Raw genomic sequence first — 114,128 nt, forward strand, 5'->3', positions numbered from 1 at the left:
CCATGGAATCGCCGCTGACGCCGCTGGCGCGGTCGCGTTGCCCCAATGGGCGTGCCACGTCAGAGCCGGTGTATCGGGTGGGGGGGATGACGGCGACGTATGTGCATGTTTATTTTCCCTCCAATCCCGAGGCGGTGGGGAGGTTGTTGGGGGGATGAGGGGAGCGAAAAGCACCGTGCCCACCATGGCCTGTGGAGATTGATGAGATGACGACCCAGACATGCTGACATTCACCCTCATCCTGGCAGCCCTGCTACTGGACCGCCTGCTCGGGGAACCCCGGCGCTGGCATCCGCTGGTGGGTTTCGGCGCGCTGATTGATGCGGCGGAGCGCCATGGTTATGCCGACGATCGACGCCGCGGGGCCTGGCTGGTGGCGGGGCTGGTGATTCCGCTGGTACTGTTCAGCGCCTGGTTGACCGCGCCCGCCTGGGGTTGGGCGGTTGAACTCATCCTGCTATACCTGGCCATCGGCTGGCGCAGCCTGGGCGAGCATGGGCGCGGCATCGGTGCCGCCCTGTTGCAGGGGGATCTGCCACAGGCCCGCGAGCGGGTGGCCTTCCTGGTGAGTCGGGACACCCAGAATATCGACGAGACGGAGATCAGCAAGGCCACCGTGGAATCGGTGCTGGAAAACGGTAACGATGCCGTCTTCGCCCCCATCTTCTGGTTCGTGGTGGCGGGTGCCCCCGGGGTGGTGGCCTACCGGCTGGTGAATACGCTGGATGCCATGTGGGGTTACCGTAATGACCGCTACCGGCATTTTGGCTGGGCGGCGGCGCGGCTGGATGACGTGCTCAATTACATCCCCGCGCGCCTGACGGCCCTGGCTTATGCCCTGGCCGCGGGCGGGATCGACGGAACGCGTCGGGCCTTCCGCTGTTGGCGCCATCAGGGAACGGCGTGGAAAAGCCCGAACGCCGGCCCGGTGATGGCGGCTGGGGCGGGCGCCCTGGGTGTGCGTCTTGGGGGGGCGGCCATCTACCATGGACGCAGCGAGGGGCGCCCGGATCTGGGCGAGGGCGCGGATGCCCAGGGCGTGGATATCGATCGGGCGCTAGACTTGATGCGCCGGGCCATGGGGATCTGGCTGGTGGTGTTGGGAATCGGTGCCCTGGTCATCATGATGTGATGAGGCCAGATGATTGCCCCGCCAACCCCCTGTGGGAGCGGCCCTTGGCCGCGAATGGCTTTTCGAAAAAGACTCCGGACTGTCCGGACCTCGGGGGGAGCGGGTTCCTGTAAGCGGGCTTCAGCCGCGGGAAGCGGCTGCAGAGCCTACATGGATGTGTTCACGGCGTCCCGCTGTAAGGAACCCGGTCCCCCCGAGGTCCACTCCGGTCTCAGGCCGGGGCGGCGGCCGATGACTCAGCCATTCGCGGCCGAGGGCCGCTCCCACGGGGGATTGCCGCAGCCAAAGCGGTTTTTACAAGGGCTCTGAAGTATCAGGATGTCGGGGGCGCCCCAAGGTCTCCCTCATCAAAGGATGCCGTTTCAAAGGATGCCGTTTCGCACTGATCTGGAGGCTGACACGCTTGACCCAATCCAACGCAGACAACCCGGCAGGCTCACCCTTGGCACCCTTCCTGCCACACGGGGGACGTCTGCGTGCAGCAGCCCGGGAAGAGGGCATTCCCCTGGAGGAATGGCTGGATCTGTCCACCGGCATCAATCCCAATGGCTGGCCGGTGCCCCCCGTACCCGGCGCGCACTGGGTGCGTCTGCCGGAAGAGGAGGATGGCCTGGAGGCGGCCGCGAAACATTATTATGGGAGCCCTGCCGTGCTGCCCGTGGCCGGCTCCCAGGCAGCCATTCAGGCCCTGCCCACCTTGCTGAAGCCAGGACGGTGCGTAGGCGTGCTGCACCCCAGCTATGCTGAGCATGCCCATGCGTGGGAGAGGGCCGGTCACACGGTGCGGGCCCTGGCGCCGGAGAGCATCGAAGAGCATCTGCCTGCACTGGATGTGCTCCTGCTGGTGCATCCCAACAACCCCACCGGGGCCCTGTTCGGTCCCGCCCGTCTGCAGTCCTGGCATCAGCGTCTGGCAGACAAGGGCGGCTGGCTGATTATCGACGAAGCCTTCATGGACGCCACACCGGAGCGCAGTCTGGCCCCCATCTGCCCCCAGCCGGGCCTGATCGTACTGCGTTCCCTGGGCAAGTTTTTCGGCCTGGCCGGTGCCCGGGTGGGGTTTGTCTTTGCCGAGGCGGATATCCGCCAGCGCCTGGCTGCCGCCCTGGGGCCCTGGACCGTGACCGGGCCCTCGCGCTGGGTGGCCACCCAGGCCCTGGAGGATCTCGACTGGCAGGAGCAGACCCGCTTGAGCCTTTATGAGGCCGGGGCACGGCTCAGGGATTGCCTGGATACTCACGGTCTGCCGCCCGATGGCGGCACTTCCCTGTTTCAGTGGATACGCACCGACCAAGCGCGGGAGCTTCACCAGGCGTTGCGGCGCCAGGGCATCCTCACCCGGTTGTTCACCGAGCCGCGCAGCCTGCGTTTCGGCCTGCCAGCCAATGAGCAGCAGTGGCAACGCCTGGAAGAGGCCCTCACGGAGACGCTTCGGGAAAACGGCGCATGAGCCGGGGCACCCTGATGATCCAGGGCACCACCTCCGATGCGGGCAAAAGCACCCTGGTGACCGCTCTGGGGCGTGCCCTGGTAAGGCGTGGCCTGGCGGTGGCTCCCTTCAAGCCCCAGAACATGGCCCTGAATAGTGCCGTTACCCCCGAGGGTGGAGAGATCGGCCGGGCCCAGGCGGTGCAGGCTGCGGCCTGCCGGGTGGCGCCTCATACCGACATGAATCCGGTGCTGCTCAAGCCCTGTTCGGATCAGGGGGCCCAGGTGATCCTGGATGGCCAGCCCCTGACCCTGTCCAACGCAGGCGACTACCAACGTCTGAAGCCGGAGTTGCTGGGCCGGGTGGTGGCTGCCCATGAGCGTCTTGGGGCCCGGTACGACGCGGTGCTGGTGGAGGGTGCCGGCTCCCCGGCAGAGATCAACCTGCGCGAGGGGGATATCGCCAACATGGGCTTTGCCGAGGCGGTGGATTGCCCGGTGATCCTGGTGGCGGATATCGACCGTGGCGGTGTGTTCGCTCATTTGGTGGGCACGCTGGCGCTGTTGTCCGAGTCCGAGCGTCGGCGGGTGGTGGGTTTCGTGATCAATCGTTTTCGCGGCGATATCCGATTGCTGGAGTCGGGCCTGGAATGGCTGGAGCGGGAGACCGGCAAGCCGGTACTGGGCGTGCTGCCGTACCTCAAGGGGCTGTACCTGGAAGCGGAGGATGGGCTGCCCGAGGCGCCCGACATGCCGGTAAAAGGCGGCCCGCAGGGCGAGCCGGCCTTGAATGTGGTGGTGCCTGTGCTGCCCCGCATCAGCAACCATACCGACTTCGATCCCCTGAGGCTGCATCCCCGGGTGAATCTTGTCTGGGTTGGGCCAGGGGAAACCCTGCCGCCTGCGGACCTGATCATCCTGCCCGGATCCAAGGCTGTGCGTGCGGATCTTGCCTGGCTGCACCAACAGGGCTGGGTGAAGGACATCTTCCGACACCTGCGTTATGGCGGCCGCCTGCTGGGCATCTGCGGTGGTTTTCAGATGCTGGGGCAGTTGCTCCACGACCCTGAAGGTGTGGAAGGAGAGCCGGGCAGCAGCAATGGCCTGGGTCTGCTGGAGATGGAAACCACCCTGGCTCAGGGCAAGCAACTGCGCCAGGTGCAGGGATATCTGCATGATGGCGCGCCCCTGGAAGGTTACGAGATCCACGCCGGGGTGAGTCGCGGAGCGGCCCTGGCCAGGCCGGCAACACAACTGAGCCATGGCCCGGATGGGGCCTTGTCGGACGACGGCCAGGTGATGGGCACCTATGTTCATGGCCTTTTTGATCGTGGCGAGGCCCTCAGTTCCCTGCTCGCCTGGGCTGGGCTGGATGCCGTTGAGGGCAGGGACCTGTCCGATGACCGGGAGGCTGGTTTCGAGCAACTGGCCGATGCGGTGGAAACACATCTGGATATGGCCCGGATTCTGGAGTGGCTGGAGTCAAACTGATGAAAGAACTGATCCTCGGTGGCGTTCGCTCCGGCAAGAGCGCCCTGGCTGAACGCCTGGCATTGGAGAGTGGTTTGCCGGTGACCTATGTGGCCACCGCCCGGGTGCGTGATGACGAGGAGATGCGCCAACGCATCCAGCATCACCAGGACCGCCGTCCGGATGACTGGGGCCTGGTGGAGGCGGGTGCCGAACTGGCCGATGTGCTTCACCAGCACGCCCGGCCCGGCCACTGCCTGCTGGTGGATTGCCTGACTTTGTGGCTCACCCACCTGCTCTGGGACGAGGACGAGAATACCTGCCGCCAGGAACAGACCCGTTTCCTGGAAGCACTGCCGGCACTGCCCGGACACCTGATCATGGTCAGCAATGAGACCAGCATGGGCATTGTCCCCATGGGAGAGCTGACCCGACGTTTTTGTGACGAAGCCGGCCGGCTTCATCAGGCCGTGGCGGCGCGCAGCGACCGCGTGGTGTTGACCGTGGCCGGCCTGCCCCTGGTATTGAAAGGAGAAAGCATTTGAATCATGAAACCCCCTGGCTGCAGGTGCCTGCTGCCGATATCGACGAACAGGCCCGCCTGGATGCGGAAGAACGCCAGACGCGCCTGACCAAACCCCTGGGCTCGCTGGGCCTGCTGGAACCCCTGGCCTGCCGTCTGGCCGGCATGCAGGGCAGCGCCACGCCCCGTGTGGATAAGGTGCAGATCAGCATCTTCGCCGGCGACCACGGCGTGGCGGCCGAAGGGATCTCACGGTTTCCCCAATCGGTGACAGCGGAGATGGTGCGCAACTTTGCCCGGGGTGGAGCGGCCATCAGCGTACTGGCTCGATCCCTGGACGCCCAACTTGAGGTGATCAATCTGGGCACCGTCACCGATACCGGCCCCCTGGAAGGGGTGCTGGACGTGCGCGTGGGTCCGGGCACCGCGAATTTTGTCGATGCGCCGGCCATGGACATACATCAACTGGCCCTGGCCATGAACGCAGGCCGTCACAGCGCCGAGCGGGCACGCCTGGCGGGGACCGAACTCTACATTGCCGGCGAGATGGGCATCGGCAACACCACCGCCGCCGCTGGGCTGGCCTGCGCCCTCATGGGGCTGGACCCCCGCGAGCTGGCGGGCCCCGGCACGGGGCTGGACGTGGCCGGGGTCAGCCACAAGGCCGATGTGCTGCGCCGGGCTCTGGCCTTCCACAGGGACCACCTGGAAGATCCGGTGGAATGCCTTCGTCGTCTGGGGGGCTTCGAGATCGCCGCCATGAGCGGTGCCTATCTGGCCTGCGCCCAGATGGGGATGCCCATCATGGTGGACGGTTTCATCAGTTCCGCTGCTGCCCTGGCCACGGCGCGCATCTGTCCCAGTGCCCGCAACTGGATGATCTTTGGTCATGCCTCGGCCGAGCCGGGTCATCGTCACGTGCTGTCGTCCCTGGCAGCCGATCCTCTGCTGGATCTGGGCATGCGACTGGGCGAGGCCAGCGGTGCCGCCACCGCCGTACCCCTGCTGCGCCTGGCCTGTGATCTGCATGGTCGCATGGCCACCTTTGACGAGGCCCAGGTATCGGAGCCCGACTGAGCGTGTCTTCTTCCTATATCGACCTCATGCGTCACGGCGAGACCACAGGTGGCTTCGCCTTTCGCGGCAGCCTGGATGATGCCCTCACGGATCTGGGGCGGGCCCGGATGCAGGCCGGCCATGATCGGCACGGCCCCTGGCAACAGATCATCAGCTCCCCCTTGCGACGCTGTCTGGCGCCAGCGCGAGACTGGTCCCGGGATGCGGGCATACCGCTACAGGAGGAGTCCCGGCTGCGGGAGATGCATTTCGGCACCTGGGAGGGTCGCACTGCGGCGGATCTCATGGCGAGCGAGCCCGAGGCCCTGGGGAAATTCTGGCAGGATCCGCTGAACCACATCCCGCCGGGGGCCGAGCCCTTGGCGGATTTCCGTGAGCGGGTGTTGCAGGCCTGGCAAGAGGCCCTGGCGAGGGTGGAGGCGGGACCTCAATTGCTGGTCACCCATGGCGGGGTGATCCGGCTGATCCTGCTCCATGTGCAGCAACGCCCTCTCTCGGATCTGCTGAAACTGGATGTGCCCCATGCCTGCGTCTACCGCATTCATCTGCAGGAGGGTGTGGGGGTGAGTTCGGTCAGCGCCCTGGGGGCGGTGGATATGGAAGTCGAATCTGGAGATTGCGCAAAATGATGAAGCCCTTTCTGGTGGCCCTGCGTTTTCTGACCCGTTTCCCTGTGTCCTGGAACAATCCCACCGATCGTCAGGTGGGGCAGTCGTTGTTGCACTACCCCACGGTGGGACTGTTGATGGGCCTTTGCCTGGCGGGGCTGGCCTGGTTGCTGGGGGAGGGAGTGCTGGCGGCGGCATTGATCATCGTTGCCTGGGTGGTGCTCACCGGGTTGATGCACATGGATGGGCTGGCCGATACCGCCGATGCCTGGATTGGTGGGTTGGGCGACCGCGAGCGCACCCTGGAGATCATGAAGGATCCCCGTTGCGGGCCCGCCGGCGTGGCCGCTCTGATTCTGGTGCTGCTGGTCAAGTTCGCCGCTGTACTGGAGTTGCTGGCACTGCTGGGGCAGGGGGCCTGGATGGCGCTGGTCCTGGCGCCCCTGTTGGGGCGGGCCGCCTTGCCGCTGCTGTTTTTGACCACCGACTATGTGCGCCCCGGTGGCATGGGCAGTCTGCTGGCTGAACATTTCCCTCGGCCGGCGGCGTGGGTGGTCACTGTCATGGTGGCCCTGGCTGTCCTGGCGGTGCCGCTGGGACTGGGTCTGGGCTGGGTGGGGGCGTGGGCCCTGGTGGGTGCCGGCCTGGTGTTCATCCTCGGTCGTGCCTGGATGCGTCACCGCATCGGCGGTACCACCGGGGATACTGCGGGGGCCCTGGCGGAATGCGTGGAGACGGGCGTGCTGGTGGCCGTGGCGCTGATGATCTGAGCCTGCCCCGAATCGAAACTTGATCCGGGGCAGTTGGCCATGATGAAGCCACCCGAGCCCTCTGCTACTCTATGCGGCTTGATAGCTAACCCCACAACCGAGGGACTCCATGAAAGTTCGCACCCGTTTCGCCCCGAGCCCGACAGGTTATCTCCATATCGGTGGCGCCCGTACGGCGTTGTTCTCCTGGCTGTATGCGCGCAAGCACGGCGGGGAATTCGTGCTGCGTGTCGAGGATACCGACCTGGCTCGATCCAATGCGGAATCGGTGAACGCCATCCTGGAGGGCATGAGCTGGCTGGGCCTGGAGTATGACGAGGGTCCCTTCTACCAGACCGAACGATTTGACCGTTACAAGGAGGTGGTGGAACGCCTGTTGGACGAGGGCCACGCCTATCGCTGTTACTGCACCCGGGAAGAAGTGGACGCCATGCGTGAGGAACAGATGGCGCGCAAGCAAAAGCCCCGCTACGACGGACGCTGCCGCATACGCAAGGAGCCCCGTGAAGGCGTCGAACCGGTGATTCGCTTCAAGAATCCGGTGGAAGGCGTGACCACCGTGGACGACATGGTGCGTGGCCGCGTGACTTTCCAGAACAGCGAACTGGATGACCTGATCATTGCCCGTTCCGACGGTACCCCCACCTACAACCTCACCGTGGTGGTGGATGACTGGGACATGCAGATCACCCATGTGATCCGCGGGGATGACCACCTGAACAACACCCCCCGGCAGATCAACATCCTCAAAGCCCTGGGTGTGGAGCCACCGCGTTACGCCCACCTGCCCATGATCCTCGGGCCGGACGGTGCCAAGCTCTCCAAGCGCCATGGGGCCGTTAGCGTAATGCAGTACAGGGACGACGGTTTCCTGCCCGAGGCCCTGATCAACTATCTGGTGCGCCTGGGCTGGTCCCACGGGGATCAGGAGATCTTCACCCTGGACGAACTCATCGAACTGTTTGATATCGATGATGTGAACCACTCGGCCTCCGCCATCAATCCGGAAAAGCTGCTGTGGCTCAATCAGCATTACATCAAGACCCTGAGCCACGACTACATTGCCCGCCAGCTTTCCTGGCACATGGGGCAGCGCAACGTGGATCCTTCGGGTCACCCGCCACTGCGGGACGTGGTGGACGTGCAGCGGGACCGCGCCAAGACGCTGGTTGAGATGGCAGATGCCAGCCTGTACTTCTACCAGGACTTCGACGAGTACGACGACAAGGCGGCCCGCAAGAACCTCAAGCCCGAGGCCGCCCCGGTGCTGCAGGCCCTGCATGGCGCCCTGGAGGCCCTGGCCGAATGGGAGCCGGAGCCCATTCATCTGACAGTGGGTGGTGTTGCGGAACGTTTGGAGTTAAAATTGGGCAAGGTTGCACAGCCCCTTCGGGTGGCGGCAACCGGGGGTTCCGTCTCTCCCTCCATCGATCAGACCCTGTATCTGCTCGGTCGGGAGCGCACCCTCAAGCGTATCAAGCAGGCCGTTGAATGGATTGAGTCACAAACTGTTGACAACACCTGAAACGGCCAGTAATATACGCACCTCCTTCGGGGCCATAGCTCAGCTGGGAGAGCGCTTGCATGGCATGCAAGAGGTCGGCGGTTCGATCCCGCCTGGCTCCACCAAATGATTTACCCGGTGATCAGGAAGCTCCGGCATGTATCGATTAGGCAAGATCTCGATGCTCGTCGGAACGCTGATCTGTTTGATCAGCCTGATCACCGGTTTTACTGCCTTGTTCACCGGTTACGATGACCTGGCAAAATATTTTCTCTCGTTGGTACCGATCAGTTTCCTGTTGGTCTTCACTGGACTGGTCACCGTTGTTTTAACGGGGCCCAGGGACTGAGTTTTACCTGAGAGGGTGGTTTTGAAGGGCCTTGTCCTGACCTTTCAAAATCACTTGAAAAAGTTCTGGCAAAAATGAATTTTTCTGCTAGAATGCCCGCTTTCTCTAGTCCCCATCGTCTAGAGGCCTAGGACACCGCCCTTTCACGGCGGCGACCGGGGTTCGAATCCCCGTGGGGACGCCATCTTGAAGATCAAGGCCCGGATGACCAGCAATGGCATCCGGGCCTTTTTCGTTATGGATCTTCCGTCACGTGACCGCATTCCCATTGGCTTCTCTTGTTCACCGAGTATGATGGGAGATGATTTCCCTGGATGGAGCATCTCAATGAACAAGTGGTTCCTGGTCGGCGTTGCTGGCGCATCCCTTTTGGCCCTGGTGGGCTGTGGCTCAGAGCAAGATCGGGTTGAGCCCGCCGGGGGTAGCATTGAGCCGGACCCAGCCCGGCTCGGTAGTGTGCTCTGGGATTGCGGAGGCATACCTGTGATCACTCGCCTAAGGGGAGAAATCCTCGAGCTGGTCATGGATAACCATGTTCACCACTTCCAAGCCGAGCCCGCTGCCTCCGGTGCCCGTTACGCCGGCACGGTGAATGGCGACACCGTCTCCTTCTGGAACCGTGGAGATGAGGCTGTACTCACGCTGGATGACGAAACGCGGCTGGACTGCCAGATGGCCCAGGCACCGACCTATCGCGCTCAGGGCAATGAGCCCGGCTGGCTGGTGCAAATCGGGCCGGATACGCTGGAGATTTCCATGGACTATGGCCAGCGGGAACTCACCCTGGCCACCCCGGAAGCCTTCAGGGATGACTCAGGCGTGCTCTACGCAGCCCCTACGAACGAAGGCCCCCTGGAGATCCGCATTGAGTCAGGGCTTTGCCGGGATAGCATGAGTGGCATGAGCTATCCGGATCAGGTGAGGCTCACCTGGAGCGAAACCGTGGTGAGAGGGTGCGGGGGTGACCCTCATGATCTGCTCGTGGGTGATGAATGGCAGGTGGTGAGCATGGATGAGGCGCCCCTGCTGGAAGACTCACATGCCACGCTCGCTTTCCTGCCCGGTGAGCGGTTGGCGGGACTCGCTTCTTGCAATCGCTATATGGGCGCCTATCAGCTGACTGGGGAAACCATGGAAGTGGGTCCCTTGGCCAGTACCCGAATGGCCTGCGCTGAGCCGCTCATGGATCAGGAGCTTTCCTTCATGCGATTGCTGGAGTCTGTGCGGCAACACCATTTTGATGAAGATGGGGCCCTGATACTGGAAGCTGATGAGGGCCGCAGCCTTCGCGCGGTGAGGGGAGGCGAGTAATGTTTTGTGTGGTGGCTGCAAACCATTGATGCCCCATAATTATTCCGGTCATCTGGATGATGGTCTCATATCTCCTCAGGGATATCGCGGCGATGCTATTGTCGAATAACGGAGGGGGTCGTCCCCTTGCCAAGGCCGGGCGGGCCTCAATGTCACAGGATAGGACAATACCCTGGTTGGTGAACGCCCCGGGTGGGGGAAATGTGTCTTCCACCCCCGGGGTGCCGCTTGCCACCATTCACTCGGATCGTGACGGGATCATCCTGGATCTCAACGACATGGCCGGCAGCCTGCTGCGGCTCAATGAGCGCCAGGGCAAGGGGATGCGAGGACGTCTGCACCTGGGGGAGTTGGTGGCCCCCGGTGAGCCTGAACTATTTGAGAATCTCTTTCGTGAGGCCACCGAACACGGGGCTTCTCTCGCCCAGGATGTGGCTTGCGCGGACACTGCCGGACGCAGTTTCCGGGTGGATCTGCAAGTGGCATGTGAACCCGGGCGCGACGGTGAGCCGGACCGATTCGTGTTTTTGCTCGCAGAACGCCTGCGTAACCGCCCCCTGGCTTCCCAAACCGATGGTCTGCTGCGGCATTTTTATGACCTGCACGTGATGGGTATGGCCATCCTGAACCCGGTGGATCTCCGCTGGCGCGAGGTCAACGACCGGTTATGCGAAATCCTGGGTTACGAGCGCAGCGTGCTGCTTGAGCGGTCGTGGGAGGAGATCTCCGATCCATCGGATCCCGTGTTTGACCCGCAGACCCTCCAGAAACTGTGCTCCGGCGGCACGCAGGCCCATACGGGAGAAAAGCGCTTCCTGCATCGGGATGGCCATGTGGTGTATGCGGGTATCCACCTACGCGCAGTGCGCGATGCAAGGGGCGGCCTGCGATGCTGCATCGTCATCTTGCAGGACCTCACGCAGATTCAGCAGACGGCCCGGGAAGCTCGCCGGGAAAAGCACCTGCACACGATGATCAGCCGGGTCAATCAGGCCATCGTTCGCAGTCGTGGCCTCAAGCCCCTGTTGCAGGAGGTCTGCCGCATCAGCGTTGAGGTGGGTGGGTTCAGTGCCTGCTGGATCGGTGTGTGGGACCTGTCGGATACCCGCAATCTGCGGGTCTTCGTTCGAGCCGGCGAGGATGTGGGCGACGTGGATCCGTTCCATAGCTCCAGGGAATGGCAAAAGGATCCGATGCCGAATGATGGCGAGCGACTGGTGCTCAATGAACTCCGTCCGGATGAGGGACTCCCGGGTTCCCGGGCCGCAGCCCGGGCTGGCCGACGGTCCGTGGCCCGGTTTGCCATTGGGAGTCGGGGAGCCGTCACCGGTACGGTGAACCTTTTTTCCGACGAGCATGGTTTCTTCATCCCCTCCGTGGAGGCGGCCCTGGTGGAGATGGTCGATGATCTCTCCGTGGCCCTGGACAGGCTCACTGCCATGGAGGCCCTGGAACTGGCCAACAAGGTGGTGGAATCCAGCCCGGTGGTACTGTGTCGCTGGTCGCCCCAGACTGGCTGGCCGGTGGAATATATCTCCAGCAACGTGTCGCGGTGGGGGCTTTCGGCTGCAGAGCTGGTTTCTGGGCAGATCCCCTTCCTGGACGTGATACACCCGGATGATCGAGCCCGATCGCAGGCAGAGGTCGCGGAGCATGTGCGCCTGAGACGTCCGCGATATCGCCAAGAGTATCGAGTGGTCACGGGGACCGGCGACATCATATGGATCGAGGATTTCACCCGAGCGGAATATGGCGAGGACGGTGAGCCTCTGGTCTTCGAGGGGGTGTTGACGGATATCACCCCCCGAAAACAGGAAGAGCAGCGAGAAGCTGCCCGTAGCCATGTGCTCTCACTGCTGGCCCAGGGGGCTGAGCTGCAGATCATCCTGGATGTACTGGCCGAGGAGGTGGAACTGGAATGCCCGGACATGCGCTGCAGCATCATGCTCGCTGACGACGCCCATGGCGCCTTGTTGGTGGGCGCTGCTCCGAGCCTGCCGGCCTTTTTCACTCGCGCTGTCAACGGCACTCCCATACAGGAAAATATCGGTAGTTGCGGGCATTCGGCGGCCACCGGCAAGGTGGTGATCTCGGAGGATATCCAGACGGATCCGCGTTGGGCTCCGGGCAAGAACGTTGCCCGGGAGGCCGGTCTGGCCTCCTGCTGGTCGGCACCGATCCTGTCGACCCGTGGACAGGTGCTCGGGACGTTTGCCGTCTACCATGAATACATCCACAGCCCCAGCGCACGCGACATTCATCTGATTCAGGAAAAGGCCAACCTGGCGGCCATTGCCATCGAGCGCACGCGGGATGCCGAGGCCTTGAAGGAGAGTGCGGAACGCTGGCGTTTTGCCCTGGAGGGGGCCGGGGATGGCGTCTGGGACTGGAAGCCGGACACCGACGAGGCCGTCCTGTCTCATCGGTGCAAGGAAATCGTGGGTATCGACGATGGAGGCGCCACACCCCATTACCAGCAGTGGCTGGCTCGGGTGCACCCCGACGACCTTGATCATCTCAACGAGCATCTGTGGTCGCATCTGGATGGCCGCTTGCCCAACTTTGTCTGCGAGCATCGGGTGCGCGATAGCCGAGGCGGCTGGCGGTGGATCCTGTCCAGGGGGCTGGTGGTGCGCCGTGATGAGCGTGGCAAGCCCCTGCGCATGGTGGGCACGGTCACGGACATCAGCGAGCGCAAGCGCATGGAGCAGGAACTTCGGGAGATGGCCACCACGGACTATCTCACGGGTCTGGCGAATCGCCGGCACTTCCTCTCTCGTGTCACCGAGGAGATCGCCCGCCTGGAGCGCAATGGCCATCGGGCGGTGGTGATGATGCTGGATCTGGACCACTTCAAGGCCGTGAACGACAATTTTGGTCACTCCGCAGGTGACGCGGTACTGCGGCATTTTGCCCACCTGATGCGCGACTGTCTGCGCAAGACGGACACCCCGGGCCGGGTAGGGGGGGAAGAGTTTTCCGTGCTCCTGCCGGATACCGCCATCGAGGCAGCCCTGCACCTGGCCGAGCGTTTGCGTGCCCGGGTGGAACAGGTGCCGGTGAACGTTCACGGACTGAGCATTCCGGTGACGGTGAGTATCGGCCTGACCCCCTTATGCTCCACGGATATGTCGCCGGATGATGCCTTGCAGCGGGCTGACAAGGCCCTGTATCAGGCCAAGTCCTCAGGTCGCAACCGTGTGGAATTTCTTACCGCCCCGGATTCATAGGCGGGCCTGGGGTGCTTCAAGGTCTGATGGGAATTACCCAAGGAATTGTGTGAAAGGTTACAATACCGCGCCTAAACACATTGAATGACGCGGAGAAGCCATCCCATGGTCGCAGGTCTGGACGAAAAGCTGGAACCCATCTATCAGGAAGTGCTGCACAGAAACCCGGGGGAAACGGAATTTCACCAGGCTGTGCGGGAAGTACTGGAAACCCTCGGCCCGGTGCTGGTGAAGTACCCGGAACTGGCGGATCGCAAGATCATCCAGCTGTGCTGCGAACCTGAACGCCAGATCATCTTCCGCGTGCCCTGGCAGGACGACAAGGGCCAGACGCACATCAACCGTGCCTTCCGTGTCGAGTTCAACAGTGCCCTGGGCCCCTACAAGGGCGGCATGCGCTTTCACCCTTCGGTGTATCTGGGCATCATCAAATTCCTGGGTTTTGAGCAGATCTTCAAGAACGCGCTCACCGGCATGCCCATCGGTGGTGGCAAGGGCGGCAGTGACTTCGATCCCAAGGGCCGTTCCGACGCCGAGATCATGCGCTTTTGCCAGAGCATGATGACCGAACTGTATCGCCACCTGGGCGAATATACCGATGTGCCCGCCGGCGACATCGGCGTGGGCCAGCGTGAGATCGGCTATCTGTTCGGGCAGTACAAGCGCATCACCAACCGCTATGAGTCCGGCGTATTCACCGGCAAGGGGCTGGATTGGGGCGGCAGTCGCGCCCGCAAGGAAGCCACGGGTTTTGGCACTGTGTTCTTCACGAACGAAATGCTCAAGGTGCGATCCGACTCCCTGGATGGCAAGACCTGCGTCGTCTCCGGTTCCGGCAACGTGGCCATCTATGCCATGGAGAAGGCCATGGAACTGGGCGCCAAGGTGGTGGCCTGTTCAGACTCCAATGGCGTGATCGTGGACAAGGAAGGCATCGACCTGGATCTGGTCAAGCAGATCAAGGAAGTGGAGCGTCGCCGCATCAACGCCTACGCCCAGGAGAAGAAGAGCGCCAGGTATCTGGAAGATGGCAACATCTGGGAAGTGCCCTGCCATGTGGCGTTGCCCTGCGCCACCCAGAACGAGCTCAATGGTCACGATGCCAAGGCCCTGGTGAAAAACGGGTGCATCGTGGTGGCCGAGGGCGCCAACATGCCCTGCACCCCGGAAGCGGTGCGCATTTTCTCTGACGCGGGCATCGCCTTTGGCCCGGGCAAGGCCGCCAATGCCGGCGGTGTGGCCACCAGCGCCCTGGAGATGCAGCAGAACGCCAGTCGCGACTCCTGGACCTTCGAGCACACCGAGGAGCGCCTGCGGGAGATCATGGTGGATATCCATCGCAACTGCTACGAGACGGCCGACGAGTTCGGTGCCCCGGGTAACTATGTGACCGGCGCCAACATCACCGGCTTCCTGAAGGTGGGCCGTGCCATGATGGCCATGGGCGTGGTCTGACGCCCGGGGGCACGCCGGCCCCTCACCCCAACCCCTCACCCCAACCCCTCACCCCAACCCCTCACCCCAACCCCTCTCCCGCAAGCGGGAGAGGGGCTCTCATTTGCCTTCCTGGTAACACACCAGCCGCTGACTCACCACGTCGGCCACCAGCCTCAGGCCAACCCCGGCGACGTCATGCACCGTTATGCTCGCCAGCACGTCGGCATCCAGGCCATCCAGCGCATCTTCATCGATCACCTCCCGTGGCGCGCGATTCAGCCACTCGGGATGGTAGTCGGTGTGCCGGTCGTGAGGACGCACGGCCACGTAGGCGATGCGTGATTCCACCAGATCCTGGAAGAAATGCGACCCGTAGGACAGGTCCGGCACCACGCCGCCGCCCAGTTCAGCCACCTCCATGAGGACCGCCATGCGACTGATGTCCGCGAACCGGATGGGCACGCCCAGTTCCGGCGTGCTGGTCCCCCAGCGACCTGGGCCGATCAACAGGGTAGGGCAGTCATCCCGATTCTTCATGGCGCGATTGACCTGTCCCACGAGGCGGGCCACGGCGAATTTCTGGTGCGAGGTCAGGGCACTGTAACGCCCGCCGTCCACGCGGATCACCCGGTGAATGGGCTGATCCATGCTGCCACCCATGAAATGCCCCTGGGTTGCCAGCAGCAATCGGTCGTTCGACACGGCCTCCGGCACCGTCACGGGCCGGTTCTGCCCCAGTGTCTGCAGGGGGCGGCACTGCACCAGATTGAACGAGGGTTGCCCCTCAAGGCCGATGTGTACCGTGAATTCCACGTCCACCGGATACTCATACGTGGCTTCCAGGGTTCCCAGCAACTGTTGCATGAGCGGCACGAAACGGGTTCGTGAGAGAAGCGGGGCGAAACTGATCCGCCAGGGCGGCGTGAGGCCATGTTCCCGGGCCCGCCGCACAGCCTCGCGGTCCTGCTCTCCACACCAGCCCAGGATGCGTTCCATATCCGCATCCAGTGGTGCCAACTGGCGCAAGGGAATACTGGTCAGAACGTTGTCGGTTACATCCAGGGTGTCGGCCTGGTGCTGGGAGAAGCGCATGGCATCCTCGTCATCCCGGAACGGGCGCTTCTCCGGGTGATCCAATGGGACAACACAGGCGTGGTCGTCATCATTGCGATCCACGGCCCGTGTGCCCAGGCCCACCACCAGTCGCGCCATGCCGGCGGCGGGATCCATCTGCGGATCCCAGGTGAAGATGTTGCGCGACACGCCCACCCCGGCAGCATCCGGCAGGTAATGACGACCGTGATAGCGACCGTTCACCCGCTGCAACAGGAGCGCCATGGGTTCCTCCATGCCGTCCAGGCCCCGCTGCTGGCGATACACCAGGGCATCTTCACCCATGGTACTGGCGAAGACCTGGCGGATGGCCTCCTCCAGTTTTGCCAGTCGCTCCTCGGGGGCGCCCTGGTTCACCAGGAAGACGCTGTCATACTTGCCTGCGAAGGCGTTGCCAAAGCCGTCCTCCAGCAGGCTGCTGGAGCGGACCAGGATGGGATACTGGCCGAAATAATCCAGCATCCGGGCCAGTTCCAGGCGGGTTTCCTCGGGCAGTTCGCCCTTGAGCATGCGCGCGTGCAGCGCGCGACCCTCGCTGTAATAACCTTCGGGTTCGTGCTGGCGCATGAGCAGTGGCCATAGGCCGTTGTGTACCAGAAAGGAGTAGTACACATCGGTGCCCAGAAAGAATGAATCATGGGGCTCCAGGTGCTCTTCCCAGGTGTTCGCATCCGCGTCCAGCAGGATGCGTCGGGCCAGTAGCATGCCGGCTGCCTTGCCACCGATGTAGCCGCTGCCGATCACCCGGGCGCGAATCGCCATCAGGTCCTCGAGGCGGAAGAATCGCCGCGCCAGCCCCAGGATGCGTTCATCCCGCCCCAGGAGCACCCGGCAGAGGCGTTCCACCTGAACGGCCTGGCCTTTTTCGTCATCCGGCCTTTCAAGCTGCCGGGCGGCCTCCAGGAACAGGGTGTCCCAATAGTCCAGTTGGCGTTGCGGACCCTGACTGTGATCAGGTTGCAGGGCCGTTTGCACACGGGTGGCATCGCTGCTGTCGATCACCGGTTCGAACCGGTGTCCCCGGTGACGGTGGGGCAGGAACATGGTGGGAGACTGGCGCCGCCAGACCTTCACCGGTTGCACATGGCATTCGCTTGCGGTGCGGCGCACGTCGATGAGCACCTGGGTGGTCTCCCGGATGCGTGCCACCGTGGTGTGAGAGTGGCGGTCGTTGAGCAGGCCGAAATAAGCCACGGTATCCAGTTCGAACAGGTAGGGGCAGACCACACGGAACAGATTGCCCACCATCAGGTCGGTGGCCCAGTTCTCCAGCAGGTCGGAGAGGCAGTCGAATACGTAGAAGGCCCCGCGCCCATGATCCGTGATCAGGCGGTACACATGTTCCGTGAAGGCCTCGAAGCCACTCAGGGCATCCAGATGGACCACCCGTACATTGGGGCCGGCCTCCACAAGCGGAGCGTGATGACCAAAACGCAGGTAGATGATGCTTCGGTTGCGAGCGACGGCTGCCTGCACGAAGCTGTCGATGAAGCGTTGATAATCATCCACATGGTCCACGCGCCAGACCACGTTGTCGCCGATGCGCAGACAGTCGATCACTTCGTCCAGACCTGGCAGCCCGGTGGAGACGCGTGTAACCTCGGCTTCGTGTGTCATGAACTTGCCCTGGATCATGGGAACGGCGGCTTGTGCCGTCATGGATGAACTTCCCGGGAGTAAGTATTCACCCGGTGTTGATCGCCTTGTATCATGCGCGGGGTGACGGGCCCAAACCGGATCAGTCGCGGGACATGGCAGACCCGTGCGGCAAGGGGCCCAATCTGCGCTTCAATTTACAAGGGGATGACCAATGGCGTTAATTGAATGTCCCGAATGCGGCCGGGAAGTATCGGACAAGGCCCCCACCTGTCCAGGCTGTGGGGCACCCATCGCGGCTCAGGAGCACATGGAGGTCACGGAACAGGAGCCGGGCATGGAATATGAGCAGGACGTGGACGAAGAGTGGCTGCGGGGTGAGCAGGAGTACATGGCCTTTACGGACCGCGTGGCGCGTCATCGTGTGATGTCGGTATTGCTCTTCTTCGGCGGACTCACCCTGGGCATGGGCATGAAGGCCTGGGTGGGGCAGGAAGGCGACGGGCGCGCACTGATCTACTACGTGGCCGACCTCATGGTGTGGGCCGGGATCATCTGGCTGGTGATCAACGAAGCCCGCAACCTCTGGTTTCACCGTAAACTCGGCGGCTGAATTCAGCGAGCCCGCCGGGGGCGGCTGTGCTTGTGTTTGCAGATGCCGCGCGCTAACCTCCGGCGCTTGGCCGCGATCCATTCCCTCACCTCGGCCCGGGCGGCCAATCATCTGCTGGAAGCCTGAGCATCCCCCATGAACGGGCCCGGACGCCGAGACGCCAGGGGTCCGCCCCCGGCGCTTGTGAAGAACCCTAGACCGTCCTGACGGTATGACCGAGGAGAATACGGCGTGAACTCGACTTGCAATAACGACTGCCCCGCACCGCCGGACGGCGAGGGCAGCGTACAGGTGTCCATGGACCCCAATCTGCACATTGGCAAGGCCAAGGTGTTTGCCATTTATGGCAAGGGGGGCATCGGCAAGAGTACCACCTCGTCCAACCTGTCCGCCGCCTTCTCGCGACTGGGCAAACGGGTGATCCAGATCGGCTGCGACCCCAAGCACGACTCGACCTTCACCCTGACCAAGTCCATGGTGCCCACGGTCATCGATGTGCTTGAGTCCGTGAACTTTCATGAGGAAGAGCTGCGCCCCGAGGATTTTGTCTTCGAGGGCTACAACGGCGTCATGTGCGTGGAGGCCGGAGGCCCCCCTGCGGGTACCGGGTGTGGTGGCTACGTGGTGGGCCAGACGGTCAAGCTGCTCAAGCAGCACCATCTGCTGGAAGACGCCGATGTGGTGGTCTTCGATGTGCTCGGCGACGTGGTCTGTGGCGGATTTGCCGCCCCATTGCAGCATGCCCATCAGGCGCTGATTGTCACGGCCAACGATTTCGATTCCATCTTCGCGCTGAACCGCATCGCCGCAGCCATCGAGGCCAAGGCCAAGAATTACCAGGTGCGCATCGGCGGGGTGATCGCCAACCGCAGCGAAAACACCGATGAGATCGACCGTTTCAATAATGCCGTGGGCCTCAATCGCCTGGCGCACTTCCCGCTGCTGGATGTGATCCGCCGCAGCCGCCTGAAGAAGTCCACCGTCTTCGAGATGGACGACGAGCCGGAACTGAGAACGGCTCAGGCCGAGTACATGCGCCTGGCTCAGAGCCTGCTCGATGGCGTGCAATCACAGCGCGCCACGCCGATGAAGGACCGGGATATCTTTGATTTTCTGGGGTTTGATTGATGGTCGCCGGAGGTATCGCATGCACCAGACCAGTGGGAGTGATCAGCGATGAAGGATAGAAAGGCCTCAAGCGCCTTCATGGGCATCCTGAAACGGTTGGGTCCCTCGATCCTGCCGTTCGCCGATGCGGCCACCAAGGAACTGCCCTTGCCGCGCCTGTTGCGCCTGGCGTTGTTCCAGATATCGGTGGGTATGGCCATTGTGCTGCTCACGGGTACCCTGAACCGGGTCATGGTGGTGGAAATGGGGGTCGGCGCCTGGCTGGTGGCCCTGATGGTCTCCCTGCCACTGCTGTTTGCCCCCTTGAGGGCCCTGTTGGGCCATCGCTCCGACAATCACCGATCTGCCTTCGGTTGGCGACGGGTGCCCTATCTGTGGTTCGGCACCATGCTTCAATTCGGTGGCCTGGCCATCATGCCGTTTGCCCTGCTGGTGCTGGCTGACGGGAGCGGCCCGGCCTTCCTGGGCCCCATGGCGGCAGCCCTGGCCTTTCTGCTGGTGGGGGCGGGCCTGCATACCACACAAACGGCCGGTCTGGCCCTGGCCACGGATCTGGCGGCCCCCGAGCAGCGGCCCCGTGTGGTGGCACTGCTCTACGTGATCCTGCTTCTGGGCATGGTGCTGGCCTCCGGTATCTTTGGCTGGTTGCTGACCGACTATAGTCCTGGTCGCCTGATCGAGGTGCTGCAGGGCGTGGCCGTGGTCACCATTGTGGTGAACCTGTTCGCCCTGTGGAAACAGGAGGCGATTGATCATGATCGAGCCAAGGCCCGCCATGAGCCGGGAGTGCCGTTCCTGGAGGCCTGGCGTGCCCTTGCCTCCGTGGGGCACGTGCGCCGACTGCTGGTGGTGATCGGTCTGGGGACCGCCGGCTTCAACATGCAGGACATCCTGCTCGAACCCTATGGGGGTGAGATCCTGGGCATGTCGGTGTCTGCCACCACCACGCTCACGGCCCTGTGGGCCATGGGGATGCTCATGGCCTTCTCCCTGGCCGGCTACGTGCTCACCCGTGGCGGTGATCCCTACCGGGTGGGTGCCATCGGCGCGGTCATCGGCGTGGTGGCCTTCATCATCGTGGTGCTGGCGGTGCCCTTGCAGTCCACCCTGATCTTCCGTCTGGGCACCGGCCTGATCGGCTTTGGGGGAGGGCTGTTTGCCGTCTCCACCCTGTTGGCCATGATGGCCTTTGCACGCGACCAGCAAAGCGGCATGGCCGTGGGGGCCTGGGGGGCCGTGCAGGCGACTGCCGCCGGGGGCGCCATCGCCCTGGGGGGCATCATCCGCGACCTTGTCGGCCTCATCACCGGTGGCGGGCTGCTCGGGGAGACCCTGGCATCGCCAGCAACGGGTTACCTGGCGGTGTATTACCTGGAGATCGGTATCCTCCTGGCCGCGCTGGTGGTCATGATTCCGCTGCTGCGTGAGGGCGGGCCGCGCCATGGTACTGGGGATGCCCGTTTCGGCATGCCGGACTTCCCCAGCACTTGATGGTGAGGGACTCAGGGGCGTCGCGGTGGCAAGCTGCGGCGCCCCTTTTTTTGTGGTTGTTGCGTGGTTGGTCTGCCCGCTGAGTTGGGGGCTCTCACCGCCGAGTCAAAATGATGATCTGGATCAGAAAAATGACAGCCACGCCTGTGGGTATGGCTTGGTTGGCCATCCTTCGAGTGCCACGATGTTTTTTTAAGGTGCTGATTTTTTTGATTTATTAACGAAGTTGCGGACTGTTCTGTTTCCTCATTCAGTGGTGGTAGGTCAGCTTGACATTTAATCCTGTCAACGTAGACTTACAACCAGACCGAAGCAGGGGTTTTTGGATCAGAAACACCCTGCCAGGCAATAAGCAAAAAAAGACTGTTCAGGGAGTGTCCCGGCCTTTCCTGTCGGGGTCCGTATCTGATTCAAGTGTCAACCGCCACATGTCTGACATGTGGCGGTTGAAAACATCCTGGCCTCCACAGGGGCCTGGTCTTAAACCAAGAGGGCTTTATCTATGAGCGAATACAGACCGAGCAAGCCAAGCAACCCCAGAGACGACTGGAAGCTGTGGCTGGTGGTTAACCCCGGCACCTGGTTGATGCCCATTCTGATCACGGTTCTGGTTGTTGCTCTGGCTGTGCACGCTTTCGTGTACTCCAATGACAACTACAACCCGCTGACCTATGATGCGTCTGCGGAAGTTTCCGAGTAAGTCTGGATTCTCCTGAATCCGACCGACTTCTTGATTACACGTTAGAGGGCTTTCCCAATGAATGACAGCATCTCCGGTCTGACCGAAGAACAAGCCAAGGAATTCCACGAGCAGTTCAAGACCACCTTCACCGTGTTCATGGTGCTGGCGGCTGCTGCCCACTTCCTGGTGTTCCTGTGGAGACCTTTCTACTAAGGTCTTTACCGTCACCTCTTTGAGGTAACGGTGCAGGTAGAGGGGGTTTGGTGTATCCTTCGGCGTGGGATGGTGACTTGCAGAGGCCAGTCCCACGTACAGGTTCACCGGCCCCCTCTACCTTTTTGTGTTTCTGATATGCCCGCTGCTACGCCCCCGCATCGCCCCCTTGCTCGTGATGAGCGCCTTGATGCCGGGCTCACTTCCAACCTCCCCCTTGATTGCCTTGCGTACCCCCGCGCGACGGATGTGTTGAGTCCGTTGGTCCGCTTCGGGCTGTACTAGCATGGCCCGCTCTGATTCCTCGCCTCATCTGATTTCGGGAACGACCGTCAAGGATTCAGATCCCGCTCATGTGATTCGGCCAGGCTTGCTGGTGGTCTTCATGGGCATCATCCTGCTGGTCGTGGCCCTCGCCATGTCGGCCTGGCAGGCGAGCCTGGTGGAATCCAATCAACGCGACCGATTATTGATCCAGGTTGTCGAAGTGGCCAATGCGCTGCACTGGCGACGGGTGGACAGCCTCACGTTCTCCGCCGACGACTTGGGCACGCCGATTTTCGAGAGCATGCGGGTGCAATTGCGGGCACTGGCCGAGCGCCATGGGGGTGGCGAGCTCTGGACGGTTGCGCCACGCAATGGCGAGTGGTTCTTCGGTCCGGAGAGCCTTCACGCGGACGACCCATTGGCCAGCCCGCCGGGCACTCGCTATGAGTCGCCGCCTGATGAGTTGGGCTGGGTTCTTCAGTCTCTGCAGGCCACGACCACGCAGCCCTATGCTGACGAATACGGCGAGTTCGTATCCAGCCTGGCGCCTGTGGTGCATCCGCAAACGGGGCAGTTGCTGATGGTGGTGGGGCTGGACGCTCCGGACACCCTGTGGTGGTCAGAGATCCACCGTGGCAGCCGACCCGCCCTTCTGGCGGGACTGGGCTTGTTAGTGGTCTTTGGCTTTGGGGTGGCCATCGTCACACGGCGTGGCCGAGCCGGGGTCGTTCGACCGGCAGCCCCTTATCTGGAGGCTGCTTTTGTGCTGGTCAGCGGTTTATTGCTGACCGGACTGGGGGTGAGCGTGGCTCAGCAACTGGATCAGCGCGAGCAGCAGACGGAATTTGTACGCCTGGCGGCCCTGCACTCCCAGGCCATGCATGGGGCACAGGCGCCGGTGTCGGGTCCTCTGGTGCTTCCCCCTTTGAGTCAGAGCCAGAGCCTTGCCGGCGACCGGGCCTGGGGAGTGGGTGGGCTGGGGATGCTTTTTACCGTGCTGGCAACCATGCTGGTCATGCTGTTACGGGTTCGGCATTTGTCTGTGGAGCAGCAGGTCAAGGAACGCTCCGGCGAACTGAAGAAGAGTCAGGTGATGCTCAAGGCCATCACCGATGTGGCCCAGGATGCCATCGTCATGATGGATCCTCGCGGCCAGGTGGTCTTCTGGAATAAATCCGCCGAGCGCTTGTTCGGGTATCGCAGGGATGAAGCTGTGGGGCGTGATCTGCACCAGATGGTCATGCCGGGAGGCCCGGGTCCTGAAGTGAACCGGGCCATGCGTCGCTTCGCACAGACGGGGACCGGGGACGCTGTCGATCGGATCGTGGAAGTCTCTGCCCAGCGTCGTGACGGCAGTCGTTTGGCCGGTGAATTGTCCCTCTCTTCGCTGCGGATGACGGATGGCTGGTACGCGGTGGGCATCGTCAGGGACGTGTGTCGGCGCAAGCGCATGGAGCGTCGACTGATTCGCTTGAATGAATGCCTGGCCAGCCTGGGGCCTGACTATCAGGAGAACGTCACGCAAATCACCCAGGTTTGCGGCGAACTGCTGGAGAGTGAAGCCGCGCTGTACAACCGGTTGAAAGAGGGTCGACTCTTTGCCCTGGGGCGTTGGCGAACCCCCGAGGACATGCCCCTGAGTGATGCACCTGAAGGGCATGTTTGCCATGACGTGATCAACGGCACTCTGGGGAAGGCGTACGTGACCGGGGATCTGACGCAGACGCCCTATGCCGAGCAGGACCCCTATGTGAAACGCTACGGGATCAAGTCCTACATGGGCCATGCGGTCCGCTGTCAGGATCAGGTGGTCGGTAGTCTCTGCGTGGTCTCCACCAGCCACATGCAGCCCACGGATGAGGACGAGCGAATCCTCGGGATCCTGGCGGCGGCCCTGAGTGCCGAAGAGGGTCGTCACCTGGCCATGAGTCGCTGGCAGGAGGCCAAGGAGCAGGCGGATCGGGCCAACCAGGCTAAATCGGATTTTCTGTCGCGCATGAGTCATGAACTGCGTACGCCCATGAACGCGGTGCTGGGGTTTTCCCAGTTGCTCGAGGCCGACCCGTCACTGGACGAGGGGCAACAGGAAAGCGTGAGGGAGATCCTGCGCGGTGGGCGTCATCTGCTGGATCTGATCAATGAGGTGCTGGATCTGGCTCGGGTCGAGTCCGGTCGGATCGAGATGTCCATCGAGCCCGTGCTGCTGGGGGATGTAGTCCGTGATTGTCTGACATTGTTGAGGCCATTGGCTCGGGACAAGGGCATCACCATCCACGTGGGTCAGGTGGATCAGATCCTGATGGCCGATCGCACCCGGCTCAAGCAGGTGCTGATCAATCTGATATCCAATGCCATCAAGTACAACTGCCCCCACGGCGAGGTGTGGCTGGATGCCCAGGCACGTGCCGAAGACGTGCGCGTGCGCGTGCGTGACACGGGTCGCGGCGTACCCGAGTCCCTTCGTGACGCCCTGTTTCAACCCTTTGCCCGGCTGCATGAGGACGGCAACGAGTCCATTGAAGGCACCGGTATCGGCCTGGCCATCAGTCGGCGTTTGGTGGAACTGATGGGCGGGATGATCGGCATGACGGGGCAGGAGCAGGGCAGTTGCTTCTGGTTCGAGCTCAAGGCCGGTGAGCCTGCGGCTCAGGAGAGCGGGGATGAGGTCGACCCGTTGCACTCGTCAGCCCCCGTCGCTGCCACCGGTCAGGATCGTCACTTCACGGTGCTGCACGTGGACGATAACCCTGCCAATCTGCGATTGGTGGAGCATGTGCTGCGACAGCGGGTGGGGGTGCAGGTGCTCAATGCCCCTTCGGGTGGTCTGGGTCTGGAATTGGCCAGGGCCCACCGGCCGGATCTGATCATCCTGGATATCAACATGCCGGGGATGAATGGCTATGATGTGCTGCAGCGGCTGCGGCAGGAGCCGGAGACCACTGATATTCCGCTGATCGCCCTGACCGCCAACGCCACCGAAAGGGATATGGAGCGAGGCCGCGAGGCCGGGTTTGATCAGTACCTCACCAAGCCCCTGGATATGGCGCTTTTCATGCGGGTTGTGGAATCGTTCCTGAAGGCCCGCAAGGCGGATCTCACGGAGGTCTGAGATCCGCAGAGGTTTTCAGTCGTCATGCCTGCGATGATGGTGCGTTTCCTCCCGCTCCAGTACCAGCAGGGTTCGCAGCAGGTGGCGCTCGTCCTCCGGGGTCAGGTCGAAGAATCGCCCCCCCACCAGTCTCCGTCCCTTGTCCTTCTCGTCCCTGGCGAACCGTACCTGAAGCCCGCAATCTATGGGGGGGATGCCGGGGAGTTGCAGGCCCTTGACGTCAAGTAGTTCCCGGGCGTTGATGGGGGTGTCCAGGTCGAAATGGGCGCTCAGCCCACCCAGGGACACGTCCACCAGTCGACCGCTGAACTGGCGCCCGTCACGATTGGTGAGCGTCACCTTGGCGCCCAGGGAATGTTCCACGGGGGTTCGGAAGTGGGTGCGTTTTTGTTCCGAGTCCATTTCCTCCGGAAGCCCCAGAACGTAGAAGGCCACGCCATCATGCTCGCCGGTGTGCAGCACCTCGGTGCAGAAATGGGCGCCCATGTCACCGAAGACGGCGTATACATGCATGGGCTGTCCAGGTGCGACCCGCAGGTGCCCCTGGTAGGGCTTGAGTTCCTCCAGGAACAACCATCCGTGGGAAGGATCCATGCGCAGCAATCGGCTGTTGAAGAAGTCCTGTTCATTGCCCAGTCGCACACTGAGCGGCGCATGGCGCGCTTCCAGATCCCTCAATTGTGCCAGGATATCGTCGGCGGTCATCATCGGCTGCCCCACTTCTCCGGCCGGTGCTTCACGGGCCAGTGTCTGCATCTGTGCCATGGCGCTTGTTCCTCCCACGCGGGTAGGTGTGCCTGCGGGTCTGACTAAACCCGTCAATATAAGGTTAGCACAGTGTGGGATACATGGCGGTCGGGAATCGCCGCCGAGTGATGCGCGAGGTCAGGCTTTGGTGATCGGGCGGGATGAGCTTGCCGAGAAGGCGCGACCGCGGGTGTCGTAGAGTTCGGTGCGGGATTCTTCACCGCGCAGGATGTGCAGTGCCTGGTCCACACGGCGTCGGCTGGTTTCCACCACACCGCCATTCACTTGATTCAGGCGATGGCAATGGGACATGACTTCCACCAGGCGATCCCAGACGGGGCGTAGCACGCCCTCTTCGTCCCAGTCGCGCAGCACACAGTCCATGCCGTGGGCATTGGTTTCATAGCCTTCCCGCTGCAGCAGTTCCGTTTGTTGACGCGTCAGCGCTTCCAGTGCCTGTACGCGGCTTTGTTTGTCAGCCACGGCCGCATTCAGTTCGTCCAGGTCACGAGACGCCAGGGCCGCGCCCTCGCGCTGCAAGGCCGATTCCAGGCTGGTGGCCTCACGCACGGACTGACTGAGTATCTGGTCCAGGTGCTCGGGGAAGGGGGTGTGGTTCATGGGATCAGAACAGGGTTTCCGACTTCATGAGCCCTTCTGCCACGGCCTGCGCATTCACCTGGTAGCTTCCATCCTGGATGGCCTGGCGCAGCTCAGCCACGCGCTGCTCATCCACCTGCGGCTGGGAAGCCGCAGTCTGCTCCAGGTCACTGAGGCGTTTTGCGGCCCCGGTGAGGGTGATCTTGTCGGCCGTGTTATCGGCCGGGCTCGGAGCTTGACCGCTCCCCTTGCCGCCACGGGCACTTTCGGACGTGCCGCGGCTGTCACCGGCACCCCGCGCCTGCGGCTGGCTTAGATTCTTGATTTCGATGGACATATCCATTCCTCGCACATACAGACATCGCCTCTCATGGTCCTTTTATCGGCTCATCCTGGGAATTCTTTAACCCGTATTATGTGTCGGGTGTCACATATTAACACCCACCACCCCGGCAGAAAGTACCCGGCCCTCGACGATGCGTTTGGATGACAGGTTGCGGACTCGCACCCGGTCTCCGTAGGAGCCGTCTGCCATGGCCTCACCGGCCATGCGTACAGAGACCACCGAATTTTCCGAGATCAGGGTGACGCGCTCACCCCGATGCACAAGGCGTTGCGGCTCCACCATGTGGGGTGTAAGCACCGTACCACCGCTCAGGGCGCGTCGTAGCACCATGTTCTGGGCGCCTTCCGGGTCCACCAGGTAGCCGCTGTGCAGGCTGTTGAGTTCCCGATGCTCCAGTCTTATATCATTGGAGGATAGTACAGTGCCGCGGGGCAGGGAACGGTCAAGAACCACGACCTCGCCACGCAGGTTGATCTGCATCGGTACATACAGGCTCCAGGGCGCGGGGCCGGGGCAGCGCACGCCCACGGTGGTGTTGCCCACCATGCGCCCCCCGGGCGGAAGTTGGGCTTCCAGAGGGGCGCCGCAGGCCCGCAGCCGGAGTCGCGGGTCAAGTCGTCCCGGGACTACGCGCACCTCAAGGGCGTCGCCATGATGCTGTCGTGCCTGCTCGGTGAGAAACTCCCGGGCTGCCTTGAGAATGTTGCCGTGCGGTTCAACCTCCGAGCTCAGGGCTGTGGGCGGCAGTGCCAGTGCGCACAGGGCCAGGCACGACAGGACTGACCCTCTCCACCCACGGCGTCCATGAACGGAGCGGGGGCCATGAGCCCGGGGTATGAGACAGATATGTATGAGTTGGTTCATAATCGTGATCCGCGCAATCGTTGCCGGGATTCCGGCGCCGGGGGCTATTGGTGTCAAGAGGATGCAATCCCGGTGCCAGATCAGGTATCAAGGATTGCCCCAGACCGCCGATAACCCGGTCGACTGGCCATGTTTATCCCCGGGTGTTCCGCAGGAGGGGCCCATGAGCGACTTGATGGATGGTGTCAATCGGCGTACCCAGATGGTGGGGCAGAACCGCCTTGAGTTGTTGCTGTTCTCCCTGGGTACGCGACAGATGTTTGCCATCAACGTCTTCAAGGTGCGTGAGGTGATCGCCTGCCCACCCCTCAATCGCATGCCCAGCGCCCATTCGGTGGTGCGCGGCGTGGCCACCCTGCGAGGGCAGACCGTCTCGGTGGTGGACCTGGCCAACGCCATCGGCATGGCAGCGCCGGAACACGAGCAGAAGGCCTTTGTCATCCTCACCGAGTTCAACCGCTCGGTACAGGGCCTGCTGGTGGCCTCGGTGGATCGCATCATCAATCTCAACTGGGATCAGATCCGGCCGCCGCCGCGGGGCACGCACAAGGACAGCTTTTTGACGGCTGTCACCCAGGTGGAAGACCGCCTGGTGGAAATCATCGACGTGGAAAAGGTCCTGGAGATGGTCACTGGTCCTTCCAGGGATGTGGACGAAGCCCTGTCCCGTAACATCCGCGAGGGTGGGCGGGTGCGCCGTGCCCTGGTGGCCGACGATTCTTCGGTAGCCCGCAAGCAGATCGTGCGCGCCCTTACCCAGATCGGTGTCGAGGCCATTGTGGCCAATGACGGTCAGCAGGCCCTCAACAAGCTCAAGGACATGGCACGGGAGGGCCCCATCGATGAGCAGATCGGCATGGTGATCTCGGATATCGAGATGCCCGTCATGGACGGGTACACCTTATCTTCGGAGATCCGTCAGCTGCCGGAGTTGTCGGGACTGTACGTCCTGTTACATTCCTCCCTGAGTGGTACCTTCAACGAGGCCATGGTGCGTCAGGCGGGGGCCAATCGATTTCTGCCCAAGTTCAGCCCGGACGAACTGGCCGAGGCGGTGCTCAGCCACCTGCAGCCCGAAGAGGTCGGTCAATAACGGGGGGGGGGGCAGGGCAGGGGAATGCCACAGGCGGCAACCCGTTGCCGCCTGTGGGCTTGTTTTGCGGGTATAATGCGCGTTCCGGTTCATGGCCGGAGGCAGGCAAAATCCATTAACCGGGAAGCACCAGAATCTTGTCATCAGGCCCGATCGAACCCCAGGATTACGAGGACTTCAAGATCTTTCTTGAGCGGTCCTGCGGACTTGTACTGGGAGACAACAAGCATTATCTGGTAACCAGCCGGTTGTCCCGGTTGATGAAGGAGTTCTCGGTCTCCTCGGTCAGTGAATTGCTCAAGCTCCTCAAGCGCGGGGGCCGCTCAGGCTTGCGCGAGCGGGTGATCGAGGCCATGACGACCAACGAAACCTACTGGTTTCGTGATGTCTTCCCCTTCGAGATCCTGAAGAATCAGATCTACCCGGAACTGGCCAAGAAATCCCCGGGCTCCACGGTGCGCATCTGGTGCGCCGCCTGTTCCTCCGGCCAGGAGCCCTATTCCATCAGCATGGCCACCAGCGAGTACCTGCAGTCGCGGCCCGGTAGTCTCCGGGACGTGCAGATCCTGGGTACGGACATCTCCGGTGCTGTGCTGCGCGAGGCCAAGGAGGCCAGCTACGACTCCCTGGCCGTGGCCCGGGGGCTGTCGCTTGATCGTCGTAATCGGTTCTTCATTCAAAAAGGCGATCGCTGGGAAGTGAAGCCGGACATCAAGGCCCGCGTCAGCTACCGGGAGTTCAATCTCCTGGACAACTACAGCACCATGGGTCGGTTTGATATCGTCTTCTGTCGTAACGTGCTGATCTACTTCTCTCTGGAGTCCAAGCGGACCATCCTCAAGCGCATCTCCCAGATCCTCAATCCGGGTGGCTACCTGTTTCTGGGGGCCTCGGAGTCCATGGCCAATTATTCCGATGCCTTCGAGATGGTGCGTTGCAACCCCGGTGTGGTGTATCGCCTGAAGAAGTGATCTCCCCGTAGCGTCAAACTTTCGACTCTGCTTGCTTCGCAACGGCTCCCAACGGCGGGTTGTTGCCGGATTGCCCTCTCTTTCTGGTTTTTCCCTCCCTCCAAGTATCTGAAGCGAATCCAAATTCGCGTATGGCACGCGGATTGCATTTCGACTGACAAGAGATTTTCTTGAGGTCGAAGATCATGCCGCTCTCATTTGATAACGCCCTGGGTATTCACGATGCAGCGCTACAGGTGCGTTCAAGGCGCATGGAGCTGCTTGCATCCAATATCGCCAATGCCGACACCCCCAACTACAAGGCCCGCGATCTGGACTTCCGCCAGGTGCTCAAGCAACAGCACCAACCGGATCAGTTGTCCATGCGTCGCACCCACGCGGCTCACCTGGATGCAACGGGCGGTGCGGGCGGCATGGGCGAGGCCATGTACCGGGTGCCCAACCAACCCTCCCTGGATGGCAATACGGTGGATCCGCAGCTGGAGCAGGCAGCCTTTGCCGAGAACGCTGTTCAATACCAGGCGAGCCTGGATTTTCTGGGTGACAAGTTTACGGGTCTGCGCAACGCCTTCCGGGGCGGCGAGTAGGCCGGGGGAATTGAATCATGAGCAACATGTTCAAGGTCTTTGATGTATCCGGCTCGGCGCTAAGCGCCCAGTCCGTGAGGCTCAACACCATTGCCAGCAACATGGCCAATGCCCAGGTGGCCAGCACCACCGAGGAAGGGGCCTACCGCTCCAAGCAGCCGGTGTTCCAGACGGTGATGGATCAACTCAATCCAGGCAACAACTCCACCATGCCCGTTCGCGTGATGGACATCGTCGAGAGCGATGCGCCTGCGCGGGTGAAGTATGAACCCCATCATCCTCAGGCCAACGAGGATGGGTATGTATTCATGCCCAACGTGAACATGGTGGATGAGATGGCCAACATGATCTCGGCTTCGCGCAGTTACGAGAACAATGTGGAAGTGATGAACACCACCAAGCAGTTGCTATTGCGCACGCTGCAGTTGGGGCAGGGCTGAGGAGGTATGAGCCATGAGCGTTGATTTGAACATGCTGGAGGGCCTGGGGCTGGCGTCGACAAACTCCAGTAAGGCGAACACGGGCAAGCGTGACGAGTTGGGGCAGGAGGAGTTCTTCAAGCTCATGATCACCCAGCTGCAGAATCAGGACCCCTTCGAACCCATGGAGAACGGTGACTTTCTGGGGCAGATCGCCCAGTTCGGCACGGTGAACGGCATCGGTGAGTTGCAGAAGTCTTTCGAGAGCATCGCCAAGTCGGTTCAGTCGTCCCAGACCCTGCAGGCGGCGAGTCTGGTGGATCGGGAGGTGCTGGTGCCGGTGGATATGGCAGCAATGGGTCACGAGGGGGGCGTGCGTGGCGCGCTGGACCTCAAGTCCTCTGCCGAGAATGTGACCGTGGGAATCTATGATGCGGCCGGGGCGCTGGTCAGGCGCATACCCATGGGGGCTCAGGCCTCGGGCATGCAGTCATTCCATTGGGATGGCATGACGGACCAGGGAGAGCGGGCACCGCCGGGTGTGTATGAATTTCGTGCCAATGCGGTGCGGGATGGCAGCAGTGAGCAGCCTGAATTGCTGTTGAACGCACGTGTGGAGAGTGTGCGCACGGATCAGAGAAACGGCGGCATCAAACTGCAGATTGAAGGTTTCGGGGAGATGGATTTCTCCCAGGTACGACGCATTGGCTAGGGCCTGCGGCCAGTGAAGCACAAACAACTTGAGGGTTAGATCATGCCGTCTTTCAACATAGGACTCACCGGAATCAACGCGGCCTCCAAAGATCTGGAGGTGACCGGGCACAATATTTCCAACTCATCCACCGCCGGCTTCAAAGGCTCCCGGGCGGAGTTTGCCGACGTGTTTGCCTTGTCATACACCGGGGTGTCGCGTCTGGCCACCGGCAGCGGTGTGAATCTGGCGGCTGTCTCTCAGCAGTTCAATCAGGGAGATCTTGAGTTTACCGACAACAATCTGGACCTTGCCCTGAATGGTCGCGGTTTTTTCGTGGTCGAGCGTGACGACGTCCGTGAGTACACCCGCGCAGGGCAGTTTCTGGTCGATAAGGATGGCTTTATTGTCAATTCCGCCGGGCAGAATTTGATGGGATATCCCCCCGGGGTACGAAGTGGCGAGTTGAATGAAATTCGTGTGACCACAGGAGAAGCAGAGCCGCGCGCTACCTCCGAGATTGAGGCTTTGATGAATCTTAGTGCGGCTGCACCTACCATCCCACCTGACCCTGACAACGATCCATCCGTTGACATTGAACCCAGCGAACCAGACACGTACAACGAGTCCACCTCCCTGACTGTTTATGATTCCCGGGGGGGAGAGCATACGGTGTCTTTGTTTTTTCAGCGCACTGGTGATAGCGAGTGGGCTGTCCGCGCCTTCAAGGGCGACCAGCCCATAGATGGTATAGATGGTGATGGTGCAACGGCGGGTGAGCTTGTTTTTACTCCGGAAGGAACATTGGATTTAGATGCGAGTACTCCCCTCGAAATAAGTTTTGATCCGGAGAATGGGGCAGCAGAACCGCTGAACATCAATGTTGATTTCACCGAAACCACCCTCTATGGCGATCGCTTCGGCGTCAGTCGTCTGAATCAAGACGGGTTTGCTCCTGGGCAGCTCATTGATGTGGATGTGGACTCCGATGGCACCGTCTTCGCGAGATTCACCAACGGTGTCAACCGCTCGTTGGGCCAAGTGGCCATCGCCAATTTCGATAACCCGCAGGGCTTGCAGCCGGTGGGCGGTACCAATTGGGTGGAAACCTCTTCATCCGGTCAAGCCTTGATGGGCGGCGCTGGCGAGACAGGTTTCGGCCTGATTCAAGGCGGTGCCTTCGAAAACTCCAACGTCAATATCGCCGAACAACTGGTCAACCTGATCACCGCCCAGCGGAATTTCCAGGCGAATGCCCAGGTGATCAGCACCGCCGACACCATCACCCAGACCATCATCAACCTCCGGTAAACGGAAAGGGTAAGGCCTCATCATGGACCGCATGCTCTACATCGCCATGACCGGTGCCCGGGAGGCGGCGCATTCCCAGGAGGTGAACAGCCACAACCTGGCCAATGCCAGCACCACCGGTTTCAAGAAGAACCTGGAGGCGTTCATCAATCACCCCATGCGCGGCCCGGTGTACGACAGCCGGGATTACGTCCAGCTGGAATCCATGCGCGCCGATTTTGCCCACGGGCCGCAGATCTCCACCGGTCGCGACCTGGACGTGGCTGTGCAGGGCGACGGCTGGATCGCGGTGCAGGGGGTGGATGGCAATGAGGCCTTTACCCGGGCCGGTAATCTGCAGGTGGATGCCGTGGGCCTGTTGACCACCGCAGATGGGCGACCGGTCCTGGGGGATGACGGGCCCATCGCCATTCCACCATCCGAGACCATCCTGATCGGCGGCGACGGCACCATCAGTGTGCGTCCGCTGGGACAGGAACCCAATGTCCTGGCCGAAGTGGGCCGCGTGAAGCTGGTGAACCCGAATGGTCAGGATCTGGAGCGCGGGGAGGATGGCCTGTTCCGTCGCGCCGACGGTGCCATTGAGCCGGCGGATGCCCAGGTGAGGCTGCAGTCCGGGATGCTGGAAGGCAGCAATGTGAACACGGTGGAAGCCATGGTCAACATGATCGAGTTGTCTCGTAACTTCGAGACACAGGTGAAACTCATGAAGACCGCCGAAGAACTGGATCGTAGCAGTGCACAACTGCTGCGCATCTCCTAAGGCCCAGCCAGGAGACTCTCGTCATGAATCAAGCACTCTGGATTTCAAAGACTGGCCTGGATGCTCAGCAGACCCGCATGAATGTGGTGTCCAACAACCTGGCCAACGTGAATACCACGGCCTTCAAGAAGGGGCGTGCCTCGTTCGAGGATCTGATCTATCAGACCATCCGCCAACCCGGTGCCCAGGAGGCCCAGAACAACCAGTTGCCCACGGGACTGATGACAGGGGTGGGGGTGCGCACCGTGGCCACCGACAAGATCTTCACCCAGGGCAACCACACCCAGACGGACAACGCTCTGGATGTTTCCATCCAGGGGCGGGGATTCTTCGAGATCCTCACCCCGGAGGGCAACGTGGCCTACACCCGGGATGGCAGCTTTCAGCTGAATGCCGACGGTCAGATGGTGATGTCCAATGGTTATGAGTTGCAGCCGGGCATTTTCATCCCCGAAGGCACCAAGAGCATCCATATCAGTCAGGACGGCATCGTCAGCGCCACCCTGGCCGGTGAGGAAGCAGCCCCGGTGGAAGTAGGCAACATCCAGTTGGCGGATTTCGTGAATCCCGCCGGCCTGGAGCCGGTGGGGCAGAACCTGTTCGTGGAGACCGCTGCCAGTGGTGCACCCCAGCAGGGCAACCCCGGCCAGGACGGCCTGGGTCGGCTCATGCAGGGCTCCCTGGAGAGTTCCAACGTCAATATTGCCGAGGAACTGGTGAACATGATCGAGACCCAGCGGGCCTACGAGATCAATTCCAAGTCCATCTCCACCTCCGACCAGATGATGCAGTTCCTCAACCAGAATCTGTAACCAGGTCGATGTATCGCGGTAATCAAGGGGCAAGGCCATGAACAGTCAGGTATCCACGAAAGAATATGGCATTAGAGGTGGGCCCGGTCTTCAGCGACTGGGGCTGGTCATGGTTCTGTTGTCCTTGTTGATGAGCGGTTGCGCCACCATGACGCCGGTGGAACGCGGTGATGACGCGCAATTTACCGCCATTACACCGCCCCAGCCGCTGCCACCGGAACAGAATAACGGCGCCATCTTCCAGCCCGCCTCCAACCAGGGCCTGTTTGCCGACTACAAGGCCCGCCAGGTGGGGGATGTGCTCACGGTGGTGCTGGCAGAGCGGACTCAGGCTCGCAAGTCCGCGAGTACCTCCACCAGCAAGGACTCCAACGTGAACATGAATAACCCCACGGTGCTGGGTCGCCCGGTCACCCGCGGTGGTGTGCCGATCCTGGATGCCTCCGTGAGCGGTTCCCGAAGCTTTGAGGGGGAGGGCGATTCGGCCCAGAGCAACCAGTTGGATGGCTCCATCACGGTGATGGTCTCCGAGGTCCTGCCCAACGGCAATCTGGTGGTGCAGGGGGAAAAGTGGCTGCAGATCAACCAGGGCCAGGAATACATCCGCCTGCGGGGCATAGTGCGGCCGGTGGATATCCGCGCCGACAACACGGTGAACTCCAACCAGATCGCCGATGCCCAGGTGGCCTATGGCGGCAGGGGCACGCTGGCGGACAGCAACAATCCCGGTTGGTTGACGCGATTCTTCAACAGCCCCGTGTGGCCCTTCTAGGGGAGATCCGATCATGAAACCCATACGCACATTGCTGATCGTCTGGGCCCTGGCGTTGATGTCCCTGGGCCTGATCCTGCCGGCCTCTGTGGACGCCGCTGATCGGGTCAAGGACCTGGCTTCGGTGGATGGGGTGCGCAGCAACCAGCTCATCGGCTACGGCCTGGTGGTGGGTCTGGATGGTTCGGGTGACCAGACCACCCAGGCCCCCTTCACGGTGCAAAGCCTCAAGAACATGCTGGGTCAGTTGGGTGTGACCATCCCGCCCAATGTGAATCCACAGCTGCGCAACGTGGCCGCTGTCATGGTGCATGCGGACCTGCCTCCTTTTGCCAAGCCTGGTCAGACGATTGATGTGACCGTTTCTTCCATCGGCAATGCCGGCAGTCTGCGCGGTGGCAGTCTGCTCATGACACCCATGAAGGGCGCTGATGGTCGCACCTACGCCATCGCCCAGGGAAACCTGGCCGTGGGTGGGCTGGGTGTGGAAGGGGCCGACGGCTCCCGGGTGACCGTGAATGTGCCCAGTGTGGGCCGCATTCCCAATGGGGCCACGGTGGAGCGGGAGGTGCCATCCGGTTTTGCCCGGGGCAATCACGTCACGCTCAATCTGCATCGGCACGACTTCACCACTGCCAACCGGCTCAGCGATGTCATCAACGACACCATGGGTCCGGGCACGGCCCATCCGGTGGACGGCTCCTCGGTGCGGGTGAGTGCCCCTCAGGATCCAGGCCAGCGGGTCACCTTCATCTCCATGCTGGAGAACCTGCGGGTACAGCCCGGAGAGCCGCCAGCCAAGGTGATCGTCAACTCGCGTACCGGCACGGTGGTGATCGGCAGCAATGTGCGCGTGAGCCCGGCTGCCGTGTCTCACGGCAACCTCATCGTGACCATCACGGAACGACCGCAGGTGACGCAACCTGCGCCGTTGGCTGCCGGCGAGACCGTGGTCACCCCGCAGACCGACATTGAGGTGATTCAGGAGGATGCCCGCATGTTCCTGTTCGACCCCGGCGTGACCCTGGATGAGATCGTGCGCGCGGTCAACGAGGTGGGGGCTGCCCCGGGAGATCTGGTGTCCATTCTGGAAGCCCTGCGTGAATCCGGTGCCCTGCGGGCCCAGTTGGTCATCATCTGATCCGGGACGGGGAGCGCTGCCATGAACGCCTACATTGCCGATAGCTTCAACTACACCGACATCGCAGGTCTGAGTGAGTTGCGGGGGCGTGTGCAGAGTCAGTCGCCCGAGGCGGCCGATGAGGTGGCGCGGCAGTTCGAGGCCCTGTTCATTCAGATGATGATCAAGAGCATGCGCGCCGCCGCGCCGGCGGAAGGCCTGCTCAGCAGTGATCAGACCCGCATGTTCGAGGGCATGTTTGATCAGCAGGTGGCTCTGGATATGGCCCGGGGGGAGGGCATCGGTCTGCGTGAGCAGGTGGCGCGTCAGTTGGCAGGCCCCGAGGCACGTCGCGACGACGACCGGGAATTGCAAATGCCCACGCATCGGGTGCCCGCCCTGCGCGCCGCCATCGAGGCGGCCATGGCGGCACCGGCTGCATCCATGGGTCGTCACGATACCCCGGAGGCTGACGGTATGAAACCAGGTCAGGGCACGAGTAAGGCAGGGCCGGCCGGCGGCGATGGTTCCTGGTCGCCCCGGTCCCCGCAGGAGTTCATCCGTGACGTCTGGCCCCATGCACAGCAGGCCGCCGCCGAACTGGGTGTGGCCCCCGAGGTGCTGGTGGCCCAGTCCGCCCTGGAAACAGGCTGGGGGCAGCATGTGATCCAGCATGGGGACGGGCGCAGCAGCCACAACCTGTTCGGCATCAAGGCCGATGGTCGCTGGCAGGGGGATCGGGTGACGGTGCAGACCCTGGAATACGTGCAGGACATCCCGGAGATGCAGCGGGCCCAGTTCCGCTCTTATGGCAGCGTGGCAGAGAGCTTTGAAGACTATGTGGATTTCCTGCGCAGTAACCCCCGCTACCGGCATGCGCTGGAGGCTGCGGGTGATCCGGAACAGTATGTGCGCGGCTTGCAGGATGCAGGTTACGCCACCGACCCCGACTACGCAGACAAGATTCTGAACATCATGCGGCGCGGCACGCTCAGCGACACCCTGGCCGGATTCAAGTCTGGCGGCGAGCGGCCGCTATCCTGAAGGAGGTAACGATCATGTTCATGCACCCCATTCACTTCACACTGCGGATTGCCGCCAGGAGGGCATCATGAGTGCGGGACTCTTTGGTATCGCCACCTCCGGGCTCAATGCGGCGCAGCGTGCGCTGGACACCACCGGCCACAACATCGCCAACGTCAATACCGAGGGCTACAGTCGCCAGCGGACGGAGCAGGGCACGCGCCCGGCTCAGTTTTCCGGGGCGGGCTATGTGGGCCGGGGGGTGGATGTCAACACAGTCAGGCGGATGTACGACGAGTTCGTGCAGACTCAGCTGCGCAACAACACGACCAGCAGCGAGTATTACAATACGCAGCGAGATTTCATCAGCCGGGTGGATAACCTCCTGGCTGATCCGGCCGCGGGCTTGTCCCCTGGCTTGCAGCAATTCTTCTCGGCCACCCAGGAGCTGGCCAATGATCCCACCTCCAGTGCCAATCGCACCGTGTTGATCTCGGAGGCGGAGTCACTGGTGGACCGTTTCAAGTTCCTGGATCAGCGGCTCAAGGATCAGCAGACCATCGTGGATGGCCAGATCGGCTCGGGGGTGGACGAGGTCAATGGCTATGCCGATTCCATTGCCAAGCTGAATCAGCAGATCGTGGCCGCCCAGGGTCGCGGCCAGCCGCCCAATGACCTGCTGGACAAGCGGGACCAGATGGTGCTGGAAATGTCCAGGTTCGTGGATGTGAGAACCACGATTCAGGACGATGGCTCCATGAACGTCTTCATTGGTCGTGGACAGGGTGTGGTGCTGGGTAACAAGGCCACGCCGTTGTCTGCCAGCCGCCCGACGCCGGGGGCGCCCCTGGAGGTGAATTTTGGTGCACAAGGGGGCAACAAGACCAATGTGACCAACCTGATCTCGGGCGGCAAGCTGGGCGGCCTTCTGGAGCTGCGCAGCTCGGTGCTGGACGAGGCTCAGAATGAATTGGGCAGGGTCGCCGTTGCCGTTGCCGTGGGCTTCAATAATCAGCATACCCAGGGTTTGGATGCCGAGGGGAAGCTGGGCCAGGACTTTTTCAAAGTGCCCGAGCCTGAGGTGCTGTCAGGAAGAGGCGTTGAAGTTTCCAAGCCGGATGTGAGCTTTGATCCTGCCGGGCTGTCGGAGCTGAAATCCAGTGACTATCGGTTGCAATTTCAAAGCGGTCAATGGAATCTGACCCGTCTGTCGGATGGTCAGAAGTTAGGTAGTTATGGAGTTAATGAAGAAGTCAAGGTGGAAGGGCTTGTTATAGCAATGCCTGGTGGTCCGCCTGATGCTAAGGAGGGCGACAACTTTCTGATCCGTCCCACCCGCTCCGCTGCACAGGGGATCGAAGTGGCTGTGCGCGAACCTCAGCGGCTTGCGGCGGCCCAGGCTTTTTCTAATGATCTGGCTGAGGATCAGGAACTGCTCCATTTTTCGCCGGGTACGACATATCAGCCGGGGGACGACCTGACCTTCACCGGATTTTCTGAAGATCCAGACGGTTCTGACCTGTGGAGAGCCACGACGACAGATGGTGCAGAGATTGTCGTCAGGTCTACGGATGACCCTGGTGACGTAGTGCTGACGGGCAACGATGCATTTGGGCTGGGCGATAACCGTAATGCCCTTGCCTTGGCGCAGGTGCAGGGAACCCAGTACCTGGATGATGGTCGCAGCTCCATCGAGGATGCCTACAACGGCCTCATCGGCAAGGTGGGCACCCAGACCCGTCAGACTCAGGTGGCTGCCGAATCCCAGGCGCGGCTGCTGGCGGATGCCAAGGCCCAGCGGGAGAGTCTCTCCGGGGTGAATCTCGATGAGGAGGCAGCCAACCTGCTGCGGTTTCAGCAGGCCTACCAGGCATCGGCGCAGGTCATTGCCGTGACCAGCACCCTGTTTGACACCCTCATCGGTGTAGCGAGGCGTTAAGTCATGAGGATATCCACCAGCCAGATTTTCCAGAACGGCATCGACGTGATTCAGCGCCAGCAGGCCGAGATCTCTCGCACCCAGAACCAGCTGGGCACCGGGCGCCGCATCCTATCGCCATCGGACGACCCCAGTGGCAGTGTTCAGGCCCTGCAGTTCGAGAGCCGTATCGATCAGACCAAACAGTTCCAGCGCAACGGCGGCCTGGCCGAGCAGCGCCTGCGCCTCACCGAGGTCACCCTGGCCTCCGTGGGCGATGGCCTGCAGCGCATCCGCGAACTCTCCGTGAAAGCCAATAACGCCACGGAAACCGACGAAACCCGGCGCTACATCGCCGGTGAAATGCAGCAGGTGCTCAACTCCCTGGTCGATCTGGGTAACACCCGTGATGCCAACGGAGAGTACCTGTTCGCAGGTTACAAGTCCCAGACCCAGCCTTTTGTCATGAAGGATGGTGAGGTGGAGTATCAGGGGGATGATAAGGCCCGGCAGGTGGACATCAGCCCCGTGCGCAAGATGGCGGTGGGGGATCCGGGCAATCAGGTGTTTGGGGATGCGGGTGTACCGGGAGCATTGAAGGACGGGAATGGAACGTTCACCACCTTTCCTGACAATGATCCCGAGGAAAATGAAGGTTCTGGCGTGATTAGCGCGGGCAGCGTGGTGGATCGTAAGGCATGGCAGGAAGCGGTGGATGCTGTGTCGGGTGAATTGAGCTACAGCGTCACATTTGCTGACGATGGCGAGACCTTCACGGTAAAGGCTTTTGATAGCAATGACCCAGGCACGGCGCTGGCAGGAGACCCATTCGACACCCTGCCCACCAACGAGCCGTTCAAGAGTGGCGAGGCCATAGCCTTCAATGGCATCAGCTTCGACATCAAGGGCACTCCCAATGTGGATGATGAGTTCACCATCCGTCCCTCGAAGCCGCAAAGCCTCTTTGCCGGCGTCCAGAACATCATCGACGCCCTGCAGTCCCCAGTGGGCACCAGCACCGCCCCGGTGAACAACGCCATCAACCGTGGCCTGTCCGAACTGGACAACGCCCTGGGCCATGTCCTGGACACCCGTGCCACCGTGGGTGCGCGTCTCAATGCCCTGGAGAACCAGGATAACCTCAACCGGGATCAGATCCTGCAGCTGGAGACCACCATCTCCGAGATCCGCGACCTGGACTATGCCGAGGCCATCAGCCGCTTCAACCTGCAGCAGGTGGGTTTGCAGGCGGCGCAGCAGTCGTACACCCAGGTGGCGCGCCTGACCCTGTTCGATTACATCCGCTGATCGCAGGAGCGACAAGCGCTTTTCGGCCCTCACCCCAACCCCTCTCCCGCCAGCGGGAGAGGGGCTCAGGTTTCTTCTTCCCGGAAGGGCGCGGCGGGCACCATCCCGTCCAGCATGTTAAAATCCGCGGTTTTCCCAAACACCCGTCGGAAGGCCGCTCCATGCTGGAACTCAACCCGCTATTTACCCACATCAAGGATCTGCAAGGGCGTGTGGATGCCCTGAGGGGGTATCTTTGACTTCGATACCAAGCGCGAACGCCTGGAGGAAGTGAACCGGGAACTGGAAGACCCCAACATCTGGAACGACCCCGACAAGGCCCAGGCCCTGGGTAAGGAGCGTTCCCACCTGGAAGGCATCGTCCACAATCTGGAGCGCATCGGCGGTGGCCTGGATGATGCCCAGGAATTGCTGGAGATGGCCCAGGCCGAGGGCGACGAGGACACCGTTGCGTCCGTCCAGTCGGATCTGGATCAATACGAGTCCACCGTTGCCGGCCTGGAATTCCAGCGCATGTTCTCCGGCGAGATGGACGACTCCGCCGCCTTCCTGGAGATCCAGGCCGGCTCCGGCGGCACCGAGGCCCAGGACTGGGCGGAGATGCTGCTGCGCATGTACCTGCGCTGGGGCGAGCGCCACGGCTTCAAGACCGAACTCATGGAGGCCTCCGCCGGTGAAGTGGCCGGCATCAAGAGTGCCACGGTGCGTTTCGAGGGCCCCTATGCTTTCGGCTGGCTGCGCACCGAGACCGGTGTGCACCGGCTGGTGCGCAAGTCCCCCTTCGACTCGGGCAACCGCCGCCACACCTCCTTCACCTCCGTGTTCGTATCCCCCGAGGTGAGCGATGACATCGACATCGAGATCAACCCGGCGGATCTGCGCATCGACGTCTACCGGGCCAGTGGCGCCGGGGGTCAGCACGTGAACCGCACCGAATCCGCCGTGCGTATCACCCACTTGCCCACCGGTGTGGTCACCGCCTGTCAGAACGGTCGTTCCCAGCACAAGAACAAGGACTTTGCCATGAGCCAGCTACGCGCCAAGCTCTATGAGCTGGAGCTGCAGAAGCGCAATGCGGAAAAGCAGGCCATGGAAGACAGCAAGGCAGACATCGGCTGGGGCAGCCAGATCCGCTCCTATGTGCTGGACCAATCCCGTATCAAGGACCTGCGCACCGGCGTTGAGGTGGGCAACACCCAGGCGGTGCTGGATGGGGATCTGGACCAGTTCATCGAGGCCAGCCTCAAGAGCGGCCTTTGATGCCGCTCGCCCCCTATTCCGCGGAGCAGTGTTGCCGCGTCATCCCGTTACATAGCAATCCATTGGCAGACTGATGAACGACCACACCCAGGACGAGAACAAGCTCATTGCCCAGCGCAGGGAGAAGCTGGGCAAGCTGCGCGAAGACAACGGCGCAGCCTTCCCCAATGACTTTCGCCGCAACGTGATGGCCGGCGAGCTGCATGCCGAGTATGGCGAGCGGGAGCCGGAATGGTTCGAGAGCAATCCCATCCGTGTGGCCGTGGCCGGTCGCATGATGGCCAAGCGGGTGATGGGCAAGGCGAGCTTTACCCAATTGCTGGACATGTCCGGGCGCATTCAGTTGTTCGTGCAGCGAGATGAACTGCCCGAAGGGCGTTATCAGGAGTTCAAGGCCTGGGACGTGGGTGACATCCTGGGCGCCGAGGGCACGCTGTTCAAGACCAAGACCGGCGAGCTTTCCGTGAAGGTGGACAGCCTGCGCTTGCTCACCAAGTCCCTGCGGCCGCTGCCGGAGAAGTTTCATGGCCTGTCGGATATGGAAACCCGCTATCGCCAGCGCTATGTGGATCTGATCATGAACGAGCCGGTGCGGGAGATCTTCCGCACCCGCACGCGCATCATCCAGAGCATCCGCAATTACCTCAATGCGCGGGACTTCCTGGAAGTGGAAACCCCCATGATGCAGTCCATCCCCGGCGGGGCCACGGCGCGGCCGTTTGCCACCCACCACAATGCCCTGGACATGCAGCTGTTCCTGCGCATTGCCCCGGAGCTGTATCTCAAGCGTCTGGTGGTGGGCGGTTTCGAGAAGGTGTATGAAATCAACCGCAATTTCCGCAACGAGGGCCTGTCCACCCGGCACAATCCCGAGTTCACCATGCTGGAGTTCTATGAGGCCTACGTGACTTATCACGAGCTCATGGACCTCACCGAGGACCTGCTGCGCACCCTCACCCAGGAGGTGCTGGGCACCACCACGGTGAACTACCAGGGCGAGACCTACGACTTCGGCCAGCCCTTCGAGCGCCTCACCGTCAAGGAGGCCATCCTCAAGTACAACCCGGATCTGACCGCCGCGGATCTGGAAGACGAGCAGAGGGCCCGCGCCGTGGCCGAGCGGCTGGGCATTCCCCTCAAGGATGGCTACGGTCTGGGCAAGGTGTGGATCGAGATCTTCGAAAAGACGGCGGAATCGCGTCTGCAGAATCCCACTTTCATCACCGCTTATCCCACGGAAGTCTCGCCCCTGGCCCGGCGCAATGACGACGATCCCTTCGTGACGGATCGTTTCGAGTTTTTCGTGGGCGGGCGGGAGATCGCCAATGGCTTTTCCGAGCTCAACGATTACGAGGATCAGGCGGAGCGCTTCCGCCAGCAGGTGCAGGAAAAGGAGGCCGGCGACGACGAGGCCATGCATTTCGATGCCGACTATCTGCGCGCCCTGGAGCATGGCATGCCGCCCACGGCGGGCGAGGGCATCGGCATCGATCGACTGGTGATGCTGTTCACCGACTCCCCCTCCATCCGGGATGTGCTGCTCTTCCCCCACATGCGACCCGAGGCAGGCTAAGCTCCACCCATGACCCCGAACATGCCCGTGGCCCGCCGTATGGCGGACATCCAGCCCTTTCACGTGATGGACCTGCTGGCCCGGGCCAGGCGTCTGGAGGCCCAGGGGCGGGACATCATCCACCTGGAGATCGGTGAGCCGGATTTTCCCACCCCGGCGCCCATCGTCGAGGCGGGTCGTCAGGCCCTGGCCGATGGTCACACGCATTACACCCCGGCCACGGGCTTGCCCGCCCTGCGCGAGGCCATTGCCCGTTTCTATCAGGATGAATACGGGGCCCATGTGCCCCCGGAGCGTATCGTGATCACGCCGGGAGCCTCTGGGGCACTGCTACTGGTGATGGGCGTGCTGGTGGACCCGGGCGCCCAGGTGATCATGGCCGATCCCGGCTATCCCTGTAACCGGCATTTTGTGCGCGCCGTGGAGGGGGAGCCAGTGGGGGTCTCCGTGGGGCCGGATACGGCCTATCAACTCACACCGGATCATCTGGCCGATACCTGGACGGAGCGTACCGCCGCCGCCATGGTGGCCACCCCCTCCAACCCTACCGGCACCCTCACCGACACCCACAGCCTCAAGTCCATGATCGACTTTGCCCGTTCCCAGGGCGGCAACCTGATCGTGGATGAGATCTATCAGGGGCTGGTCTACGGGGAGCGGCCCATGACGGCCGCGGGTCTGTCGAATCAGGTGTTCGTGATCAACAGCTTTTCCAAGTTTTTCGGCATGACCGGCTGGCGTCTGGGCTGGGTAGTGGCGCCGGAACCCTATGTGCGTGAACTGGACAAGCTGGCACAGAACCTGTTCCTGGCCGCGTCCACCCCGGCCCAGCACGCGGCTCTGGCAGCCTTCACGCCGGCCTGCCGGGAGATCCTGGAGGCACGCCGCGAGGCCTTCCGTCAGCGCCGGGACGTGCTGCTGCCGGGCCTGCGCGCCCTGGGTCTGCGGGTGCCGGTGACGCCCGAAGGCGCCTTCTACATCTACGGCAACAGCACGGCCTGGGGCGAGGACAGCTTTGTGCTGGCCGAGCGTCTGCTGGAGGAAGCGGGCGTAGCGGTCACGCCGGGCATCGACTTTGGCCGCCACGGGGCCAGTCAGCATCTGCGATTTGCCTACACCCGTGATATCCCGGTGCTGGAGGCGGCGCTGGAGCGTCTGCGGCAATGGCTCGACTGAGACCCCTGCCGATGCCTTGGCCCCCGCGTTCGGCCTGAGTACACTGGCCACCATGCGTACATTGATGATGGTGGTGTTGATCGGGTTGGGGGCCTACGGGGCCTTCGTGGGCATGCTGTATTTCACTCAGGGGCAGATGGTCTACATCCCCCTGTCGGCCCACGCCGGCTCACCCTCGGACGCGGGGCTGCCCTACGAGGAAGTCTGGCTGGACACCGAGGACGGTGAGCGCCTGCATGCCTGGTTCATCCCGGCCCGGGAGGGCGCCGGGGATCGGAATGAGGCGGGGGCTGATGAATGCCGGGCACCCGTGCTGCTGTTCCTGCATGGCAACGCCGGCAACATCAGCCATCGCCTGGAATCCCTGCAGATCTTCCACCGGCTGGGGCTCTCGGTGCTGATCCTGGACTACCGGGGCTATGGCAAGAGTTCCGGTTCCCCCACGGAGGAGGGCACCTATCTGGATGCCCTGGCCGGCTGGCAACACCTGCTGGAGGAGCGCGACTACGCCGCCGATGAAGTGGTGGTGTTCGGACGCTCCCTGGGCGCGGCGGTGGCCGCCCACACGGCCGCCCGGGTGCAGCCGGGGGCGCTGATCCTGGAGTCCGCCTTCACCAGCGCCCCGGATCTGGGCGCCGATCTCTACCCCTGGGTGCCGGTGCGCACCCTGCTGCGCTTCGAGTATGACACCCGCCGTGCCCTGGAGCAGGTGGGGTCCCCGGTGTTGCTGGCCCACAGCCGCGACGACGAGATCGTGCCCCATGGCCATCTGGAGCGTTTGAAGCAGGCAGCGGGGAGTGCGCGGGCCTTGTCGGTGCTGGAGATGCGCGGCGGGCACAACGATGGCTTCATGCGCACTGGTGAGGATTACGTCAGGGGCCTGGAAGACTTCCTGGAAGCCTCGTTCGACTGCCCCTGACAAGGTCTCCGTTTCCCTCTCGTGCAAGCCCCTCTCCCCTGCGGGGAGAGAGGCCCTTTTTTACCCGACGCTTTCCGGCACGCGCGGGGCGGCCTGGCGGATCTCCTCGCTGGCCTGGTCCTCATAGGTCCTGAAGTTGTTGTGGAACAGCATGGCCAGTTTCGCGGCCGTGTCCTGATAGGCCTGCTTGTCTTCCCAGGTGTTGGAGGGGATCAGCACCTCGTCGGGCACGTTGGGGCAGGTGGTCGGGATCTGCACGCCGAAGATGGGGTCTTCCACCGTGTCCGACTTTTCCAGTGAGCCATCGTGAATGGCATCGATGATGGCGCGGGTGTGGGCGATGCTCATGCGCTTGCCCACGCCATAGGGGCCCCCGCTCCAGCCGGTGTTCACCAGCCACACGCGCACGTCGTGCTCACGGATGCGCTCCGCCAGCAGTTCGGCATAGCGGGTGGGATGCCATACCAGGAAGGGCGCCCCGAAGCAGGCAGAGAAGGTGGCTTCGGGCTCGGTCACGCCCACTTCCGTACCGGCCACCTTGGCGGTGTAGCCGCTGATGAAGTGGTACATGGCCTGGGCAGGGGTGAGGCGGCTGACGGGCGGCAGCACGCTGAAGGCGTCGCAGGTGAGAAACACCAGATTGCGCGGATGTCCACCGGTGCAGGGGATCTTGGTATTGGGGATGAATTCCACCGGATAGGAGCAGCGGGTATTCTCCGTGAGGGAACTGTCTTCGTAATTCACCTCGCGGGTGTCCTTGTCGTAGACCACGTTCTCCAGCACGGCGCCAAAGCGGATGGCGTTGTAGATCTCCGGTTCGGCCTTGGGGTCCAGATTGATGGCCTTGGCGTAGCAACCGCCCTCGATGTTGAACACGCCCTGGTCGGACCAGCAGTGCTCGTCATCACCGATGAGATAGCGATCCGGGTCGGCGGAAAGGGTGGTCTTGCCCGTGCCTGAAAGGCCGAAGAAGATGGAAACATCCCCTTCCGTGCCTTCGTTGGCGGAGCAGTGCATGGACAGCACGTCCTGCTTGGGCATGATGTAATTCATGATGGTGAACACGCCCTTCTTCATCTCCCCAGCGTATTCGGTGCCCAGAATGACGAATTCACCCCGGGCAAAGCACAGGCTGACGCTGGTGGGGTTCTTCACGCCGAGGATGCTGGTATCTGCCGACGCGCGTCCGGCGTTGTAGATCACGTAGTCGGGCTCGCCGAAATTCTCCAGCTCTTCCTGGCTCGGGCGGATCAGCATGTTGCGCATGAACAGGGCATGATAGGCCCGTTCGCAGATCACACGAATACGCACCCGGTAGCGGGGATCCCATCCAGCGAATCCATCGATGACATAGAGTCGCGAACAGGTGTTCAGGTGATCCACGGCCTGGGTGCGCAGGGCATCGAAACTGGCCGCTTCCAGGCCCACGTTGACCGAACCCCACCAGACGTCATCATTGATATGATCGTGGGAGACCACGCGCTTGTCCTTGGGACTGCGACCGGTCTTGTCGCCGGAGCGGGCGATCAGGGCGCCCGTGGAGGAGATGGCGGTGCCGTGTTCGTGGGCGAGGGCCTCTTCGTAGAGAACGGCGGGGGAGGGGTTGCGCAGCACTTTCGCCACGCTGATGCCATGCTGATTCAGGCTGAAGGTCATGCAGATCTACCTGTGGGGAAAGGGGGAGGGGTTTGCGACAGACTATTGACATGCGTGGTCTAAAACAACAGCCGTGGGGGCTATTTTGAGTATTTCATTGATAAAAGGCACGTGGGCGCCCAGGAATCAGGGCCCCTGGCTATTGCCCTATGCTTCGCTTCCTGACAAGCTTTACGGTTTTTCATTATAAGTATCTATTCAAAAGTGCTGAAGGCCCCGCGACGCGGGGTCGCGTGAGGTGCCCTTCATGAGCCTGCAGTCGCTGTTGACCCGGTGAGATACCGTTCCGATTACGCCTATTCGGATCAGCGGGTGAACTGGCGTATCCTGCTCAGCCTGATCCCCTACCTGATGGAGTTCCGGGGGCGGGTGATCCTGGCTCTGGTCCTGCTCACCCTGGCCAAACTGGCCAATGTGGCCGTGCCGGTGGCCCTGAAGTACATCGTCGATCATTTCGAGTCTTCTCCCGAGACAGCCGTGATGGTGGTGCCAGTGGCCCTGCTGGTGGCCTATGGGTTGCTGCGTTTCGGGTCGGTGTTTTTCTCGGAATTGCGGGACGCCGTGTTCGCAAGGGTGGCGGAGCGCGCCATGCGCCGGGTGTCGTTGCGGGTGTTCGAGCATCTGCACCGCATGGACCTGGGTTTTCATCTGTCCCGCCGCACGGGGGGGCTGGCCCGGGACATCGAGCGTGGCACCACCGGCATCAGTTTCCTCCTGCGTTTCACCCTGTTCAACATCCTGCCCACCCTGCTGGAGATCGCCATGGTGGCGGTGATCCTGTTCGTCTTCCTGAGCCCCGGGTTTGCGGTCACCGTGGTGGTGGCGGTGGCCATCTATATTGCTTTCTCGGTGGTGGTGACCGAATGGCGTAACCGTTTCGTGCGCCAGGCCAATCAGATGGACAACCGCTCCAACACTCGGGCGGTGGACAGTCTGCTCAATTTCGAGACGGTGAAGTATTTTGGCAACGAAGGGTATGAGGCCCGCCGTTACGACACGGATCTGGAGGCCTGGGAGACGGCGCGGATGCACAACCGTCTGTCCCTGGCGGCCCTGAACTCCGGGCAGGCTTTCATCATCGCCGGTGCGATCACGGTGATGATGGTGATGGCGGCCACTCAGGTGGCGGATGGCAGCATGACCATCGGTGATCTGGTGATGGTGAATGCTTACATGATCCAGTTGTTCATACCCCTGAATTTCCTGGGCTTCGTGTACCGGGAGATCCGCGAATCCCTGATCAACATCGAGCGGGTGTTCCGGCTCATGGATCAGCCAGCGCAGGTGGTGGATCGCCCGGACGCCCGGCCGTTGGTGCCGGATGGGGGCGAGGTGGCCTTCGATGAGGTGAGCTTTGGCTACGGGGCGGATCGGCAGATCCTGCACGAGGTGAGCTTTCGGGTGCCGGCGGGTCACAAACTGGCCCTGGTGGGCAGCAGTGGTGCGGGCAAGTCCACCATCGCACGTCTGTTGTTCCGATTCTACGATGTGGACAGGGGACGCATCACCATCCACGGCCAGGATGTCCGGGAGGTCACCCAGGACAGTCTGCGGGCGGCCATCGGGGTGGTGCCTCAGGATACGGTGTTGTTCAACGATACCATCTACTACAACATCGCCTATGGGCGACCCGATGCGACCCCGGAGGAGGTTCACCGGGCGGCGCGGCTGGCCCACCTGGAGGCGTTCATCCAGCGGTTGCCGGAGGGATACGATACGGTGGTGGGTGAGCGGGGCCTGAAACTGTCCGGCGGCGAGAAGCAGCGTATTGCCATTGCCCGGGTGATCCTCAAGGATCCGCCCATCCTGGTGCTGGACGAGGCAACATCCTCGCTGGATTCTCATTCCGAGCAGGCCATCCTGGGGGCCCTGCGGGAGATCGCCCGGGAACGCACCACCCTGGCCATCGCCCACCGGCTGTCCACGGTGGAGGATGCGGACACCATCCTGGTGCTGGAACATGGGCGCGTGGTGGAGCAGGGCACCCATGACGCCCTGCTGGCCGCCAACGGGGCCTATGCGGCGCTGTGGCGGCGTCAGCAGCGGGGAGAGGGGTTGGGGTGAGGGGCGCGGCGGGCACGATCCCGGGTGTGTCAGCCTACCCCCAGTAACGCCGCCCCGTACGCGGCTTCCGTCTCCCTCGCCGCCACCATGGGCACACCACACCGGGCCTCCCGAATCCGGGTCCAGGCCGGATTCCCTGCGCCGCCGCCCACGGTGCGGATGGAGGTCAGAGCCGGCGCCCCCAACTCCCTCAAAAGCGCATATCCCTGCGCCTCAATGGTCGCGATCCCCTCCAGCAGTCCCTGAAAGAAAATCACATCATCCTCCGGTCGGGGCGAGATCTTCGGCGCCATGGCCGGATCACAGACGGGAAAGCGCTCGCCTACGCCAGGCAGGGGGTAATAGTCCAGGCCGGTGGGCTGTTCGGGCCGCAGTTGTGGCGTCATCCCGGCCATCTCTTCATCGGTAAAGTGCTGACGCAGCACTGCCCCGCCGCTGTTGGAGGCCCCGCCCACCAGCCAGCGGTCGTGCAGACGATGACTGTAGATCCCGTATTGGGGGGCAAAGATGGGGTGATCGGAGAGCAGCTTGATGGCCAGGGTGCTGCCCAGGGAGGTGACCGCCTCGCCGGGGCGATCGGCGCCGGTGGCCAGGAAGGCCGCGATGCTGTCGGTGGTACCGGCGATGATCTGAAGGTCACGCGGCAGTCCCAGTTGCCGGGCCAGGTCGGGCCGGATGGGGGCCAGGGGGGTGCCGGGCGGTGAGACCTGAGGGAGAAGATGGGTCGGTAAGTCCATCGCGTTCAGCCATGCTGGCCAGGCGCGTTCAACCGGGTCGAAGCCCAGCTTGAGGCAGTTGTTCTCATCGCTCAGGCCAAACCGGCCGGTCAGGCACCCGGCAAGCCAGTCGGCTTGATGCAGGGCATGGGCGGCCCGCCCGGCCTGATCCGGGTGGTATTCCAGCCACCACAGGAGCTTGGCCAGGCTGGAACTGGCCCCATGGGCACCGCTGTCACTGGGTGCCACTGCGGCGATGCGGTCGGCCTGCGGGCGTGCCCGGGCGTCGTTGTACATCATTGCAGGCCCGAGAGGGCGGCCCTCGGTATCGGTCAGTAGCAGGGTGGCTGATGTGCCATCAATCGCCAGGGTGTTGGGCGGGCAGGGCAAGCGTTGCGCGAGCTCGTCAAGCACTTCTTGCAGGGCGTTCCACCACAAGACCGGCTCCTGTTCCACGGCCGGCCCTTGGCGAACAGGGTTTTCCAGCGCGACATGATGCCTGGCCAGGATCGCCCCATCGGGCGAGACGGCCACCCCGCGACACCCCGAGGTGCCCATGTCGATGCCGAGATGACAGTAGGTGTGTGCCATGTTCGTGTGTTTCCTGCTTCTGTCGTGGCCCCTTCCCCCTCACCCCAACCCCTCTCCCCGGCGGGGAGAGGGGCTCAGGATCTTTTGCCGGCAACCGGAAGCCCCGATCTCAACGCCTCTTCGTGGGCGGCGGGTTCCTGTAAGCGGGTGTTCGCCGCATGGAAGCGGCGGTCAAGCCTACAGGGATGTATTCACGGCGTCCCGCTGTAAGGAACCCGCCGCCCGCGAAGAGGCTACCCTCCGAAACTAAACCCAGGTGATTGTCACCCCGGAAGTCACCCTCGGGGGAGTGTGAGCCTCACAGTTAAATCCGGACAAGGAGGCCCCCGCACTCAGGGCAGTTTCACCTCCTCGGGTGCCACCCACTGGGGATCCCGGTGCTCCACCACCACCGTGGTGTATACCCCGCCGCGCACATTGAACTCCGCCGTCAGCCGCATGAACCGGGGCGCAGTCGCCTTCACCAGATCCTCCAGGATGCGGTTGGTCACCGCCTCGTGAAAGGCACCTTCGTCCCGGAAGGACCACACATACAGCTTGAGCGATTTGAGTTCCACACAGCGCTCATCGGGCACATACTCCAGACGCAGTTCAGCAAAGTCTGGCTGACCCGTCTTGGGACACAGGCAAGTGAACTCCGGCACCTGGATACGAATGGTATAATCACGCGCTTTATTGGGGTTTTCAAAGGTTTCCAGTTGCTTACTGGGCTGGGTGGTCATCAGTATCAATCCAGTCTGATCGCGGCGCGCCGGGCGCCACCGCGAGAATCGAGGGTTCATGGGTTACAAGCCGTATAGTTTAGCGTTTTCTTCTGGATTCGGCAGTCCATCATGCGTCTGAGCAAGATCAAGCTCGCCGGATTCAAGTCCTTCGTGGACCCCACCACCATCCCCTTCCCCAGCAACCGGGTGGGCGTGGTAGGCCCCAATGGCTGCGGCAAGTCCAACACCATCGACGCCGTGCGCTGGGTGATGGGCGAATCCTCCGCCAAGTACCTGCGTGGCGATTCCATGGAGGACGTCATCTTCAATGGATCCTCCTCCCGCAAACCCGTCGGCCAGGCCTCCATCGAACTGGTCTTCGACAACAGCGACGGCGGTCTGGGCGGCCAGTACGCCCAATACAACGAGATTGCCATCAAGCGTCGCGTGAGCCGCGACGGGCAATCCCAGTATTTCCTCAATGGCACCCGCTGCCGCCGCCGGGACATCACCGACATCTTCCTGGGCACCGGGCTGGGCCCACGCAGTTACGCCATCATCGAACAGGGCATGATCTCCCGCCTCATCGAGGCCAAGCCTGAGGAACTGCGCGTCTACCTGGAAGAGGCCGCCGGGATCTCCAAGTACAAGGAACGCCGCCGGGAAACGGAAAACCGGATCCGACACACCCGCGAGAACCTGGAGCGCCTGCAGGACGTGCGAGACGAGGTGGAAAAACACCTCAAGCACCTTCAGCGCCAGGCCGAGACGGCGGAGAAGTACAAGTCCCTGCGTGACGAAGAACGTCGGGTCAAGGCCGAACTGCTGGCCCTGCGCCTGCGGGATCTGGATCAGGAGGCCCAGCGGCGCGAACAGACCCTGCGCACCCAGGAAACCCGCCTGGAAGAGGTGGTGGCCTCGCAGCGCCAGCAGGAAACCGCCCTGGAACGCGATCGCCAGGCCCTGCATGAGGCCAACGAAACCCTCAACCAGGTACAGGGGCGCTACTACCGTCTCGGTGCCGACATCTCCGGCACCGAGCAGTCCATACGCCATCATAAGGAGATGCAGGAACGCCAGTCCCGGGAACTGCAGCAGGCCGAACAGGCCCAGGCAGAAACCACGGGGCATATCCAGGCCGACGAAGAACGCCTGGTGGACGTGCTCGCCGCCCTGGAAGATCTGGAACCCGAGCACGAAGTGGGCAACGAGGCCCTGGAAGAGGTCAATGAGCGCCTCTCCGAAGCCGAGCAGGCCATGAACGACTGGCAGGGGCGCTGGGAGGATTTCAATCGACGCGCCGCCGAGCCCAGCCAGGTGGCCCAAGTGGAGCGCGCCCGCCTGGAGCAACTGGAGAACCAGATCGGTCAGCTGGATGCCCGCCATGGGCGGCTGGACGATGAACTCAAGGGCTTGTCCACCGAGGGGTTGCAAGCAGAGATCGATACCGTGGCCGAAGAGGTGGAACAGGCCCGGGAACAGGAACGGGCGCTGCAAGGCACCCTTCAGGAGACGGCAGACCGTATTCAGGAAAACCGGGATGAAAGCCGCACCCGGGCGGCGGAACTGGAAGAATGGCGCCGCCGCCTGCAGGCGCACGGTGGTCGGCTGGCCTCGCTGGAGGCGCTGCAGCAGGCGGCCCTGGGCAAAGAGACCAGAACCCTGGTGGACTGGCTGGAAGGCCAGGGCCTGGACGGCGCGCCGCGACTGGGCGAGGCTCTGGATGTGGAACCCGGTTGGGAAAAGGCTGCCGAGACCGTGCTCGGACCCTTCCTGGAAGCGGTCTGCGTGGAGGACCTGGAGGCGGTGGCCCGGGTCACCGGCAGCCTGGAGCAGGGGCAGTTGGTGGTCTTCGAGGAAGCAGCAGACGCTTCCACAGAGGCCACCGGGCGCAACCTGCTGGTGGATCGGATCACCTCGCGCCTGCCTCTGGGCGCATTGTTGAGAGGCATTCACACCGCGCCGGATCTGGATGCCGCCCTGGCCCTGCGCCCCCGTCTTGAGCCTCACGAATCCGTGATCACACCCGAGGGCCTGTGGTTGGGCCCCCGGTGGCTGAGGATCGCCCGGGATCATGACGAGCACGCCGGGCTACTGGCTCGTGACAAGGAGATCCGCAGCCTCAAGGAAGAGATCGAGACACTCAGGGAAGCCGTCGATACCCGCCAGACCCTGATCGAGGATCAGCGTGAAACCCGGCGTGAACTGGAAGCCGAGCGGGATCGGCTGCAGCAGGAGGTCAATGGGGCCCACCGCACGGTGTCCGACCTGCAGGCCCAGCTCAGCAACCGCCAGACCCGTCTGGAGCAGATGGAAACCCGCATCCAGCGCGTTTCCGACGAGATGGCAGACATCCGTCAGACCCGCGAACGCGACGCGCAGGCGCTGCAGCAGGCTACCCGCAAGCGCAACGAAGCGGTGTCACAGATGGAGGTCCTGGCCCGGGAGCGGGAAGGGCTGGATGCGGAACGGGACACCTTGCGCCAAAGCCTGGAGGCGGTGCGCAGCGAGGCCCGCACGCGACGCGACGCGGTTCACCAGGTGGCCCTGCAGGTGCAGTCCCTCACGGCATCACGGGATGCCACCCAGCAGAGCCTCACCCGCATGCGCAGCCAGGCCTCGCAACTGGAGCTGCGCCTGGAGACCCTGCGCGAATCCCTGGATGCCTCCGGCGAGCCCATCCTGGAACTGGAAACCACCCTGGAGACCCTGGTCGGCGAGCGCGTGGCCCTGGAGGACGAACTGGCCCGGGCACGAGCTCAGGTGCAGTCCCTGGAGGCGCGGATGCGCGAGACGGATCAGGCGCGGGTCACCCAGGAGCGGGAGGCCGAATCCCTGCGCCAGGGCCTGGATGAATTGCGCATGGCCTGGCAGGAGATTAAGGTTCGAAGGCAGACCAGTCTGGAACAATTGCAGGAGAGCGGGTTCGAAGCCGACACCCTGCTGGCACAACTGGACGCCGAGGCCGGCGTGGAGGCCTGGCAGTCGCGGGCCGATGAGCTGGCCCAGCGTATCCAGCGCCTGGGGGCCATCAACCTGGCGGCCATCGACGAATACCGGGAGCAGAGCGAGCGGAAACAGTACCTGGACAATCAGTACGCGGATCTGGTGGAGGCCCTGGAAACCCTGGAAAATGCCATCCAGCGCATCGACCGGGAGACGCGTTCCCGGTTCCGGGAAACCTTTGAACGGGTGAACCTGCGGCTCAAGGAGATGTTCCCACGCCTGTTCGGGGGCGGCCAGGCTCACCTGGAGATGACCGGCGATGATCTGCTCACCACCGGGGTGGCAGTGCTGGCGCGCCCCCCTGGCAAGCGCCTGTCCACCATCCATCTGATGTCCGGTGGTGAGAAGGCGCTCACAGCAGTGGCCCTGGTATTTGCCATCTTCGAGCTCAACCCGGCACCCTTCTGCATGCTGGATGAGGTGGACGCGCCACTGGACGAGGCCAATGTGGGTCGTTTCTGTGATCTGGTGAGGGAGATGTCGGAACGGGTGCAGTTCATCTTCATCACCCACAACAAGGCCACCATGGAAATGGCCGATCAACTCATTGGCGTGACCATGCGGGAGCCGGGTGTGTCGCGGCTGGTCACAGTGGATGTGGAAGAGGCGGCGCAGATGGCCATTGGCTGATCGGCACGGCACCCTTTGAAACCGAATACAGAGACAGGACCGGGGAGATGGATACGTTGCGTTGGATTCTACTGTTACTGGGGATCATGATCCTGGCCGGGATCTACCTGGCCGGGCGCGTCCGCCAGCCGCGTCGTCCCCGTGATCTGGACGACGACGGGATTGATGCCGATGAGTTGGAGCACGTGCATATTCGTGCCGACGAGGGCTTCACGCCGTCGTCTTCGCGGAGAGAGGGGCAGTCCGTGGATGAGGATCCCCTGGCGTCGCAGCGCGAGGAACCCGTTTTTGACGAGGTGGGCGTGGGCAAGGTGCGGGTGGTTCACCGTGATGAGCCCCGCAAGGACGATGCCGAGCCCTCCTGGGGCCAGGAAACTTCGCCGGACCCGGTTCCCGCTTCGGAAAAGGTCGAGTCCGTGCCCGCCGAGCGCCCGGCCAGGCCGACGCGCTCCCGCAGCCACGGTGGCGCAAGCCGGCGCCCTCGTGGCGGGAAGTCGAGTCTGCTTGCCCGACTCAAGGGCAGCCTACCGAAGCCTTCCATGCCCGCCATCAAGGCGCCTCGCATGCCCGACCTGGGCCAGTTTTTCCGGGGCAGGAAGGCCGACTCGAGTCAATCGGACGCGGCGTTGGCCGAAGAGAACGAAGCCGGGTCCGCCACGCAGCCGGAGGCCGATGACAAGATCATCGTCCTGCATGTGGTGGCCCCCAATCAGGATCGGTTTCTGGGGGTGAACCTGCAGGCGGCCCTGGCCGACATGGGCCTGCAGCATGGTGATCTGGGTATTTATCATCTGAACGTTTCCGACGGTCAGCGCAACTTCACCCTGTTCAGCCTGGCCAATATGGTCAAGCCGGGCACCTTCGACCCGGAGACCATGGACGAATTCACCACCCCGGGCGTGAGCCTGTTCCTGCGCCTGCCGGGACCCTGTGATCCCCTGGAAAGCTTCGATGCCATGCTCACCTGTGCCGAGAAGCTGGCGGAACGCCTGAACGGACAGGTGCTGGATGCCTCCCGCAGCGCAGTGACGCCCCAGGGCAACCAGCACACCCGGGAGGATATCCGGCAGTGGAAGCTGCGCAGGGGGCTGTGATCGCAAGTGACGCCGATGAATGATGCCGTACCCGAGGCCGCCCGGGAGAAGGCGGCGGACCTGCGCAGCCAGCTGGATCATCATGACTACCGCTACTACGTCCTGGATGACCCGGAGATACCGGATGCCGCCTATGACCAATTGATGCGCCAGTTGCAGGCCCTGGAGGCAGAATATCCCGACCTGGTCACGCCGGACTCGCCCACCCAGCGGGTGGGTGGTTCCCCCCTGGAGGGCTTTCCCGAGGCCCACCATCTGTTGCCCATGCTGTCTCTGGATAATGCCTTCGAGGAAGCCGAAGTGCTGGCCTTCGATCAGCGCCTGCGCGAACGCCTGGATACCCACGACACCCTGGAATATGCGGTGGAGCCCAAACTGGATGGCCTGGCGGTGAGCCTGCTCTACGAGGACGGCCAGCTGGTGCGGGGAGCCACCCGGGGGGACGGCACCACGGGCGAGGACATCACCTCCAACATCCGCACCATTCGTGCCATCCCCTTGAGGCTTCAGGGGCAGGATCATCCGCCCCGCGTGGAGATTCGCGGGGAGGTCTACATGGAGAAGGCTCGTTTTGAGGAACTGAACGCCCGGGCTCGGGAGAGCGGTGGCAAGGTCTTCGTGAATCCCCGTAACGCCGCTGCCGGCAGCCTGAGGCAGTTGGACCCCCGGATCACCGCTGAGCGCCCCCTGTCGTTCTTTGCCTATGGCGTGGGGCAGGTGGAGACAGGCAGCCTGAGCGATACCCAGGGCGGGACCCTGGATGAACTGGCCCGCTGGGGCCTGCGGGTATGCCCGGAGCGTGACGTGGTCAGCGGCGGCGAGGGGTGCCTGGAATACTACGAGCGGATCCGCGCGGCCCGGGATGCGCTCCCCTACGAGATCGACGGGGTGGTGTACAAGGTCAATTCCCTTCGCCTGCAGCAGGAGCTGGGCTTCGTCTCCCGGGCGCCGCGCTGGGCCATCGCCCATAAATACCCTGCTCAGGAGCAGATCACGGTGCTCAAGGATGTGGAATTCCAGGTGGGCCGCACCGGGGCGGTGACGCCGGTGGCCCGACTGGAACCGGTCTTTGTGGGGGGCGTGACCGTGAGCAATGCCACGTTGCACAACATGGACGAGGTCCTGCGCAAGGACGTGCGCATCGGCGACACGGTGATCGTGCGCCGCGCGGGCGATGTGATCCCCGAGGTGGCGGGCGTGGTGAAGGAGCGCCGCCCCGATGATGCCCGCGCCATCGTCATGCCCGACACCTGTCCGGTGTGCGGCTCATCGGTGGTCCGGCCCGAAGGGGAGGCGGTTTCCCGCTGCTCCGGCGGGCTCTACTGCGGTGCCCAGCGTCGCGAGGCCATCAAGCATTTCGCCTCGCGCCGGGCTCTGGATATCGAGGGCCTGGGGGACAAGCTGGTGGAGCAACTGGTGGACCAGGGCCTGGTGGACCATGTGGATGGCCTGTACGCCCTGGATGCCGCCACCCTGGCGGGCCTGGAGCGCATGGGCGAGAAATCGGCGGCCAATCTGGTGAACGCCCTGGAGAAGAGCAAGCAGACCACGCTGGCCCGGTTCATCTTTGCCCTGGGCATTCGCGAGGTGGGCGAGGCCACGGCCCGGGGCCTGGCGGCCCATTTCGGCAGCCTGGATGCCCTGATGGCGGCGGATACCGAGGCCCTCATGCAGGTGCCGGATGTGGGGCCCAAGGTGGCCGAGCATGTATCGGCATTTTTCGCCCAGGAACATAATCGCCAGGTCATTCAAGCCCTGAGAGAGGCCGGCGTGCGCTGGGACGAGCACGAACCGGCTGCCCAGCCATCGGAAGAGGATCAGCCGCTGGCCGGTTGCACCTATGTGCTCACCGGCACCCTGTCATCCATGACCCGGGATGAGGCCGGCGCCCGCTTGCGGGCGCTGGGGGCCAAGGTGTCGGGCAGTGTGTCGAAGAAGACCACCGGCGTGATCGCCGGGGAGGCCGCCGGCTCCAAGCGCGACAAGGCGGAACAGCTGGGGGTGCCGGTGCTGGACGAGGCGGCGCTGATGGCATTGCTGGGGGAAGGGGCGTGAACGGAGACGCCTAGTGCCAGTCCCATTCTCCGTCGTTCAGGGGGCCGTCGTCGAAGGCGTCCTCCAGGCGGCGGCGCAGGGCCTTGCGTTCCAGATACAACTCCAGGGAGCGCCGGGCGGAGAGTCGCTTGGGCGATTCTTCGTCCTTCCAGTCAAAGGCGGGTTCGTCATCGTCGGCCATCACGGCGTCGTGGGACAGGCTCATGTCAATCGGATCTCCAGGATCATGGTGTCTGAGCGAGCCTTATAAACCTTTCCCCGAAATGCGCAACATGATTGTTTTTATCAATCATCCCAAGAAAGATTGATGCCTGGGTGCCGGATGAAGCACCCAAGAAAAAGGGCCGCTCACCGATGGTGAGCGGCCCTTTAAAACTCAGGTTCGGCCACAAACACTCCCTTCTTCCTCAGGGGGAGAAGGGCTCATCAGGGCATCAGGCCCGATGGATCAGGACCGCCGGGCCTGCCGACGTGGACCTGCCTTGCGAGGGGCGTTGAAGCGACGAGGTGCACCACGGTCCGGGGAAGCGTCATTGATGGGGCGCAGCCCCAGTTTCTGACCACAGACCCATACCTTCTTCAGGTGATTCAGCAACGCCGGGGGCATCTGCGCAGGCAGATCCACGGTGGCGTGATCTTCACTGATGTCGATCTTGCCGATATGGGAATTGTCCAGCCCGCCCTCATTGGCGATGGCGCCCACCAGGTTACCTGGCTTGAGGCCGTGCTGGTGACCCACGTCCACCAGGAAGCGCTGCATGCCCTCATCCACTGCCTGTCCACGGCCGCCGCCACCTTCGCGCTTGCGCTTGGGCGGACGCTGACCACCGTCCATGCTCCGCTCGCGGCCCTTGCGGGGTCCTCGTTCCGGTGCAGGCCGGGGCATTTCCCGGCTCTCATCCAGCAGTAGCGGGGTGTCACCCTGGGCCATATGGGCCAGGGCAGCTGCCACGTTCATGGGGTCGGCATCATTTTCCTTCACGTACTCGGCCACCAGATTCTGGAAGAACTCCAGGTCCTGGCCACCCAGGGTGTCGGCGATCTGCTGACGGAAGCGTTCCACGCGACGTTCGTTCACGTCGCGGGTGGTGGGCATGTGCATGGCCTCGATCGGCTGGCGCGTGGCCCGTTCAATGGCCTGCAGCATGCGCTGTTCGCGGGGTGCCACGAACAGGATGGCTTCACCCGGACGACCGGCGCGCCCCGTGCGACCGATGCGGTGCACGTAGGATTCCGTGTCATGGGGGATGTCGTAGTTGACCACATGGCTGATGCGCTCCACGTCCAGACCACGCGCTACCACATCGGTGGCCACGACGATGTCCAGCTGGCCGCGTTTGAGGCGTTCCACCACCCGCTCGCGCAGGTTCTGCGGGATGTCACCGTTCAGGGGTTCGCAGGCATGGCCGCGGGCAGCCAGCTTCTCGGCCAGCTCCACTGTTTCGGTCTTGGTGCGCACGAACACCAGCATGGCATCAAAGTCTTCATGCTCCAGCAGGCGCGTGAGGGCATCCAGCTTGTGCAGGCCACTGACCCGCCAATAGCGCTGACGGATGGTGGACGCCGTGCTGGTGGTGGAGGCGATACGCACTTCCTGAGGAGATTTCAGGTGCTTGCGGGCCACCTTGCGGATCACGTCGGGCATGGTGGCGGAGAACAGCGCCAGCTGACAGGTGGACGGGGTCTGTTCCAGCACCCATTCCACATCGTCGATGAAACCCATGCGCAGCATCTCGTCGGCTTCATCCAGTACCAGAGCGGTGAGGTTTTCCAGGCGCAGTGTGCCTCGGCGCATGTGATCCATGACCCGGCCGGGCGTGCCCACGATCACCTGGGCGCCGCGCTTGAGCTGCCGCAGCTGCACGGTGTAGGACTGCCCACCGTAGATGGGCAGCACGTGAAAGTCGGGCATGTGCCGGGCGTAGGTTTCGAAGGCCTCTGCCACCTGGATGGCCAGTTCCCGGGTGGGGGCCAGCACCAGGATTTGAGGATACTGGACATTGGGGTTCAGTTTGGCCAGCAGCGGCAGGGCGAAGGCCGCCGTCTTGCCGGTGCCGGTCTGCGCCTGGCCCAGCAGGTCCTGGCCGGAGAGCAGCACGGGGATGCTCTGAGCCTGGATCGGCGTGGGTTCTTCGTAGCCGCTCTCGTCAAGGGATTTAAGGATGGATGCGGGCAAGCCCAGCGCCGCAAACGCGGCTGGGGTAAGGTTTTCCTGGTTCAATGTGATGACCTGTGGAAGAGTAGGAAGGGAGGGGCACTGATCACGAACACGTGCCTGTAATGCACTGGGCCCCCGGATCTCGAAGCGGTGAACCGTTACTGTGCTCAGGTCCGCTCGAAGACCCGCCTATTCCACGGTGTGCCGCTTGGGCTGGATTCGTTTGGTGCCGGGAGCGAGAATCGAACTCGCACTCTGTTGCCAGAACCGGATTTTGAGTCCGGCGCGTCTACCAGTTCCGCCATCCCGGCTGAATCCAATCCGTCATTATAGTGATAATCTTGGGGCAAGGATAGCCCTTGTGGGTGGATTCGGCATGGGCGGACCATTCCATTAGGGAGCTTTGGGGTTTTTCTCATGGGACAAAGCCCCTCTCCCGCTGGCGGGAGAGGGGCTGGGGTGAGGGCGCCCATGCCTCAGTCGCCCCCTGGCCCCAATCCTGCTACCATCGCGCGCCATGCAAGTCCGCGATTTCGACTTTTTCCTCCCTCAGGAACTCATTGCCCAGGCCCCGCTGCCCGATCGCGGCGGGGCCCGTCTGCTGTGCCTGGATGGGCCAACTGGACAACTGGCGGACCGGCAGATCCGTGATCTTCCAGAGTTGTTGTCTCCCGATGACCTGCTGGTGTTCAACGACACCCGCGTCATCCCGGCGCGCCTCAAGGGCCACAAGGTGGAGACGGGCGGGCAGGTGGAAGTCCTGGTGGAGCGCATCACCGGTCGACAGGCGGCCTTGGCCCATGTGCGGGCGAGCAAGGCCCCCGGGCCCGGTACCCGGCTGTGCCTGGAGGGCGTGGTGGAGGCAACGGTGGAAGGTCGGGACGGGGATCTGTTCGCGCTCGTTTTCGATGCGCCGGTGCTGGATCAACTGGAACGGCACGGTCATATGCCCTTGCCACCTTATATTACCCGGGAAGATACCGAGGAAGACCGGCAGCGCTACCAGACCGTGTTTGCCAGGGAGCCCGGTGCCGTGGCCGCCCCGACGGCGGGTCTGCATTTCGATGATGCCTTGCTGGCGGCCATCCGTGCCCGAGGGGTGGAAACCGCCTCGGTGACCCTCCACGTGGGGGCCGGTACCTTCCAGCCGGTACGCGTGGCCGATACCCAGGATCATGTGATGCACGCCGAATGGGTGCGGGTCACCCAGGAGACCTGCGATCAGGTGACCCGCTGCCGGGCCCGCGGCGGGCGTGTGGTGGCGGTGGGTACCACCAGCGTGCGTTGTCTGGAGACCGCTGCAGCCGGTGGCGAACTGATTCCCTTCGAGGGAGACACGCGCTTGTTCATTACCCCCGGCTTTGAATACCGGGCCGTCGATGCCATGGTCACCAATTTTCATCTGCCCCAGTCCACGCTGCTGATGCTGGTCTGTGCCTTCGGGGGCCAGGCGGCGGTGCTGGCCGCCTATCAACATGCGGTACGTCAGCAGTACCGATTCTTCAGTTACGGGGATGCCATGTTCATCACTGCCCAACGCGGGGCCCAGCGCGATGCAGTTTGAGTTACTTGGTCAGGATGGCGCTGCGCGTCGCGGGCAGCTTCGCTTTGATCGCGGCACGGTGGAAACGCCGGCCTTCATGCCCGTGGGCACCTACGGCACCGTGAAGGCCATGACCCCGGAGGAACTGGAGGGCCTGGGGGCCCAGATCATCCTGGGTAACACCTTCCATCTGATGCTTCGCCCCGGCACGGACGTGATCCAGGCCCATGGGGATCTGCATGACTTCATGCACTGGGAGAGGCCGATCCTGACGGATTCGGGTGGTTTTCAGGTGTTTTCCCTGGCAGAACTGCGCAAGATCACCGAGGAAGGCGTGCGCTTTCGCTCGCCGGTGGACGGCTCCCCCATCCTGCTCACCCCTGAGCGGTCCATGGAGGTGCAGCGGGCGCTGGGCTCGGACATCGTCATGATCTTCGATGAGTGCACGCCGCACCCGGCCACCGAGGATCAGGCACGGGAGTCCATGGAGCTCTCCCTGCGCTGGGCGGCCCGCTCCCGCCAGGCCCACGGCGATAACCCATCGGCCCTGTTCGGCATTGTTCAGGGCGGCATGTACGACGGCTTGCGCCGCCGCTCCCTGGACGGCCTGATGGAGATCGGGTTCGACGGCTATGCCATCGGTGGACTGTCGGTGGGGGAAACGGAAGAGGAACGCCACCGGGTGCTGGATGGCCTGATGCCACACATGCCGGTGCAGCGGCCCCGCTATCTCATGGGCGTGGGGCGGCCCGAGGACATCGTCGAGGCGGTGCGGCGAGGGGTGGACATGTTCGATTGCGTGATCCCCACCCGCAATGCCCGCAACGGTTTCCTTTACACCCGCGAGGGCGTGATGCGCATCCGCAATGCCCGTTTTCGGGATGACACCGGGCCCATCGACCCCCATTGCGACTGCTACACCTGCCGAAACTACTCCCGTGCCTATCTCAAGCATCTGGACAAGTGCAACGAGATGCTGGCCAGTCGTCTGGCCACCATCCACAACCTGTACTTCTACCAGACCCTGATGCGGGAGATGCGCGAGGCCATCGCTCAGGGGCAGCTGGGCGCCTGGGTGGCCGAGTTCCATGGGCGACGCGCGCAAACCCCACGGTCTATGCCATAATGCCGGCCTTTCAAGGGCCCAAACCCTGTCGATCTGTCAACTGCTAAGGAGTCCCACGCATGAACTTCCTGATTTCCGACGCGTATGCCCAGCAGGGCCAGGCCGCCGGAGGCGGTTTCATCGAGTTTCTGATCATGATCGTGATCTTCTTTGCGATCATGTACTTCCTGATCATCCGCCCGCAGAGCAAGCGCGCCAAGGAACACAAGGCGATGGTGGATGGCCTGAACAAGGGCGACGAGATCGTCACCCAGGGCGGCCTGGTGGGCAAGATCACCCAGGTGACCGACAACTTCATCAAGGTGGAGGTGTCCGAGGGCAACACGGTGAATGTTCAGCGCCAGTCGGTGGCCACCGTTCTGCCAAAAGGCACGATGAAGGACATCTGATCCTCCACGTCGATCTCCCAACGCTGGTCTTGTCATGAACGCTTACCCTTCCTGGAAGTACCTGCTCATCGTGGTCGTGATCCTGGTGGGCCTGGTCTACTCGTTGCCCAACCTGTTTCCCGAGGATCCGGTGGTGCAGATCGCCCACTCCGTCACGGACGAGGTGGATGAGGATACCCGGATGCAGATCCGGGCGATCCTGGAAGGGCGGGGCGTCGACATCAAGGCCGAGGAGTTCGACGGCAGCCAGATGATGCTGCGGTTCGATTCCACGGATGATCAGATGCGTGCCGCAGACATCCTGCGCACCGCCCTGCCTGATCAGCATTCCGTGGGACTGAACCTGGCCCCGGCCACGCCCAACTGGCTGCGGGCCATCAATGCCCGGCCCATGTCGCTGGGGCTGGACCTGCGCGGTGGTGTCCACTTCCTGATGGAAGTGGACATGGATGCCGTCGGTGACAACGTGGCCGAGCGTTATACCAGCGAGTTCCGCACCGTACTGCGTGACGAGCGCATCCGGTATCTGGCAGTGGAGCGGGATGGCAGCTCCGTGGAGGTGCGTTTCGAGGATCAGGCCAGTCGGGACGAGGCACGTGATCTGCTGCGGCGTGAGTATCGCGGTGACCTGGATTTCAGTACGCGCCAGTCCGGTGACACGCATATCCTGACGGCCAACATCAGCAGCGATCAGCTGGATGCCCAGCGTCGCCTGGCCCTGCAACAGAACATCACCACACTGCGTAACCGGGTGGATGAACTGGGTGTGGCCGAGCCCGTGATCCAGCAACAGGGCGAGAATCGCATCGTCGTCCAGTTGCCGGGCGTGCAGGACACCGCCCGCGCCAAGGAGATCCTGGGGGCCACGGCCACACTGGAGTTTCGCCTGGTGGATGAGGCCAACGATCCCTTCGAGGCCGAGCGCACCGGCCGCGTGCCCGCCAACTCCCGACTCTATTACGAACGTGACGGCAATCCGGTGCTGCTGCAGCGCCGGGTGATGCTCACCGGGGACTTCATCAACGACGCCAGTTCCGGCATTGCTCAGGACACCGGCGGCGCGGCGGTATTCATCAATCTGGACGGCCAGGGCGCACGCATCTTCAGTCGGGTGACCGGCGAGAATATCGGTCGCCTCATGGGCGTGGTCTTCATCGAGACCACCACCGAAACGGTGGAGGAAGACGGTGAAATGGTCCGCCAGACCACTCGCTCGGAGGAGGTCATCAACGTGGCCCGCATCCAGGACCAGTTGGGCCGCCGCTTCCAGATCACGGGTCTGGATAGCACCCGCGAAGCCCGCAACCTGGCCCTGCTGCTGCGTGCCGGTGCCCTGGCCGCGCCCATGAGCATTGTCGAGGAACGCACCGTCGGCCCCAGCCTGGGTCAGGACAACATCGAGCGCGGCTTCAACTCGGTGATCATCGGCTTTGCGCTGGTGCTGGTCTTCATGGCGCTTTACTACCGGGCCTTTGGTCTGGTGGCCAATGTGGCGCTCACCCTGAATCTGGTCCTGATCGTGGCGATACTCTCCATGCTGCAGGCCACGCTCACGCTGCCGGGGATCGCCGGTATCGTGCTCACCGTGGGCATGGCGGTGGATGCCAACGTGCTGATCTTCGAGCGAATACGCGAAGAAATCAGGAATGGCAACTCACCCCAGGCTTCCATACAGGCGGGTTATGCGCGGGCGCTTTCCACCATTGCCGACGCCAACATCACGACCCTGATTGCGGCGGTGGTGCTGTTCATGTTCGGTACTGGCCCCATCAAGGGCTTCGCCATCACCCTGTCCATCGGCATCCTGGTGTCCATGTTCACGGCCCTGATGGTGACTCGCGCCATTATCAATCTGACTTATGGTCGTCAGCGTCGCCTCAAGACGCTCTCCATTTGAAGGCGGCAAAATGATGAAGCTTAATTTCGCCAACGCCAATATCGATTTCCTGGGCCAGCGACGCATCGCCCTGAGCGTTTCAGCCGTCCTGCTGGTGGCCTCCATCCTGCTGCTGGTGTTTCGCGGGCTGAACTTTGGTATCGACTTTACCGGTGGCACCCTGATAGAGGTGGGCTATCCGGAGCCCGTCGAGCTGGAGGAGATTCGCGACCAGCTTGAGATGGGCGGTTTTGATCGGGCCACGGTGCAGAACTTTGGCACCTCCCGGGATGTGCTGATCCGTCTGGCGCCCCGGGAGGGAGAGGAGAGCGCTGAGCTGTCCGAGGAAGTGCTGCAGGTTCTGCGCAGTGGTGGGCCTGAGGGGGTGGATCTACGCCGGGTGGAGTTCGTGGGCCCGCAGGTGGGGGATGAATTGCGCGAGCAGGGCGGTCTGGCCATGCTCTATGCCCTGTTCGGTATCCTGATTTATGTGGCCCTGCGCTTTGAGTGGCGGTTTTCCCTCGGCTCGGTCGCGGCCCTGGTTCACGACGTCACCATCACGCTGGGGATCTTCTCGCTGTTCTGGCTGGAGTTCGACCTCTCGGTGCTGGCAGCCATACTGGCAGTGATCGGTTATTCCCTGAACGACACCATCGTGGTGTACGACCGTATCCGGGAGAACTTCCGTCGGCTGCGCAAGGATGCCGTGGAGAAGGTCATGAACAAGTCGGTGAACCAGATCCTGTCGCGGACCATCATCACCAGTTTCACCACGTTGCTGGTGCTGTTCTGCCTGTTCCTGCTGGGTGGTGCGGTGATCCAGAACTTCGCCTTGGCATTGATCATCGGTGTGCTGGTGGGGACCTATTCCTCGATCTATGTGGCGGCGGCCCTGGCCCTGGTGCTGGGTGTGGACCGCACGGTGATGCTGCCGGTGAAGAAGGAAGGGGAAGAGCTGGAGGAGCAGCCGTAAGGCGCCGTTTGGGCTTCCTGCTCGCAGCCCTCCACCCTCACCCCAACCCCTCTCCCGCCAGCGGGAGAGGGGCTCGGACTGGCTTCACCCCTCCCGGTTCACCACCGGGTGCAAGCGCTGCAGCATGGCCTTGAACACCTTCGGACCGGCGGCGACCACATTGCCCGTCGTCAGGTACTCCGGGCCGCCGCGCAGGTCGCCCACCAGGCCGCCGGCCTCCTGAATCAGCAGCACACCCGCGGCCATGTCCCATTCATTCAGGCCAATCTCCCAGAAACCATCCAGGCGACCGCAGGCCACGTAGGCCAGGTCCAGGGCGGCGGAGCCGGGGCGGCGTACACCGGCCGTGCCGGGCAGCAGGGCCTTGAGGGTCCGCAGGTAGTAGTCCAGGTCCTGATCCTCTCGGAAGGGAATGCCTGTGCCCAGCAGGGTGCCAGAGAGATCCTTGTGCTGACTCACGCGGATGCGACGATTATTCAGGAAGGCGCCGGCACCTCGGGTGGCCACGAACAGTTCCTCCTTGATGGGGTCGTACACCACCGCCTGCTCCAGGCGCCCGCGCTGTTTCAGGGCGATGGAAACGGCAAACTGGGGGATGCCATGGATGAAATTCGTGGTACCGTCCAGGGGGTCGATCACCCAGACGAATTCCCGGTTGATATCATGCTCACCGCTTTCCTCGGCCATGATGCCGTGGTCCGGGTAGGCCCGCTGAATGACGCGGATGATCTCCCGCTCGGCGTTGCGATCCACTTCCGTGACAAAATCATTGGGCTGCTTGTCCTGGATCTTGAGGGTATCCACCCGATTGGCACTGCGGGCGATGACCTGACCTGCGGCGCGGGCGGCCTTGATGGCGGTGTTCAAAAACGGATGCATGGCGAGGGTGTCCGACTGATTTTGAAGGAAACGACGTCGTATCCGCGAAGGGTACGGGAAGATGGCGAACCATACACAACCCGCGATGACAATTGAAGCAACCCAAGACACAAACATCCTGAACCAGGTACGCATCGTTCTGGTGAACACCACACACCCGGGTAATGTGGGTGGCGTGGCCCGGGCCATGAAGAACATGGGGCTGAGTGATCTGCATCTGGTGAACCCCCAGGGCTACCCAAGTGCCGAGGCCACTGCCCGGGCCTCCGGGGCGGATGATCTGCTGGCCAGGGCCCGGGTGCATGAGGATCTGGATGCGGCGCTGGTGGGCTGTCAACTGGTGCTGGGGACCAGCGCCCGGCAGCGCACCTTGCGGTGGCCCCAGCACGAGCCCAGGCAGGCGGCCGCCGAACTGCTTGCCGCAGCCCGATCCGGCCCCGTGGCATTGCTGTTTGGTCGCGAACGCACTGGCCTGACCAACGAGGAACTGGACCGTTGTCATGCCCTGGTGAACATCCCCGCCAATCCCGAATACAGTTCCCTGAATCTGGCGGCAGCGGCGCAGGTGCTCAGCTATGAGCTACGCATGACCGCCCTGGAAGGTCGGGCCGCCCAGGCTTCGGCGGCGGAGTCCGGCGGTGAATTGCCGGCGCCCCATGAGGACGTGGAGCGCTTCTACGCCCACCTGGAGGACACCCTGCGGGTGCTGGACTTCCTGGACCCGGACAATCCTCGGCATCTGATGCGTCGCTTGCGCCGTCTGTTTGGTCGTGTTCGCCTCACCATCAACGAGGTGAATATCCTGCGTGGCATCCTTGCCCATGCGGCCAAGGGCCGCAAGGACCCGGCGCCTTGACCGCTCAAGAGCCAGCCGTTCAACCGGTTTCGATCCACTTTCCGTGAAGTAGTACAATGCGCTTTCCACACTGAGGAACTCGGGTACCAGGGAGCCTATGCTTCAGCGTCTGCGAGAGGATGTCCGCTGCGTCTTTGAACGCGACCCGGCGGCGCGTAACACCTTTGAGGTGCTCACCACCTACCCGGGTGTGCACGCCCTGCTGATCCATCGGATAAGCCATTGCCTCTGGAGTCGCGGTGTGCGCTGGCCGGCCCGTTTCCTGGCCTATTTCGGGCGATGGCTGACCGGCGTGGAGATCCACCCGGGGGCCACCATCGGTCGGCGCTTTTTCATCGACCATGGCATGGGCGTGGTCATCGGCGAGACCGCCGAGATTGGTGACGACTGCACGCTGTATCATGGCGTGACCCTGGGTGGCACCACCTGGCACAAGGGCAAGCGTCACCCGCAGCTTGAAGACAATGTGGTGGTGGGGGCGGGCGCCAAGATACTCGGGCCCATACGGATAGGCGAGGGGGCCCGCATCGGGTCCAATGCCGTGGTGCTCAAGAAGATACCGCCCGGCGCCACCGTGGTGGGCATTCCCGGTCGTATCATCACACCCCGCTCCGACGACCAGAAACGCCGCGAGGTCATGGCTCAGAAGATGGGGTTCGACGCTTACGGCATGACCGACGACATGCCCGACCCGGTGGCCGTGGCCATCAACCGCATTCTCGATCACCTGCACACCCTGGATCACCGTCTGGATGAGACCTGTCACGCCCTCAAGGAGATGGGGGGTGATGTGGACGATTCCCATATCCGCGAGATCGAACCCGGGGAGCTGGGCGGGCTGGCCCTGGACACGGAAGATGGCAACGCTGAAACCAGCGTGGTCAATCGGCGGAATAATACTTGACTAAAAAGATAGGGTATAGCTAGTATACCCGGACGGATCATACGGGAGAGAGGGCAATGAGACTGACAACCAAGGGGCGCTACGCCGTCACCGCCATGCTGGACCTGGCGCTACATAACGACCAGGGACCGATATCCCTTGCGGATATCTCCGGACGACAGGGTATCTCACTGTCGTACCTGGAACAACTGTTCGCCCGACTGCGCAAGCGCGGCCTGGTGCTCAGCACCCGGGGCCCTGGCGGAGGTTACACCCTGAGCCGCCCCCCCAGTGAGCTGGCCATTGCCGATGTGATCTCGGCGGTGGACGAAAAGGTGGACACCACCCGTTGTGGTGGCACGGTGGATTGCCAGAACAACGAACGCTGTCTCACCCACGACCTGTGGTCCGACCTGAGCAGTCAGATCTATGATTTTCTCGCCAACATCACCCTGGGCGATGTGATGAAACGCAACGGTGTGCAGGAGGTGGCCGCACGCCAGGACAAGGCCATGGGTGGCCAGCCCGTGAGCATGCCCCGCGCATCGGCTGCTCCGGTGAGCGCCGCGTCGGAATCGGTGGAATAGGGCTGGTTTTCAGGCCGCCTATGGGATCGTTTGTAAGGAGAGAGCAGTGAGCAATATCCAACTACCCATCTATCTGGATTACTCGGCCACCACGCCGGTGGATGAGCGCGTGGCCGAAAAGATGGTCGGATTCATGACCCGCTCCGGTTGCTACGGTAACCCCGCCTCCCGTTCCCACAGCTTCGGGTGGACGGCAGAGAAGGCCGTGGAGACCGCCCGCGAGCAGGTGGCCGCCCTGGTGGGTGCCGACCCCCGTGAGATCATCTGGACCAGCGGTGCCACGGAGGCTGACAACCTGGCCATCAAGGGGGCTGCGCACTTCTACCAGAAAAAGGGTCGCCATATCGTCACCCTGAAGACAGAGCACAAGGCTGTGCTCGATCCCTGCCGGCAGCTGGAACGTGAGGGTTTCGAGGTCACCTATCTGGACCCGGAGCCCAATGGTCTGCTGAATCTGAACAAGCTTGAGGCTGCCCTGCGGGAAGACACGATCCTGGTGTCCGTGATGCACGTGAACAACGAGATCGGTGTCATCCAGGATCTGGAGGCCATTGGTCAGCTCACCCGCGCCCGGGGCATCGTCTTCCATGTGGATGCCGCCCAGTCCGCCGGCAAGATCCCGCTGAACCTCTCCTCCCTGCCGGTGGACCTGGCAAGCTTTTCCGCCCACAAGATCTATGGCCCCAAGGGCGTGGGTGCCCTTTATGTGTCCCGCAAGCCTCGGGTGCGTCTGGAGGCCCAGATGCATGGCGGTGGTCATGAGCGTGGTCTGCGCTCCGGCACCCTGGCTACCCACCAGATCGTGGGCATGGGTGAGGCCTTCCGCATCGCCGGTGAGCAGATGGATGCCGAAGCGACTCGTGTGCTCCAGTTGCGCGATCGCCTGTGGGCCGGCCTGAGCGCCATGGAGGAGGTCTATCTCAACGGTGACCTGGAACACCGCGTGGCGGGCAATCTGAACGTCTCCTTCAACTTCGTGGAGGGCGAGAGCCTGATCATGGCTCTCAAGGACATCGCCGTCTCCTCCGGTTCGGCCTGCACCAGTTCCAGCCTGGAACCCTCCTACGTCTTGCGTGCCCTGGGGCGTGATGACGAACTGGCCCACAGTTCCATCCGCTTTTCCATTGGCCGCTACACCACCGCCGAGGAAGTCGATTACACCGTGGAGCTGGTCAGGGCCGCAGTGCAAAAACTGCGCGACCTGTCCCCCCTGTGGGAAATGCACCAGGAGGGGATCGACCTGAAATCCGTGGAATGGGTGGCCCACTGATCTTCCGCCCGATCTGAACATTGAGGTAAGCACACATGGCCTATAGCGACAAAGTACTCGATCACTACGAAAACCCTCGCAACGTCGGGGCAATGGACAAGAACGACACCTCCGTGGGTACCGGCATGGTGGGAGCCCCCGCCTGCGGCGACGTGATGAAGCTGCAGATCAAGGTGAATGATGCCGGCGTGATCGAGGACGCCAAGTTCAAGACCTACGGCTGTGGCTCGGCGATTGCCAGTTCCAGCCTGCTCACCGAGTGGGTGAAGGGCAAGACCCTGGAAGAAGCGGGCGCCATCAAGAACACCCAGATCGCCGAGGAACTGGCCCTGCCGCCGGTGAAGATCCATTGCTCGGTGCTGGCCGAGGATGCCATCAAGGCCGCCATCGACGATTTTCGCCAGAAGGGCGGCAAGACGACCGATGCCGCGCAAGATGGCGCATAAATCCTTGAACTGATCATTGAACGAAGGAGAACAGGCATGGCCATCCAGTTGACCGATACCGCCGCCCAGCGGGTGCGCACCTTCATGGAAAAACGCGGCAAGGGTGTGGGCCTGCGTCTGGGCGTGAAGACCACCGGATGCTCCGGCATGGCCTATGTGATGGAGTTTGCCGATGAACTGGAAGAGGGCGATACGGTATTTGAGGACAAGGGCGTGAAGCTCATCGTCAATCCGCGCAGCCTGGTCTACCTGGACGGCACCGAGCTGGATTACACCCGGGAAGGTCTGAATGAAGGCTTCAAGTTCAACAATCCCAACGAGGCCTCCCGTTGTGGTTGTGGCGAGAGCTTTGGCGTCTGACGGGCGTCACAGGAGCGCACAGGTGGATCTGGACTTCAGTCGCAATTATTTTGAGCTGTTTGGTCTTCCTCAGCGGTTTCGGGTGGATCAGCAGGCCTTGATGTCGGCCTATCGCGAGTTGCAGTCTGCGCTGCACCCGGACCGTTTTGCCCACTCGGACGACCAGGCTCGTCGGCTGGCGGTGCAGGGGGCCTCCCATGTGAACGAGGCCTACGCCACGCTCAAGGATGACGGGCTGCGGGCCCGTTACCTGCTCGGTCTCAAGGGCGCGGGTGTGGACGTGGAAAAGGAATCTGCCCATGACCCTCAGTTTCTCCTGGAGCAGATGGAACTGCGCGAGGCTCTGGAGGAAGTGGACCAGGCCGCCGATCCTCTGGCAGCGCTGGACGCCCTGAGCTCGGACATCGAAACGCGCTACACGCAGATGCTGGACGCCTTCGAGGCCGCCTTTGAAGCCAACGACCTGGAGGCCGCCCGGCAGGAAGTCCTGAAGCTCCGCTTTTTCGACCGCCTGCGCGAAGAAGTTGCGCGCATCTCCGAGCGGCTTGAAGACCAACTGCTGGGCTGAGCCCACGTAGGTCCCGGGCCGCGACGCACTCCAATCACGGGTTCTATCGCCATGGCGCTATTGCAGATTTCCGAACCGGGTATGTCTCCCGACCCACACCAGCATCGACTGGCGGTGGGTATCGACCTGGGGACCACAAACTCCCTGGTGGCCACCGTGCGCAACGGCGTGGCCGAGACCCTGCCCGACGAAAAGGGTCGCCACCTCATGCCCTCGGTGGTGCACTACCCCGACCAGGGGCCGCCCCAGGTGGGGCAGGAGGCCCGTGGCTACTCGGCCCTGGATCCGCTGAACACCCTCTCCTCCGTCAAGCGCCTGATGGGACGTGGCGTGGGTGACCTCAAGACCGTGGCCGGGCATATTCCTTACGACTTCGTGCCCGGCGATGGCGGCGTACCACGTATCCGCACCCGCCAGGGTGATGTCACCCCCGTGGAAGTCTCGGGCGAGATTCTCAAGGCCCTGCGCGCCCGGGCCGAGGCCTCCCTGGGTGGCGACCTGGAAGGGGCAGTGATCACCGTGCCTGCTTATTTTGACGATGCCCAGCGTCAGGCCACCAAGGATGCTGCCCGCCTGGCCGGTCTGAACGTTTACCGCCTGCTCAACGAACCCACCGCCGCCGCCATCGCCTATGGGCTCGACAAGGGACAGGAAGGCGTGATTGCCGTCTTCGACCTGGGTGGCGGCACCTTCGATGTGTCCATACTGCGCCTCAACAAGGGCGTTTTCGAGGTGCTGGCCACCGGTGGCGACAGTGCCCTGGGTGGTGATGATTTCGATAGGGCCATTGCTGGCTGGATGATGCAGGAGGCCGGCATCGAGGGTGATACCGGCCACCACCGCATGCGTCAGATCATGATGGATGCCTGCGCGGTCAAGGAGGCCCTCTCCGAGCGGGACGAGGCCAGGCTCAAGGTGGCGGTGTCGGATTCCGACTACTGGTCCGGCTGCATCACCTGCGAACAAATGAACTGCCTCATCGATCCCCTCATCAACAAGACCCTGGCCGCCTGCCGCCGCGCCATGCGCGACGCCAAGGTGAAGCCCGAAGAGATACTGGACGTGGTCATGGTGGGCGGTTCCACCCGGGTGCCGCGGGTACGCGAACGGGTGGGCGAGTTCTTTGGCCGTACCCCGCGACTGGACATCGACCCGGACAAGGTGGTGGCCGTGGGTGCTGCCCTGCAGGCAGATATCCTGGCCGGCAACAAGCCGGGTGACGACATGCTGCTGCTGGACGTGATCCCCTTGTCCCTGGGCATCGAAACCATGGGCGGTCTGGTGGAGCACATCATTCCGCGCAATACCACCATCCCCGTGAGTCGTGCCCAGGAATTCACCACTTTCAAGGACGGGCAGAACGCCATGGCCCTGCATGTGGTGCAGGGTGAGCGGGACCTGGTGGATCACAACCGCTCCCTGGCCCGGTTCACCCTCTCCGGTATCCCCGCCATGGTGGCCGGGGCCGCCCGTGTACGGGTGACCTACCAGGTGGATGCCGACGGCCTGCTCAGTGTCGACGCCCGGGAAATGGTCAGCGGTGTCCGGTCGAGTATTGAGGTCAAGCCCTCCTATGGGCTCACCGACAACGAAATCGAGACCATGCTCACCGACTCCCGCAGCCATGCCCAGGAAGACATGCTGGCGCGGCGCCTGCGCGAACAGCAGGTGGAGGCCGATCGTGTCCTGGAAGCCCTGGACTCCGCCCTGGGGGCCGATAGCAAACTGCTCAGCCAGGAAGAGCTCAAGGACATCCGCAAAGCGCGCGAACAATTGGTGACCGCTCGCGAGGGCGATGACCACGAGGCGATCGCCAGGGCCATCAAGGGCCTGGAGAAGGCCAGTGAGGATTTCGTGGCCAAGCGCATGAATCAAAGCGTGCGCAAGGCCATGTCAGGCCATCGCGTCGAAGAATTCGAATAAACCACCCGGAGCCGAGCATCACATGCCCAACATCATCTTCCTGCCCCATGAGGAGATCTGCCCCGAAGGGGCATCCGTCGAGGCCGAGGCCGGTACCAGCATCTGCGACGCGGCCCTGGCCAATGGCATCGAGATCGAGCACGCCTGCGAAAAATCCTGTGCCTGCACCACCTGCCATGTCTACGTGCGCGAGGGCATGGACTCCCTGGAGGACCCCACCGAGGACGAGGAGGACCTGCTGGACAAGGCCTGGGGCCTGGAGCCCGACTCCCGCCTGTCCTGCCAGGCACGGGTGGCCGACAAGGACCTGGTGGTGGAAATCCCCAAATACACCCTCAATCAGGTGTCCGAACACCACTAAGGGAGGAATGCTGCCATGTCGCTGAAATGGACCGACACCCTGGACCTCGCCATCGCTCTGCAGGACGCCCACCCGGACGTGGACCCCAGGAACGTGAACTTCGTGGATTTGCGCAACTGGATCATGGCCCTGCCCGAGTTCGACGACGACCCCGATCGCTGCGGCGAACGCATCCTGGAAGCCGTGCAACTGGCCTGGATGGAAGAGGAAGACTAGAAAGCCCCACCCATGAACCGCATTGTCTGAACACCCTCCCACAGGGTAATATTCGCTCTCTACATCCTCTCCCGGCGGAGGCCCCGTGGCCCCCGCCGCCTTCGTGTTTCCATATCATCGCTGGAGTTGCCGAATGGCCGTTGAACAAACCCTTTCCATCATCAAGCCCGATGCCGTTGCCAAGAACGTGATTGGCGAGATCTACAGCCGTTTCGAGAAGGCTGGCCTGACCATCGTCGCCGCCCGCATGATGCAACTCAGCCGTGAACAGGCCGAAGGCTTCTATGCCGTGCACAAGGATCGCCCGTTCTTCAACGACCTGGTCAGCTTCATGATCAGCGGCCCGGTCATGGTGCAGGCACTGGAAGGTGAAGACGCCATCGCCAAGAACCGCGAACTGATGGGCGCCACCAACCCCAAGGAAGCCGCCCCCGGCACCATCCGCGCCGATTTCGCCGTCAGCATCGATGAAAATGCCGTGCACGGCTCCGACGGTGCCGACACGGCCAAGCAGGAAATCGCCTACTTCTTCAAGCCCGAGGAAGTCTGCAAGCGCATCCGCTGAAGTCAGCGAAACGCAAGCAGTCAAAGCCGCGGGTACCCCTGGGGTGGCCGCAGGCCCCGGGGGCCGGGACCCGGCCCCCGACCACAACCCCGGCCCGATGCCGGTGGATCGAGCCATGACCGAAAAGGCCAAAATCAATCTGCTGGGCATGACCCGGCAGGAACTGACCGACTTCTTCGCCCAGCGGGGCGAAAAACCGTTTCGTGCCGTGCAGGTGCTCAAGTGGATCCACCAGCGCGACTGCACCGATTTTGCCGCCATGACCGACCTCTCCAAGGCCGTGCGTGGCTGGCTGGCCGACGAGGCCGAAATCCGCACCCCCGAAATCGTCCTGGAACAGTGTGCCGCCGATGGCACCTACAAATGGCTGCTGCGCCTGGATGACGGCAACTGCATCGAGACCGTGTTCATCCCCGAGGATGGCCGCGGCACCCTTTGCGTATCCTCCCAGGTGGGCTGCGCCCTGGACTGCAGCTTCTGCTCCACCGCCCGGCAAGGCTTCAACCGCAACCTCACCTCCGCCGAGATCATCGGCCAGTTGCAGGTGGCGCGCGGCCGACTGCAGCCGGAAGAGGGACAGAGCCGCGTGGTCAGCAATGTGGTACTCATGGGCATGGGTGAGCCCCTGCTCAATTTCGAGCCCGTCGTGGCCGCCGTGTCTCTCATGGTGGAAGACAACGCCTACGGCCTGAGTCGACGTCGGGTGACCGTGAGTACCTCGGGCATCATTCCCGCCATGGACCGCCTGCACGAGACCCTGCACGTGGCCCTGGCGCTGAGCCTGCATGCCCCCAACGACGCCCTGCGTAACGAATTGGTGCCCATCAACCGCAAGTATCCCCTGGGACCCCTGATGGATGCCTGCCGCCGCTATGTGGGCAAGGGCGGCCACCACAGTCGGATCACCATGGAATACGTCATGATCGATGGGGTGAACGACACGCCCGGACATGCCCGCGAACTGGTGCGCTTGCTGCGGGACGTGCCCTGCAAGATCAACCTGATCCCCTTCAATCCCTTTCCGGACGCTGGCTACCGCCGTTCCAGCGAGGCGGCGCTGAGCCGCTTCCGGGATATCCTCATTCAGGCCGGCTACACCACCATCACCCGCCGCCCCCGCGGGGATGACATCGATGCGGCCTGTGGCCAGTTGGTGGGGCGGGTGGAAGATCGCACTCGGCGTGCCCTGCGCTACGCCAGGGTGCCGAATGCCTCCGGAGTGACCCCGCCATGATCGCCTCACGCACCATCCTGGCCATTGCCCTGCTGGCGACCCTTGTGCTCTCCGGGTGTGCCACGGCGCCAGAAGTGCGTGACCAGCAGCGCCGTGCCGCCGGCGTGAATGTGGAACTGGGCCTGCACTACATGCGGCAGAATCAGCTCCAGCAGGCCAAATCCAACCTGGATCGGGCCCTGCAGCAGGACCCGGGTTCTGCCCAGGTGCATGCCGCCTATGCGTTGCTGCAGGAGCGCCTGCGCGAACCCGAACTGGCCGATCGGCATTTCCGCCGGGCTCTGGAACTGGAGCCCGACAACGCCGTGGCGCGCAACAACTATGGTACCTTCCTGTGCCGTCAGGACCGTCTCAAAGAGGCCGAGGAGGCTTTCACCAGGGCGGCCGATGACCCTCTGTATCCCACGCCGGAAGTGGCCTGGACCAATGCGGGCATCTGCGCTCTCAAGTACCCGGATGAGGAACTGGCCGAGCAGTATTTTCGGCGTGCCCTGCAACAAAACCCCAACCATGCCGGCGCCTTGTACGAGATGATGCGCCTGGCGGACGAGAATGACCGTCACCTGCAGGCACGTGCCTACGTGCAGCGACTCATGGAAGTGGTGGATCCCACGGCGGAGATCCTCTGGGTCTGTTATCGTGCCGAACTGGCGCTGGGTAACCGCGATGCCTCGGGACGGTGCGCCCTGCGCCTGAAGAACGATTTCCCGGATGCCGAAGAAACCCAAAGAGTGCTGGAACGCGAAGCCCGTGGCAGACGATAAGATGCAGGACAACTCCAAGGTGTCACAGCCACACGAACAGGCCAGCCCCGGTGAACTGCTGCGGCGTGCCCGCGAGGCGGCCGGGATGACCCGGGACGACCTGGGTGGCCGCCTGCAGCTCCACCCCAGAACCATGGCCGCACTGGAGGAGGATCATTTCGATGCGCTCCCCGAGCCACCCTTCGTGCGTGGGTATCTGCGTGGTCTGGCCAAGGTGCTGGAGATTGACCCGACACCCCTGGTGGAAGCCTACGAGAGCAGTGTTCGTGGCGGTGTTGAACCGTCTGCCGAGAAGCCCCGGGCCGTGACCCGGTCGACTGCCCAGGGGGCGCCCGAACGTCACGCCCAGGCCAACCCGAAGACCGCGCCAGCATCGGCTCGACAGGTGCCCCTGGGCCCGCTCTGGATCGTCCTGGGGGCGGTGCTTCTGGTGGGCGTGCTTGCCGCGGTGGTCTGGTATGTGAATACCCTGGAGGAAACCGAAGCCCCGGATGCGACGGCCTCCGCGCCATCGAACCTGCAGGAGGCACCGGGTGATGAGCTGGAGGTCATCGCGTCGTCGCCCTCATTACCGGAAGCGCCGCCGCAGCCCGCCAATGCCCGGCCTGAATCCCCGGAGCAACCTGCCTCCGCGGAAGCCCAGGAGGCGCCTGTTCCCGCTGACCCCGAACCTGCGCCGGCGCCCCCGGAGCCAGTGTCCGATGCGCAGGAGCGCTCACCGCTGGACCTGCCAGCCGGACAGGGGCGGCTGGAACTGCGCTTCGAGGAAGACTCCTGGGTGGAAATCTCGGGTGCCGATGGTGGGCGCCTGCTGGTGGGCCTCATGCGCCAGGGCAGTGAACGCCGTATCGAGGGCGCCACGCCCATCCGGGTCTTTCTGGGCAACGCACCGGGCGTGCGCCTGGAATACAATCACGAGCCCGTGGACCTTGAAGGCCGGGTGCGTGGCGACAACACCGCCCGCTTCACCGTAGGGGACTCCTGAAGCCCCCCAAACGCCCCGGTTCCCCACCCATCCCCAATTTCTTGATCCATCCAGTTTTCGGACAGTGAATGAGTAGGCAGATCAAATCCATCCGCGGGATGCACGACATCCTGCCGGAACAAACAGGCGCCTGGCAGTGGTTCGAGGCTCAGGTGCGTGAGACCTTGAGCGGCTACGGCTACCAGGAAATCCGTATGCCCATCGTCGAGCAGACGGACCTGTTCGCCCGGTCCATCGGCGAGGTGACGGATATCGTCGAGAAGGAGATGTATACCTTCGAGGACCGCAACGGCGACAGCCTGACCCTGCGCCCCGAGGGCACCGCGGGCTGCGTGCGCGCTGGCGTGGAAAACGGACTGCTGCATAACCAGCAGCAACGCCTGTGGTATGCCGGCCCCATGTTCCGCCATGAGCGGCCTCAAAAGGGCCGCTATCGGCAGTTCCACCAGATCGGTGTGGAAGCCTTTGGCATGGAAGGACCGGACATCGATGCCGAATTGATCCTCCTGACCGCCCGCTTGTGGCGGCGCCTCGGTCTTCGCAATGTGCGCCTGGAGATCAACACCCTGGGTTCCAGCGAGGCGCGCGCCGCCTATCGCAACCAGTTGGTGGATTACTTCAAGGCCCATGGCCAGGTGCTCGACGATGATGCGCGGCAGCGCCTCGAGACCAATCCGTTGCGCATCCTGGACAGCAAGAACCCCGACATGCGGGAGATGATCCAGGGTGCCCCGAGCCTGCTGGACCATCTGGATGATCAGTCGCGGGAACACTTCGACCAGTTGCAGGACTTGCTGCGCGCCGCCGGGGTGGACTTCACCATCAATCCACGGCTGGTGAGGGGGCTGGATTATTACTGCCGCACCGTATTCGAGTGGATCACCGATGCCCTGGGTGCCCAGGGTACCGTCTGCGCCGGCGGCCGTTACGATGGCCTGGTGGAACAACTGGGTGGGCGCCATACCCCGGCAGCGGGTTTCGCCATGGGTATCGAACGGTTGCTGAGTCTGCTGGAAGCCGATGGCGGCCTGCCACTGGCTCCCGTGCCTCACGCCTACCTGATGCTGGCCGGGGCAGGCACGGGCTCGGCCGGGGTTGAACTGTCCGAGCAATTGCGTGACCAAGTCCCCGGGCTGCGTCTGCAGGTGAACTGCGGCGGCGGGGGCTTCAAGGCCCAGATGCGCCGCGCGGATCGCAGCGGTGCCCGATTGGCCCTGATCCTGGGCGAGACCGAGCTGGCCGAGGGCCAGGTCACGGTCAAGCCGCTCCGGGAAGGGCAGACCGAACAGCATACCGTGGCCATGGGCGAACTGGCACACCATCTGGCCCGGATCCTGGATCTGACCACGGCTGAACCTAGAACGATGGAGAATGACTGATGGCACTACCCACCGATGAGGACCGCATTGAGGCTATCAAGAAATGGTGGAGCGAGAACGGCACGGCAGTCATCCTGGGCCTGATACTGGGCATCGGCAGCCTTGTGGGATGGCGGATGTGGACCGGCTATGTGGAGAACCAGTCCATCCAGGCCTCCGAGATCTATCTGTCCATGCAGGGCCTGGCGCGGATGAATTCCGAGGCAGCGGTGGAGCAGGGCCAGATCCTGATGGATGACTTCCGGCGCACGCCCTATGCCACCCTGGCGGCTCTGGATCTGGCCCGCATGGCGGCTGAGGCGGATGATCTGGAGCGGGCCGAGGAACACCTGCGCTGGGTGATTGACCGCACCCGGCACGAGGACCAGAAGCATCTGGCCCACGCGCGACTGGCACGGGTGCTTATCGCCGGCGGCCGCTATGAGGACGCTCTGGATACCCTGAAAGGGGACATCCCGGAGGGTTTTCTGGCGATCGTGGAAGAACTGCGCGGCGATGCCCATCGGGGGCTGGGTGAGACCAGCGAGGCAAGGGCGGCCTATGACCGGGCCATTCTCGCCTCCGCGGGCGTGGCCGATTATCTGCGCATGAAGCGGGATGATTTGAGTGAGTCCGATGCAACAGGTGCCCAGTGAGCATTGAGATGGTCGGTATGAAAGCCTGGAAACAAACCCTGGTCATGCTGCTGGCCGTCTCGCTGCTTGCCGGTTGTGGCCTATGGACTCGCGACACGGCGGAGCCGCCGGCGCCGCTGCCGGACTTCGAGGCAGAAGTGGAGCCACAAGTTCTCTGGTCCCGCAATACCGGGGCCGGATCGGATGGACAGTATCTGCAACTGTCCCCGTTCCTGGGTCCGGAGTCCGTGGTGGTGGTTGATGCCCGTGGACGTGTGAGCGCCCATGCCCTGGACGACGGCGATCGCCTCTGGCGGGTGAACCTGAATGAACGCATGACCGCCGGTGTGAGCGGTGGAGGTGAGCGGATCATGGTGGGCACGGGCAAGGGGCACGCCATTGCCCTGAGCCTTGAGACCGGCGAGGAATTGTGGCGGCGCACCCTCACCAGCGAGGTCAAGGGCATTTCCCGGGTGGAACAGGGCGCCGTGGTCTTTCGCACCAATGATGGACGCTTGCATGCCCTGGACGCCCGCACCGGCGAAACCGGCTGGACGGCGGGGCGAACCACGCCTGCACTGAGCCTGCGGGGCGCCGGAAGGCCGCTGATGCTTTCCGGTCGCGTGGCGGCCGGTTTTGATAACGGTCGGGTGTTGATGCTGGGCCTGGGTCGGGGCAATGTCCTCTGGGAGGCCACCGTATCCACCCCCAGTGGTCGCTCCGAGCTTGAACGCATGGCAGATGTGGATGGTGAACTGGCCGTGGCCGATGGCGTGCTCTATGCCGCTGGTTACCAGGGGCAGGTCATGGCGCTCTCCCTATCCGATGGGCGCGTCCTCTGGCAACGGGATCTGTCCTCCTATCGGGGCGTGTCGGTGGCCGGTCAAATGCTCTTCGTCACCGATAGCGAAGGTCATGTGTGGGCTCTGGATCGCCGCAATGGTGCCACCCTGTGGCAGCAGGACCAGCTTCGCCTGCGCAATGTCACCCTGCCCGTGATCCTGGACCAATATGTGGTGGTGGGGGATTACGAAGGGTATCTGCACTGGATCTCTCCCGAGGATGGCGCCCTGGTGGGGCGTGCCCGGGGAGATCGTCAAGGCATCATGGGCGTGCCCCAGGTGCGCGACGGGGTGATGTATACCCTGGGCCGGGGAGGGCGCCTGAGCGCCTTCACCCTGCCATTGGAGGAATGAAATGAAACCCGTCATCGCCCTGGTGGGGCGTCCCAATGTGGGTAAATCCACCCTGTTCAATCAACTCACCCGTTCCCGGGATGCCCTGGTGGCCGATATGCCGGGGCTGACCCGGGATCGCCAATATGGTGTGGGCCGCGTAGGTGAATTCGGCTACATGGTGGTGGACACGGGGGGACTGAGCGGCGAGGCCGAGACCCTGGACACCCTCATGGCCAGGCAAACCCTGCAGGCCATCCAGGAGGCCGATGTGGTGCTGTTCCTGGTGGACGCCCGGGACGGCCTGAGCGCGGCCGATCAGACCATTGCCGAGGAGTTGCGCGGCTTCAACAAGCAGTTGCTGCTGGTGCTGAACAAGACCGACGGCATTGATGCCAACAGTGCCGCCACCGACTTTTTCTCTCTGGGCCTGGGTACACCGGTGCCCATTGCAGCCGCCCATGGGCGGGGTGTCAACCGCCTGATGGATCGGGTGAGGGAACTGCTGCCGGAAGCGGAAGACCGGGACGAAGATGAGGAGCGCTGGCCGGGTATCCGCATTGCCTTTGTCGGCCGCCCCAATGCCGGCAAGTCCACCCTGATCAATCGCATACTGGGAGAGGAAAGGGTGCTGGCCACGGATCTGCCAGGCACCACGCGGGACAGCGTTTACGTGCCCTTCGAGCGTGACGAGCAGATTTATACGCTGATCGACACCGCCGGTGTGCGGCGTCGCTCCCGGGTGCACGAGGCGGTGGAGAAATTTTCCGTCGTCAAGACCTTGCAGGCCGTGGAGGCTGCGCATGTGGTGATTTTCCTGCTGGATGCCCGTCAGGGTATTGCCGAGCAGGATGCTCATCTGTTGGGCATGGTGATGGAGGCCGGTCGTTCCCTGGTGCTGGCCATCAATAAATGGGATGGGCTGACGCCGGATGACCGCGACCAGGTGCGAATGGAGCTATCACTGAAGCTGCCGTTTCTGGATTTTGCCGAGAGGCGTTTCATCTCGGCCCTGCACGGCAGCGGTGTGGGGGATCTGTTCGGGGCAGTGCAACGCGCCCACGAATCCGCCAGTGCAGACGTGAGCACCTCATTGCTGACCCGCCTGCTGGAAAGGGCCATCGCCGAACATCAACCGCCTCTGGTGCGGGGGCGCCGCATCAAGCTGCGTTACGCCCACCAGGGTGGGCGTAACCCGCCGGTGATCGTCATTCATGGCAATCAGACGGATCAGCTTCCGGGTAGCTACAAACGCTATCTGACCAACTATTTTCGCCAGCACCTGCAATTGGTGGGCACACCCATCCGCATGGAATTCCGCACCGGGGAAAATCCGTACAAGGACAAGCGCAACACCCTCACGCCCCGCCAGCAGCACAAGCGCAAGCGCATGATGCGCCATGTGAAGAAGAAGGGGCGTTGAGGCCCCTCAGACGAATCGTAGATAGCCCGCCACGAACAGCACCGCCAGAAACGCTGCCGTTGCGTAAAGCGCATTGGAGATCTTGCGGTTGTTGGGGCGGCTGTAGAAGGCCGCCCACAGCAGCAGCAGGATGACGACGAACAGAAAGAAGAGGAATCTCACGGTCTACTCCGACCCGGTCTCAAGTGGCCGCAGCCAGATCGAATGAATAGGGCAGGGGCTGGACCCGGGCGACGGGGCCGTCTGTGGAGTCCAGGTGGGGTTCACCTGCCTCGGCACTGGCCACCTGTAACACCGCCAGGGCCTCGATGCCGCCATCGGGGTGGGGGTAGGCCTCGACGATACGTCCCACCGGCTGCGTGGCGTCCACGGAGGCGTCGTGCAGCGTGGCTCCCGGGGGCGGAGCCTCGTTCACGGGCAGGTGCAGTCGGTACATGCGGCGCTTGAGTTTGCCCAGGTGCTGGGTGCGGGCCACCACCTCCTGGCCCGGGAAACAGCCCTTGTTGAAACTGACACCTCCCAGAAGCTGCAGGTTCGCCATTTGAGGCAGGAATGCCTCAGCGGTCTGCGGGTATACATTCGGCACCCCGGACATCACGTCCAGCAGCCCCCAGCGGTCGGCCCCCACGGGTGCCGAGCGCACGTTCAGGTTTTGCCATAGGCGCGTCATGGCATCCAGTTCCCCATAGACCTCGAAGCGCGGATGCAGGCCTGGCACCCTCAGCACCGTGACCCCCCGTTCGTGGATCACCTGATCCACCGCCTCAGGTGGGGCCTTGCCCAGAGCTGCCTGGAGTTGTTCCACCGCATGCGGGCCGGACACCCCGACACGCACCAGGGCGTCCCCCGCATCCTCCAGCGTGACCTTGGCGCGCAGGATGAACATGGACAAGCGCTTGAGCGTGGATTCCACCTGTTCCCGTGGCAGGCGCAGGTAATAGGTTTCACCGCGCTTGAACAGACGGAAGCTGGCCAGCATCCGGCCCTTGGGGCTGCAATAGGCGCCCAGGCGGCTGGTATGTTCGTTCACATCCGGCACATTGGTGCTGAACTGGCCCTGCAGGAACTGAACGGCTTCTTCACCATAGGCCCCGATCAGCCCGTGATGTGACAGGTCACAGATCACGTCGCCGGTGATTGCCACGCTCATTTCCCGCTCAGGGTTGCCAAAATCCGAGACGCGCTGGTCGTCCATCTCGGCACCCGCCTGCAACAGGAAGTCCTTCCACTCGGGTTTCATCGGAGTCTATGCCTCGTTGACAGGGTTCAATTGACAGCCGTCATCTTACTAAGGAGCCCCAGGGTAAAGCCACCACCAAGCCTCATATCTTGAAGACCCGCCAGTCTTGAAGGCCCACCAGTGGGTCGGCCGACGGGTGGCAGTGGTGCCGGATTCCCCGATACACTGTTACGACCAAGTCACACAGGTCATCGTTCAGAATCGCGAGGACTTATCTCGCGGGAGATCATCCATGATTCGTGAAGCAACCGCAGACGACTTTGCCCGCATCAGGCAAATCCGCGTGGAAGCCGCTGCCCAGGCGCACTGGTTTCTGCCAAGGGAGTTCTGGGAGCAGCAGGTGGAGCAGATGCCCGAGGTGCCGCCGGAGGGGGCGGAGATCTGGGTGCTGGAGCAAAGTGGCGAGCTGCGAGGATTTTGCTGGTTGCAGGACTCACGGCTGGAGGTGATGGTGGCCACCTGCTGCCAGGGCGTGGGGCTGGGGAGCCGGCTGCTGGATTTCGTGAAGGATCGTCGGCCGGCCCTGAAAGCTGTCGTGTTCGCCGACAATGATCGCGCCGTGGCCTTCCTGCGCCATCACGGCTTTGAGGTGCTCGAACGCCATGAGCACGCTGATACCGGCAAGGATGAACTGACCATGCAATGGCGCTCCCGTCAACCGGCCTCAGCGTAAACGATACGATCCCTCAACGAGACGAGGCCCCGACAATGCGGGGCCTCGCTTGCAAGGGCCGGAATGGCCCGGTCAGACCTTTCTGATTACTTTCTGCGGCCTCTGCCGCCCTTCACGCGGATGCGATCGGGCTGGCCCGGCTCCTTCAGGACGCCGGTGGCGCCAGGAATGGTGCCTGGTTTGCCGGCTGGTCTGAAGGTCATGGTGCTGCGTTGCGCAGGACGGCTGGCCTGGGCTGCGGCCGGCTTGGGCGCGGCAGCAGCAGGCTTGGGTGCCGGCTTGGCGGCGGCGGGTCGGACCGGTTGCGGCTTGGTCGCTGCTTTTTGAGCCTCGGGCTTGAAGGCCGTGGCGCCGCGCGGATCAGGCTTGCCAGCCGCACCAGGCTTCTGGGACATCCGGGCAGCGGCGGCTGCCGGTTGTCTGGCAGCCGCAGCAGCAGGCTTGGCGGCCGCTGCGGGCTTGGCGGGGGCCGGCTGTCTTGCGGCAGCGGCAGCCGGTTTGGCAGCTGCAGGTTTGGCAGCCGCGGGCTTGGCGGCGGCCTGTTGCTCAGGCTTGAACGCCGTGGCACCACGCGGATCCGCTGCCTTGGCTGTGGCGGCCGGCTTCTGCGGCGGCTTGGCTTGAGCCTGAGCGGACGGCTGGGGCTGCGGCTTGGCCGGCTGCGCAGCAGCGGCTGGCTTGGCCTCGGGCTTTGCTTCCGGCTTGGCTGCCGGCTTGGCCTCGGGCTGGGTGGCGCGAGCGGTGCCAGGGATGGCGCGGCGTTGTTCCTCGCGGGACAGTTCCAGCAGGGCCGAAGCGCGACGCGGCAGGAACTGTTGTGACGGGCCCTCGCCCAGGCGGTCGTAGCTATCCACCAGGTGCTCGTAAAGATCGCGGTAGGAGCGGGCCATTCCCGTGAACAGGGTGGCGGTCTTCTCGAAGTGCCTGTTCACCTGTGATCGGTAGCTTTCCAGTTTGCGGCGCTGATTTTCCACCTCGGATTGCAGTTCCAGCACACGGCCGGCATCCCCCTGCTGACGCCCGAACCAGAAGCCCAGTAGACCAGCGCCAACAAACCCGGCCACGGTGAGGACGTTTCCACCGAGTGTAATGAAGTCGCGTAAATTCGCGGCTATCTCTGATGATGACATAGATATCTCCTGCAAATAGGCCGCCGATGGCCCCGCGCCCAGACGGGGATCCGCAGCGGCGGTTAGCCCGCGGCGTCCTTGGACGACCGCACGTTGATTGCTCCACTGAGTCGCAGTTTTTATGATGCTATCCGGCATGCACATTATGCACAAGAATCGCCACTTATGCTGCACCCTGATTCACTTTAACTGGTTGTTGGCCCAGTAAAAAGATAAGGTATGGCGCATCCCCCTCAGTGCGTTCTTGCGGGTGTTCATGCCGGGCGAAACCGGCTGCCCGATGATGGCTGGGTTGCCGGACTCCGCATGGGGACATTGCGCGGGGGGGCTCCGAGTGTCAACAGGGATGATTGATCATGGACAGGAAGCAGGAGAATAAAGCCCTTTGCGTGACTGTGGGTCGCTCGCTGTGGGTGAGGATGGTGATGGGTGCCATGTATGCGGCGGCTTCAGGAGCGGTGCTCATCAGTGGCACCCCAGGTTCAGTGAAGGCAGCACTTGTGCTGTTTCTGGTGGGCAGCATCCTCAGCGCCTGGGTCGGGCATCGCCAGGGACGTGCTGGAACGATCGAGGTGCTGGGGTGTCATGGCGATGGGCAATGGTGGATGAGGCAGGCTGGCGATCAGCCGATTCGGGTGTGCATACTGCCAGACACGGTGGTGCTTCCCTGGCTGGTGTTGTTGTCCATGCGCTGTGAGCGGGGCCGTTATCACCGTCTGCCGCTGATGGCAGACGCTGTGGATGCAGACGACCTTCGACGACTCAGGGTTCGACTCAGGGCCGGGGTTGCCAGTGCGTCAGCGGTGGCGCCAAGGCGGCGCGTGGTGGTGATATTGAATCGACTGACAAGCCGGTGGGCCCGGCGGGAGGGTGTTGATGGCGGATGATCCCAAGCCCCTGGAGGCTTTGCTGCATTCGGATCCCGGTCACGTTTACACGGAAGCTGAACTGGACGCCATCGAAGAGGTGGATGCTGAGCTGGCCCTGCGCCTGGATCGCGCCCAGACAATCGCAGCACGGGAGCGGGAAGTCCTGCCCGCCGAGGGGCCTGTGGAGCCTGAGCAGGTGGCCCAGGCAGTGGAGGAGGCGCGGCGCATCCTCATGCAGGATGGTGGCGATATCGAACTGGTGGGCATTGAGGAGCGCATCGTACGGGTGCGTCTCAAGGGCGCCTGCGTGGGTTGCCCACGGTCTGCTCTGGACCTCAAACAGGTGGTGGAGCGCCTGGTGCGTGCCCGCGTCCCCGGCGTGGCCCAGGTGGTCAACACCTTCTGAACCGTCTGGTCTTGCTCCCTTGTGGGAGCGGCCCTGCCTGCGAAGGAGTTCTCAGGCCCGGCGCTGCTGTCGCGGCGATTCGCCGGCAGGCCGGCTCCCACGGGGCGTTTTTTTGTGGGAGCGGCCCTTGGCCGCGAATGCCCGGGCCCCGGAAAGCCCGGGAGCTCAGCGGTTCAGGAAGTGCTCCCGAACCCGCTGAATCATTCCCCGGATCGCTTCCACCTCCACCGGCTCGCCATACAGCAACCAGCGCTGCAGATCATCATCCTGCTGGTCCAGCACCTGCTCGAAGAGGGCCAGTTCCTCGCTGGGCAGGCTCTTCCCCTGGCTGAGCACGAAGCCCTCGAGCATCAGGTCCAGTTCCTTGGTGCCGCGCCGGCAGCGCCAGCGCAGTCGTGACAGTTCGCTCATGCCTGCATCACTTGCGCAAGACCATTTTCTTCTTGATCTCCGCAATGGCCTGGCCCGGGTTCAGGTCCTTGGGGCAGGTTCGGGCGCAGTTCATGATGGTGTGGCAGCGATAGAGCTTGAAGGGATCTTCCAGTTCGTCCAGGCGCTCGCCGGTGGCCTCGTCGCGGCTATCCACGATCCAGCGCTGCGCCTGCAGCAGGATGGCCGGGCCCAGGTAGCGGTCGCCGTTCCACCAGTAGCTGGGGCAGGAGGTGGAGCAGCAGGCGCACAGGATGCATTCGTACAGACCATCCAGCTTGGCCCGATCCTCCACTGACTGCAGGCGCTCCTTGTCCGGGGGCGGCGGGGTCTGAGTGCGGATCCAGGGTTTGATGGAGGCGTACTGGGCATAGAAGTGGGTCATGTCCGGGATCAGGTCCTTGACCACGTTCATGTGTGGCAGCGGGTAGATGCGCACATCGCCCTTGATGTCCTCAATGGCCTTGGTACAGGCCAGGGTGTTGGTGCCATCAATGTTCATGGCACAGGAGCCGCAGATGCCCTCACGGCAGGAACGGCGGAAGGACAGGGTGGGGTCGATCTCGTCCTTGATCTTGATGATGGCGTCCAGAACCATCGGTCCACAGGCATCCAGATCCACCTCATAGGTGTCCAGGCGCGGGTTCTCGTCGTTATCCGGGTTCCAGCGATAGATCACGAAGCGCTTGATGTTGGTGCTGGAGGCACCCTCGGCCTTGAAGGTCTTGCCCTTCTGCACCCGGGATTTGATGGGCAGTATGAACTGAGCCATGGTCTTGCGTTCTCCTGAATCCGGGAATCAGTAGACCCGTGCCTTGGGGGGCACGACGTCCACATCGTCGCTGAGGGTGTACAGATGCACCGGGCGGTAGTCGAGGCGAACCTTGCCCTGTTCGTCCACCCAGGACAGGGTGTGCTTCATCCAGTTCTCGTCGTCCCGGTCGGGACAGTCCTCGCGGGCGTGGGCACCACGGCTCTCCGGGCGATTCACCGCGGAGCGGATGGTACTCACGGCGCAGCCCAGCAGGTTTTCCAGCTCCAGGGTTTCCACCAGGTCCGAGTTCCAGATCAGGGAGCGGTCGGTGACGCGCACATCGCCAAATGAGGTGAAGACCTCGTCCATGCGATCACAGCCCTGCTGCAGGGTTTCGCCGGTGCGGAACACGGCGGCGTAGCGCTGCATGCACTGCTGCATGTCATCGCGGATGGAGGCGGTGGAGCGTGCACCGTCGGCGTAGCGCAGGCGGTCCAGGCGTTCCAGGGCCTTGTCGGCGGCACCGTCAGGCAGGGGTTTGACGGCGGCGCCGATATCGCTGACGATCTCGCTGGCGCGGATGGCGGCGGCACGACCGAACACCACCAGGTCCAGCAGGGAGTTGGAACCCAGGCGGTTGGCGCCATGCACCGAGACGCAGGCCGCTTCGCCGATGGCCATGAGGCCTGGCACGATATGGTCCGGGTTGCCATCCTTGAGGGTGACCACCTCGCCACGGTAGTTGGTGGGGATGCCACCCATGTTGTAGTGCACCGTGGGCAGCACCGGGATGGGTTCCTTGGTCACGTCCACGCCGGCAAAGATGCGTGCGGTCTCGGCGATGCCCGGCAGGCGCTCGTTGATGACTTCCGGCCCAAGGTGTTCCAGGTGCAGGTGAATGTGATCCTGTTTGGCGCCCACGCCGCGGCCTTCGTTGATCTCCACGGTCATGGAGCGGGAGACCACGTCGCGGGAGGCCAGGTCCTTGGCGTTGGGGGCATAGCGCTCCATGAACCGCTCGCCCTTGGAATTGGTGAGATAACCCCCTTCGCCGCGCACGCCTTCGGTGATCAGGCAGCCGGCGCCATAGACGCCGGTGGGATGAAACTGCACGAACTCCATATCCTGCATGGGCAGCCCGGCGCGCAGCGCCATGCCCATGCCGTCGCCGGTGCAGGTGTGAGCCGAGGTGCAGGAGAAATAGCTACGCCCATAGCCGCCCGTGGCCAGCACCACCAGGTGGGCGTTGAAGCGGTGCAGGGTGCCGTTCACCAGATCCAGCGAGAGCACGCCACGACAGGTGTCACCGTCCATGATCAGGTCGGTGGCGAAGTGTTCGATGTAGAACTCGGCCTGATGGGCCAGGGCCTGCTGATAAAGGGTGTGCAGGATCGCGTGGCCCGTCCGGTCGGCGGCAGCACAGGTGCGCTGGGCGCGACCTTCACCGAAGCGGGTGGTCATGCCGCCGAAAGGGCGCTGATAGATCTTGCCGTCCTCCGTGCGGGAGAAGGGCACGCCGTAGTGCTCCAGCTCGATGATGGCCGGGGCGGCCTCGCGGCACATGTATTCGATGGCGTCCTGATCACCGAGCCAGTCGGAACCCTTGACCGTGTCATACATATGCCAGCGCCAGTCGTCCTCGCCCATGTTGCCCAGGGCTGCGGAAATGCCCCCCTGGGCGGCCACCGTGTGGCTGCGGGTGGGGAAAACCTTGGTGACGCAGGCGGTCTTGAGGCCCTTTTCCGCCATGCCGAAGGTGGCCCGCAGGCCGGCCCCGCCGGCACCGACCACCACCACGTCATAGGCATGGTCGATAATCTTGTAGTCGCCCTTCATCAATCAGCTCCCGAAAGCAATGCGCAGTATGGCGACGATCCCGGTGACCGCCAGCAGCAACATGAGGAATTGCATGGCAATGAGGCTCGCGAACTTTTTGCCCTCACCGTGCACGTAGTCCTCGATGATCACCTGCAGTCCCAAGTAGGCATGGTGGAACAAGGCCCCCACGGTCAGGATCAGCAGAACAGTATTGAGGGGGTTTGCCACCCAGGCAGAGGTGGCTTCAAAGCCGGCGCCGGCCAGGCTGCCCAGGCTGAAGATCAGCCAGAGCATCAGCGGTACCATGGCGATGGAGCTCACGCGCATGACGAACCAATGGTGGGTGCCGTCCTTTGCCGAACCCAGGCCGCGCGCCTGGCTCAATGGTGTGCGAAGACTCATGATGCTCTCCCCGATCAGATGAGTACGAAGATCCAGAAGATCGCCGTGAGAATGAGGGTGGCCACCAGGGCGAGGATGCCGCTCAGGTAGACCTGCTTGATCTCCAGGCCGCGGCCGGTGTCCCAGATCAGGTGCCGGATGCCGGTGCCCAGGTGGTAGAACAGGGAGAGGGTTACACCGAACAGGACAAAAAGCCCAAGGCCGCTATGCAGCAGGCCCTCGGCACGGGCAAAGGCCTCCGGGCCCGCGGCCAGGGAGACGAGCCAGTAGATGAGCAGAAGACTGGCCAGGCTGAGAATGACACCGGTGGCGCGGTGCAGGATCGAGAGGACCGATGTCAACTGCGGCTTGTACACCTGCAGATGGGGTGATAACGGTCGGTTATCGTTTGGCATGGATCGACGGCTCCGCCTGGGTGCGCCCGATCAGGGGGCGGTTAACGGTGAATGCCTGTCCGCCCGTAGCGGCATGGCCGGGAGCGGGCGGGGCACAGCGTTCGCTTGAAGGTACTGAAGGGGTGGATGTCACCCGGCCCGGGGAGAAGTCCACGGGCGGGTATCCAGAATGTCGCGCTGCATCAAATCCGCTTATAGATAGCAGGTCTGCCGGCGCGCTGCAAGGCGGGGTTATAAAATTCCCTTGGATTATATGCTTTTAGCCAAGCCTGCGGCGTTGGCTCAGGTGATGACGGTGGGTGCATCGCGGCCCGTATGGGTCCGGATGCCGGCAATCTCCTCGGCAATGTCGATCAGGGGGGCCAGGGCCTCCTGGGTGTCCTGATCGTGGCGTTCCGGATCGGCCTCGTAGCGCTCCACATACAGGCGCAGCGTGGCACCCGCCGTGCCGGTGCCGGAAAGCCGGAACACCAGCCGCGCGCCATCGTTGAACAGCGCCCGCAGGCCCTGATCCTCGGCCACCGAGCCGTCCACCGGATCCGTGTAGGCAAAATCATCGGCCAGGGCCACGGTGAAGTTGCCGAAACGGCGGCCCTTGAGGGAGTCGAGTTGTTCGCGCACCTGATTCATGGCCGCCTCGGCCTGAGCCACATCCACGCCCTCATAGTCGTGACGGGTGTAGAAGTTGCGCCCGAACTGGCGCCAGTGATCACGCACGATATCCGCCACCGACTCACCGCGCACTGCCAGCAGATTGAGCCAGAACAGCACGGCCCACAGGCCGTCCTTTTCCCTCACATGGTCCGACGACGTGCCAAAGCTCTCCTCGCCGCACAGGGTGGCCCGGCCAGCATCCAGCAGGTTGCCGAAGTACTTCCAGCCTGTGGGGGTCTCGAAGCACTCGATACCCATCTTCTCGGCCACCCGGTCTGCCGCCTGGCTGGTGGGCATGGAACGGGCGATGCCGCGGATGCCCTTCGCGTAGCCGGGCACATGATGGGCATTGGCAGCCAGCACCGCCAGGCTGTCGCTGGGGGTGACGAAGAATTGCCGCCCCAGGATCATGTTGCGGTCGCCGTCCCCATCGGAGGCGGCGCCGAAGTCGGGGCCGTCATCCGTGTACAAGGCATCCACCAGGTCCTTGGCATGGACCAGATTGGGATCGGGATGTCCCTTGCCGAAATCTTCCAGGGGCTGGCCGTTCATCACCGTGCCGGCTGGCGCACCCAGCATGTCCTCGAGGATGCGTCGTGCGTAAGGGCCGGTCACCGCGTGCATGGCGTCAAAGCGCATGGAAAACCGGCCATCCTGGAACAGGGCCTTCATGCGGTCGAAATCGAACCGGGACTGCATCAGTTCAGCATAGTCGTTCACCGAATCCACTACCGACACCCCCATGGGTCCCACAGTGGTGCGCCCGGGTGTGTCCAGGTCGATATCCGGGATGTCGGCGATGCGGTAGTGGGTGATCTCGCAGGCCCGCTCATGGATCTCGCCGGTGACTTTTTCCGGAGCCGGGCCGCCGTTGGGGGTGTTGAACTTGATGCCGAAGTCCTCGTCCGGCCCACCGGGGTTGTGGCTGGCGGAGAGAATGAGGCCGCCCTGCGTGGTGTATTTTCGGATCAGGCAGGAGGCCGCGGGCGTGGACAGGATACCGCCCTGACCGACGATGACCCGGGCCACTCCATTGGCCACGGCCATGCGCAGGATGATCTGGATGGCCTCGCGGTTGAAATAACGGCCGTCACCCCCCAGGACCAGCACGCCGCCCTTGAGGCTGGGGCGCACGTCGAACACCGCCTGGACGAAGTTTTCCAGATAATGGGGCTGCCTGAAGACCTTCACTTTCTTGCGCAGACCGGAGGTGCCCGGTTTCTGGTCGGAGAAGGGGGTGGTTTGCACACGATGGATCTTCATGGACACGGGCCTTCCTGCATGAAATGTGGGGATAAAGTTAGCAAATACTGGGCGCCCTGTCCCTGTGCTAACATCCCGCCATGTTGCTCGAAGCCTCCAAACCCGCCTATCTGGATCCCATGCCCCGCAGCTTTGCGGCGCTGATGGATCTGTATGAGGTGAATTACATTCGCCTGCGGCAGTTATGCCCCGAGCCCCAGTCGCTGGATTCCCCCAGGGTGTCCAGCGTGCCCGGCGTCATGGATCTGCACCTGGAGGTGCTGGAGTGCTGCCCTTATACCACCACGCTGCTGCTGACCTATCACTTTGACGTGGAGGGTGACCGGTCCACTCGCCGCAGTCCCAACCTGCGGGTGAGGGTGTATCACGATGCGCGGCAGGTGGAGGTGCTGGGTCGCCACAGCCGGCGTACCGGTGAGGAGGTGAGCCTGGGCGATCATCCGGACTGGCAGGCCCTGCAGTGCCGCTGGCGTTTCAATCGCTTCCTCTACAAATGGCTGGGTTACTGTCTGCGCCAGGGGCATCGGTTCTGATGCCCGGCTGATTTTTTTCGCCTTAATTCTTGACTGTCTGACTTGGTTATTGTAAAACCATTCTAAATCCTGACTATGCAGCTCAGGAATTATGAAGCCTGACAACCGAGGAAGGGGCCAGTCATGAAACTCTCGACGAAAAGCCGCTATGCAGTGACCGCCATGCTGGACCTGGCCATCCACGACAAGATTGGCCCGGTGACACTGGCGGATATTTCCCAATCCCAGGGGATCTCCCTGTCCTACCTGGAGCAACTCTTCGCCAAGCTGCGCAAGAACGGCTTGGTGGAGGGGGTTCGTGGCCCGGGCGGTGGTTACCGACTGTCGCGGCCATCGGACGAAATCACCGTGGCGCGCATCATCACCGCCGTTGACGAAAACGTGACCATGACGCGCTGCGCCGGCAAGGGAACCTGCCAGGATGGTGAGCGTTGCCTCACCCACCAACTGTGGGATGACCTGAGTGAGCAGCTGTACAGCTTCCTCGACGGCATCACGCTGGATCAGTTCTCCAATCGTCCGGAAGTGCAGCAGGTGGCGCAACGTCAGGATGCCCAGCACCAGCGCGCCCACCACCACTTCATCTTCCGCCGCACCGCTGCTTGAGGAGGAATCATGGCCTTGCAACTGCCCATCTATCTGGATTACGCCGCCACCACACCCATGGACGAGCGAGTGGCGGAGACCATGAGTCGTTTTCTCACTCGCGAGGGGACCTTCGGCAATCCGGCCTCTCGCTCCCACAGCTTTGGCTGGGAGTCTGAGCAGGCCGTGGAGCAGGCCCGGGAACATGTAGCCGCCCTGGTGGGGGCCGACCCCCGGGAAATCATCTGGACCAGCGGCGCTACCGAGGCCGACAACCTGGCCATCAAGGGGGCTGCGCACTTCTACCAGAAAAAGGGTCGCCATATCGTCACCCTGAAGACCGAACACAAGGCCGTGCTGGATTCCTGTCGCCAACTGGAACGTGAGGGCTTCGAGGTAACCTACCTGGAGCCTGAGCCCAGCGGCCTGCTGGATCTGGACAAGCTGGAGGCTGCCCTTCGTGATGACACGGTGCTGGTTTCCATCATGCATGTGAACAACGAGATCGGCGTCATCCAGGATCTGGAGGCGATTGGCAATCTCACCCGGTCGCGGGGCATCGTCTTCCATGTGGACGCCGCTCAGTCCACCGGCAAGGTGGAGCTGGACCTTTCCAGATTGCCTGTGGACCTGATGAGCTTCTCGGCCCACAAGACCTATGGTCCCAAGGGCGTGGGCGCCTTGTATGTCTCCCGCAAGCCGCGAGTGCGTCTCGAGGCCCAGATGCATGGTGGCGGTCACGAACGGGGTCTGCGCTCCGGCACCCTGGCCACCCATCAGATCGTGGGCATGGGGGAGGCTTTCCGTATCGCTCGCGAGGAGATGGGCGCTGAGAACGAGCGTTTGCGCATGCTGCGCGATCGCCTCTGGGCAGGTCTGTCGGAGATGGATGAGGTGTATCTCAACGGCGATCTGGAAAGCCGCGTGGCGGGCAACCTGAACGTCTCCTTCAATTTTGTGGAGGGGGAGAGCCTGATCATGGCCCTCAAGGATATCGCCGTGTCTTCGGGTTCGGCCTGTACCAGCGCCAGTCTGGAGCCGTCTTATGTGTTGCGCGCCCTGGGACGGGATGATGAGTTGGCGCACAGTTCCATCCGCTTCTCCGTGGGGCGTTACACCACCGTGGAGGAAGTGGACCACACGATCTCGCTGGTCAAGTCGGCGGTGCAAAAACTGCGCGACCTGTCTCCCTTGTGGGAGATGCACCAGGAGGGGATCGACCTGAAATCCGTGGAGTGGGTGGCCCATTGAGGCCTGATACACGCACGAACGAAGAGGTGAAATGACATGGCCTACAGTGACAAAGTGCTTGACCACTACGAGAATCCCCGCAACGTGGGGGCAATGGACAAGAGCGATACCTCCGTGGGCACCGGCATGGTGGGTGCCCCCGCCTGCGGCGACGTGATGAAATTGCAGATCAAGGTGAATGATGTCGGCGTGATCGAGGACGCCAAGTTCAAGACCTACGGCTGTGGCTCGGCGATTGCCAGTTCCAGCCTGCTCACCGAGTGGGTGAAGGGCAAGACCCTGGAGGAGGCGGGATCCATCAAGAACACGCAGATCGCGGAGGAACTGGCCCTGCCACCGGTGAAGATCCATTGCTCTGTGCTGGCTGAGGATGCCATCAAGGCGGCTATCGATGATTACCGCCGCAAGGGGGGGCCGGCTGTCGGGGTGGGTGAACCCGCCGCACCGGAGGGAGAGCGGATTCCGGCGTAGGGGGTGGTTGTCTGCTGTTGCGCCCCTCACCCCAGCCCCTCTCCCCCCGGGGAGAGGGGTTTTCCCTACCCAGCGTGAAAGCGCCCTCTCTCCCCAAATGCCATGGCGCTATTGCAATGTTCGCCGTGGACGCACTTCCCTCAACAGCCGTCGCAGACGACGGAACCGCTCAGGATCCGGCCGGCTGCCATACCTCAGTGCCACATATTCCTGTGTGAATGCCATCACCGGTTCTGCCAGATCGGGACGCTCGCGGCCCACCCGCTGTGCAAAGGCCATCGGTGGCTCATGGGCAGAGCGGGTCAGCCCCCAGCGGCCCAGGCGACGACAGAATCGGCGATAGACCAGCGATAACGGATCGGCCACCGGCAAGCGGTTGCGCCACAGGAAGATGGCCGCGAACACCAGCACCACCAGGCCGATCAACACCACCATCAGGGTGATCATGCCGCGCCAGTCCAGGCGGCCCAGGCCGAGGCGTTCCAGCAGTTCCGCCTGTCGCTCCGGCCCGAACGCCAGCACCCAGCCACTCCAGTAGTAATCGAGACTGTCCCGCCACAACTCGAACTGCAGGCGGATGGCCCCCCAGTCCAGGCTGCGCAGCATGTAGTCCGGCAGGCCTGCGTCGTCGGACAGGGCAGCGCGCACCCCCTGCTCAATGCGGTCCGGCGCCACGGCGGCCGTGGGGTCCACACGCACCCAGCCCCGATCCTCCAGCCATACCTCCGCCCAGGCATGGGCATCCGATTGGCGGATCAGCAGATAATCCCCCATGCGGTTGTATTCACCGCCTTGATAGCCCGTGACCACCCGCGCCGGAATGCCGGCAGCGCGCATCAGCACCACAAACGCGCTGGCATAGTGCTCACAAAAGCCCGCCCGTGACTCGAACAGGAATTGATCCACCGGGTCCCTGGGGAGGCTCGGCGGCGACAGGGTGTAGAAGAAAGGCTCCTGGTTGAAGTGACTCAGGGCCGCCCCCACCACGGCACCGTCGTCCTCGTGGGCCTCCCGCCAGCTCCGGGCCAGGGCCCGCGCCCGGGGTGCCGTGCCATCGGGCAGCGCCAGGGCCGCACTGCGACGGTGGTCACTCAATACGGGTTCCAGGGGCATGTTGGGCATGGAAGACACGCTGTACTGGATCAGACTGCGCACCGGGCGCCGCGACACCAGGTCGTGGTCAGCGGTCATGCGGGCGTCCTGGGGCGTGGTCAGGGGAATATCCAGGGCCAGCAGCCAGCGTCCGTCATGGGGCTCCAGATTGACCGTGTAGGTGAAGATGTCGTCTTCATCGATGGTCACGGGCTGGGGCGTCGCCTCGCCCCGGTCACGACCGAAGCGCCAGGTGCGGCCGTCATACTCCCAGAATACCGGGCCGCGCCAATAGCGCAGATTCTGATCCGGGATGTCTCCGGCAAAGGACACCCGAAAGGCCGGAGCATCGGATTGCAGCAGTTCGCTGATTGAGCCGGGAGACATGCTGTCGGACAGCCCGGTGATGCCAGCAGACTCATCCTGGGGCATGCCCCACAGCGGCCCGGGCAGGCGTGGAAACAGCAGGAACAGGATGATCATCAGGGGCAGGGCCTGGGCCAGCATCAAACCGGCCAGGGAGAGGGATTCCCGCCAGGGCTGGGCCCCGTCACCGGCATTGAGCCGCACCAGGGCCGCCGTGGTGGCGAAGACCGCCGCCACCATGTACAGGGCCAGCGGGATCTCCTGGGAGTAGAAGAAGTTGGTGATCACCACGAAATAGCCCAGGAACACCCCCAGCATGGCGTCCCGGAAGCCGCGCGTCTCCAGCAGCTTCAGGCCCGTCATGAGGATCAGCAGGGCCACTCCCGCATCGCGGCCGAACAGGGTGCCATACTGGGTGACCACCAGGCCGGTGGCCACCAGGGTGAGCAGCACCAGCAGCCAGCGACCCGGCATGGGCATGCGCCCCCAATGGGCCAGGGCTCGCCAGCCCATGGCCAGCGCCGCCATGGCCACCACCCAGGGTGGCTGGTTGAACAGGTGCGGCAGCATGGCGAAACACAGGGCGAAAATCAGCCAGGGCAGCGCATTGGAGCGTTGCGGCAGGCGTTCCTCCCGGGGCAGGGGGCCCATGGCGGGAGCGGGTGCGAACAGTCTCATGGACTTTCCCCCGCAGGCAGTGCGAAGCAGGCCAATTGCTCCAGGCAGCGTTGCCGATGACGCTCGCCCGTGGCCGGCTCGATCTCCACCCCGGGCATGCGCAGACCAAAACGCAGTTTCTTGCCGTGAGCCTCCAGTACCAGATGACAAAGCATGGAGAGGCGTGTCTCCACGTCGGCGGCGGGCAGGTGTTCCCAGTCCAGCCAGGTCTGGCCACCCTGAAGCTCGTGGAACTCCTTGGTGTACATGTCGCCGGTGCGGGCCAGGGCCTTCCAGTCCAGTCGCCGGGGAGAATCCCCGGGTGCATACGCCCGCACCCCGGTGAACTCCTCGCCTGCCCGGTTGCGTGTGGCTTGGGGTTCGGTGTCCTCACCGTCGCCGCTGGGTGTCTGTTCCACCGGGATCGGCTGCGGGTAGATCAGTAAGGATTCGTCAAAATTGAGCCATGACCAGGCCCGAAACAGCCCCAGGGGGTAGCGGGTATGCAGCCGCAGTCGACCCGGTCGCAGTACACCCCGCCGCCGTGCCCGCAGGTTCAATGTGACCGGGGTGTTCTCCCGGGCCCCGACCGAGAACTCGGTGGGCGATTGTTCCGGGGCCTCCAGCAGCAGCCCGCGCCGCGATACCCGGCTGGGGTTGTCCACCGTGTAGGTGAACTGCGCGGTCTGCCCGGCAAAGACCGGTGTGGCCGGCTGACGGGTGATGCGCAGGCCGAGCAGATTGCGGTGGGTGTGCCACATGGAATTGGCCCCCAGGGCGGCCAGCAGGAAGGTGAGCATGAAGGCCATGCTGTTGCTGTAGTTGATGGCCCCCAGGAGCATCACCACCAGCACCAGGGCAAACGTGTAACCCTGACGGGTGGGCAGGATGTAGATGCAGCGCCTATCCAGAGTGAGTTGCCTGCCCTCGGGGCGCTGGCCCCGGGTGATCCAGCGGATTGCCTTCTCTCTGAGGCCCTGATGAGTGCGACCAAGCCAGGCAGTGGCAGTCTTCATGTCAGGGTACCGGAACCGCCTCGATCAGTCCCTGTATCACCTGCGCCGGGGCCATGGTGGGGGATTCCACCAGGCGCAGCCGGTGTCCGGCCACCGAGGGCAGGATGGCCTGCACGTCCTCAGGCACAACATGGTCCCGGTGATTCACCAGCGCCCAGGCCTGACAGGCCCTCATCAGTGCCAGGCCCGCCCTCGGGGATAGACCCATTTGGTAAAGGCCTGGTTGACGGGAATGGGCGATCAGGGCCTGGACGTAATCCAGCAGGGCGTCGGAGACGTGAACCTGCGTCACCTGTTCCTGAAGTTGCACCAGTTGGCCGTCTTCCAGTTGCGCCGGCAACTCTTCCAGCAGTTCGCGCCGGTCCCGCCCCCTCAGCAGGGCCCGCTCCGCCCGGGCATCGGGATAGCCCACATGAATCCGCATGAGGAACCGATCCATCTGGGACTCGGGCAGGGGGAACGTGCCGATCTGCTCCTGGGGGTTCTGTGTGGCGATGACGAAAAAGGGTTCCGGCAAGCGCCGCGTCACCCCTTCCACGGTGACCTGCTGTTCCTCCATGGCCTCCAGCAGGGCGCTTTGTGACTTGGGCGTGGCCCGGTTGATTTCGTCGGCGAGGATCAGTTGGGAGAACACCGGGCCAGGGTGAAACTCGAACCGCTGGCGCTCGCTGCTGAACATGGACACCCCCAGGATATCTGCCGGCAGCAGATCGCTGGTGAACTGGATCCGCTGGAACTGCAGCCCCAGGGTGCGGGCCAGGCCATGGGCCAGGGTGGTCTTGCCCACGCCGGGCAAGTCTTCCACCAGCAGGTGCCCACGGGCCAGCAGGCAGGCCAGGGACAGGCGCACGGGGGTGGCCTTGCCGTAGATGACCGTGTTGAGTTGATCCAGAACGGCGTCGATGCGCTGCGCCAGGTCCGTTTGTGTTTGGTGGTCGGTCACTGTGTGTCCTTCCTCATGGCGTCTTCATCAAGTGCTCTGCGGTGAGGACGCGGTATCAGCGTCTCAGTTCCTTCACCCAGAAGGTCATGGGCTTGGTGGTCTCTTCGGCTTCGTCCAGGTCCTTCCAGGAAAAATGGGCCACCAGCTCCGGATCCTTGCGGTAGCCGCGTTTCTCCCAGAAGCTATCCAGTGGAACGTAGTGCGCGGGCCGCTGCGGATGGTCTGCCGGGCGCTGTACGGCGCAGAACGCCGCCCGGTCGAAACGGCCCAGGCTATGGGCATGGGCCTCGCGCTCCTGGAAGAATCGCACCCCCACGCCCTGGCCGCGATATTCCGGCAGCAGCACAGATTCGCCCAGGTAGAATACCCGCTCCGGTGCCATGCCACGCTGTCGGAAGGGCGCAATCACGTTGTCGGTCTCATATTCCAGCGGCAGGGCGGTGGAGGCCCCGACGATCTGATCACCGTCCCGGGCGAGGATCACCACGCTCTCGGCACAACTGAAGTAGGTTGCAAGGTATTCGGTCTCGTAGGCGGCATCGCCGTCATAAAGGTAGGGAAAATCCCTGAATACCCGTATACGCAGTCTTGCCAGCGATCCCAGATAGGGCTCTGCCTTGGGGCCGGGTACGCGTTCCAGGCGCGGGGGCTGGGTCATGGGGAAGGCCTCAGGGGTGTTTCACATCGGGACAGTCTGGCAAGCTGACACGCAGGGTTCAATGCCCCGCTTCGCACACCCGCAGCTTCGGAGAATGATCGCCATGCATCAAGCCATTGTGTTGCACAAGAACGATGAGGAGGTCACTGCCGGTATCGAGTCTCTGACGGATGCCGACTTGCCCGACGGAGATGTGACCGTGCGGGTGGCCTATTCCACCCTGAACTACAAGGATGGCCTGGCCATCACCGGCAAGGCGCCCGTGGTGAGGAAATACCCCATGGTGCCGGGGGTCGATTTTTCCGGGACCGTGGAATCCAGTGATCATCCGGACTTCAAACCCGGTGACGAGGTGATCCTCAATGGCTGGGGGGTTGGCGAGGGGCATCCCGGTGGCATGAGTCAGAAGGCCCGGGTGAAGGGCGAATGGCTGGTGCCGCTGCCCTCTGCGTTGTCCCTGCGCTGGGCCATGGCCGTGGGGACCGCCGGTTACACCGCCATGCTCTGCGTGCTGGCGCTGGTGCGCCAGGGCGTCACGCCGGACAAGGGGGATGTGCTGGTGACCGGTGCCAATGGCGGTGTGGGCAGCGTGGCAGTGGCACTACTGGCAGGCCGCGGCTTCAACGTGGTGGCATCCACCGGTCGCACCGAAGAGACGGATCACCTCAAGGCCCTGGGGGCGTCTGACGTGATCCACCGGGATGAACTCTCAGGCCGCGGGAAGCCGCTGGGGAAGACCCGCTGGGCGGCGGCGGTGGATACAGTGGGAAGCCAGACCCTGGCCAATGTACTTTCCACCACCCAGTACGGGGGCAGCGTGGCCGCCTGCGGTCTGGCCCAGGGAATGGATCTGCCCACTACCGTGGCCCCGTTCATCCTGCGTGGCGTGAATCTGCTGGGCGTGGATAGCGTCTATGCGCCCATGGAGCTTCGCCTGGAGGCCTGGGAGTGTCTGGCCACGGAATTGGACACTGACAAGCTGGAGGCCATGACCAGCGACGTGGGTCTGGGTGACGTGATTCCCCTGGCAGAGAAGATCCTGGCGGGCCAGGTACGCGGTCGCACCGTCATTGACGTGAACCGCTGATCCTCCCTTCGGGGTTCATGTTCAAGCAGCAGGGGTTGGCTGGGGTGGGGCAGTCTGAGGCCTGGGTCGGGGCAGGATGATCTCGATGCAGGTGCCGACTCCCAGGTCGGAGTCGATCCACATGCGCCCATTGCAATGGCGCACCACCCAATAGGCTTTGGTGAGGCCGAAGCCGCCGCCCCGCGTGGGTCTGTCACGGACGTTTTCACCACGCACGCCGAACTCCACGATACCCTCGATCTGGTGGGGAGGAATGCCCATGCCCGTGTCGTCCACCACGAAACGGATTTCGCGCTCTGTTTCCTTCAGCCCGGCCAGGATACGTCCGCCGGGTGACGTGTATTTGCGGGCGTTGGCCAACAGGTCACGCATCACATCCTGAAAGATGGCGGGCACATAAAGGTGGTCGCCCTCCAGGCTATCAATGTCCACCTTGATGAGGTAATCGTCCGGCTGTTGTTCGGCGATGTTCTGAGTGATGCGATAGCGTCCCTTGCTGTTCTTTTCGATGGCGAGCAGCAGTTGCCAGAAGTCTGACCGTAATGGGGCGACTTCCAGCCAGGCCCAGCCCAGTGGAGCCCCTGAGCGGGCCTCGAGTTCGCGCACGCGAGTGCCAAGGACCGCCAGGATGGATTCTATATTGTCAGTGGACGCATGCAATTCCTCATCCAGGGCGACACCTTCCAGGGCCTGGCTGAGGAGGGCGTGGATGCGGGTTTGCAGAGACTGTGGGTCGGCCAACCACGAAGCCGCTTGCTCCGGGGTCTGCAGGGCGTCGGCGAACGCATGGACCAGCGCGAGGGCTTCCTGAAGGGGCGGGGAGTCCCCCAGGCCGTAGGCCATGAGATCCATTTCGCAGGCCAATACGTTGAGCACATTCAAAAAACTGTGCATGTCGATCAGGGCTTCCTGCTCTGCGTTCAGATTCAAGGCCCTGGTAATTTCGACCACAGCACACTCCCGCGAAAGGAAAGTAGAACAGCCGTGGGATTGTAAACGATCAAAAAAAATGCGTGACGCGCAGCACGATCCAAATGGGGGATACCGGAGTACCCCCCACGATATGGCCGACGAACGGTATCAGTCTTCCATCAATTCTTCGCCAGCCTCTTCCACTTCCTCGACGGCGTCATCCACCTCGCGCCCAGCCTCTTCGGCCGGGCCGGGCTCGTCCACCATGTCGCTAACAGCCTCGGCGGCCTCATCAGCGGCATCCTGCACAGCATCCACCGCATCGTCGAACTGATCCTGCGCTTCTTCCATCGTTTCGTCCACGGACTCGCCGGCCTCTTCCGCCGGACCGGGGTCGGAGCAGCCCACCAGGATGGCAAAGGGCAGGGCGGTGACCATGGCCGTGGCGACAGCCGGAAGTAATTTGCGATATATCATGATGATCTCCTTGATCGGCTCATCCACCGACGATTCAGGAAATGGGTTTCAGGGCAAATGAATTGTATGCCCGCTGTCTGGCAAAAGGCAGAGCCTTTGGTCACATTTTTCACGGCCGGCTGGCGCCCAAACAAAAAGCCCGACGACCCCCAGGGATCGTCGGGCTTTTTGTGAATATGGAGGCTGGGGTCGGAATCGAACCGGCGTACACGGCTTTGCAGGCCGCTGCATAACCACTCTGCCACCCAGCCTTTGAACGATCGGGGAAGTACAGCATCCCCGATGGTCAAACAAAAAACCCCGGCAGCGCCGAGGTTCTGGAAAACTTTGGAGCGGGAAACGAGACTCGAACTCGCGACCCCAACCTTGGCAAGGTTGTGCTCTACCAACTGAGCTATTCCCGCGTCGCTGATGGGTGCGTATTCTACAGACCCGCGCGCCACTGTCAACCTTTTTTCATCTTCTTGAATCAAAAGAGTTTGTGGGGGGGACCAAAAACCACGCGTCGACAACTGACAAGGGCGCCGTCATGGAGGCGTAGGCGGGGTTTGCGTCTGATTGATGTTCAGCCCGTAGAGCCGATCCACGGGGAGCGTCAACGCCAGGCCCTGACGGGGGGAGTCCAGATTGAGCTCGTCGCGCAGTTGCAGGGCGGTGCGATTGGCGACCTCCGTATCGGCGATCCAGAACATGAGGGTCATCGCGCTTTGAAAGGTCAGGCCGAAAAAGGTCTTGATGGGGGGCGACCCGATGCCACTGGCGGGTACCATCGTGGCCCCCGAGATACCGGAACGATCGGCGATGTCCAGCGCCTTGTCCGACACATCGTCGGTGACGATGGCGATGAGCAGGGAAGTGGTGGCGGATTGTTCCATGAAGTCTCTCCTTCAGTTGCTCGCCGGCACGCTCCAACCATAGCACGCTGCAGAACCTCTCGAGGCTCACGGTCTTTGCAGGCGGATCTCGTAGTCGTTGCCGCGCCGTTCCCCCACTTCCGAAAGGGCCTGTGCCAGCGCCGGATCGTCAGGGTCTCGGGGAGAGGCCGTGGCATCAAGACGCACGCGGCCCTGGGTCAGGTGGCCGGCGACTTTCCCTTGCAGGGCCAGTGGGCCCCCCTGGTCGGTGAATGTCCCGCTGAACTCATTCCCCTTGGCGGTGAAGTCGCCGCTCAGATCTCCCAACGGGACCGATTGGTCTGCCTGGATGACGGCATTGCGCCAGTGGAACCGGCCACTGGCGGATCGAATCTCCCCCTCGTCGGTCATGTCGAGCCGATGCAGATCCAGTGACAGGGTGCCGCCCAGCCCGGCATCATTCAGGCCTGCACCCTGCAGCATCCGCCCCAGGGTGGCAGCGGGCATGTGGCCACGACCGTCGGCAACGCGCCAACCCGAAACGCCGCGGCTGGCGACTCCCTGGAACCGACCGTCCGCCGTGGTGGCCTCGACATCTGCCACCATTCGCCCTGTGATCGCCTGCATGGGGCGCAGTTCCCATTGAATATCGGTCGGTCCCAGGTCCACACCGGCGACTGGCGGCAGGTTCAATTGCCTGACCTGTCCGCGACCCAAAGACCCCTCCACATCCATCCTGGCCAGGGCGGCCGGCACCGGCAGGTGCCGGTTGGCAGCCTCCTGCAAGGTGGTCATGGGAGTTTGTGCCAGCACCCAGGCCGCTGAGGTCAGCAGCAGGGCCAGCAGGAAAAGGGCGATGAGGAAGAACAGGAAGAGTCGGCGCATCACGCCATTATAGTGCGAGGGAACACAGGCCCAAAGACCTTTCAGGGCAGATCGAACAGCAGCGCCTCGGCATCTTCGCTTTCCAGCACAATGGCCAGTTCATCCTGGATGACAGCGGCGTCGCCCTCGTTCAGTATTTCACCGTTCACCGTCAAGCTGCCCCGAGCCACATGGATGTACTGATTGCGATGGCGGTCGGGCTCATAGGTGATGGGGGCACTCTCCAGCGTGGCGCGAAAGAGCCGAGCGTCCTGGTGGATGGTGAGTGAGTCCTGATCACCGTCGGGCGAGACCAGCAGGCACAGCCCCGGGGAGGTTGGAAAGGCTCGCTGTGCATAACCCGGCGCCACCCGTTTTGTGTGGGGCAGTATCCAGATCTGCAGCAGGTGCAGGGGCTCCTCGCTGGAGGCGTTGACCTCGCTGTGGACGATGCCTCTGCCGGCACTCATCACCTGCACCTCACCGGCACGGAGCACGCAGTGCCCGCCGGTGTTGTCCCGATGCTCAATGGCCCCCTCTAGCATGTAGGTGATGATTTCCATGTCCCGATGGGGATGGGGCGGGAAGCCGGCGCCGGGCGCCACGTGATCGTCGTTGATCACCCTCAGGGCCGAGACCCCCATCTGTTCCGGATCGTAATAGTCCCCGAATGAGAAGCTGTGCCGACTGTCCAGCCAGTCGATGTGGGTGTGTCCTCTTTCTTCCGCCGGACGGATCGTGATCATCGTTTTGGGTCCTTGGCGGGAACGCCCGCCGAAAGCACTGGTGATGTGTGCAACTTTAGATTGATTCCATTGGCTCGAGTTTCAATGTGTCCCGGCTGCCTGTCGTAAGGTCAGCGTCGGCTGGATCCATCCTCGGCCTACCTTTCATCCTTGGGAGTGACCCACCGACGTGAGACATGAAATCTGCGTTGTAGAATGACCAGGCTCATACGTTTCTCATGGCCGGAGGTATTCATGCGCCGATTTGTGCTGATTCTGCTGCTTGGTCCGGGGCTGCTCGCCGTGGCGGCGGTGGCCGGGTGGATCTTCTGGTCGGAACGCCATCCGGAGTTGGAGCGGGATCTGCGGGTCGAGACTCAGGAACGGCTGGAGACCTGGTTTCCCGAGGCCATGTCGCTGCCACCCGAGCAGGTGGGGTTCGTGCCCAGAGGCGGCCCGGAGGGCAAGTCGGGCCCAGAGGTGGTACTGATCCATGGCCTGGACGAACCCGGGGGAATCTGGGACGACCTGGTGCCCGAGCTGTCCCAGCATTGGGTGACCTGGGAGTTTCGTTATCCCAACGATCAGGCCATTGATCACAGCGCCGACCTGCTGGCCGCGCACTGGGAGGAACTGGAGGTGTCGGGTCCGGTGGTCCTGATCGGTCATAGCATGGGCGGCCTGATCATCCGCGATTTCGTCACGCGCTGGCGCCACCCGGAGGACGAGTCTGCTTCGGTGGCCGGGCCCGGGGTCGGGGGTGCCATCATGGTGGGAACACCCAACCAGGGCTCGGAGTGGGCCCGGCTGCGTGCCTGGCTGGAGGTGCGTGAGTGGTTCGCCGACATTCAGGAGGGTCGCTTCTCCCTGTGGGCAGGCCTGCGCGACGGTACCGGCGCCGCCAAGATTGACCTACGCCCGGGCAGTGACTTTTTGCGTGATCTGAATGCGCGCACCTGGCCGGAGGAGATCCCTGTGCACTTGATTGGCGGTCGGATCACCGAGCCTACACCCGCGATGCGCGCCAGCATCGATGCCTTGTCGGAGGATCTGGGAATCGAGGACCTGGATGAACGGGTCGAGGCCTGGTGGTCATCCACCGGTGAGTCGGTGGGTGACGGCGCCGTGCCGGTAAATTCGTTGCACTTTGAAGGGGCTCCTGAGCCGCAAATCCTGCAGGCCTCCCATCGAGGCCTGCTGGTGCGCATGCCCCTGACGGATGAGGTGCCGCCGGCCGTTGAGGCGATTGTCGACCAACTTCGTGCCTGGCGGTAAGCCAGGCCGGGTTCCCGTGTCGCCGATAAAGACCTACCGTAGAACTCAAGTATTATGATGGGGTCACATCTTTGTGGGCCCGCCTTCCAACCGTGGAATCGGGTCTCCACTTGCCAATTCACGTCACGGGAGGTTCCGTCATGCAGGCTGTCAGAGGGTTTTCCTACGGGTTGTTCGCCTTGGCCGGGGTTATTCTGGCCTATTGTGTGTGGGTGTAACCATTCGGGTCCTGGCCGCGTGAGATCTGGCCAAGGCTATCGCTGAAACCTCATTGCACGCGCGGTCATGGATCGCGCGTGCACTGGCTGTTGTCGCCAGACACGGATAGTCGTTCTTCTCCCCCCCCCCCGTTTCCTTTTCGCAGCCCCAGCCTGGGTGTTCGAGCAGATCCTTGCTGCGTTGTGGGGGATTGCTGATCAGTAGTTTTATCCCATCATGTTTTTCGATGTCATAGTGAAAAACCGGGAGGTGGCTCCGGTGGTTATTTACTTTGATCTATCAGATGCTCAGGAAGTATAGGTATTGGTCCTTACCCCTCCCGTTGAAGCACGAAATCAGCAAATGACGGGGGCTGGTTTTATTTTTAAGTGCATGGTTTGCAAGGATTAAATATTTTATTTTCCCGAATGTTGGATAATTTGCGAAAAACTGCTTGACCTGTCTTTCCTTTTGTCTAGACTTAGAAACCATGAAAACAGTGATGTTAATTGTTTGCCTGGACTCAATCCTCGTTCGGGTAATCGGCGGCATCGCACCCTCAAGAGGGGTAAAGGTTTAGATCGCACTACGCGACTAATAAGGGCTTGAGTCATGGCCCAATTTCACTGAAAGCCTTACTTTATAGGGGAAGACAGTAATGAGTGAATACAGACCGAGCAGACCAAGCAACCCCAGAGATGACTGGAAACTGTGGCTGGTAGTCAACCCGGGTACTTGGTTGATCCCCCTCTTGATCACTTTCCTTGCTACGGCGTTGATTGTGCATTCCTTCGTGTTCACTCACGAAGCGTACAACCCGCTGACCTATGAAGTGTCTGAATAAGCATTCGGGCGCTCAATCTTAATTCTGATTGACTGAATTCAATTTTTAGAGGTGAACAGGCATGGAAAACAGTATCTCGGGTCTCACTGAAGAACAGGCGAAAGAGTTTCACGAACAGTTCAAGGTCGTGTTCACCACGTTCGTGGTGCTGGCTGCTGCTGCTCACTTCCTCGTCTTCCTGTGGCGGCCCTGGTTCTGAACCGGGCCAAGCATCAATTTTGCGAACATGAAGGGTTAGAGCCCTCAACCAAGAGCCCTCTTGGTGTGTTCCACGCGGCTTTGCCGCCATAGCCGACACGCCCCCACGTATGCTCGCACGTGGGGGCGTGTCATTTGTTCCAGCGTTAAACCAGGTCGCGGGGGATCGATATATCCCAGTTGCGGGAATACACGCGCATTTCCCCCTCGAAGGCATCGAGTTCGGCGTGTATGTGAAATTCATGGATGGTGGAGGTCAGTACTGTTCGCGTGACGGTGCGAATCTGCCAGTCATCCCGACGAAGGCCTCTTTCCCAGAGTGTTTCACCGCGTGTGGAATTGAAATCGTCGCCCCGGTAGCTATACCACTCCAGCGCCTTGCGCTGCATCTCCAAGCCCAGTGTGCTCAGCAGCACCGTACCCTGATCGTTGACAACCTCCAACGTGGAGCGGTCGATCGCAAGGTCCCGGACGACGCGCCAGTCGTGGGCCTGGGCGGTGATGGGCCGAATCTCCGTGGAGAGCGGGCTCATCTGGGGTTCTCCAAACTTGATGCGGGCATCCTCGTCATGGCAAGGGGTTCGCGCCGGCAGGACGATGCGGCTGGCACCCGCATGGACGCATAGCCGGACCGGCTCCGGAGCTGGCCAGGCCAGGGGCCAGTAAGAGGTGGAGAGTGACACACGAAGGCGATGGCCTGCAGGAAAGTGCTGGGCTACATCATTGAATTTCAGATGTACGTGATAGTTCTTGCCTGGCTCCAGGGGTTCTGGGGTCGCCGAACCGTCGCGATGGGTCAGGTTGAGCAGCCCATAGGTGATGCGCGTAGCCTTATCATCGGGCGCCACGTCGGAGAGTCGGGCCGCCACCATGGCCACTGGGCGGTCCACGCTCAGTTCCAGTTCCAACCATGCCGCTCCCAGAATCTCCAACGGCTCATCCAGGGCAGCGCTGGTGAAGACCATGGCCCCACCATCCTCTTCGCGCTGGTCATGTGGCAGATCGGGGGTGGCCGCGTAGGAGCACCATTTGCCCGCGAACAGGCCAACGCTCAGCGGTGATTGCACCGTCATGGGGCGCCTTGGCACCTTTGACTGCTCCATCTCCAGGGTGCCCGGCCAGGCCAGCGTCCACGCCTTCAGGTGAATCCTGGGCGAAGGCCACCGGGACTCACCGACCCAGCGCCCGGGACGTTCGTCGTAATAAGTGGTGGGCGGTACGCTCTCCTGCATCCAGGCACGCAGCATGGGTTCTTCCATGATGCCGTTTTCCTGCCCCTTGAGCCAGTAGTCCCACCAGCGCAGGCATTCCTGCAGAAACCCGATGGCCGGTCCCGGCACGCCTTGATGGGGGTACTTATGGCTCCAGGGACCCACCAGGCCAAGCCGCGGCACCCTTAGATGGCGTAGCAGACGAAACACCGCGTTTGAATAACCGTCAGCCCAGCCGCTGACGGCCATCACCGGACATCGGATCGCGGTCCAGTCCTCGCAGATGGAGCCATGCCGCCAGTAGGCATCACGCCGCTGGTGTCGCAGCCATTGTTCCAGCCAGAGGCCGCTGCCCTCCAGTCGCTGGAACCACATATCACGCCATGAGCTCCCCACCAACTCCGGATCCGGGGGCAGGGAGTTGTAGGCAAACATGGTGGAGGCCCAGGAGAGGTTGTCACCCAGCAGGCAACCGCCCATATGGTGCACGTCGTCAGCGTACCGGTCATCCGTCGAGCAGGCGCTGATGATTGCCTTGAGGGCTGACGGGCGCATCGCTGCGATCTGCAAGCCATTGAATCCTCCCCACGAGATACCGATCATGCCCACCGCGCCGCTGCACCAGGGCTGTTCGCTGATCCACTGGATGATTTCAACGCCATCGTCCAGCTCCTGCTGAAGGTATTCGTCCTTGAGCACCCCCTCGGAATCGCCGCTGCCGCGCAGATCGACACGCAGGCAGGCGTAGCCGTGTCCAGCCACATAGTGATGCATGCGGTCGTCACGGGCTCGGGTGGAATCGCGCTTGCGGTAGGGGATGTATTCCAGCACTGCTGGCACAGGGTACTCCAGTGCGTTCTCTGGCAGCCAAAGACGCGCAGCCAGCCGGGTGCCATCGGAGAGGGTGATCCACAAGTGTTCCTCGATGCGTACCGGATGAGGGTATTCGGTGACAACGTTCATGACATCCTCCCAGGGTCGCCGCGGGGTGCGGTTTCGATGGGTACGAGCACCAGCGGCAGGCGGGCCAGCACGCATTCATACTTGCGCTGCAGTTCCTCATGATTGGCCGCGCCCACGAACACCACGGCCACCTCATAGGTGTAGCTGTCCTGGAAACGCAGTTCCGAGAGCTGCGTGCCTTGCCCTATGTCGATCTCGATGAGTACACCGGGGATCTCTGCCTCGATGGTCGCGATCTCACTTGGGGTCGGCACGCGCGCCACTCTGGCGTCCTGGTGATGGCGCAGCATGAACTTGGCAGCACAGGCGAATGCCCCCTGTCGATATGGCATGGATGGTTCCTGCCCCAGACCGAGATCGATCATCACCTGGTGGTGATAACAGCCATCCACCATATGGAACAGCGGAGCATGGGACTTCGAAATGCGGCAGTTGATCTCCAGCAACCAAATGCGATTCGTATCCTCCTCCCAGAAGAACTCGATGTTGAATGGTGCGTCGTCATAACCCACCTGCTGGATCACGCGCCGCGCCATGTCCGTCATGCGCACCTGCACAGGCTCGGGGAGTGTTGAGGGGTAGGCGTAGCGGCAGAACGACGAACCTGCCACCCCCTCGCGCAGGGAGTCGATCAGGCCATAGATACGCACATCGCCGCGCCAGGCGTAGCCTTCCAGCGTGCATTGCCGACCGGATGAAATAAGTGTTTCAGCAATGCAGTGGTTGCCGTCTATCGTGGCCACCTCCGCAGGGATGTGGGCATGGGTCATGATCTCGTTGAAGGGGTCACCAAAGCGCCGGATACCCCTGCGGGTTGCGGCGATCGCCCGATTGAAATCGTGAACATCCTCGACCAGAAATCCCAGATGGGACAGTACTGACTTGACCGGTTTCATCCAGAACGGGAAACTCAGCGTTACGCCACGAAGGGGGTCGGGCGCGAATGGATCAACGGCGCAAAAGCTGGGGAGGTATCCGGGAATCACCCGTTTCTGTTCCAGACGGCTCCAGTACTTGTGTTCACACTTGAGCACAGCCTCCAGGGTGGGTCCGGGCAGATGGAAGTCTCTACGCAGCAGGGGTAGTGTCGTGCTGACCGGAAAGTCCCAGTAGCCCACCACCGCATCCACCTGGCCATGAAATGCGTGCAACTTTCGGGGGGCGTCATTCAGTAACTCCCGAACCGGGAATCGCTCACCACACTTCAATTCCGCGCGAGTGAACAACGGATGGAAGGCGTAGCCATTGGCCCTTGGCAGTGCGCACAGCTGCCGTAGATGAAAGTCATCCAGCCCAACCACGAAGATGTTGCGCGGTCCGGCGGTATCGGCAACGCCCATGGCCTGCACCTCAGTGATTTGGACTGGCCAAAAAAAGCTTGTGACTCCGAATATAGACCCTTTGGGCCGGGGTGACTGCCAATCGCATGGCGACGTTACAGGGTTTATTCTGGGGGGCAGGCTGGTTCCGTGGGCTGATTCCGTGATCTCGCAATCCACCCGCGGGAAGTTGAAGATACCCAGAGCCTGATCACCATGACCGAGAACCGTCGCCCGGAGGCAAGGCCATGACGCTTGACTACATATCCCACGAGACCTGCCTGCTGCATCGGGCACCATCGGCGCATCCCGAGTGCCCTGAACGCCTGCAGGCCATCGAGCAGGCCCTGGCCAACTCGCCACTCGAATCCAGGGTCAAGCCTATCCAGGCGCAGCCAGTTGAACGTGAGGCCCTCCTGCGGGTTCACGATGCCGCGTACCTGGATCAGGTGGCGGCTGCGATCCCGGCCCCGGGTGGCTGGAGTATTCTGGACACCGGAGATACCTACCTATGCGAGCACAGCCTGGAAGCGGCGCGGCTGGCCGCAGGCAGCATGGTGATGGCGGTGGATCGGGTCATGAAAGCGCCCGGACGGCGGGCCTTCTGTGCCGTGCGTCCCCCAGGGCATCACGCCGGGCGGGCCTTCGGGATGGGGTTTTGCCTGTTCAACAACGTCGCCGTGGGGGCTGCCCATGCCCTGGCAGCTCACGGCCTGTCGCGCGTTGCCATTGTGGATTTCGATGTGCATCACGGCAATGGCACGGAGGATATCTTTCGGGACGAGCCCCGGGTGCTGTTCTGCTCCAGCTTTCAGCATCCCCACTATCCAGGCAGCGGCGCTGATACGCGCAGCGACCACATCCTGAACCTGCCACTCCACGCGGGCACCGACGGCCAGGCCCTTCGGGCCGCTGTGGAAGCGCATTGGCTGCCGGCTCTTGAAGCCTTCAGGCCCCAACTGCTGCTGATCTCCGCTGGCTTCGATGGTCATGCAGACGACCCCCTCGCCAACTTCCGGCTGCGGGAGGTCGACTATGTGTGGCTGACCCAGATGGTGGTGGACCTGGCCGACCAATATGCCGAAGGTCGCGTGGTATCCACGCTGGAAGGCGGGTACGACCTGCCCGCTCTGGGTCGCAGTGCAGTGGCGCATCTTGCCGTGCTGGCGGGATACGAGCCGGGGGCGGATGTGGGCGGGTAGTAAACCTCCAAGGCAATCGGAGGGCTTATACCTGCAGAGCCTGCCCCCACGCATCCAGCAGCTCCCGGGACATGGCGCATACGGCCGAACGCGGTTCCAGATCCAGCGCGGCGGGTGCCTGGCCCTGAAGCGTGATGTGGTGGCCACCGGCCTCGGTGAGGATGAGTTGTCCGGCGGCGTAATCCCAGAGGTTTTGCTTGCCATGCACGTACACGGCAAACCGACCGGCTGCCACCCAGCACCACTCCAGGGCGACGGAGCCGATGGATCGCTGTGAGGCGTAGGGAGGTTCGGTGGCCAGTTTAATGGCCAGTGGGCGGGGCAGGCGCTTGAAATCCACCGCAGCCACCGCCCGGGACAGCTCGGGGACGTCAGCCGGATGGATGGTGAGAGGCCCCCCATTGAGCCATGCCCCCTCGCCGCGAACGGCCGTGAAGGTCTCACGGCGACAAGGATCATGGACCAGTCCGAATACCACCCGACCTTGATCCATCAGCGCCAGGGCGGTGGCATAGGCGGGCAGGCCCGCACGGAAGTTGCTGGTGCCGTCCAGGGGATCCAGCACCCATAAAGGGCGGCCCGCCTTCAGGGTGTCCTGCTGGGCCTGCGGCGTCATCTCCTCGCCGAGAAACCCGATCCCGGGGTGAAGCTCCGCCAGCCAGTTCTGCAACTGGCGTTGAATGGCAAGGTCTGTATCGGTCACCCACGAACCATCGGTCTTCAGGCGCCCGGATCGGTCGGCCTGCTTCAGTATCTGGTTGACACGCTGGCATACACCCTGGGTGATGGAATGCCAGTCCAACGACTGTATGGTGAGGGAATCATCTGACATTCCCGAATCATAGACGATAATCCACCATCATCCCCCTTTTGGAAGGAGTTCGATCTTGAACATTGCCGCCCCCGCCTGGCTGAGCCGGCTCCGCCCAACGCCCGTCGTCGATGACACCACCCGTGCCTGGATTCGGGACGTGCATGACTGGGCGCTGTCGCAACAGGATGATCTGCGCCCCCTGGACCAGGCGAAATTGGTGATGCCCATCCGTGATCATTTCCCGGCCGAAGTGCAAGACCCCCACGGGGCCGCCGTGGCCACGTTCGAATCCATCCGCCAACATGCCGGGTTTGGCAGTGTGCCGATGCAACTGGTGCCGGCAGGTACCGGTGCGCGTTTCCCGAGTCAACCCAGTGAAGCAGAACCGTTGGTCCTGGAGTACGATCCACGCCTGTGGACCAATCGACAGGCCCTGGTGGCGCAATTGGCCCGGGATCTGGCCGCTTGGTGGGTTTTTACACGCCCCCAACCAGCGCCTGCCCAGCAGGGCAATGAAGCCCATGTGGCGGAACTGGTGGCCGTATGGATGGGGTTTGGCATCTTCATGGCCAACACCGCCTTCATCGCCCGGGTGGGCGGCTGCGGCAAATGCGCTGGCCCGGCGATGGATCGGTCCGCGTCCCTGGGGCGACCGGAGATCGCCTACGCCCTGGCGTGCTTTTGTCGTGACCAGAGCATCGCGCCCCGCGAGGCACGGTATTTTCTCGAGGCCCCCCTCAAGGGGCTGTTCCGCCAGGCGAGGCGGTTGAGTTAGTTGGATGGTGGCGGGTTATCCAAGGCCCTGCGGCATCCACCAGGTCACCATCACCGGGATGAAGGCCAAGGCAAACAGGGTACTGAGCAGGGTGGTGCCGGCGGCCTGCTGGGGATGGGTTTTAAGGATGCTGGCGATGACCACCGTGTTGGCGGCAACGGGGGTGATGGAGAGCAGGAAGAGGGCCTGGTGGACTGCCAGGTCGTAGATTCCCAGCCAGTGTGCATCCATCCACGCAAATGTCAGAGCCAGCACCGGCCAACTGATGAACTTGCCCGCAAAGGCCAGGAGGGTGAAGCGACCACTGCCCACCAGTCCCCGGAAGCTCAGGATGCTCATGCCGATGATCATCATCCCCAGGATGCTGTAGGCCCCGCGCAGGTTGTCGAAAAGGGGCTGCAGGGCATCGGCG

At 62.9% G+C, this 114,128-nt stretch carries 107 protein-coding genes, 5 tRNA genes and 2 pseudogenes (2 of these 114 only partly in view); 78 read left to right on the top strand and 36 right to left on the bottom strand.

The genetic code is table 11. The features are described 5' to 3' along the window. The 15 genes from LPW30_RS05615 to gdhA form a co-directional block, all read left to right on the top strand. Nucleotides 1–158, top strand: partial view of a cobyrinic acid a,c-diamide synthase CobB gene (locus tag LPW30_RS05615; protein WP_239680300.1) — the final stretch only. Its footprint begins 1,132 nt before the window's first position; 158 of the gene's 1,290 nt are visible here — the last part of the coding sequence; the start codon falls outside the window, past its left edge; the stop codon is at nt 156–158. A gap of 62 nt (nt 159–220) precedes the next feature. Further along, a complete protein-coding gene (gene cbiB, locus LPW30_RS05620) occupies nt 221–1,132 on the top strand; it encodes an adenosylcobinamide-phosphate synthase CbiB (RefSeq protein ID WP_025282092.1) in 912 nt (303 codons plus the stop codon). 472 nt (nt 1,133–1,604) lie between these two features. Further along, nucleotides 1,605–2,582: a threonine-phosphate decarboxylase CobD gene (gene cobD / locus LPW30_RS05625; RefSeq protein WP_239680359.1), complete on the top strand. Its 978-nt coding sequence runs from the start codon at nt 1,605–1,607 to the stop codon at nt 2,580–2,582. Beyond that, the gene (locus LPW30_RS05630) at nt 2,579–4,051 is read left to right on the top strand and encodes a cobyric acid synthase (RefSeq protein WP_239680301.1); all 1,473 of its coding nucleotides are present in this window, start codon (nt 2,579–2,581) and stop codon (nt 4,049–4,051) included. The genes cobD and LPW30_RS05630 overlap by 4 nt, the downstream gene beginning before the upstream one ends. Beyond that, the gene (gene cobU, locus LPW30_RS05635) at nt 4,051–4,575 is read left to right on the top strand and encodes a bifunctional adenosylcobinamide kinase/adenosylcobinamide-phosphate guanylyltransferase (protein WP_239680302.1); all 525 of its coding nucleotides are present in this window, start codon (nt 4,051–4,053) and stop codon (nt 4,573–4,575) included. Before LPW30_RS05630 ends, cobU begins: the two co-directional genes overlap by 1 nt. Next, nucleotides 4,572–5,630, top strand: a complete 1,059-nt coding sequence (cobT, locus tag LPW30_RS05640) for a nicotinate-nucleotide--dimethylbenzimidazole phosphoribosyltransferase (protein WP_025282088.1) — start codon at nt 4,572–4,574, stop codon at nt 5,628–5,630. The genes cobU and cobT overlap by 4 nt, the downstream gene beginning before the upstream one ends. Nucleotides 5,631–5,632: 2 nt before the next feature. Next, nucleotides 5,633–6,259 carry a histidine phosphatase family protein gene (locus LPW30_RS05645; RefSeq protein ID WP_239680303.1) on the top strand — a complete coding sequence of 209 codons (627 nt, stop codon included), beginning with the start codon at nt 5,633–5,635 and terminating at the stop codon, nt 6,257–6,259. Then, a complete protein-coding gene (locus LPW30_RS05650; protein WP_420797712.1) occupies nt 6,247–7,008 on the top strand; it encodes an adenosylcobinamide-GDP ribazoletransferase in 762 nt (253 codons plus the stop codon). The genes LPW30_RS05645 and LPW30_RS05650 overlap by 13 nt, the downstream gene beginning before the upstream one ends. 109 nt (nt 7,009–7,117) lie before the next feature. Continuing rightward, complete coding sequence (gltX, locus tag LPW30_RS05655) at nt 7,118–8,533, top strand: glutamate--tRNA ligase (protein WP_025282085.1); 1,416 nt, start codon at nt 7,118–7,120, stop codon at nt 8,531–8,533. 28 nt (nt 8,534–8,561) lie between these two features. Next, nucleotides 8,562–8,637: transfer RNA gene (locus tag LPW30_RS05660), tRNA-Ala, on the top strand. A 32-nt stretch (nt 8,638–8,669) separates the two neighbouring features. Next, nucleotides 8,670–8,861 carry a hypothetical protein gene (locus LPW30_RS05665; protein ID WP_025282084.1) on the top strand — a complete coding sequence of 64 codons (192 nt, stop codon included), beginning with the start codon at nt 8,670–8,672 and terminating at the stop codon, nt 8,859–8,861. A gap of 108 nt (nt 8,862–8,969) precedes the next feature. Then, nucleotides 8,970–9,045: transfer RNA gene (locus tag LPW30_RS05670), tRNA-Glu, on the top strand. Nucleotides 9,046–9,188: 143 nt separating this feature from the next. Then, nucleotides 9,189–10,172, top strand: a complete 984-nt coding sequence (locus LPW30_RS05675) for an META domain-containing protein (RefSeq protein WP_274520594.1) — start codon at nt 9,189–9,191, stop codon at nt 10,170–10,172. A 203-nt stretch (nt 10,173–10,375) separates the two neighbouring features. Continuing rightward, a complete protein-coding gene (locus LPW30_RS05680) occupies nt 10,376–13,402 on the top strand; it encodes a GGDEF domain-containing protein (RefSeq protein WP_239680304.1) in 3,027 nt (1,008 codons plus the stop codon). A 105-nt stretch (nt 13,403–13,507) separates the two neighbouring features. Further along, the gene (gene gdhA / locus LPW30_RS05685) at nt 13,508–14,857 is read left to right on the top strand and encodes an NADP-specific glutamate dehydrogenase (protein WP_238624440.1); all 1,350 of its coding nucleotides are present in this window, start codon (nt 13,508–13,510) and stop codon (nt 14,855–14,857) included. 99 nt (nt 14,858–14,956) lie between these two features. Here the strand turns inward: gdhA and LPW30_RS05690 are convergent, their stop codons facing one another. Further along, the gene (locus LPW30_RS05690) at nt 14,957–17,569 is read right to left on the bottom strand and encodes a PEP/pyruvate-binding domain-containing protein (RefSeq protein ID WP_239680361.1); all 2,613 of its coding nucleotides are present in this window, start codon (nt 17,567–17,569) and stop codon (nt 14,957–14,959) included. A gap of 193 nt (nt 17,570–17,762) precedes the next feature. Here LPW30_RS05690 and LPW30_RS16180 point away from each other — a divergent pair. From LPW30_RS16180 to LPW30_RS05720, 7 genes and pseudogenes are all read left to right on the top strand, one after another. Next, a pseudogene (locus LPW30_RS16180) lies at nt 17,763–17,837 on the top strand (zinc-ribbon domain-containing protein); the annotation flags it as partial. A gap of 21 nt (nt 17,838–17,858) precedes the next feature. Next, on the top strand, nt 17,859–18,161 hold the full coding sequence (locus tag LPW30_RS05695; RefSeq protein ID WP_025282078.1) for a hypothetical protein: 303 nt from the start codon (nt 17,859–17,861) through the stop codon (nt 18,159–18,161). 297 nt (nt 18,162–18,458) lie between these two features. Next, nucleotides 18,459–19,289, top strand: coding sequence for a ferredoxin:protochlorophyllide reductase (ATP-dependent) iron-sulfur ATP-binding protein (gene bchL, locus LPW30_RS05700; protein WP_238624500.1), 831 nt, complete (start codon nt 18,459–18,461; stop codon nt 19,287–19,289). A gap of 48 nt (nt 19,290–19,337) precedes the next feature. Continuing rightward, nucleotides 19,338–20,780: a BCD family MFS transporter gene (locus tag LPW30_RS05705; protein ID WP_274520593.1), complete on the top strand. Its 1,443-nt coding sequence runs from the start codon at nt 19,338–19,340 to the stop codon at nt 20,778–20,780. Nucleotides 20,781–21,282: 502 nt separating this feature from the next. Then, on the top strand, nt 21,283–21,480 hold the full coding sequence (gene pufA / locus LPW30_RS05710) for a light-harvesting antenna LH1, alpha subunit (protein WP_025282075.1): 198 nt from the start codon (nt 21,283–21,285) through the stop codon (nt 21,478–21,480). Between the two features lie 57 nt (nt 21,481–21,537). Beyond that, complete coding sequence (gene pufB / locus LPW30_RS05715; RefSeq protein WP_025282074.1) at nt 21,538–21,675, top strand: light-harvesting antenna LH1, beta subunit; 138 nt, start codon at nt 21,538–21,540, stop codon at nt 21,673–21,675. 355 nt (nt 21,676–22,030) lie between these two features. After that, nucleotides 22,031–25,051 (top strand): hybrid sensor histidine kinase/response regulator, encoded by a 3,021-nt coding sequence (locus tag LPW30_RS05720; protein ID WP_239680305.1) that lies wholly within the window; start codon nt 22,031–22,033, stop codon nt 25,049–25,051. Between the two features lie 15 nt (nt 25,052–25,066). Here LPW30_RS05720 and LPW30_RS05725 read toward each other — a convergent pair whose 3' ends face one another. The 4 genes from LPW30_RS05725 to flgA all read right to left on the bottom strand — a co-directional run bounded on the left by LPW30_RS05725 (nt 25,067) and on the right by flgA (nt 27,608). Continuing rightward, entirely contained in the window at nt 25,067–25,816 is a 750-nt protein-coding gene (locus tag LPW30_RS05725; protein ID WP_238624442.1) for a flagellar brake protein, read from the bottom strand. A gap of 120 nt (nt 25,817–25,936) precedes the next feature. After that, nucleotides 25,937–26,419, bottom strand: a complete 483-nt coding sequence (locus tag LPW30_RS05730; protein WP_025282071.1) for a flagella synthesis protein FlgN — start codon at nt 26,417–26,419, stop codon at nt 25,937–25,939. A 4-nt stretch (nt 26,420–26,423) separates the two neighbouring features. Then, nucleotides 26,424–26,735 carry a flagellar biosynthesis anti-sigma factor FlgM gene (flgM, locus tag LPW30_RS05735; RefSeq protein ID WP_025282070.1) on the bottom strand — a complete coding sequence of 104 codons (312 nt, stop codon included), beginning with the start codon at nt 26,733–26,735 and terminating at the stop codon, nt 26,424–26,426. A 90-nt stretch (nt 26,736–26,825) separates the two neighbouring features. Further along, nucleotides 26,826–27,608: a flagellar basal body P-ring formation chaperone FlgA gene (gene flgA, locus LPW30_RS05740; protein ID WP_239680306.1), complete on the bottom strand. Its 783-nt coding sequence runs from the start codon at nt 27,606–27,608 to the stop codon at nt 26,826–26,828. A 163-nt stretch (nt 27,609–27,771) separates the two neighbouring features. Here flgA and LPW30_RS05745 point away from each other — a divergent pair, with 163 nt between their 5' ends. The 17 genes from LPW30_RS05745 to LPW30_RS05825 all read left to right on the top strand — a co-directional run bounded on the left by LPW30_RS05745 (nt 27,772) and on the right by LPW30_RS05825 (nt 45,324). Then, the gene (locus LPW30_RS05745; RefSeq protein ID WP_025282068.1) at nt 27,772–28,701 is read left to right on the top strand and encodes a chemotaxis protein; all 930 of its coding nucleotides are present in this window, start codon (nt 27,772–27,774) and stop codon (nt 28,699–28,701) included. Between the two features lie 134 nt (nt 28,702–28,835). After that, the gene (locus LPW30_RS05750; RefSeq protein WP_275260075.1) at nt 28,836–29,672 is read left to right on the top strand and encodes a CheR family methyltransferase; all 837 of its coding nucleotides are present in this window, start codon (nt 28,836–28,838) and stop codon (nt 29,670–29,672) included. A gap of 185 nt (nt 29,673–29,857) precedes the next feature. Beyond that, nucleotides 29,858–30,259, top strand: coding sequence for a flagellar basal body rod protein FlgB (gene flgB, locus LPW30_RS05755; RefSeq protein ID WP_029762530.1), 402 nt, complete (start codon nt 29,858–29,860; stop codon nt 30,257–30,259). Nucleotides 30,260–30,276: 17 nt separating this feature from the next. Then, nucleotides 30,277–30,699, top strand: coding sequence for a flagellar basal body rod protein FlgC (gene flgC / locus LPW30_RS05760; protein WP_025282065.1), 423 nt, complete (start codon nt 30,277–30,279; stop codon nt 30,697–30,699). A 13-nt stretch (nt 30,700–30,712) separates the two neighbouring features. Further along, a complete protein-coding gene (locus LPW30_RS05765; RefSeq protein WP_156500001.1) occupies nt 30,713–31,390 on the top strand; it encodes a flagellar hook assembly protein FlgD in 678 nt (225 codons plus the stop codon). Between the two features lie 42 nt (nt 31,391–31,432). Further along, nucleotides 31,433–32,680: a flagellar hook protein FlgE gene (gene flgE, locus LPW30_RS05770; protein ID WP_239680307.1), complete on the top strand. Its 1,248-nt coding sequence runs from the start codon at nt 31,433–31,435 to the stop codon at nt 32,678–32,680. Nucleotides 32,681–32,702: 22 nt separating this feature from the next. Continuing rightward, nucleotides 32,703–33,443, top strand: coding sequence for a flagellar basal body rod protein FlgF (locus LPW30_RS05775; RefSeq protein WP_025282062.1), 741 nt, complete (start codon nt 32,703–32,705; stop codon nt 33,441–33,443). A gap of 23 nt (nt 33,444–33,466) precedes the next feature. Then, complete coding sequence (flgG, locus tag LPW30_RS05780) at nt 33,467–34,255, top strand: flagellar basal-body rod protein FlgG (protein ID WP_025282061.1); 789 nt, start codon at nt 33,467–33,469, stop codon at nt 34,253–34,255. 109 nt (nt 34,256–34,364) lie between these two features. Further along, nucleotides 34,365–35,027, top strand: coding sequence for a flagellar basal body L-ring protein FlgH (flgH, locus tag LPW30_RS05785; protein ID WP_051582592.1), 663 nt, complete (start codon nt 34,365–34,367; stop codon nt 35,025–35,027). Between the two features lie 58 nt (nt 35,028–35,085). Next, on the top strand, nt 35,086–36,168 hold the full coding sequence (locus LPW30_RS05790; protein WP_239680363.1) for a flagellar basal body P-ring protein FlgI: 1,083 nt from the start codon (nt 35,086–35,088) through the stop codon (nt 36,166–36,168). A gap of 21 nt (nt 36,169–36,189) precedes the next feature. Further along, complete coding sequence (gene flgJ / locus LPW30_RS05795) at nt 36,190–37,191, top strand: flagellar assembly peptidoglycan hydrolase FlgJ (protein WP_025282058.1); 1,002 nt, start codon at nt 36,190–36,192, stop codon at nt 37,189–37,191. Between the two features lie 67 nt (nt 37,192–37,258). Then, a complete protein-coding gene (gene flgK / locus LPW30_RS05800) occupies nt 37,259–39,109 on the top strand; it encodes a flagellar hook-associated protein FlgK (RefSeq protein ID WP_239680308.1) in 1,851 nt (616 codons plus the stop codon). A 3-nt stretch (nt 39,110–39,112) separates the two neighbouring features. After that, entirely contained in the window at nt 39,113–40,396 is a 1,284-nt protein-coding gene (gene flgL / locus LPW30_RS05805) for a flagellar hook-associated protein FlgL (RefSeq protein WP_239680309.1), read from the top strand. A gap of 161 nt (nt 40,397–40,557) precedes the next feature. Continuing rightward, nucleotides 40,558–41,656 (top strand): peptide chain release factor 2 gene (gene prfB / locus LPW30_RS05810; RefSeq protein ID WP_128571921.1). Its coding sequence is split into 2 segments (ribosomal slippage): nt 40,558–40,632 and nt 40,634–41,656, totalling 1,098 coding nucleotides; the frame shifts between segments, so codons are not numbered across the junction. Between the two features lie 73 nt (nt 41,657–41,729). Beyond that, complete coding sequence (gene lysS / locus LPW30_RS05815) at nt 41,730–43,229, top strand: lysine--tRNA ligase (protein ID WP_025282054.1); 1,500 nt, start codon at nt 41,730–41,732, stop codon at nt 43,227–43,229. Between the two features lie 9 nt (nt 43,230–43,238). Next, nucleotides 43,239–44,405 carry a pyridoxal phosphate-dependent aminotransferase gene (locus LPW30_RS05820; protein ID WP_238624451.1) on the top strand — a complete coding sequence of 389 codons (1,167 nt, stop codon included), beginning with the start codon at nt 43,239–43,241 and terminating at the stop codon, nt 44,403–44,405. 52 nt (nt 44,406–44,457) lie between these two features. Then, the gene (locus tag LPW30_RS05825; RefSeq protein WP_239680310.1) at nt 44,458–45,324 is read left to right on the top strand and encodes an alpha/beta hydrolase; all 867 of its coding nucleotides are present in this window, start codon (nt 44,458–44,460) and stop codon (nt 45,322–45,324) included. 60 nt (nt 45,325–45,384) lie between these two features. Here the strand turns inward: LPW30_RS05825 and pckA are convergent, their stop codons facing one another. After that, on the bottom strand, nt 45,385–46,980 hold the full coding sequence (gene pckA / locus LPW30_RS05830; RefSeq protein WP_239680311.1) for a phosphoenolpyruvate carboxykinase (ATP): 1,596 nt from the start codon (nt 46,978–46,980) through the stop codon (nt 45,385–45,387). A 273-nt stretch (nt 46,981–47,253) separates the two neighbouring features. Here pckA and LPW30_RS05835 point away from each other — a divergent pair, with 273 nt between their 5' ends. After that, on the top strand, nt 47,254–49,044 hold the full coding sequence (locus LPW30_RS05835; protein ID WP_025282050.1) for an ABCB family ABC transporter ATP-binding protein/permease: 1,791 nt from the start codon (nt 47,254–47,256) through the stop codon (nt 49,042–49,044). Between the two features lie 29 nt (nt 49,045–49,073). Here the strand turns inward: LPW30_RS05835 and LPW30_RS05840 are convergent, their stop codons facing one another. Both LPW30_RS05840 and queF read right to left on the bottom strand, forming a co-directional pair. Further along, nucleotides 49,074–50,351: an FGGY-family carbohydrate kinase gene (locus tag LPW30_RS05840; protein ID WP_239680312.1), complete on the bottom strand. Its 1,278-nt coding sequence runs from the start codon at nt 50,349–50,351 to the stop codon at nt 49,074–49,076. Between the two features lie 332 nt (nt 50,352–50,683). After that, nucleotides 50,684–51,073, bottom strand: coding sequence for a preQ(1) synthase (queF, locus tag LPW30_RS05845; protein WP_025282048.1), 390 nt, complete (start codon nt 51,071–51,073; stop codon nt 50,684–50,686). 111 nt (nt 51,074–51,184) lie between these two features. Between queF and smc the strand changes: the two genes are divergently transcribed. From smc to ligA, 3 genes are read left to right on the top strand one after another with little or no spacing between them, the layout of a single operon-like run. Continuing rightward, a complete protein-coding gene (gene smc, locus LPW30_RS05850; RefSeq protein ID WP_239680313.1) occupies nt 51,185–54,691 on the top strand; it encodes a chromosome segregation protein SMC in 3,507 nt (1,168 codons plus the stop codon). A gap of 47 nt (nt 54,692–54,738) precedes the next feature. Next, nucleotides 54,739–55,785 (top strand): cell division protein ZipA, encoded by a 1,047-nt coding sequence (gene zipA / locus LPW30_RS05855; protein ID WP_025282046.1) that lies wholly within the window; start codon nt 54,739–54,741, stop codon nt 55,783–55,785. Nucleotides 55,786–55,800: 15 nt separating this feature from the next. Beyond that, nucleotides 55,801–57,840, top strand: coding sequence for an NAD-dependent DNA ligase LigA (gene ligA / locus LPW30_RS05860; protein ID WP_239680314.1), 2,040 nt, complete (start codon nt 55,801–55,803; stop codon nt 57,838–57,840). Between the two features lie 10 nt (nt 57,841–57,850). On the opposite strand, the gene LPW30_RS05865 is transcribed toward ligA, so the two are convergent. The 3 genes from LPW30_RS05865 to LPW30_RS05875 all read right to left on the bottom strand — a co-directional run bounded on the left by LPW30_RS05865 (nt 57,851) and on the right by LPW30_RS05875 (nt 60,309). Continuing rightward, the gene (locus tag LPW30_RS05865; RefSeq protein ID WP_025282045.1) at nt 57,851–58,045 is read right to left on the bottom strand and encodes a PA3496 family putative envelope integrity protein; all 195 of its coding nucleotides are present in this window, start codon (nt 58,043–58,045) and stop codon (nt 57,851–57,853) included. 243 nt (nt 58,046–58,288) lie between these two features. After that, a complete protein-coding gene (locus LPW30_RS05870) occupies nt 58,289–60,061 on the bottom strand; it encodes a DEAD/DEAH box helicase (RefSeq protein WP_025282044.1) in 1,773 nt (590 codons plus the stop codon). Nucleotides 60,062–60,222: 161 nt separating this feature from the next. Continuing rightward, nucleotides 60,223–60,309: transfer RNA gene (locus LPW30_RS05875), tRNA-Leu, on the bottom strand. A 206-nt stretch (nt 60,310–60,515) separates the two neighbouring features. Between LPW30_RS05875 and queA the strand changes: the two genes are divergently transcribed. Genes queA through secF form a run of 5 tightly spaced genes read left to right on the top strand, consistent with a single transcriptional unit; the run spans nt 60,516 to nt 65,905 of the window. Next, entirely contained in the window at nt 60,516–61,562 is a 1,047-nt protein-coding gene (queA, locus tag LPW30_RS05880) for a tRNA preQ1(34) S-adenosylmethionine ribosyltransferase-isomerase QueA (RefSeq protein WP_239680315.1), read from the top strand. Further along, nucleotides 61,552–62,667, top strand: a complete 1,116-nt coding sequence (gene tgt / locus LPW30_RS05885) for a tRNA guanosine(34) transglycosylase Tgt (RefSeq protein ID WP_238624458.1) — start codon at nt 61,552–61,554, stop codon at nt 62,665–62,667. The genes queA and tgt overlap by 11 nt, the downstream gene beginning before the upstream one ends. A 59-nt stretch (nt 62,668–62,726) precedes the next feature. Continuing rightward, a complete protein-coding gene (gene yajC, locus LPW30_RS05890; RefSeq protein ID WP_025282041.1) occupies nt 62,727–63,056 on the top strand; it encodes a preprotein translocase subunit YajC in 330 nt (109 codons plus the stop codon). Nucleotides 63,057–63,090: 34 nt separating this feature from the next. Further along, nucleotides 63,091–64,953 (top strand): protein translocase subunit SecD, encoded by a 1,863-nt coding sequence (gene secD / locus LPW30_RS05895; protein WP_025282040.1) that lies wholly within the window; start codon nt 63,091–63,093, stop codon nt 64,951–64,953. Between the two features lie 13 nt (nt 64,954–64,966). Continuing rightward, nucleotides 64,967–65,905: a protein translocase subunit SecF gene (gene secF / locus LPW30_RS05900; protein WP_025282039.1), complete on the top strand. Its 939-nt coding sequence runs from the start codon at nt 64,967–64,969 to the stop codon at nt 65,903–65,905. Between the two features lie 84 nt (nt 65,906–65,989). Here the strand turns inward: secF and LPW30_RS05905 are convergent, their stop codons facing one another. After that, nucleotides 65,990–66,784: an inositol monophosphatase family protein gene (locus LPW30_RS05905; RefSeq protein ID WP_238624459.1), complete on the bottom strand. Its 795-nt coding sequence runs from the start codon at nt 66,782–66,784 to the stop codon at nt 65,990–65,992. A gap of 85 nt (nt 66,785–66,869) precedes the next feature. Between LPW30_RS05905 and trmJ the strand changes: the two genes are divergently transcribed. From trmJ to der, 18 genes are all read left to right on the top strand, one after another. Next, a complete protein-coding gene (gene trmJ / locus LPW30_RS05910) occupies nt 66,870–67,640 on the top strand; it encodes a tRNA (cytosine(32)/uridine(32)-2'-O)-methyltransferase TrmJ (RefSeq protein ID WP_084306678.1) in 771 nt (256 codons plus the stop codon). A 97-nt stretch (nt 67,641–67,737) separates the two neighbouring features. Then, nucleotides 67,738–68,544: a serine O-acetyltransferase gene (cysE, locus tag LPW30_RS05915; protein ID WP_025282036.1), complete on the top strand. Its 807-nt coding sequence runs from the start codon at nt 67,738–67,740 to the stop codon at nt 68,542–68,544. Nucleotides 68,545–68,600: 56 nt separating this feature from the next. Next, on the top strand, nt 68,601–69,110 hold the full coding sequence (locus tag LPW30_RS05920) for a Fe-S cluster assembly transcription factor (protein WP_025282035.1): 510 nt from the start codon (nt 68,601–68,603) through the stop codon (nt 69,108–69,110). A gap of 46 nt (nt 69,111–69,156) precedes the next feature. After that, a complete protein-coding gene (locus LPW30_RS05925) occupies nt 69,157–70,380 on the top strand; it encodes an IscS subfamily cysteine desulfurase (RefSeq protein WP_338018810.1) in 1,224 nt (407 codons plus the stop codon). 35 nt (nt 70,381–70,415) lie between these two features. Then, nucleotides 70,416–70,826: a Fe-S cluster assembly scaffold IscU gene (gene iscU, locus LPW30_RS05930; RefSeq protein WP_239680316.1), complete on the top strand. Its 411-nt coding sequence runs from the start codon at nt 70,416–70,418 to the stop codon at nt 70,824–70,826. 36 nt (nt 70,827–70,862) lie between these two features. Beyond that, nucleotides 70,863–71,186: an iron-sulfur cluster assembly protein IscA gene (gene iscA / locus LPW30_RS05935; protein ID WP_025282032.1), complete on the top strand. Its 324-nt coding sequence runs from the start codon at nt 70,863–70,865 to the stop codon at nt 71,184–71,186. 22 nt (nt 71,187–71,208) lie between these two features. Further along, nucleotides 71,209–71,754, top strand: coding sequence for a Fe-S protein assembly co-chaperone HscB (gene hscB / locus LPW30_RS05940; protein WP_035369086.1), 546 nt, complete (start codon nt 71,209–71,211; stop codon nt 71,752–71,754). Nucleotides 71,755–71,805: 51 nt separating this feature from the next. Continuing rightward, entirely contained in the window at nt 71,806–73,677 is a 1,872-nt protein-coding gene (gene hscA, locus LPW30_RS05945) for a Fe-S protein assembly chaperone HscA (RefSeq protein WP_239680317.1), read from the top strand. Nucleotides 73,678–73,699: 22 nt separating this feature from the next. Next, nucleotides 73,700–74,038 carry an ISC system 2Fe-2S type ferredoxin gene (gene fdx / locus LPW30_RS05950; protein WP_025282029.1) on the top strand — a complete coding sequence of 113 codons (339 nt, stop codon included), beginning with the start codon at nt 73,700–73,702 and terminating at the stop codon, nt 74,036–74,038. Nucleotides 74,039–74,059: 21 nt separating this feature from the next. After that, nucleotides 74,060–74,254 carry a Fe-S cluster assembly protein IscX gene (iscX, locus tag LPW30_RS05955; RefSeq protein WP_025282028.1) on the top strand — a complete coding sequence of 65 codons (195 nt, stop codon included), beginning with the start codon at nt 74,060–74,062 and terminating at the stop codon, nt 74,252–74,254. Between the two features lie 133 nt (nt 74,255–74,387). After that, nucleotides 74,388–74,819, top strand: coding sequence for a nucleoside-diphosphate kinase (gene ndk, locus LPW30_RS05960; RefSeq protein WP_025282027.1), 432 nt, complete (start codon nt 74,388–74,390; stop codon nt 74,817–74,819). Nucleotides 74,820–74,934: 115 nt separating this feature from the next. After that, nucleotides 74,935–76,053: a dual-specificity RNA methyltransferase RlmN gene (gene rlmN, locus LPW30_RS05965; RefSeq protein ID WP_239680318.1), complete on the top strand. Its 1,119-nt coding sequence runs from the start codon at nt 74,935–74,937 to the stop codon at nt 76,051–76,053. After that, complete coding sequence (gene pilW / locus LPW30_RS05970) at nt 76,050–76,817, top strand: type IV pilus biogenesis/stability protein PilW (RefSeq protein ID WP_025282025.1); 768 nt, start codon at nt 76,050–76,052, stop codon at nt 76,815–76,817. The genes rlmN and pilW overlap by 4 nt, the downstream gene beginning before the upstream one ends. Then, nucleotides 76,804–77,802: a RodZ domain-containing protein gene (locus LPW30_RS05975; RefSeq protein ID WP_239680319.1), complete on the top strand. Its 999-nt coding sequence runs from the start codon at nt 76,804–76,806 to the stop codon at nt 77,800–77,802. The genes pilW and LPW30_RS05975 overlap by 14 nt, the downstream gene beginning before the upstream one ends. A gap of 68 nt (nt 77,803–77,870) precedes the next feature. Further along, nucleotides 77,871–79,181, top strand: a complete 1,311-nt coding sequence (hisS, locus tag LPW30_RS05980; RefSeq protein WP_025282023.1) for a histidine--tRNA ligase — start codon at nt 77,871–77,873, stop codon at nt 79,179–79,181. Next, a complete protein-coding gene (locus LPW30_RS05985; protein WP_025282022.1) occupies nt 79,181–79,816 on the top strand; it encodes a YfgM family protein in 636 nt (211 codons plus the stop codon). Before hisS ends, LPW30_RS05985 begins: the two co-directional genes overlap by 1 nt. 17 nt (nt 79,817–79,833) lie before the next feature. After that, complete coding sequence (gene bamB / locus LPW30_RS05990) at nt 79,834–80,991, top strand: outer membrane protein assembly factor BamB (RefSeq protein WP_026623496.1); 1,158 nt, start codon at nt 79,834–79,836, stop codon at nt 80,989–80,991. 1 nt (nt 80,992) lies between these two features. Continuing rightward, entirely contained in the window at nt 80,993–82,393 is a 1,401-nt protein-coding gene (der, locus tag LPW30_RS05995; RefSeq protein ID WP_026623495.1) for a ribosome biogenesis GTPase Der, read from the top strand. Between the two features lie 6 nt (nt 82,394–82,399). Here der and LPW30_RS06000 read toward each other — a convergent pair whose 3' ends face one another. Next, on the bottom strand, nt 82,400–82,555 hold the full coding sequence (locus tag LPW30_RS06000; protein ID WP_239680320.1) for a hypothetical protein: 156 nt from the start codon (nt 82,553–82,555) through the stop codon (nt 82,400–82,402). Nucleotides 82,556–82,574: 19 nt separating this feature from the next. Continuing rightward, nucleotides 82,575–83,633: a CAF17-like 4Fe-4S cluster assembly/insertion protein YgfZ gene (gene ygfZ / locus LPW30_RS06005; RefSeq protein WP_239680321.1), complete on the bottom strand. Its 1,059-nt coding sequence runs from the start codon at nt 83,631–83,633 to the stop codon at nt 82,575–82,577. Nucleotides 83,634–83,865: 232 nt separating this feature from the next. On the opposite strand from ygfZ, the gene LPW30_RS06010 reads away from it, so the two are divergent. Beyond that, nucleotides 83,866–84,306, top strand: a complete 441-nt coding sequence (locus LPW30_RS06010) for a GNAT family N-acetyltransferase (RefSeq protein ID WP_025282018.1) — start codon at nt 83,866–83,868, stop codon at nt 84,304–84,306. A gap of 86 nt (nt 84,307–84,392) precedes the next feature. Here the strand turns inward: LPW30_RS06010 and LPW30_RS06015 are convergent, their stop codons facing one another. Next, entirely contained in the window at nt 84,393–85,436 is a 1,044-nt protein-coding gene (locus tag LPW30_RS06015) for a Z-ring associated ZapG family protein (protein ID WP_158407557.1), read from the bottom strand. Nucleotides 85,437–85,870: 434 nt separating this feature from the next. On the opposite strand from LPW30_RS06015, the pseudogene LPW30_RS16110 reads away from it, so the two are divergent. Further along, a pseudogene (locus LPW30_RS16110) lies at nt 85,871–86,711 on the top strand (protein YgfX). Between the two features lie 165 nt (nt 86,712–86,876). Here LPW30_RS16110 and LPW30_RS06030 read toward each other — a convergent pair. The 6 genes from LPW30_RS06030 to LPW30_RS06055 all read right to left on the bottom strand — a co-directional run bounded on the left by LPW30_RS06030 (nt 86,877) and on the right by LPW30_RS06055 (nt 92,426). Then, the gene (locus tag LPW30_RS06030) at nt 86,877–87,122 is read right to left on the bottom strand and encodes an FAD assembly factor SdhE (RefSeq protein ID WP_238624469.1); all 246 of its coding nucleotides are present in this window, start codon (nt 87,120–87,122) and stop codon (nt 86,877–86,879) included. A gap of 7 nt (nt 87,123–87,129) precedes the next feature. Further along, the gene (locus tag LPW30_RS06035; protein WP_025282014.1) at nt 87,130–87,912 is read right to left on the bottom strand and encodes a succinate dehydrogenase iron-sulfur subunit; all 783 of its coding nucleotides are present in this window, start codon (nt 87,910–87,912) and stop codon (nt 87,130–87,132) included. A 27-nt stretch (nt 87,913–87,939) separates the two neighbouring features. After that, nucleotides 87,940–89,730: a succinate dehydrogenase flavoprotein subunit gene (gene sdhA, locus LPW30_RS06040; RefSeq protein ID WP_025282013.1), complete on the bottom strand. Its 1,791-nt coding sequence runs from the start codon at nt 89,728–89,730 to the stop codon at nt 87,940–87,942. A 3-nt stretch (nt 89,731–89,733) separates the two neighbouring features. Beyond that, the gene (gene sdhD / locus LPW30_RS06045) at nt 89,734–90,114 is read right to left on the bottom strand and encodes a succinate dehydrogenase, hydrophobic membrane anchor protein (protein WP_025282012.1); all 381 of its coding nucleotides are present in this window, start codon (nt 90,112–90,114) and stop codon (nt 89,734–89,736) included. 14 nt (nt 90,115–90,128) lie between these two features. Beyond that, nucleotides 90,129–90,509: a succinate dehydrogenase, cytochrome b556 subunit gene (sdhC, locus tag LPW30_RS06050; RefSeq protein WP_025282011.1), complete on the bottom strand. Its 381-nt coding sequence runs from the start codon at nt 90,507–90,509 to the stop codon at nt 90,129–90,131. Nucleotides 90,510–90,791: 282 nt separating this feature from the next. After that, nucleotides 90,792–92,426, bottom strand: a complete 1,635-nt coding sequence (locus LPW30_RS06055; RefSeq protein ID WP_239680323.1) for an alpha-D-glucose phosphate-specific phosphoglucomutase — start codon at nt 92,424–92,426, stop codon at nt 90,792–90,794. A gap of 80 nt (nt 92,427–92,506) precedes the next feature. Here LPW30_RS06055 and LPW30_RS06060 point away from each other — a divergent pair, with 80 nt between their 5' ends. The 4 genes from LPW30_RS06060 to iscU (LPW30_RS06075) all read left to right on the top strand — a co-directional run bounded on the left by LPW30_RS06060 (nt 92,507) and on the right by iscU (LPW30_RS06075) (nt 95,266). Next, nucleotides 92,507–92,959 carry a DUF1249 domain-containing protein gene (locus tag LPW30_RS06060; protein WP_238624471.1) on the top strand — a complete coding sequence of 151 codons (453 nt, stop codon included), beginning with the start codon at nt 92,507–92,509 and terminating at the stop codon, nt 92,957–92,959. Nucleotides 92,960–93,082: 123 nt separating this feature from the next. Next, on the top strand, nt 93,083–93,565 hold the full coding sequence (locus LPW30_RS06065) for a Fe-S cluster assembly transcription factor (protein WP_025282008.1): 483 nt from the start codon (nt 93,083–93,085) through the stop codon (nt 93,563–93,565). Nucleotides 93,566–93,571: 6 nt separating this feature from the next. Next, nucleotides 93,572–94,795, top strand: a complete 1,224-nt coding sequence (locus LPW30_RS06070) for an IscS subfamily cysteine desulfurase (protein WP_128571919.1) — start codon at nt 93,572–93,574, stop codon at nt 94,793–94,795. Between the two features lie 36 nt (nt 94,796–94,831). Continuing rightward, the gene (iscU, locus tag LPW30_RS06075) at nt 94,832–95,266 is read left to right on the top strand and encodes a Fe-S cluster assembly scaffold IscU (RefSeq protein WP_239680324.1); all 435 of its coding nucleotides are present in this window, start codon (nt 94,832–94,834) and stop codon (nt 95,264–95,266) included. A 108-nt stretch (nt 95,267–95,374) separates the two neighbouring features. Here iscU (LPW30_RS06075) and LPW30_RS06080 read toward each other — a convergent pair whose 3' ends face one another. The 4 genes from LPW30_RS06080 to LPW30_RS06095 are packed head-to-tail and all read right to left on the bottom strand — an operon-like array spanning nt 95,375 to nt 99,998. Continuing rightward, entirely contained in the window at nt 95,375–97,402 is a 2,028-nt protein-coding gene (locus tag LPW30_RS06080) for a transglutaminase TgpA family protein (RefSeq protein ID WP_239680325.1), read from the bottom strand. Continuing rightward, the gene (locus LPW30_RS06085) at nt 97,399–98,397 is read right to left on the bottom strand and encodes a DUF58 domain-containing protein (RefSeq protein WP_239680326.1); all 999 of its coding nucleotides are present in this window, start codon (nt 98,395–98,397) and stop codon (nt 97,399–97,401) included. The genes LPW30_RS06080 and LPW30_RS06085 overlap by 4 nt, the downstream gene beginning before the upstream one ends. A gap of 1 nt (nt 98,398) precedes the next feature. Further along, nucleotides 98,399–99,340, bottom strand: a complete 942-nt coding sequence (locus tag LPW30_RS06090) for an AAA family ATPase (RefSeq protein ID WP_051582556.1) — start codon at nt 99,338–99,340, stop codon at nt 98,399–98,401. 55 nt (nt 99,341–99,395) lie between these two features. Next, nucleotides 99,396–99,998, bottom strand: a complete 603-nt coding sequence (locus LPW30_RS06095) for a GNAT family N-acetyltransferase (RefSeq protein ID WP_025282003.1) — start codon at nt 99,996–99,998, stop codon at nt 99,396–99,398. 103 nt (nt 99,999–100,101) lie between these two features. On the opposite strand from LPW30_RS06095, the gene acuI reads away from it, so the two are divergent. Further along, nucleotides 100,102–101,085: an acrylyl-CoA reductase (NADPH) gene (gene acuI / locus LPW30_RS06100; RefSeq protein ID WP_239680327.1), complete on the top strand. Its 984-nt coding sequence runs from the start codon at nt 100,102–100,104 to the stop codon at nt 101,083–101,085. 21 nt (nt 101,086–101,106) lie between these two features. Here the strand turns inward: acuI and LPW30_RS16115 are convergent, their stop codons facing one another. The 7 genes from LPW30_RS16115 to LPW30_RS06135 form a co-directional block, all read right to left on the bottom strand. Then, nucleotides 101,107–102,036 carry an ATP-binding protein gene (locus LPW30_RS16115; protein WP_239680328.1) on the bottom strand — a complete coding sequence of 310 codons (930 nt, stop codon included), beginning with the start codon at nt 102,034–102,036 and terminating at the stop codon, nt 101,107–101,109. A gap of 129 nt (nt 102,037–102,165) precedes the next feature. Next, nucleotides 102,166–102,474 carry a hypothetical protein gene (locus tag LPW30_RS06110; protein WP_239680329.1) on the bottom strand — a complete coding sequence of 103 codons (309 nt, stop codon included), beginning with the start codon at nt 102,472–102,474 and terminating at the stop codon, nt 102,166–102,168. 177 nt (nt 102,475–102,651) lie between these two features. Continuing rightward, nucleotides 102,652–102,725, bottom strand: a tRNA-Cys gene (locus LPW30_RS06115). A gap of 77 nt (nt 102,726–102,802) precedes the next feature. Further along, a tRNA-Gly gene (locus tag LPW30_RS06120) sits at nt 102,803–102,878 on the bottom strand. Between the two features lie 123 nt (nt 102,879–103,001). After that, nucleotides 103,002–103,349, bottom strand: a complete 348-nt coding sequence (locus LPW30_RS06125; RefSeq protein ID WP_239680330.1) for a hypothetical protein — start codon at nt 103,347–103,349, stop codon at nt 103,002–103,004. Between the two features lie 66 nt (nt 103,350–103,415). Then, nucleotides 103,416–104,213 carry a type II secretion system protein N gene (locus LPW30_RS06130; RefSeq protein ID WP_239680331.1) on the bottom strand — a complete coding sequence of 266 codons (798 nt, stop codon included), beginning with the start codon at nt 104,211–104,213 and terminating at the stop codon, nt 103,416–103,418. Between the two features lie 41 nt (nt 104,214–104,254). Beyond that, a complete protein-coding gene (locus tag LPW30_RS06135) occupies nt 104,255–104,938 on the bottom strand; it encodes a pirin family protein (RefSeq protein ID WP_239680332.1) in 684 nt (227 codons plus the stop codon). Between the two features lie 234 nt (nt 104,939–105,172). Here LPW30_RS06135 and LPW30_RS06140 point away from each other — a divergent pair, with 234 nt between their 5' ends. The 3 genes from LPW30_RS06140 to pufB (LPW30_RS06150) all read left to right on the top strand — a co-directional run bounded on the left by LPW30_RS06140 (nt 105,173) and on the right by pufB (LPW30_RS06150) (nt 107,433). Next, the gene (locus LPW30_RS06140; protein ID WP_239680333.1) at nt 105,173–106,192 is read left to right on the top strand and encodes an esterase/lipase family protein; all 1,020 of its coding nucleotides are present in this window, start codon (nt 105,173–105,175) and stop codon (nt 106,190–106,192) included. Between the two features lie 856 nt (nt 106,193–107,048). Continuing rightward, complete coding sequence (gene pufA, locus LPW30_RS06145; RefSeq protein WP_084306670.1) at nt 107,049–107,234, top strand: light-harvesting antenna LH1, alpha subunit; 186 nt, start codon at nt 107,049–107,051, stop codon at nt 107,232–107,234. Between the two features lie 61 nt (nt 107,235–107,295). Further along, on the top strand, nt 107,296–107,433 hold the full coding sequence (gene pufB / locus LPW30_RS06150; protein ID WP_025282887.1) for a light-harvesting antenna LH1, beta subunit: 138 nt from the start codon (nt 107,296–107,298) through the stop codon (nt 107,431–107,433). 145 nt (nt 107,434–107,578) lie between these two features. Here pufB (LPW30_RS06150) and LPW30_RS06155 read toward each other — a convergent pair whose 3' ends face one another. Both LPW30_RS06155 and LPW30_RS06160 read right to left on the bottom strand, forming a co-directional pair. Next, on the bottom strand, nt 107,579–109,606 hold the full coding sequence (locus LPW30_RS06155; RefSeq protein ID WP_239680334.1) for a CocE/NonD family hydrolase: 2,028 nt from the start codon (nt 109,604–109,606) through the stop codon (nt 107,579–107,581). Further along, nucleotides 109,603–110,946 (bottom strand): ATP-grasp domain-containing protein, encoded by a 1,344-nt coding sequence (locus tag LPW30_RS06160; protein WP_239680335.1) that lies wholly within the window; start codon nt 110,944–110,946, stop codon nt 109,603–109,605. Before LPW30_RS06160 ends, LPW30_RS06155 begins: the two co-directional genes overlap by 4 nt. 227 nt (nt 110,947–111,173) lie before the next feature. Between LPW30_RS06160 and LPW30_RS06165 the strand changes: the two genes are divergently transcribed. Further along, nucleotides 111,174–112,127 carry a histone deacetylase family protein gene (locus LPW30_RS06165; RefSeq protein ID WP_239680336.1) on the top strand — a complete coding sequence of 318 codons (954 nt, stop codon included), beginning with the start codon at nt 111,174–111,176 and terminating at the stop codon, nt 112,125–112,127. Between the two features lie 25 nt (nt 112,128–112,152). Here the strand turns inward: LPW30_RS06165 and LPW30_RS06170 are convergent, their stop codons facing one another. Next, nucleotides 112,153–112,959, bottom strand: coding sequence for an inositol monophosphatase family protein (locus LPW30_RS06170; protein ID WP_035369075.1), 807 nt, complete (start codon nt 112,957–112,959; stop codon nt 112,153–112,155). A gap of 55 nt (nt 112,960–113,014) precedes the next feature. On the opposite strand from LPW30_RS06170, the gene LPW30_RS06175 reads away from it, so the two are divergent. Further along, nucleotides 113,015–113,716 carry a hypothetical protein gene (locus tag LPW30_RS06175; protein WP_239680337.1) on the top strand — a complete coding sequence of 234 codons (702 nt, stop codon included), beginning with the start codon at nt 113,015–113,017 and terminating at the stop codon, nt 113,714–113,716. A gap of 15 nt (nt 113,717–113,731) precedes the next feature. Here LPW30_RS06175 and LPW30_RS06180 read toward each other — a convergent pair whose 3' ends face one another. Further along, on the bottom strand, nt 113,732–114,128 hold the 3' portion of the coding sequence (locus tag LPW30_RS06180; protein ID WP_239680338.1) for an AEC family transporter. It continues 536 nt past the right edge of the window; only the last 397 of its 933 coding nucleotides appear in the window; its start codon lies off the right edge, out of view; the stop codon is at nt 113,732–113,734.

Origin of the sequence: Ectothiorhodospira variabilis (assembly GCF_022227625.1) — a bacterium.
In the GTDB taxonomy this organism is placed as follows: Bacteria; Pseudomonadota; Gammaproteobacteria; order Ectothiorhodospirales; family Ectothiorhodospiraceae; genus Ectothiorhodospira; species Ectothiorhodospira haloalkaliphila.

Bases quoted from the DNA above. Each gene is read 5' to 3' on its own strand.
- cbiB (WP_025282092.1), top strand. From the start codon at position 221: ATGCTGACATTCACCCTCATCCTGGCAGCCCTGCTACTGGACCGCCTG.
- LPW30_RS05630 (WP_239680301.1), top strand. From the start codon at position 2,579: ATGAGCCGGGGCACCCTGATGATCCAGGGCACCACCTCCGATGCGGGC.
- cobU (WP_239680302.1), top strand. From the start codon at position 4,051: ATGAAAGAACTGATCCTCGGTGGCGTTCGCTCCGGCAAGAGCGCCCTG.
- gltX (WP_025282085.1), top strand. From the start codon at position 7,118: ATGAAAGTTCGCACCCGTTTCGCCCCGAGCCCGACAGGTTATCTCCAT.
- LPW30_RS05665 (WP_025282084.1), top strand. From the start codon at position 8,670: ATGTATCGATTAGGCAAGATCTCGATGCTCGTCGGAACGCTGATCTGT.
- LPW30_RS05675 (WP_274520594.1), top strand. From the start codon at position 9,189: ATGAACAAGTGGTTCCTGGTCGGCGTTGCTGGCGCATCCCTTTTGGCC.
- gdhA (WP_238624440.1), top strand. From the start codon at position 13,508: ATGGTCGCAGGTCTGGACGAAAAGCTGGAACCCATCTATCAGGAAGTG.
- LPW30_RS05690 (WP_239680361.1), bottom strand. From the start codon at position 17,569: ATGACACACGAAGCCGAGGTTACACGCGTCTCCACCGGGCTGCCAGGT.
- LPW30_RS05695 (WP_025282078.1), top strand. From the start codon at position 17,859: ATGGAGGTCACGGAACAGGAGCCGGGCATGGAATATGAGCAGGACGTG.
- bchL (WP_238624500.1), top strand. From the start codon at position 18,459: ATGGACCCCAATCTGCACATTGGCAAGGCCAAGGTGTTTGCCATTTAT.
- LPW30_RS05705 (WP_274520593.1), top strand. From the start codon at position 19,338: ATGAAGGATAGAAAGGCCTCAAGCGCCTTCATGGGCATCCTGAAACGG.
- pufA (WP_025282075.1), top strand. From the start codon at position 21,283: ATGAGCGAATACAGACCGAGCAAGCCAAGCAACCCCAGAGACGACTGG.
- pufB (WP_025282074.1), top strand. From the start codon at position 21,538: ATGAATGACAGCATCTCCGGTCTGACCGAAGAACAAGCCAAGGAATTC.
- LPW30_RS05725 (WP_238624442.1), bottom strand. From the start codon at position 25,816: ATGGCACAGATGCAGACACTGGCCCGTGAAGCACCGGCCGGAGAAGTG.
- LPW30_RS05730 (WP_025282071.1), bottom strand. From the start codon at position 26,419: ATGAACCACACCCCCTTCCCCGAGCACCTGGACCAGATACTCAGTCAG.
- flgM (WP_025282070.1), bottom strand. From the start codon at position 26,735: ATGTCCATCGAAATCAAGAATCTAAGCCAGCCGCAGGCGCGGGGTGCC.
- flgA (WP_239680306.1), bottom strand. From the start codon at position 27,608: ATGAACCAACTCATACATATCTGTCTCATACCCCGGGCTCATGGCCCC.
- LPW30_RS05745 (WP_025282068.1), top strand. From the start codon at position 27,772: ATGAGCGACTTGATGGATGGTGTCAATCGGCGTACCCAGATGGTGGGG.
- flgB (WP_029762530.1), top strand. From the start codon at position 29,858: ATGCCGCTCTCATTTGATAACGCCCTGGGTATTCACGATGCAGCGCTA.
- flgC (WP_025282065.1), top strand. From the start codon at position 30,277: ATGAGCAACATGTTCAAGGTCTTTGATGTATCCGGCTCGGCGCTAAGC.
- LPW30_RS05765 (WP_156500001.1), top strand. From the start codon at position 30,713: ATGAGCGTTGATTTGAACATGCTGGAGGGCCTGGGGCTGGCGTCGACA.
- flgE (WP_239680307.1), top strand. From the start codon at position 31,433: ATGCCGTCTTTCAACATAGGACTCACCGGAATCAACGCGGCCTCCAAA.
- LPW30_RS05775 (WP_025282062.1), top strand. From the start codon at position 32,703: ATGGACCGCATGCTCTACATCGCCATGACCGGTGCCCGGGAGGCGGCG.
- flgG (WP_025282061.1), top strand. From the start codon at position 33,467: ATGAATCAAGCACTCTGGATTTCAAAGACTGGCCTGGATGCTCAGCAG.
- flgH (WP_051582592.1), top strand. From the start codon at position 34,365: ATGGTTCTGTTGTCCTTGTTGATGAGCGGTTGCGCCACCATGACGCCG.
- LPW30_RS05790 (WP_239680363.1), top strand. From the start codon at position 35,086: ATGTCCCTGGGCCTGATCCTGCCGGCCTCTGTGGACGCCGCTGATCGG.
- flgJ (WP_025282058.1), top strand. From the start codon at position 36,190: ATGAACGCCTACATTGCCGATAGCTTCAACTACACCGACATCGCAGGT.
- flgK (WP_239680308.1), top strand. From the start codon at position 37,259: ATGAGTGCGGGACTCTTTGGTATCGCCACCTCCGGGCTCAATGCGGCG.
- flgL (WP_239680309.1), top strand. From the start codon at position 39,113: ATGAGGATATCCACCAGCCAGATTTTCCAGAACGGCATCGACGTGATT.
- lysS (WP_025282054.1), top strand. From the start codon at position 41,730: ATGAACGACCACACCCAGGACGAGAACAAGCTCATTGCCCAGCGCAGG.
- LPW30_RS05820 (WP_238624451.1), top strand. From the start codon at position 43,239: ATGACCCCGAACATGCCCGTGGCCCGCCGTATGGCGGACATCCAGCCC.
- LPW30_RS05825 (WP_239680310.1), top strand. From the start codon at position 44,458: ATGCGTACATTGATGATGGTGGTGTTGATCGGGTTGGGGGCCTACGGG.
- pckA (WP_239680311.1), bottom strand. From the start codon at position 46,980: ATGACCTTCAGCCTGAATCAGCATGGCATCAGCGTGGCGAAAGTGCTG.
- LPW30_RS05840 (WP_239680312.1), bottom strand. From the start codon at position 50,351: ATGGCACACACCTACTGTCATCTCGGCATCGACATGGGCACCTCGGGG.
- queF (WP_025282048.1), bottom strand. From the start codon at position 51,073: ATGACCACCCAGCCCAGTAAGCAACTGGAAACCTTTGAAAACCCCAAT.
- smc (WP_239680313.1), top strand. From the start codon at position 51,185: ATGCGTCTGAGCAAGATCAAGCTCGCCGGATTCAAGTCCTTCGTGGAC.
- zipA (WP_025282046.1), top strand. From the start codon at position 54,739: ATGGATACGTTGCGTTGGATTCTACTGTTACTGGGGATCATGATCCTG.
- ligA (WP_239680314.1), top strand. From the start codon at position 55,801: ATGAATGATGCCGTACCCGAGGCCGCCCGGGAGAAGGCGGCGGACCTG.
- LPW30_RS05865 (WP_025282045.1), bottom strand. From the start codon at position 58,045: ATGAGCCTGTCCCACGACGCCGTGATGGCCGACGATGACGAACCCGCC.
- queA (WP_239680315.1), top strand. From the start codon at position 60,516: ATGCAAGTCCGCGATTTCGACTTTTTCCTCCCTCAGGAACTCATTGCC.
- tgt (WP_238624458.1), top strand. From the start codon at position 61,552: ATGCAGTTTGAGTTACTTGGTCAGGATGGCGCTGCGCGTCGCGGGCAG.
- yajC (WP_025282041.1), top strand. From the start codon at position 62,727: ATGAACTTCCTGATTTCCGACGCGTATGCCCAGCAGGGCCAGGCCGCC.
- secD (WP_025282040.1), top strand. From the start codon at position 63,091: ATGAACGCTTACCCTTCCTGGAAGTACCTGCTCATCGTGGTCGTGATC.
- secF (WP_025282039.1), top strand. From the start codon at position 64,967: ATGAAGCTTAATTTCGCCAACGCCAATATCGATTTCCTGGGCCAGCGA.
- LPW30_RS05905 (WP_238624459.1), bottom strand. From the start codon at position 66,784: ATGCATCCGTTTTTGAACACCGCCATCAAGGCCGCCCGCGCCGCAGGT.
- trmJ (WP_084306678.1), top strand. From the start codon at position 66,870: ATGACAATTGAAGCAACCCAAGACACAAACATCCTGAACCAGGTACGC.
- cysE (WP_025282036.1), top strand. From the start codon at position 67,738: ATGCTTCAGCGTCTGCGAGAGGATGTCCGCTGCGTCTTTGAACGCGAC.
- LPW30_RS05920 (WP_025282035.1), top strand. From the start codon at position 68,601: ATGAGACTGACAACCAAGGGGCGCTACGCCGTCACCGCCATGCTGGAC.
- iscU (WP_239680316.1), top strand. From the start codon at position 70,416: ATGGCCTATAGCGACAAAGTACTCGATCACTACGAAAACCCTCGCAAC.
- iscA (WP_025282032.1), top strand. From the start codon at position 70,863: ATGGCCATCCAGTTGACCGATACCGCCGCCCAGCGGGTGCGCACCTTC.
- hscA (WP_239680317.1), top strand. From the start codon at position 71,806: ATGGCGCTATTGCAGATTTCCGAACCGGGTATGTCTCCCGACCCACAC.
- fdx (WP_025282029.1), top strand. From the start codon at position 73,700: ATGCCCAACATCATCTTCCTGCCCCATGAGGAGATCTGCCCCGAAGGG.
- ndk (WP_025282027.1), top strand. From the start codon at position 74,388: ATGGCCGTTGAACAAACCCTTTCCATCATCAAGCCCGATGCCGTTGCC.
- rlmN (WP_239680318.1), top strand. From the start codon at position 74,935: ATGACCGAAAAGGCCAAAATCAATCTGCTGGGCATGACCCGGCAGGAA.
- pilW (WP_025282025.1), top strand. From the start codon at position 76,050: ATGATCGCCTCACGCACCATCCTGGCCATTGCCCTGCTGGCGACCCTT.
- hisS (WP_025282023.1), top strand. From the start codon at position 77,871: ATGAGTAGGCAGATCAAATCCATCCGCGGGATGCACGACATCCTGCCG.
- LPW30_RS05985 (WP_025282022.1), top strand. From the start codon at position 79,181: ATGGCACTACCCACCGATGAGGACCGCATTGAGGCTATCAAGAAATGG.
- bamB (WP_026623496.1), top strand. From the start codon at position 79,834: ATGAAAGCCTGGAAACAAACCCTGGTCATGCTGCTGGCCGTCTCGCTG.
- der (WP_026623495.1), top strand. From the start codon at position 80,993: ATGAAACCCGTCATCGCCCTGGTGGGGCGTCCCAATGTGGGTAAATCC.
- ygfZ (WP_239680321.1), bottom strand. From the start codon at position 83,633: ATGAAACCCGAGTGGAAGGACTTCCTGTTGCAGGCGGGTGCCGAGATG.
- LPW30_RS06010 (WP_025282018.1), top strand. From the start codon at position 83,866: ATGATTCGTGAAGCAACCGCAGACGACTTTGCCCGCATCAGGCAAATC.
- LPW30_RS06015 (WP_158407557.1), bottom strand. From the start codon at position 85,436: ATGTCATCATCAGAGATAGCCGCGAATTTACGCGACTTCATTACACTC.
- LPW30_RS06030 (WP_238624469.1), bottom strand. From the start codon at position 87,122: ATGAGCGAACTGTCACGACTGCGCTGGCGCTGCCGGCGCGGCACCAAG.
- LPW30_RS06035 (WP_025282014.1), bottom strand. From the start codon at position 87,912: ATGGCTCAGTTCATACTGCCCATCAAATCCCGGGTGCAGAAGGGCAAG.
- sdhA (WP_025282013.1), bottom strand. From the start codon at position 89,730: ATGAAGGGCGACTACAAGATTATCGACCATGCCTATGACGTGGTGGTG.
- sdhD (WP_025282012.1), bottom strand. From the start codon at position 90,114: ATGAGTCTTCGCACACCATTGAGCCAGGCGCGCGGCCTGGGTTCGGCA.
- sdhC (WP_025282011.1), bottom strand. From the start codon at position 90,509: ATGCCAAACGATAACCGACCGTTATCACCCCATCTGCAGGTGTACAAG.
- LPW30_RS06055 (WP_239680323.1), bottom strand. From the start codon at position 92,426: ATGAAGATCCATCGTGTGCAAACCACCCCCTTCTCCGACCAGAAACCG.
- LPW30_RS06060 (WP_238624471.1), top strand. From the start codon at position 92,507: ATGTTGCTCGAAGCCTCCAAACCCGCCTATCTGGATCCCATGCCCCGC.
- LPW30_RS06065 (WP_025282008.1), top strand. From the start codon at position 93,083: ATGAAACTCTCGACGAAAAGCCGCTATGCAGTGACCGCCATGCTGGAC.
- iscU (WP_239680324.1), top strand. From the start codon at position 94,832: ATGGCCTACAGTGACAAAGTGCTTGACCACTACGAGAATCCCCGCAAC.
- LPW30_RS06080 (WP_239680325.1), bottom strand. From the start codon at position 97,402: ATGAGACTGTTCGCACCCGCTCCCGCCATGGGCCCCCTGCCCCGGGAG.
- LPW30_RS06085 (WP_239680326.1), bottom strand. From the start codon at position 98,397: ATGAAGACTGCCACTGCCTGGCTTGGTCGCACTCATCAGGGCCTCAGA.
- LPW30_RS06095 (WP_025282003.1), bottom strand. From the start codon at position 99,998: ATGACCCAGCCCCCGCGCCTGGAACGCGTACCCGGCCCCAAGGCAGAG.
- acuI (WP_239680327.1), top strand. From the start codon at position 100,102: ATGCATCAAGCCATTGTGTTGCACAAGAACGATGAGGAGGTCACTGCC.
- LPW30_RS06110 (WP_239680329.1), bottom strand. From the start codon at position 102,474: ATGATATATCGCAAATTACTTCCGGCTGTCGCCACGGCCATGGTCACC.
- LPW30_RS06125 (WP_239680330.1), bottom strand. From the start codon at position 103,349: ATGGAACAATCCGCCACCACTTCCCTGCTCATCGCCATCGTCACCGAC.
- LPW30_RS06130 (WP_239680331.1), bottom strand. From the start codon at position 104,213: ATGCGCCGACTCTTCCTGTTCTTCCTCATCGCCCTTTTCCTGCTGGCC.
- LPW30_RS06135 (WP_239680332.1), bottom strand. From the start codon at position 104,938: ATGATCACGATCCGTCCGGCGGAAGAAAGAGGACACACCCACATCGAC.
- LPW30_RS06140 (WP_239680333.1), top strand. From the start codon at position 105,173: ATGCGCCGATTTGTGCTGATTCTGCTGCTTGGTCCGGGGCTGCTCGCC.
- pufA (WP_084306670.1), top strand. From the start codon at position 107,049: ATGAGTGAATACAGACCGAGCAGACCAAGCAACCCCAGAGATGACTGG.
- pufB (WP_025282887.1), top strand. From the start codon at position 107,296: ATGGAAAACAGTATCTCGGGTCTCACTGAAGAACAGGCGAAAGAGTTT.
- LPW30_RS06155 (WP_239680334.1), bottom strand. From the start codon at position 109,606: ATGAACGTTGTCACCGAATACCCTCATCCGGTACGCATCGAGGAACAC.
- LPW30_RS06160 (WP_239680335.1), bottom strand. From the start codon at position 110,946: ATGGGCGTTGCCGATACCGCCGGACCGCGCAACATCTTCGTGGTTGGG.
- LPW30_RS06165 (WP_239680336.1), top strand. From the start codon at position 111,174: ATGACGCTTGACTACATATCCCACGAGACCTGCCTGCTGCATCGGGCA.
- LPW30_RS06170 (WP_035369075.1), bottom strand. From the start codon at position 112,959: ATGTCAGATGATTCCCTCACCATACAGTCGTTGGACTGGCATTCCATC.